Origin of the sequence: Streptomyces endophyticus, from assembly GCF_035798155.1 — a bacterium.
Lineage (GTDB): Bacteria > Actinomycetota > Actinomycetes > Streptomycetales > Streptomycetaceae > Streptomyces > Streptomyces endophyticus.
In genome coordinates, this window is sequence record NZ_JAOZYC010000046.1 from 57,150 (window position 1) to 149,803 (window position 92,654).

Consider the following 92,654-nt stretch of genomic DNA (forward strand, 5'->3'; position numbering starts at 1 on the left):
ACCCATCTGGGCTGAGCGTTGGGCGGGCGCGGGCGTCGCCGTTCCCACTCGGCGTTGCTCTGAACCGTGCCAGTCCTAGCCGCCCAGCGCGTCCAGTTCGGCTCGGACCACTGCCTTGGCGTCCTCGCCGTAAACAGCAGACCGTTTCAGTAGGTTGAATGCCCTCTCGTAGCGCTCAACCTGATCCTTCTCCGTGTGTGTCGGTGACTGTCCGAACAGTTCGACTTCGACGCGCTTCCTGTCGAAGATGCCGAAACTGTTGCCGGGAAACACATGGAGTTCGGCACGGCTCGGGATGATTCCGAGAGTGACTCCGGGGATCGTGAACGAATCCAGGATATGGTGCAGTTGGCCCCTCATCACGTCGGCCCCGCCGATGTTCGACCTGAGGGCTTGTTCGCCGAGCAGTGTGTGGTACGTGCGCCCGTCCTTGCCGAACAGTTCGGCTCGTGCCGTGCGAGCTCGTACACCGGCTTCGATGTCGCGAGGGATCTCCATGTATTCCACGACGAGCGTGAGCATAGCTCTCACATAGTCGGGAGTCTGGAGATTTCCCCACACCACGTCAGGGCAATAGTGCTTTGCTTCCCGAGTCTGCCGAACCAGGTCGAGAAACGCCTCCTGTGTGGGGCCCATTCCCTCTTGGTGTAGCTCGTCCCAGGTCTTCGTGGCTTTGGGCATGGCAATTCATCTCCTCAGGCGGCCTTGGCCGCAGCCACATCTCGCGCCCGGAGCGCTAGTTGTTGCACGGGGGTGGAAGTCGTGTGCCGGCGCAGTGCCGTGCTCATCGTGCGGAAGTGGTCGTCGCCGCGGTTGGACGAGACGTGTTCGTACTCGTCCAGGAATCGGGACCAGCTTTCGCAGGCGGCATCCAAGTGGCCGATGCGCAGCTGCCGTTGCGCCAGGAGCGCGTAGGAATGCACGCGGCCTTGGCGTTCTTGTTTCGGCTGGAGGCGGATCGACTGTTTGAGGGCTTTGACCGAGCCCGCGAAATCCGCCTCCTCGTACAGGACATGAGAGACGTGGAAGAGGTAGGCGGTCTTGTCGTAGCCGCCGATCGAGTCCCTGCGGTTGTCCGCCCTCGACAGTGCGTCCTCGGCCTCCTTCAGGCGGGCGTGAGCCTGTTGCTTGAGGCCCACCATCGAGGCGGAGTGCGCCTGTTGACCCCGAAGGAATGCCACGAGGCGAGGGCCGGCCGAGGGAGCGGCTTCCGCTGCGGAGTCCGCGAGTTCCAGGGCCTTGGGGCCGTAGCCCAGGTTGGAGGCCTGGAGGGACATGCCGCGTAGGGTCCTGCAGTAGGTGACGTGGTCCTCCGCCTCGCGAGCCAGGCCGAGGGCCTGGACGTAGTAGCGCTGACCGAGGCCGTGGGCCTTCTCGTACATGGCCATCCAGCCGGTCAGGTACGTGAGGTCGGATGCGGCGGCCAGCATGTCCCGGTGGACGGACTCCGTGGCCTGCGCCTGGAGCCAGGGGCCGACGGTATTGACGAGGAACGCGGACGCCATGGGCATGGCGTGCCCGGCACCGAGTTCGTCAAGGATGTCCGCGATCCGATCGGTCATGGTGCGGATCGACTGCACCTGCGATGAGCCGATACGAACGGTCTTCTTGCCCGGAGTCACCGATTCATCGTCGGCGCGCGCAGGGAGGGTGAAGGCGGGAACGGACAATGCGGCGGAGAAGACCGTGGCAGCGAGCACGCAGCGGCGGGACGGATCCATTGTTGCCCTTCCGAGGTCGATCAACTCCTCGACAGTGTCGGTGCTTTGGTCACCCGTGAACGACGGCGTGGGCTTCAGGCCGGCTTCCGCGTGCGTGACGGGTCGTCCGAGCCGAGCTGAGAGTGCCTCGACGATCAGAGGCCTGACCTGGGGCTTCGGTTGGACTCCCGCAATCCAGTGGGCTACTGCCGTGCGGTCGTACGTGAGGTCGAGTCCTGCCTGAGGGCCGAGACGGTTCACCTGCTGGGCCAGCTGGGTCCTGGTCCATCGTGCCTGGTCAAGCAGATTGCCCAGGGCGCGGTTGGGGGTGCGCTTCCGTGCCATGTCTTCAACTCCCGACGGCTTGCCCGGCGTTCAACGGGACGGCGTTCACGGCGTTCACGGTGCCACTGCCTTCCAACGGTACCTGCGGAGAGTGTCGGAGCGGTTACCTCTTGCACAGGCGCCGAGTGACCTCGGCCGAAACGAAGGACCCCCGCGACCGCTTGCGACGGCCCGGGGGCATGGCCCTCAACTGCTTGGAGTTGAAGACGTGTTGCACCATATCGCCCGCCTCATCGAGCCCCTGCTCCGGCTGCTCTGGCCCGCCTCCGGGTGCCACCGGTACTCCGCCGGGGGAGGGGGGCCGTTCCCGCTCCTGCCTGCTGACCTCGGAGTGCCCGCGCGCCGTTCCTCCAGTCATGAAACCCCCCTCCGAGGCGAGGACTCCCCGCTCGTTCGCCCCTACCTCCTGGCCCACGAGGAACGTGAGCGGGTCATGCGTAACGAGCAGGTCAAGCTGCAACGCGCCCGTCGTCGCGCCCTGTGGCTCGCCACGCACGGTGTCGACGTAGGCCCGCGTCGTATTCACGGGGTCGAGGTGGCTGCGTGATGATCCAGAGCGGCGATGCCGCGACTGCCAGCCCGCCCCGTCTCCTCCCCTGGTCCAACCTCGACGGCAACCCGTGCTACCTCGTCACCGACGGCACCGGCGCCAGTCACCTATCCCGTATCGCCGACGGCATCGAGTCCGTGCAGCTCGACATGGCTGATGATCTCCTCGACCATGCCGCAGACCTCCTCGGTGACGGCAAGATCACCACACCCCAACTCCGATTTCTGGTAGCGAGGTTGACCGAGTCGTTGTACGACGTACAGCGCATCGCGCGCAGTCGGGGCGCCCGCCTCCCTGTACCTGACGACTGTGATGACGGCGAAAGCGACAGCGAGGACGAGTCCCCGGAGGTTCACCCCGGTCACTGACCTGGCCTCACCCCGCGTGTGGGCGTATCGGTGTCAATCCGGTACGCCCACACGCTCCGGCCCGCCGCCTACCAGATCGAGCCCACCCACTCCGGGTGGTCGATGAACGGGTTCCGGTTGTGCTGGTAGGTGTCGTAGATGACCTCGTTGCGGTGCTGCTCGAAGGCGTCCGGCGGGTCCTCGTCGCTCCACTTCTTCAGGACCGAGAGCTTGCCGATGTTCGGTGCGCTGCCGTTGTCCACGGAGTCGTTGGGCTCCAGGTCGGCGAAGGAGTCGTCGCCTTCGTAGCGGACCGCCATGTAGAGGATCATGCGCGCCACGTCGCCCTTGACGGCGTCGCGCGGCTCGAAGGAGTCGGAGTCGGTGAGGCTGCCGCCGCCGTTGGCGACGGCGCTGCCGCCCGCGTCGAAGTCCTTGTTGCCGCGCACCGAGTTGACCGTGACGTCCTCGGGGCGCAGATGGTGCAGGTCCGTGCCGGGGCCCGTCGCGGTGCCGAAGTCGCCGTGCGACTTGGCCCAGACGTGCTCGCGGTTCCAGTCGCCGCTGTCGCCGCCGTTGGCGGACTTCGCGCGTGAGGTGCCGCTGTACAGCAGGATCACGTTCGAGCTGTTGGCCGGGTCCTGGTCGGTGGCCTTCAGGGCGTCCCAGACCGCGTCGTAGGAGAGCTTCGTCTGGTCGCTGATGATCGTGTGCAGCGCGCTCTTGAGCTCGGTGCCGGTCTTGCCCTCCGCGTCCTGGTAGTACGTGTCGTCGTACGCGGCGGTCGGGCTCGCTGTCGCTGTCGCCGCGGGGAGGGCGAAGGCGGCCAGTACGGCGGCGGTCGTGAGGGCGACGGTGCGTATGTGGATTCCGGGCATGTGGGGTGTCCGTCCGTTCTACGCGGGTTGATTTGGTGGAACGGAGCGTGGCATGGACACGTATGGATTGGGTGAATGCCGGGCGTCGATCCTGTGACGACAAAGGCCCCTGACTGGCTGTCAGGGGCCTTTGATGTGGACGGAGTTACGGGGTCAGTTCACGTCGGACGGGTCCAGTCGGTACAGCGACGCGGAGTCGGTCGAGCCGCTGGACTTCTTGCTGTACTCGCTCGACTTCACCGCCGTGCCGTGCTTCTTCACCCACGTGGTGACCGCGGAGCTGACGTCGTTGCCGCCGCCCATGCCACCACCCATGCCGCTCTCGCCGACCTGGATGTAGTGCAACTGGCCGCTCTTGACCAGCTTCTTGAGCTTGGCGACGGTCATGCCCTTGTCGGAGCCGGTGAAGCCGTACATCGAGATGACGGGCTTCTTGGTGCTGAGGACGAGCTGCGCGGCGGACTGCGAATTGGACACCGCGAGCAGCCACTTGGCGCCGTCCTGGTGCTTCTCCAGGTACGAGATCAGCGCGCTGTCGACGCTGCCGCCCATGCCACCGGGGCCGCCGCGCATGGCATCGCCGCGTTGGCCGGACTCCTGCTTAGCGGAGCCGGAGCCCTGGTTGCCGTCGCCCTGACCGCCGGGCATCTCGCCGCCGCCGGGCATCCCGCCCCCGCCAGGCATCTCGCCGCCACCCTGCTGGGAGCCCCCGCCCTGCCGCGAACCGCCCCCCGGCATCTCGCCGCCACCCGGGAACCCGCCACGGCCACCGCCGCCACCGCCCCCACCGGGACCGCCCATGCCGCCGCCCGTCGAGGGCCCGGCCGTCGGGTTCGAGCCGCCCATGCCGCCGCCCGCTCCGGAGGAGAAGGGTGCCGCGAAGGAGTACGCCGCCGGGCCCGCCACCGACGCGACGACCGCCGCCGCGACTGCCACGGCGAGCAGCCGCAGCCGGCGCCCCGTCGACGTACGGAAGACGAGCAGGCCCGCGATCGCGGCCGCCATGACGAGCGCGATCACCGGCAACAGCCAGCCGTTCCAGCCGGAGGCGCGGCGCAGCAGCACGACCGCCCAGATCCCGGTGACGCCGAGAGCCACGGGCAGCACCCACGCCCACCGCTTGTCCGTACGGAAGGCGCGCAGCAGCATCACGCCGCCACCGCCGCACAGCGCCGCGATGCCGGGGGCGACGGCCGTCGTGTAGTACGGGTGCATGGTGCCCTCGGCCGTGGCGAAGGTGACGTAGTGCAGCACCAGCCAGCCGCCCCACAGCACGAGCGCGGCGCGCGTGAGGTCGGCGCGCGGGGCGCGACCGCGCAGCACCAGGCCGCCGATCAGAGCGATCACGGCGAACGGGATCAGCCAGGAGATCTGGCCGCCGAGCGTGTCGTTGAAGAGCCGGCCGAGGCCCGCGGTCCCGGAGAAGCCGCCGCCTCCACCGCCACCGCCCCCGCCGTTGCCCTCGCCGCCGAGGACCCGGCCCAGGCCGTTGTAGCCCATGATCAGGTCCCAGGCGGAGCCGTCCGTCGAGCCGCCGATGTACGGGCGGTCATCGGCGGGCACGAGGGAGACGGCCGTGGCCCACCAGAAGCTGGAGACCACGAGCACCACGGCGGCGAGCGCCAGGTTGCGGGCCTTCTTCGCCCAGCCCAGATGCGACGCGTACAGGTACACGGCGAAGACCACGGGCAGCGCGATGTACCCCTGGAGCATCTTGGTGTTGAAGGCGAGCCCGAAGCAGGCCGCCGAGGCGAGCAGCGGCAGCAGCCTTCCGTTGCGGGTGGCGCGCAGCGCGAGGGCCGCGCCGCCCACCATCAGCAGCACCAGGAGGGTGTCCGGGTTGTTGTCCCGGTTGATCGCGACGGTGATCGGGGTCAGCGCCAGGACCAGCGCGGCGATCGCCGCGGCCGCGTGGCCCCACACCCGCTTCACGGAGGAGTGCAGGATCCAGATCGAGCCGAGCCCGGCCGCGACCTGCGGCAGCATCATCTGCCAGGTGCCGAAGCCGAGAATCCGGCAGGACAGGCCCATCGTCATCAGCGCGAGGGGCGGCTTGTCCACGGTCAGGAAGTTGCCCGCGTCGATGGAGCCGAAGAACCAGGCCTTCCAGCTCTGGGTGCCGCTGTAGACCGCGGCGCTGTAGAAGCTGTTGAGGCTGTTGGACGACAGGTTCCAGGAGTACAGCACCCCGGCGAGCACGAGGATCGCGAGCAGCGCGGGCAACGACCAGCGTGGCGCGCGGGGTGCGGTCGGAGGAGCCACAGGCGGTTCAGGTGCGGTGGCGTGGGGATGGGGTTCGATGGCGGAGGTCACCAGAGCACCGTGCAACGCCCCCGTGGGCGCGGGCTGTGCCGACCCTTGGTGCCACCTGTGGAAGTGGCCCGCGGCCCGCATCGTTCAAGAAAAGTCCGCCCGTGCGTCGCCGGCCGCGCCCTACGGTGACTCCATGTCGCGCAGATCAGTACGTTCAGTACGCTCCGTGCTCGCCCTCGCCGCCGTGTCGGCCGCCTGCCTGACCGTCTCGGGACCGGCCTCCGCCGCCCCGCCGGCCGCCGGGAACTGCTCTCCCTCGGTGTCGGTCACCGGCTACTCCGACGCCCTCGACAAGACGACGTACGACGGCACCTTCGTCGGGAACATCTCCGCGCTCGCCACCGACCGGGGCGGGCGCCTCGCCGCGCTCTCCGACCGCTCGTCCCTGTTCACCCTGGACGGGCGCACGCTCGCGCCCCGCTCCGTGGCGCCGCTCGCCGACGAGAAGGGGGCCCCGCTCGACTCGGAGGGCCTGGTCGTCGACCGCGACGGCACGTACCTCGTCACGTCCGAGACCGAGCCCTCGATCCGCCGCTACGACCGCTCCGGCGCCCGTGTCCTCGACCGCCTCCCGGTCCCCGCCCGGCTCCAGGACCGCGCCCGCGCCAACGCCTCCTTCGAGGGACTGACCCTGCTGCCCGGCGGCCGCACCCTCCTCGCGTCCATGGAGGCCCCGCTCACCGGCGACGAGGTCAACCGGCTCCAGACCTGGCGGCGCACGCCCACAGGCTCCTTCGCGCCCGCCGCCCAGTACGGCTACCGCGCCGACACGAACCTCGGCATCTCCGAGGTCACCGCGGCCCCCGACGGCCGCCTCCTCGTCCTGGAACGCGGCTTCACCAGCGGCGTCGGCAACACGGTCCGGCTGTACGCCGCCGAGCTCCGCGGCGCCGAGGACACCTCGGGGATGGAGACCATCGGCTCCGGCGTCCGCCTCGCCCACAAGAGGCTCCTCGCCGACCTCGCGGACTGCCCGTCCCTCGGCGCCCCCTCCCACCAGCCCCAGCCCAACCCGCTGCTCGACAACATCGAGGCGATGACGGTCACGGGCCGCGGACCGCACGGCGCCCTCCGCCTGCTCCTCGCGAGCGACGACAACCAGAGCGCGAACCAGATCACCCGCTTCTACTCGCTGCGGATTGTTACAGCGGGATGAAATCCGACCCCGCTCGCGTTGGCCCTTCGGCAGCTCATGGCGAGAGGTCAAGCGAGCGGGAGGCGGCACAAGCGTGGCGGAACAACGGGGCTGGGCGAAACGGCTCGCGGGATACGCGTGGCGGCATCCCAAGGACGTCGTCCTCGCGCTCGGGGCCTCGCTCGGCGGTATGGGCGTCATGGCGCTCGTCCCGCTGATCACGAAGGTGATCATCGACGACGTGATCGGTGACCACTCCCGGTCCATGGCGGTGTGGGCGGGCGCGCTCATAGGCGCGGCCGTCATCGTCTACGTCCTCGCGTTCGTCCGCCGCTACTACGGCGGCCGGCTCGCCCTCGACGTCCAGCACGATCTGCGCACCGAGATGTACGGGTCGATCACCCGGCTCGACGGCAGGCGCCAGGACGAGCTGTCGACCGGCCAGGTCGTGGGGCGCGCCACCAGTGACCTCCAGCTGATCCAGGGCCTGCTCTTCATGCTCCCGATGACCATCGGGAACGTCCTGCTCTTCGTCATCTCCCTGGTGATCATGGCGTGGCTCTCGCCGCCGCTGACCCTGGTCGCGCTCGCCGTCGCCCCCGCCATCTGGTTCATCGCCAAGCGCAGCCGCTCCCGCCTGCACCCCGCCACCTGGTACGCGCAGGCGCAGGCCGCCGCCGTGGCCGGGGTCGTCGACGGGTCCGTCAGCGGCGTCCGCGTCGTGAAGGGGTTCGGGCAGGAGGAGCAGGAGACCGGGAAGCTCAAGACGGTCGGCCGCAGGCTCTTCGCCGGGCGGCTTCGCACCGTCCGGCTGAACTCGAAGTTCACCCCCGCGCTCCAGGCCGTGCCCGCCCTCGGGCAGGTCGCCATGCTGGCCCTCGGCGGCTGGCTCGCGGTGCGCGGGCAGGTCACGCTCGGCACGTTCGTCGCGTTCTCCTCGTACCTCGCCCAGCTCGTCGGGCCCGTCCGGATGCTCGCCGTCGTCCTCACCGTCGGGCAGCAGGCCCGCGCCGGTGTGGAGCGCGTCCTCGAACTGATCGACACCGAGCCGAGCCTCGTCGACGGCGCGTTGGAACTGCCCGCGGACGCCCCCGCGACCGTCGAGTTCGACGACGTGTCCTTCACGTACGCGGACGCCGAACACCCCGTACTCGACGGGCTCTCCCTTGAGATCAGGGCCGGTGAGACGCTCGCCGTCGTCGGCTCCTCCGGCTCCGGCAAGTCCACCGTCTCGCTGCTGCTGCCGCGCTTCTACGACGTCACGCACGGCGCCGTCCTCGTCGGCGGGCACGACGTGCGCGAGCTGACGACGGCGTCCCTGCGCTCGGCGATCGGGCTCGTCCCGGAGGACTCGTTCCTGTTCTCCGACTCCGTGGGCACCAACATCGCGTACGGCTTCCCGGGAGCGACGCAGGAGCAGATCGAGACGGCCGCGCGCGCCGCGCAGGCCCACGGGTTCATCAGCGCCCTGCCCGAGGGCTACGACACCAAGGTCGGCGAGCACGGCCTCACCCTCTCCGGCGGCCAGCGCCAGCGCGTCGCGCTCGCCCGCGCCATCCTCACCGACCCCCGCCTCCTCGTCCTCGACGACGCGACGTCCGCCGTGGACGCCCGCGTCGAGCACGAGATCCACGAGGCGCTCGGCCACGTGATGGCGGGCCGTACGACGCTGCTCATCGCGCACCGCCGCTCCACCCTCGGCCTCGCCGACCGGATCGCCGTCCTCGACGGCGGGCGGCTCGCCGCGATCGGCACGCACGAGGAGCTGGAGGCGGGGTCGCCGCTGTACCGGCGCCTGCTCACCGACCCCGACGAGCTGGGCGGGGTGTCGCCGGGCCACGTCCCGGCCACGGTTCATGAGACAGAGGACACCTCCGTACGGGACGAACTCGACGCGGAGTTCGACGCCGAACGCGGCGTCACCCCCAGGCTGTGGACGGGCGACCGCGAGCCGCGGGACGCCGCGCTGGCCGGGACCCCCGCGACACCGGAACTCCTCGCGCAGGTCGACGCGCTGCCGCCGGCCACCGACACCCCCGACATCGACGAGACGCGGGCCGTCACCGCCGAGGAGTCGTACGGACTGCGCCGCCTGCTGCGCGGATTCCGGGCGCCACTGCTGATCAGCCTCGGGCTCGTCGCCGTCGACGCGGGCATGGGCCTGCTGCTGCCGATCCTCATCCGGCACGGCATCGACGAGGGCGTCTCGCAGCTCGCGATCGGCGCGGTGTGGGCGGCAGCCGCGCTCGGGCTCGTCGCCGTGCTCGTGCAGTGGGCCGCACAGTTCGGCGAGACACGGATGACGGGACGGACCGGCGAGCGGGTCCTGTACTCGCTCCGCCTGAAGATCTTCTCCCAGCTCCAGCGGCTCGGGCTCGACTTCTACGAGCGGGAGTTGACGGGCCGCATCATGACCCGGATGACCACCGACGTGGACGCGCTCTCGACCTTCCTGCAAACCGGTCTGGTCACCGCGTTCGTCTCCCTCGTCACGTTCTTCGGCATCATGGTCGCGCTCCTTGTGATCGACGTACAGCTCGCACTCGTCGTCTTCGCGACGCTGCCGCCGCTGATCATCGGGACGTTCTTCTTCCGGCGCTCCAGCGTCAAGGCGTACGAGCTGGCGCGCGAGCGGATCTCCGTCGTGAACGCCGACCTCCAGGAGACGGTGGCCGGGCTGCGGATCGTGCAGGCCTTCCGGCGCGAGGAGGACGGCGCCGCGAAGTTCGCCGCGGGCAGCACCAGTTACCGCAAGGCGCGCATCCGCGGCCAGTGGCTGATCTCCATCTACTTCCCGTTCGTGCAGCTCCTGTCGGCGATCGCGACCGCGGCCGTCCTCGCGGTGGGCGCGCACCGGGTCGACGCGGGCACCCTGACGACCGGCGCGCTGGTCGCCTACCTGCTCTACATCGACCTGTTCTTCGCACCCGTGCAGCAGCTCTCCCAGGTCTTCGACGGCTACCAGCAGGCCACCGTCTCGCTCGGCCGCATCCAGGAACTGCTGCGCGAGCCGACGTCGACGAAGAACGCGGAGCGCCCCCGCGAGGTGCCGTCGCTGCGCGGCGAGATCGCCTTCGAGGACGTGGACTTCGCGTACGGCGACGACGAGACGGCGCTGAGCGGAGTGGACCTTCGCATCCCCGCGGGCCAGACCGTCGCGTTCGTCGGTGAGACCGGCGCGGGCAAGTCGACCCTCGTCAAGCTCGTCGCCCGGTTCTACGACCCGACGGGAGGCCGGGTCACCGCGGACGGCATCGACCTGCGCGAGCTCGACCTCACCGCCTACCGGCACCGGCTCGGCGTCGTCCCGCAGGAGGCCTACCTCTTCCCCGGCACGGTCCGCGACGCCATCGCCTACGGCCGCCCCGGCGCGAGCGACGCCGAGGTGGAGGCGGCGGCGCGGGCCGTCGGCGCGCACGAGATGATCGCGACGCTCGACGGCGGCTACCTCCACGAGGTCGCCGAGCGCGGCCGCAACCTCTCCGCCGGGCAGCGGCAGTTGATCGCCTTGGCCCGCGCCGAACTCGTCGACCCGGACATCCTTCTGCTCGACGAGGCGACCGCCGCCCTCGACCTCGCCACCGAGGCCCAGGTCAACCAGGCCACGGACCGCATCTCCGGCAAGCGCACCACGCTGGTCGTCGCCCACCGTCTGACGACGGCGGCCCGCGCGGACCGGGTGATCCTGATGGACCACGGACGCGTGGCGGAGGACGGGACGCACGACGAGCTGCTGCAACTGGGCGGGAAGTACGCCACGTTGTGGAAGACGTTCCTGGGAGAGCCGGTGGAGGTCAGCTCCTCGACGTGAGGCACGGACGCACGCAACCGTCCGGCCGCCGTGTCGCGTCAGATCAACAGTACGCTGGTGCCGATGTGACGGGAGGGGCTGCGGTGGGCGGACAAGGGCTCGGGGAGGGCGACATACGCACGCCGCGCGCGCCGCGCCGCGTGCTCGCGCCGGCGCTGTCCGTCCTGGTCGTCGCGGGCCTGCTGGTCCTCGGCGGGCCCACGGTCACCGGCGTGCAGGCCGCCTCGGTGTGCGGCGGACACCAGGCCCGCACCCTGCGCTTCGAGACGGGCCGCACGGTCCTCTACAAGAACAACGGCTATGTCTGCGCCGTCACCTACGCCAAGCGCTCGGGTGCGCGGCGCGCCATGTCCGTGAGCGTCCAGGCCCGCGGCAACCGGGCCGTCGTCGACAAGGGCCGCTACACCCGGCACGCGGGCCCGGTCACCGTGCACGCCGGGCACCGCTGTGTCCGGGTGAAGGGCTCCGTGGGCGCGAAGTCGGTGCGCACCGGCTGGATCCTGTGCTGAGCGGGTGGCCCGGCCCGCGCGGCCCTCAGACCGTGACCGCGCACCCCACCGGCCTGCTGCCGCCCAGCGTCACGTAGAGCGAGGTGGACGGCGGGCACGCCGAGCGCGACAGCACCGCCGTGACCACCCGGTACTGCGGGGCGCGCCTGCCCGAGCCGTCGCAGGCCGTCTCCCGCACCTGGCCCTGGCCCGCGGCCGTGACGCAGTCGCCGACGATCGTGCGGGGGCCGCCACCGCCGCCCGGGTCGCCGGGGTGCGGGCGATCCAGATTGCGCATGCAGGCGTAGCCGCGGTCCACGGACCCGTCGCCGTTCTCGTCGGCCGCGGGCCGGTTCTCGCTGATGTGCAGCACGAAGTCGGTGCGGGCCGGGCACGCGGGCCCGTCCGACGTCTCCCCGTCGTGCCGGGCGAGGACCCGGGCCACGGCCCGCTCGCTGCGGCACGGCACCTCGTTGAACGACGTGCGCCCGCGCGAACTGCACTCGTCGGCCGCGAGGAACACCGCCCCGTACCCGGAGGACGCGCGCGAGGACGGCCGCTCGCCGGAGGAGCCCGAGGAACCCTGGCACCCGGCGAGCGCGAGGGTGAGCGCGGAGGTGAGCGCCAGTACCGGCACCGCGCACACCCCACCGACCGACCGCCCAAACATGGCAAAACCCCCCGACGTCCCGGTCAAGCGTGGCCCGTGGCGGCGGGCGCACGCCAGGTGTGCGGGGGGCTTTGCGCCAGTTGGGGGTGGCGTGCGCCGATCGCGGCGTACGCCCCCTACGGACGGGTCAGTACGACAGCCCGTAGCCGATCGGGTAGAGGACCTGCGCGGGATCGTCGGCCTTCTGCACGGGCACCGGCAGCTTCCCGCGCGGCTCCGCCTTTCCGGCCAACACCCGCACCGCCGCCCGCAGTTCGACATCGATCCACGAGTACGCCGCCACGTGCGCGTCGGCGGCGGACAGTTGGGCGACGTCGTACGGGTTGCGCATGGACAGCGCGACGACGGGCACCCCGGTCTCGGCCACCGCGTTCACCAGGGACTGCTGCGCGCTGCCCGCGGCGACGTTGTACGTGCCGATGACCACGGCGTCCTTGCCCTTCGCCGCAGCCACGGCCTGCGCGATCGTCGCCTGGGTGGGCGCCGTGCCGGTCGCGAGCACCGTGGGCGTGAAGCCGAGTTCGGTGAGCGCCGCGCCGATCACGGTGGTCGGCGGGCCGTCGCTGAGCGAGGGGGAGGCCGGGTTGGCGCCGAGCACGAGGACGTTCTTGTGCGTGCGCCGGGAGAGCGGCAGCAGCCCCTTCTTGTTGACCAGGAGCGTCGTCGTGCGCTCGGCGATCCGGTCGGCCGCGGCGAGGTGCGCGGGGGTGCCGACGGCGCGGTCGACGCCCGACGGCGAGACGTAGGGCTCCTTGAGGAGACCCAGCTTCGCCTTCAGGCGCAGCACCCGCAGGATCGACTGGTCGAGCCGCGCCTCGGTCAGCTCGCCGCCGCGTACAGCCGCGAGCACCGCGTTCCACGAGACCGACAGGTCCGGCGGGTTGAGCAACTGGTCGACGCCCGCCTTCAGTGCGAGCACCGGGACCCGGTCGTCGCCGTACTTCGTCCGTACGCCCTCCATGCCGAGCGAGTCGGTCACCACGACGCCGTCGTAGCCGAGCTGCTCGCGCAGGATGCCGGTGAGGATGGGGCGGGAGAGCGTCGCCGGGTCCTCGGCCGGATCGAGGGCCGGGACGACGATGTGGGCCGTCATGATCGAGTCGATGCCGGCCGCGATGGCCGCCTTGAACGGCGGCGCGTCCAGCCGCTCCCACTGCTCGCGGGTGTGGCTGATGTACGGGATCCCGGTGTGGCTGTCCGTCGCCGTGTCGCCGTGTCCGGGGAAGTGCTTGGCCGTCGAGGCGATGTGCGCGGACTGGTAGCCCTTGACCTGTGCGGCCACGAGCCCGGCGACGGCCTGCGGGTCCGCACCGAAGGACCGTACGCCGATGACGGGGTTGGCCGGGTTGACGTTGACGTCGGCGTCCGGCGCGTAGTCCTGCCGGATGCCGATGGCGCGCAGCTCGGCGCCGGCGATCTGCCCCGCCTTGCGGGCGTCGGACCGCGAACCGCCCGCGCCGAACGCCATCGCGCCGGGGAACAGGGTGGCGGGCCGGCCGACGCGGGCGACGATGCCGTGCTCCTGGTCGGTGGATATCAACAGCGGTATCCGGGAGGGCTGTTCGAGGCCCACCTTCTGGATACCGTTGCTCAGATCGGCGATCTGGTGCGGGTCGCGCACGTTGTGCGCCCACGCGAAGTAGATGATGCCGCCGAGCTTGTACTTCTCGATGAGCTCGGCGGCGGTGCGGACGCCGAGCTCCTTGAGGTTGGCGTCGATGTCCGCCTGGTCGGGGGCGGTGGCCGAGTGGCCGTACACCCGCATGACGAAGAGCTGGCCGACCTTCTCCTCCAGGGACATCCTGGAGATGATCTTCTTGAGGGCCTGGTCGGACGCGGGGGCGCCCGCGGCCCGTGCGGCGGGGGCGCTGAGGCCGACCGCCGCGGCGCCGACGGTGGCGGCGGCGAGCACGGTACGTCTGGACAGTGGCACGATCGCTCCTTCCGGAGGAGGCGCGGACCCTGAAAATAACTTCCGCGCGCAACGAGTATCCGGAAAATTTCTGCCAGTCAAGAGGCCGCGCACGCACGGGAGTTGACCGGTGATCGCCTTCGCGAAGGGGCCGCCACCGGCACTTTGGAGGGGGCGTACCGGTGACGGCGACGCTGCCGGCCGCAGGCGGCGGAGAGGGTTTGTCAGCGTTCGCAGCCAGCAGCGATGCCGACACCGCACTGCGGTGACTCTCCGGCAGCGTGTCCTTCTGACGGAAGCATGCTGCCCCGGGTTCCCGGAATTTGGCGATTTCGTGAAATCGGTGCGCAGGTGGTGAACGGGGCGGCCGTGGTCAGGGCTGATGCGTCGCCCGCACCAGGCAGGCGTCTCCCTGGGTGCGCAGCGCCCCGACGACCGCTCGGACCGCCGGGCGGCGCGAAGTCCCGTCGCGCCACAGCGCGTACAACCGTCGCCGCGGCACCGGATCGAGCCGCACCGCCACCACACCGTCGGGCAGCGGGCCACGGCCGAGCCGGGGGAGCACCGCGATGCCGAGGCCCGCCGCCACGAGGGCGGCCAACGTCGGGTTCTCCTCGGCCTGATGGGCGATGAGCGGCTCGAAGCCCGCGGAGCGCATCGTCCGCAGCAGCCAGTCGTGACACACCCGGCCCGGCGGCTGCGACACCCACCGCTCACCCCCGAGCTCCTCGCGCCGCACCGACGCCCGCCCCGCCAGCGGATGCCCCGCCGGTACGACGAGATCGCACAAGTCGTCCCCGATGACGGCCTGTTCGACGCCGGCGGGAGCAGGTAGCGGCGCGATGTCCCAGTCGTGCGCGACCACAAGGTCGACGGCGCCCTTCGCCACGAGGTCCACCGACAGGTGCGGGTCGACCTCGGAGAGCCGGGTGTCGAGCGCCGGATGCCGGGCGGCCAGATCGGCGAGCGCACCGGGCAGCAGTCCCCGCGCGGCCGAGGCGAACGCGGCGATCGTCAGCCGCCCCGCCGGCACCCCGCGCCGCTCCTCCAGGCCGGTCTCGGCGCGCTCCATGATGGCCATCAACTCACGTGCGGTCTCGGCCAGTTGCAGTGCCTCATCGGTGAGCCGGACGCCCCGGCCCTCCCGTTCGAGCAGCGGCGTGCGGGTCTCCCGCTCCAGCTTCGCGATCTGCTGCGAGACGGCGGACGGCGTGTAGCCGAGCGCGGTCGCGGCCGCGCCGACGGTGCCGTGCACGGAGACGGCGTGCAGGGCACGCAGCCGCTGAAGATCCAACATCGTCGACCCTCTCCTCAGCCGCTCATTAGCGTTGCTTCATCCAACCATGCAGCAACATTCGCTGGTGCTAAAGGGTCGTGGGCGGTGATCCTCGACGCATGAAACCCGCGCACACCGGCCTCGCCGTACTCGTCGCCGCCCTGTGGGGCGTGAACTTCGTCGTCATCGACATCGGCCTCGCCCACTTCCCTCCGCTGCTCTTCTGCGCCCTGCGCTTCCTGCTCGCGGCGCTGCCCGCGATCTTCTTCGTGGGGCGGCCGCGGGTGGCGTGGCGCTGGGTCGTGGGGGTGGGACTCGCGCTCGGCGTGGGCAAGTTCGGGCTGCTCTTCGTCGGCATGAACGCGGGGATGCCGGCGGGCCTGTCCTCCCTGGTCCTCCAGGTCCAGGCCGTCTTCACCGCGGTCATCGCCTTCGCGTTCCTGCGCGAACGGCCGCGCCGCGTACGGGTCCTGGGCATGGCGGTGGCGCTCGCGGGCATCGCGGTGGCGGCGGTCGACGAGGGCGGCTCGGGTCCGCTCGGCGCGTTCGCGCTGGTGCTGGTCGCGGCGGCGTTCTGGGGCGTGTCGAACGTACTGACCCGCAAGGCGACGCCCGAGGCGCCGTTCGCGTTCATGGTCTGGTCGAGCGCGGTCCCGGTACTCCCGCTGTTCGCGCTGTCGTTGCTGTTCGAGGGCCCGGACCGCGACGTCGCGGCGCTGGCCTCCCTCGACCTCCCGGGAGCGGGGGCGATCCTCTATGTGGCCCTGGTGACAACCCTCTTTGGGTTCACCGCCTGGAGCCGGCTGCTGCGCCGCTACGACGCGTCCACGGTGGCCCCGTACTCCCTCCTGGTCCCGGTCTTCGGCATGTCGTCGGCGGCGGTGTTCCTGGGCGAGTCGGTGAGCCCGCTGAGGTGGTGCGCGGCGGCGCTCCTGGTCGGCGGCGTTGCGTTGACGTCACGGGGCTCCGCCCCGGACCCCGCTGCTCAATCGCCGCAGGGGCTCAAAAGAACCCACCCGGGGCTCGATCGGGCACGGGTGGCCAATTCAAGCCCCGCCGGCGATTGAGGCGCGGGGTCCGGGGCGGAGCCCCGTGGCGTGACTCCCGGACTACGCCGACTCGTTCAGCAACCGCCCCAAGTGCTCCCGCCCCGCCCGGAGGAGGCCCGGCAGAGGAGCCGCCGCCGGATACCACCGCGCCTCGTACTCCCAGCACAACCACCCGTCCCACCCCTCCCGGCTGAGCACCTCCACACACTCCGCCAGCGGCAGCACCCCCGCCCCCAGCGGCAGCGGCACCGTGTCGTCGGGCCCCGCGATGTCCTTGACCTGTACGTATCCGAGGTAGGGGGAGAGCGCCGCGTACGAGGCCACGGGCTGTTCGCCGCCGAGCCACGTGTGCATCACGTCCCACAACGCACCTACGTTGCGGTGCCCGACGGTCCCGAGGATGCGGGACGCGGCCGCTCCGGTCCGATGCGAGTCGTGCGTCTCCAGCAACACCCGGACCCCGCGGTCGGCCGCGTACTCGGCGGCGACGCCCAGGCGCCGCGCCGCGGTGGCATCCGCCTCCTCGGGCCCCTGCTCGTCGCCTCCGCCCGGGAAGACGCGCACGTACCTGGCGCCGAGGTCGCGGGCGAGATCCACCAGGGCCCGCACGTCGTCGAGGACCGGACCGTCCTCGCCCGGCGCCGCCACGCGCGCGTACCCGGCCACGCCGAGGACCTCCACCCCGGCGCCCTTGAACCGGGCGGCAGCATCGGCCCGTTGTTCACGATCGATCCCCGGATGCACCGGCTCCTCGGGGTGAGCGCGCAGTTCGACGCCGTGATACCCGTGCGCGGTGGCGAGCGCGAGCACGTCGTCGAGAGGGAGACCGGGGACACCGAGTGTGGAGAACGCCAGCTTCATGGGGCGGACCCTACCCGTCAGTCCGCCGTCCTATGGAGGGCCAGTTTCCAGTCCTGGCCGATCAGGTCCGCGCCGAAGGAGCGGTGCGGCTTCTCGCCGACGAGGACGAAGCCGTGGCGCTGGTAGATCGAGCGGGCGGACTTGAGGACGTCGTTCGTCCACAGGACCATCTCGCGGTAGCCGACGCCCCGCGCGAAGTCGATGCACGCGCGCACCAGCCGGTCGCCGATCCCGAGCCCCCGTGCCTCCGGCTCGACGAGCAGCAGCCGCAGCCGCGCCGTGCCCGGCGCCTCGTCGCGTACGCACATCACGCAGCCCACGGGCCGGCCGTCCAGCTCGGCGATCCACACCCGCTCCAGGTGCGGGTCGTGGTCCTCGGCGAAGTCGGCGACGATGCGCGCGACCAGGCCCTCGTAGTCCGTGTTCCAGCCGAACTCGGCGGTGTACAGCGCCGCGTTGCGCGCGACGATCCAGCCCAGGTCGCCGGGGCCCGGCTCGCGCAGCAGGACGTTCTCGGGGTGCGGGGCGGCGCGGCCGTCGCCGAGGATCTCGCGGACGGTGCGCAGCGCCTCGGACAGCCGGTCGCGCTCGGTGGGCGGGACGGTGGTGAGGAGGGTGCCCACCGTTTCCCGGGTGCGTTCGTCGAGCAGTTCCGCGGTGCCGCGGCCGCGTGCGGTGAGGGTGATGCGGCGGCGTCGCGAGTCCTTCTCGGACGAACCCCGCTCGACCAGGCCGTCCCGCTCGAACTTGCCGAGGATGCGGCTCAAATAGCCCGCGTCCAGGTTGAGCTGCGTCCGCAGGTCGGCCGCGTCGACCTTCTCCGTGTGCGCCAGCTCGTACAGCACGCGGGACTCGGTGAGGGTGTACGGGGCGTACAGATGGCGGCTGTAGTCGAGCGCGCCGATCACGTTCGTGTAGAAGCGGTTGAAGGACCGGATGTCCTGCACGGTCATGGGTCACCTCGCGGCTCGGATCGTTGACTCAGTCAGAGGTTTCCGGGTGGCCCAGCGTACGCCGGGGGTGGGGGCGCGTCCACGGAATCGGGGGGCGGGGACCCGGAGGGTGCCGCTCCGGGTTAGGGCCCTTCTGACGGATCAGGCTGGATGCGGGTGGCTGGTCATGGGCGGTGCAGGCGAGCGGGGTCTGGTGCGTGCAGCTGCAAGGCGGAGGAGGGCGTCAACGCGGAGCGTTGGCAACCGACGACAACGCCGCAGATGGGCGTGCCAGGGCCCGCGACTCCGGCGGGATCCGTCAGGAGGGCCCTAAGTCCGTGCATACGGCAGGTATAGCGGTTCAAGGGCGGCCCATGGGTTGGCCAAGCCCTTCCCGCACGTTGTCCCCGAGTTCATCGCGGGCCTCCTCCGCGCCACATCGGCCGCGCCGCACAGTGATCCAACGGCCCGTCACACGCGGGCCGTTGGCATGCCTGAACCGCCCGGCATCTCACACCAGGGGACACTCATGGCCGAACTCACCCGACGTAGACTCCTCGGCTCCGCGGCCGGCGCCGTCGGCGGCGCCGCTGCCCTCTCCCTCCTCCCGCCGAGCGTCCAGAAGGCGGTCGCGGCGGGCCCGCCCCGCAAGGGTTCGCTGCGCGACATCGAGCACGTCGTGCTGCTGATGCAGGAGAACCGCTCCTTCGACCACTACTTCGGCACGCTCAAGGGCGTCCGCGGCTTCAACGACCCGAAGGCGCAGAAGCTGAGCACGGGCCGCTCGGTCTTCTACCAGCCCGACGCCGAGAACCCGAAGGGCCATCTGCTCCCGTTCCACCTGGACACGCACACCTCCAGCGCCCAGGCCATCCCCTCCACGAGCCATGCCTGGTCGGTCCAGCACGAGGCCTGGAACAACGGCAGGATGGACCAGTGGCTGCCCGCCCACCGCAAGGCCGACGGCGCCAACGGCCCCTACGTGATGGGCTATTACACCCGCAAGGACATCCCGTTCCAGTTCGCGCTCGCGGAGACGTTCACCATCTGCGACCACTACTTCTGTTCCGTCTTCGGCCCGACGTGGCCCAACCGCCTCTACTGGATGACCGGTTCGATCGACCCGGGCGGGAAGCAGGGCGGGCCGGTCCTCAACAACACCGCACCCCAGCCCTACCGCTGGACGACGTACGCGGAACGCCTCCAGGCCGCCGGAGTCAGCTGGAAGGTGTACCAGCAGGACGACGACTACGGCTGCAACATGCTGGAGCAGTTCGCGAGCTTCAAGGACGCGAAGCCGGGCTCCGACCTCTACGAGCGCGGCATGCGCCCGCAGCCCGAGGGCACGTTCGAGGACGATGCCCGGGGCGACCGGCTCCCGGCGGTCAGCTGGATCATGCCGACGTCCTACGAGTCCGAGCACCCGGACTATCTGCCCGCGGCCGGAGCCGACTTCGTGGCCCGCAAGATAGAGGCGATAGCCAGCAATCCGAAGGTCTGGGCGAAGACCGCCTTCATCCTCAACTACGACGAGAACGACGGCCTGTTCGACCACGTGGCCCCGCCCACGCCTCCGGCGGGCACGGCGGGCGAGTACGTCCAGGGGCTGCCCATCGGCGGCGGCTTCCGGGTCCCCGCGATCATCGTCTCGCCGTGGACGGTGGGCGGCTGGGTGGCGTCGGAGTCCTTCGACCACACGTCGGCGCTGCAGTTCCTTGAGCGGTTCACGGGCGTGCGGGAGCCGAACATCACCGACTGGCGCCGCCACACCTTCGGCGACCTCACCTCCGCCTTCCGCTTCTCCGACGCCCGCCCCACGCCGCCCGCTCTCCCCGACGACACGGCGGAGCAGTGGGAGCAGGCGAAGGACGACGTCGCCACCCTCCCGAAGCCGACGCTGCCGGGCGCGGACCAGTCCTTCCCGGAGCAGGAGAGGGGACGACGACCGCACGTGTAGCCGGCGGCGTGTCTGTGATCGCCATGCCCGGACGGCGAATCCAGGCGGCCCCCGCCGCGCCATGGCCGGCTGGGAAAAGTGTCGCAGTCGTACGTATAACTGCGACACTTTCCCGGCACACTGGGCGCTGCGGGGCGGGAAAGCCGACCGGGCCGACGGGCGTTCGCCGTACGTGGACGTCGCCGCACGGCGGATGTCAGTCCCGGCCCCCCGGCCACGCCGCGAGCGCGAACTCGGCCACCCGCGCGAGCTCCTGCGCGTCGGCGCCGTCCCGCGCGCGCTGCGAAAGCCCCTGCACGACGGCCGCGAAGTACGAGGCGAGCGCGGCCGTGTCCGTGTCCTTGGGCAGCTCCCCGGCGGCCCGCCCCTGGCGCAGTCGCTCCTCGAAGGAGGCGACCCCGGCGTTGCGCACGTCGCGCAGGAACGCGGCGATCTCCGCGTCCTGCTCCGTCACGTTGGTCGCGGCGCTGTTGGCCAGGCAGCCCGCGGGGTGCGAGGGGTCCGCGTAGACGCGGGCGGCCTCGCGCAGGATGCGGGCGAACGCTCCGTACGCCGTCGCCTCCTCGGCGAGCGCCACGCCGACGAAAGCGCCGACGGGGGACCGCCCGTAGACCTCGACGGCCTCCCTGAACAGCGACTTCTTGTCCCCGAACGCGGCGTACAGGCTGGCCGGGCGGATGCCCATGGCGGCGGTCAACTCGCCCACCGACGTCGCCTCGTAGCCCCGCTCCCAGAACAGCCGGACGGCCACGGCCAGCGCCGCGTCCCGGTCGAACGTGCGCGGCCGTCCGCGCGGCCGGGTCTTTCCCTCAGTCGTACCGCCAGTCATGCCGCCACTGTACCGACTCTTCTTGAGCGAGCGCTCAAGAAGAGTGCTACGGTCCTCTCGCATTGTTCTTGAGTCATCGCTCAACAAATGGTGATCGCGGACTGGAGGCATGACACATGGTGGCGACGGACGAAGGACACACCCTCGCAGGCTGGACCGGCTGCGCCCTCGCCGCGGCCGGGTCCGCGACCGCGGGCCTCGGGATCATCGGCTGGCGCCCGGGCATCTGGCTCGGCCTCGCGGTACTGGCCCTGGCCGGGCTGCTCGCCTGGGCTCTGCACCTCGCGGGCTGGGGGAAGCCGCCGGGGCCCCGACCGGCCGGGCAACACCCCGTCGGCGTACGGGACATGACCGCCCGCGAAGGCCATGCGAACTGCGTCGGATGCCGGCTGGCGGGGCGCCGCCGCGCCGCTGTCCCCCGGTAGTGGCTATACGCGCGGCTTCCCCGTCGACCCCCGCACCACCAGCTCCCCGCGCACCTCCACGATCCGCCCCTTCGGCGCCGCCTCCCGGCCCATCGCGATCCGGCCCGCCCGCGCCGCGGCCTCGGCCAGCGGAAGGTGGAACGTCGTCAGCGGAGGGGCCGCGTCGATGCTGAAGGGGAGATCGTCGAAGCCGACCACCGAGACATCCTCCGGAATGCGCAGGCCCGCCTCCCGCAGAGCCGCGCACGCGCCGAGCGCCACGCTGTCGTTCGCCGCCACCACGGCCGTCAAATCGGGTTCCCGGCACAGCAGTTCGGCTGTCGCGCCGTAGCCCGACGTGCGGTCGTACGAGCCGTGCGCCACGAGCCCGTCCGACTCGCCCACCCCGGCGGCGGCCAGCGCCTCGCGGTGGCCCTCAAGGCGGTGGCGGGTCGTCGTGCGCTCCTCGGGTCCCGCGACGTAGCCGATCCTGCGGTGCCCGAGCGCCAGCAGATGCTCCGTCAACTCCCGGGCCCCGCCCCGGTTGTCGAAGGTCAGCGCCACCGCGTCCGTGCCCGGCACCGGCGGTCGCCCGCACAGCACCACCCGCGTCCCGGCCTCCGCGAGCCGCCGCAACTTGGCCGCCACGGCCGCGACATGGGCCTCGTTCTCGATCGCCCCGCCCGTGAGTACGACCGCCGCCGCGCGCTGGCGCTGCAACAGGGTCAGATAGGTCAGCTCGCGCTCGGGCTCGCCGCCCGTGTTGCAGACCACCGCGAGCCGCTCGCCGCCCGCCCGGCCGCCGGGCCCGACGATCTCCGACTGCACCGCCGAGGCCATGATCCCGAAGAACGGGTCGGCGATGTCGTTGACCAGGACTCCGACCAGGTCGGAGGTGGCGGCGGCGAGGGCGCTGGCCGGGCCGTTGAGCACGTAGTCCAGATCGTCCACGGCCTTGAGCACCCGCTCGCGCGTGCTAGCGGCGACGGGGTAGTTCCCGTTCAGAACGCGCGAGACGGTGGCGGGGGACACCTGCGCGCGGGCGGCCACATCCGACAGGGTCACGGTCATCGAGGTCAGCCTCCGTGAAGGGTCCCGGGTCCGCGGCAGAACTCCCGAGGACCCCGGTCTCGTATCCGCTCTTGTCCGAGCGGCAGTCCAGAGGCTAGCTTCTTCTTACGTAGAAAGCGCTTGCTACGAAAGATTCTGCAGGCGCCGCCTCGCGTATGCCGCAAGACGCGGGGCACGAGTGGCCGGTCGGCCGGAGGAAGGGACTCACGTGACACGCAAGACGGTGCGCATCGCCATGAACGGTGTGACGGGGCGCATGGGCTACCGCCAGCACCTCGTCCGCTCCATCCTCGCGCTGCGCGAGCAGGGCGGACTCGACCTCGGCGACGGCACGGTGCTGTGGCCCGAGCCGGTCCTCGTCGGGCGCCGCGAGCACGCCCTGAAGGCGCTCGCCGAGAAGCACGACCTCGACCCGGCGAACATCTCCACCGACATCGACGCCGTCCTCGCCGACGACAGCATCGACATCTTCTTCGACGCCGCGATGACCTCGGGCCGCGAGGAGATCCTCAAGAAGGCGATCGCCGCCGGGAAGCACATCTACACAGAGAAGCCGACCGCCACGGGCCTTGAGGGCGCCATCGAGCTGGCCCGCCTGGCGCGCGCGGCGGGCGTCAAGTCCGGCGTCGTCCAGGACAAGCTGTTCCTGCCGGGCCTGCTCAAGCTGAAGCGGCTCATCGACGGCGGCTTCTTCGGGCGGATCCTGTCCGTGCGCGGCGAGTTCGGCTACTGGGTCTTCGAGGGCGACTGGCAGGAGGCGCAGCGCCCGTCCTGGAACTACCGCTCGGAGGACGGCGGCGGCATCGTCGTCGACATGTTCCCGCACTGGGAGTACGTCCTCCACGGGCTGTTCGGTCGCGTGACCTCCGTCAACGCGCTCGCCGCCACCCACGTCCCGACCCGCTGGGACGAGAACGGCAAGCCCTACGAGGCCACCGCCGACGACTCCGCGTACGGCATCTTCCAGATCGAGGGCGGCATCGTCGCGCAGATCAACTCCTCGTGGGACGTGCGCGTCAACCGCGACGAGCTGGTCGAGTTCCAGGTCGACGGCACGGAGGGCTCCGCCGTCGCGGGCCTGCGCAACTGCCGCGTCCAGCACCGCAGTTCCACGCCGAAGCCCGTCTGGAACCCGGACCTCCCGGCGACGTACTCCTTCCGCGACCAGTGGCAGGAAGTCCCGGACAACACCGAGTTCGACAACGGCTTCAAGGTCCAGTGGGAGCTGTTCCTCCAGCACGTCTACGCGGGCGCCGACTACCACTGGGACCTGCTGGCCGGCGCGCGCGGCGTGCAGATGGCCGAGCTGGGCCTGAAGTCGTCCGCCGAGGGCCGCCGCTTCGACGTTCCGGAGATCTCCCTGTGACCATCCATCTCCCGAATTCCGCAGGCGAGTTGAAGGCCTACGAGCCACGCGCCGAGCCCCTCACCTTCGACACCGGTGCCCCGCTCGCGTCCCGCGTCGTGTTCTCCGCGGCGCACGTCGTCGCCGACCCGCTCGCCGACACCACCCCGGACTCCCCGGCCGCCGTCGACTGGGACGCCACCCTCGCCTTCCGCCGCCACCTGTGGTCGCATGGCCTCGGCGTCGCGGAGGCCATGGACACCGCGCAGCGCGGCATGGGCCTGGACTGGGCGGGCGCCGCCGAGCTGATCCGCCGCTCCTCGGCCGAGGCCAAGTCGGTCGGCGGCCGGATCGCGGTCGGCGTCGGCACCGACCAGATCGCACCCGGCGCCTCCCTCGACCAGGTGCGGGGCGCCTACGAGGAGCAGCTCGCGGTCGCCGAGGAGGCCGGCGCCCAGGTCATCCTCATGGCCTCGCGGGCGCTCGCCGCCGCCGCGTCAGGACCCGAGGAGTACGCAGAGGTCTACGGCCATCTGCTCCGGCAGGCCACCGAGCCCGTCGTCCTGCACTGGCTCGGCCCGATGTTCGATCCGGCCCTGGAGGGCTACTGGGGCTCGTCCGACCTCGACGCCGCCACCGACACCTTCGTCGAGATCATCAAGGCGCACTCCGACAAGGTCGACGGCATCAAGGTCTCGCTGCTCGAAGCCCAGCGCGAGATCGACATCCGCCGCCGCCTCCCGAACGGCGTGCGCTGCTACACCGGCGACGACTTCAACTACCCGGAGCTGATCGCCGGCGACGACCGCGGCTTCAGCCACGCGCTGCTCGGCATCTTCGACCCGCTGGGCCCGCTCGCCGCGAAGGCGGTGCGCACCCTCGACACGGGCGACGTCCAGGGCTTCCGCGAACTCCTCGACCCGACCGTGGAGTTGTCCCGCCACCTGTTCCAGGCGCCGACCCGCTTCTACAAGACCGGCGTCGTCTTCCTCGCCTGGCTCTCCGGCCACCAGGACCACTTCGCGATGGTCGGCGGGCTCCAGTCCGCGCGTTCCCTGCCGCACTTCGCGCGCGCCTACGAACTCGCCGACCAGCTCGGCCTGTTCCCGAAGCCGGAGCTCGCCGAGGCCCGGATGAAGAACCTGCTCGCCCTGTACGGAGTGACCTCATGAGCGGCACGACCTTTACCGCGGATCCCCGCTTCTCCATCAACCAGATGACGGTGAAGCAGCTGAGCCTGCCCGAACTCGTCGACGGCTGCCGCGAGTTGGGAATCCAGCACCTCGGCACCTGGCGCGCGCCCGTCCAGGAGTACGGCGTCGAGGCCGCGGCGAAGCTGCTGCGCGACGCCGGGCTGAACGTCACCACGCACTGCCGCGGCGGCTTCCTCACCGCGACCGACGAGACCGAACGCAAGGCCGCGATCGAGGACAACAAGCGGGCCGTCGACGAGTGCGTGACGCTCGGCACGAACGTCCTGGTGCTCGTCTCGGGCGGCCTCCCGTCGGGCTCGTACGACCTGGGCGCCGCCCGCGAGCGCATCGGTGACGCGCTCGTCGAACTCGCCCCGTACGCCGCCGAGCGCGGCGTGCGGCTCGCCATCGAGCCGCTGCACCCGATGTACGCGTCCGACCGCTGCGTCGTCTCGACGCTCGCGCAGGCCCTGGACATCGCCGAGAACTTCCCCGCGGAGCAGGTCGGCGTCTGCGTGGACACGTACCACATCTGGTGGGACGACCAGGCGCCCGCGCAGATCGCGCGGGCCGGGGCGCAGGGGCGTATCGCGACGTTCCAACTCGCCGACTGGACCACGCCGCTCCCGGAGGGCGTGCTCAACGGGCGCGGGCAGATCGGCGACGGCGCGATCGACATGCGGTACTGGCGTGGCCTCGTGGAGGCGCAGGGGTACACAGGGCCCATCGAGGTCGAGCTGTTCAACGACGGTCTGTGGGCCCGCGACGGGCGCGAGGTGCTGGCGGAGACGGTGGAGCGGTTCACGGCTCACGCCGTTTAGAAGTTTTCTTTGCAACCACGTACAACCCTGCGTGCCGCCCGCGTGTCGTACTGGATGTCGGAACACCCAGGGGGGAGATCTGGGGGGATCGGGGTTTCCGGCGCAGGAGGGGAAAGCCCGAGGGGCCCGGTCCGCGGACCGGGCCCCTCGTAGCGCATCACGGCCAAGCGCATCACGGCCAAGTGGCCTCGTGGTCAGAAGAAGACCCCGCAGCGCAGCAGCACGTTCGCGTACGGACGTGCCTCTCCCGTGCGTACGACGAGACGGGTGTGCGCCGACAGCGCCTTCAGCTCCTCGTGCGTGACGAAGCCGAGCGTCGGCAGGCGGTCCTGGAGGAGTCCGGCGGTGTCCGGGTTCGCGTCCCGGACCTCGCGGGCCGCCGTGGCCGCCTCCACCACCAGCTCGTCGAGCAGCCCGTCGAGGACCTCGGCGAAGGACGGGACCCCGGCCCGGAAGGCGAGGTCGACGACGCGGGGGCCCGCCGGGATCGGCATGCCCGCGTCGCAGATCAGCACCCCGTCGCCGTGCCCCAGCTCCGCGAGGGCGCCCGCCAGATGACGGTTGAGTATTCCGGCCTTCTTCACAGCGCGGAGACCTCCTCCGCGGTCGGGTACGAGGCCTGCGCGCCCTCCTTGGTGACTGCCGCGGCGCCGACCTTGGCCGCGTAGGCGGCGGCCTCGGCGAGCGACTCGCCGGTGCCGAGCCGCCACGCGAGCGCCGCCGTGAACGCGTCACCGGCGCCCGTCGTGTCGACGGCCTTCACCTTCACCGCCGCCACCCGCTGGGAGCCCGCCGCGTCCGCGACCAGCGCGCCCTCGGAGCCGAGGGTGACGACGACCGAGCGCGGGCCGAGCGCGAGCAGTTGCCGCGCCCAGTCCTCGGGGTCGTCGCCGAGGTCCGTACCGGCGATGACCTTCGCCTCGTGCTCGTTGACGATCAGCGGGTCGCAGGCGGAGAGGACCTCGTCGGGGAGCGGGGCGGGCGGCGAGGGGTTGAGGACGAGGCGGGCGCCGTCCGCCAGATTGCGGACCACCTCCGCGACCGTCTCCAGCGGGATCTCCAGCATCATCGAGACGACGCGCGCCCCCGCGAACAGCTCGCCCGCCGCCCGTACGTCCTCGGGCATGAGCCGCCCGTTCGCGCCCGGCGAGACCACGATCGAGTTGTCGCCGGACGGGTCGACGGTGATCAGCGCGACCCCGGTGGGCGCCCCGCCGACCAGCACGCCGGACGTGTCCACGCCCGCCGCCTCCATCGAGTCCCGCAGCAGCCTGCCGTGCCCGTCGTCGCCGACCCGCGCGAGCAGCGCCGTACGCGCGCCCAACTTGGCGGCGGCGACCGCCTGGTTGGCGCCCTTGCCGCCGGGGTGGGTCGTCAGGTCGGAGCCGAGAACGGTCTCGCCCGCGGCCGGCCGCCGGTCGACGCCCACCACCAGGTCGGCGTTGGCCGACCCGACGACGAGGAGGTCGTACGTGTTCATGCTGTGCCTTTCTTCGTACGTCACACCAAAGGGTACGAGGGGTACGAGTACGTCACTTGAAGTCGGCGACGTTCTTCGCCGTGACGACCTTCACCGGCACCTTCACGGCCGAGGAGATCTTCTTGTCCTTCGCCGCGTTGATCGCGTTCTGCACGGCCATCTTCCCGAGCTCGCGCGGCTGCTGGGCCACGGAGGCGTACAGCGTGCCCGCCTTGACGGCCTTGAAGCCGTCGGGGGTGCCGTCGAAGCCGATGACGGGGACGGACTTGCCGGCCTTCGAACCGAGCGCCTTGATCGCGCCGAGCGCCATCTCGTCGTTCTCGGCGAAGACGCCGTCGACGTCGGGGTGCGACTGGAGCATGTTCGTCATGACGTCCAGGCCCTTGGTGCGGTCGAAGTCCGCGGGCTGCTTGGCGACGACCTTGATGCCCGGGTAGTTCTTGATCCCTGCGGCGAAGCCGGCGCCGCGCTCACGGCTGGCCGACGTACCGGCCTGGCCCTGCAGGACCGCGATCTTCCCCTTGCCGCCCAGCTTGTCGGCCATGACCTTCGCGGCCTGCTTGCCGCCCGCGACGTTGTCGGAGGCGACGAGGGTGGCGGCCTTGGCCTTGTTGACGCCGCGGTCGGCGGCGACGACGGGGATGTCGGCGTCGTTGGCGGTGCGTACCGACGGGCCGACGGCGTCGGAGTCGACCGGGTTCACGATGACGGCGCTCATGCCCTCGCTCGTGAAGTTCTGGAGCTGGTTGGCCTGCTGCGAGGCGTCGTTCTGCGCGTCAGTGACGGTCAGCTCGACGCCCTGCTTCTTCGCCTCGGCCTGCGCGCCCGCCCGCATCTCCGTGAAGAACGGGTTGTTGAGCGTGGACACGGCCATGCCGAGCTTCAGGTCCTTCTTGCCGCCGGAGGAGCCGGTGTTGTTCCAGACCGCGAGGCCGCCGACGATCGCGATGGCGACCACGGCCGCGATCACGTACTGCATCCGCTGCTTCGGGCCGCCGGTCCCGGCGCCCGCGGCGGCGGGCTGCGCACCGGCCTTGCGGCGCGCCGTGTCGAGGAGCACCGCGAGGGCGATCACGACACCGATGACGACCTGCTGCCAGAAGGCGGACACCGAAAGGAGATTGAGGCCGTTGCGAAGCACGGCGAGGATCAGCGCGCCGATGAACGTGCCCGACGCCTTGCCCGTACCACCGGCCAGCGAGGCGCCGCCGATGACGACGGCGGCGATGGCGTCCAGCTCGTAGCCGTTCGCGGCCTGCGGCTGCGCGGAGGCGAGCCGGGAGGCGAGCACGATGCCGGCGACGGCCGCGAACAGGCCCGACAGGCCGTAGATGACGAGCTTCTGCCGCTTCACGCGCAGACCGGAGAGGCGGGCCGCCTCCTCGTTGCCGCCGATCGCGTACATGGACCGGCCGATGAACGTACGGCCGAGGACGACCGCCGTGATGAGCCCCATCACGATCATCACGATGACCGGCACGGGCAGCCAGCCGCCGAGCGTGTCACCGAGCTTGGAGATCGAGTTGGGGAACGGGATCGGGGAGCCCTGCGAGATCACGAGCGAGAGCCCGCGCCCGACCGACAACATCGCCAACGTCGCGATGAACGGCGGGAGTTTGCCGTACGAGATGAGCAGGCCGTTGACGAAACCGCAGGCGATACCCGTGACGACGGCGAGCAGCACCGCTATCGCGACCGGCACGCCCTCGCTCGTCGCCGCCCAGGCGAGGACGGTCGCGGAGAGCGCCGCCACGGAGCCGACCGACAGGTCGATGCCCGCGGAGACGATGACGAAGGTGACACCGAACGCGAGGATCGCGGTGACGGCCGCCTGCACGCCGACGTTCAGCAGGTTCTGGGTGGTCAGGAAGTCGCCGGACATCAGCGACATGGCGATGACCAGGACGACGAGCGCGGTCAGCGCGCCGTTGTCGAGGAGCAGCCGCAGCAGGCTCCCGCTGTTCTTGGCCTGTGGCTTCTTGAGCGTCTCAGTGGTCACGGGAGCCCTCCTCCTCGTACGAGTCGTGGTTCTGGTTGCTGACGGCGAGCGCCATCACGGAGTCCTGGGTGGCGTCCTCGGCGGCGAGTTCACCGGCGATGCGGCCCTGCGCCATCACCAGGACCCGGTCGCTCATGCCGAGGACCTCGGGGAGATCGCTGGAGATCATGAGCACGGCGTGCCCGGCGGCGGTCAGTTCGTTGATGAGCTGGTAGATCTCGACCTTCGCGCCGACGTCGATGCCGCGCGTCGGCTCGTCGAGGATCAGCACCTTGATGTCCGCGAGCAGCCACTTGCCGATGACGACCTTCTGCTGGTTGCCGCCGGACAGGGTGCGCACGTGCTGGCCGAGCCCGGCCATGCGGACGCCCAGTTGCTTCGCGATCCGCTCGGCGGCGTCGTGTTGGCCCTGCCGGTCGACGAACCCGGCGCGGGTCGCCGTCCGCATGGTGACGAGCCCCAGGTTCTCCTCCACCGACTGGTCGAGGACGAGACCCTGCCCCTTGCGGTCCTCGGGGACGAGCCCGACCCCGGCGGCCATCGCGGCGATGACGTCGTGCCGGGGGAGGGCCGTGCCCGAGACCTCGACGGAGCCCGAGTCGTACGGGTCGGCGCCGAAGACGGCCCGCACGACCTCCGTACGTCCCGCGCCCACGAGCCCCGCGATGCCGACGACCTCGCCGGCCCGCACCTCGAAGCCGACGTCGTGGAAGACGCCGTCCCGGGTCAGGCCCTCGACCTTGAGCAACGCGCGGGCGGTGTCCTGTCCGTCCGGGCGTTCGCGCGGGTACTGCTGGTCGATGGAGCGGCCCACCATGAGGCGGACGAGCTCGTCCTCCGGGGTGGCGGCGGGCACCTGGCCCACACTCCTGCCGTCCCGGATCACGGTCACCCGGTCACCGAGCGCGGCGATCTCCTCCAGGTGATGGGTGATGAAGACAACCCCGACGCCGTCCTCGCGCAGCTGCCGCACGATGGCGAACAGCTTCTCGACCTCCTCGGAGGTCAGCACGGCGGTCGGCTCGTCCATGATGAGCACGCGCGCGTTCAGGCTGAGCGCCTTCGCGATCTCCACCATCTGGAGCCGGGCGATGCCCAGTTCGCGCACCCGCGCGCGTGGCGACACATTCACGCCCACGCGCGCGAGAAGCTCCTCGGCGTCGCGCTCCATCGTCTTCCGGTCGATGAGACCGAACCTCCGCGGCTGGCGCCCCAGAAAGATGTTCTCGGCAACGGTCAGATCAGGAACGAGATTGAACTCCTGATAGATGGTCGCGATCCCGAGCCGTTCGGCGTCCTGCGCACCATGGATGCGGACCTGCTCGCCACCGACGGTGATACGGCCCTCGTCGGGCGTGTAGGCACCGGAGAGCATCTTGATCAGCGTGCTCTTTCCAGCCCCGTTCTCACCGAGCAGGACGTGCACCTCCCCGCGTTGCAGGTCGAAGTCGACGCTGTCGAGCGCGACGACGCCGGGGAAGGTCTTCCGTATCCCTTCGATACGCAGCAACTCTTCGGAGCTGCTCATCCGTTGCTCCTCTCCATTGAGGTGGGCGTTTGTGGGGGTTCGCCGCAGGAGCGCCGTACGACGAGGTGGGCGGGGAGGGTGACCGACTCGGGCACCCGCCCCTCGATGCGGTCGACCAGGGCGCGCACGGCGGCCCGGCCGAGGTCCTTGGTCGGCTGGGCGATCGCCGTGATGGGCGGATCGGTGTGCACGAACCACGGGATGTCGTCGAACGCGGCGACCGCGATGTCGTCCGGGACGCGCAGCCCGCGCGCGCGGATGGCGTCGAGCGCCCCGAGCGCCATGAGGTTGTCGGCCGCGAAGACGGCCTGCGGCGGCTCGGGCAGATCGAGGAAGGCCTCGGTCACCCGGCGCCCGCTGTCCGCCTGGAAGTCGCCCTGCCCGATGTAGGCGTCCGGCAGCTCGATCTCATACGAGGCGAGGGCCCCCCGAAACGCGTCCACGCGCTCGCTGCCGGTCGTGGTGGCGGCGGGTCCGGCGATGATCGCGAGCCGCCGGTGCCCGAGCCCGTGCAGATGGGCGACGAGGTCGCGCACGGCGCCGCGCCCGTCGGAGCGCACCACGGGCACGTCGACGCCCGGGATCCACCGGTCGACGAAGACCATGGGAGTACCGGCCCGAGCGGCGTCCAGCATCAGCGGCGAGGCGCCGTCGGTGGGGGAGACGAGCAGCCCGTCGATGCGCCGGTCGAGCAGTGTGCGTACGTGGTGGTCCTGGAGCTCGGGCCGTTCGTCGGCGTTGCCGATGATCACGCTGTAGCCGAGCCCGCGGGCCTCGTCCTCGACGGAGCGGGCGAGCTCGCCGAAGTACGGGTTCAGCACGTCGCTGATGACCAGGCCGAGCGTGCGGGTCTGCGCGGTGCGCAGCGAACGGGCCACCGCGTTGGGCCGGTAGCCGAGCGACTCCACGGCGGCCAGCACCCGGGTGCGGGCGTCCGGGCTCACGGACGGATGGCTGTTCAGAACACGGGAGACCGTGGCGACGGAGACGCCGGCCGCGGCCGCGACATCCTTGATACTCGCCATCGCGCCACCTCCTTGTGGCTACGTGGAATCGATTACACGAAGGATTGGAATCGATTACACGGGCCGGGGGCAAGGGGTGACGGATGGTCGTGACGTGATCGTGATGGGGCCTATCGAGCCCGGGCTCGGCTCATCAAGCCCCGCCGGCGATTGAGGCGCGGGGTCCGGGGCGGAGCCCCGAGGCCGCAACCCCGTCGCGAGCCGAACAGGATTGTCGGTGCCGCATGCGATGGTGGACAACCGAAACGACGACGGATGACGGAGACGGAGCCCAGGACGTGAACCACGCGCAGCTCACCGCACTAGGCCGCGCCCTCCGCGTGCTCGGCGAGCACGGCGAGAAGCTCACCGGCGACACCCCGGACGACGTGCTGCACGAGGTCCGCGGCGACCTGACCCGCGCCCTCGTCCAGCTCGACGACGCGGTGTCCGGCGAGAAGCCCACGACCCGCTGCAAGGAGCACCCCTACGGCCCGGTCGAGGAATCCGCACCGGACCTGTGCCTGTTCTGCGAGACCCGCCGCCGCAAGGCCCGCCGCTCCCAGATCTCGGGCGACCCCGGCCCGGCGAACCGCCCCACCGACGGGCGCCCGGTGCTCTCCCGCTACGGCACCCGCGAGGACCGCCCCCAGCCCCAGCAGCGCTGGATCCCGGAGATGTGGAACGGGCAGGTGTGGCAGCTCTGCGGCACCCCGCGCCACGACCGCCGCGAGGCGGACCTCTACCTGGCGGCCCAGCGCCGCCGCTCGGACGCGGCGATGGCGTACCGCCTGGTCCACGAGTTCACGGACTACGAGGTGGTCCGGGTGTGGGGCACGCCGGTGCGGGTGGATCCGGAGCCGATGGGCGGGGTCTGAGACCGGCCGTTCCGGGTCGGGCCCTGGCGGCCCCTCCCGCATTGTCGGACCCTCCCGCTACCGTCGGATCATGGCGAAGCAGGAGGCGGCTGCCGGAGCGCGGCAGATGGCGCGGCTCGAGGGGGTTCTCGAGCGGATCACGTACGCCAACGAGGAGACGGGGTACACGGTCGGCCGGGTCGACACCGGCAGAGGCGCAGGCGATCTGCTGACCGTCGTCGGCTCGCTGCTCGGGGCGCAGGTGGGGGAGTCGCTGCGGATGGAGGGCCGTTGGGGCTCCCACCCGCAGTACGGCAAGCAGTTCACCGTCGAGAACTACACGACCATCCTCCCGGCCACGATCCAGGGCATCCGCCGCTACCTCGGGTCCGGCCTGGTCAAGGGCATCGGACCGGTCTTCGCCGACCGCATCACGCAGCACTTCGGGCTCGACACCCTCGACATCATCGAGCAGGAGCCGAAGCGGCTGATCGAGGTGCCGGGGCTCGGCCCCAAGCGGACGAAGAAGATCGCCGACGCGTGGGAGGAACAGAAGGCCATCAAGGAGGTCATGGTCTTCCTCCAATCGGTCGACGTCTCGACCTCCATCGCCGTCCGCATCTTCAAGAAGTTCGGCGACGCGTCGATCTCCGTCGTGAAGAACCAGCCGTACCGCCTCGCCTCCGACGTCTGGGGCATCGGCTTCCTCACCGCCGACCGCATCGCCCAGTCCGTGGGCATCCCGCACGACAGCCCGGAGCGGGTCAAGGCCGGTCTCCAGTACGCCCTTTCGCAATCCACCGACCAGGGGCACTGCTTCCTGCCCGAGGAGCGGCTCATCGCCGACGCCGTGAAGCTGCTCCAGGTCGACACCGGGCTCGTCATCGAGTGCCTCGCCGAACTGGCCCTGCCCGACGAGGATTCCGGCGAGCCCGGCGTGGTACGCGAGACGGTGCCGGGCGAGGACGGGCAGCCGGTCACCGCGATCTACCTGGTCCCCTTCCACCGGGCCGAACTCGCCCTCTCCGCCCAGCTGCTCAGACTGCTGCGCACGAAGGACGACCGGATGCCCGCCTTCCAGGACGTCGCGTGGGACAAGGCGCTCGCCTGGCTCGCCGACCGCACGGGGGCGCAGCTCGCGCCCGAGCAGGAGGAGGCGGTCAAGCTCGCGCTCAGCAAGAAGGTGGCCGTGCTCACCGGCGGCCCCGGCTGCGGAAAGTCGTTCACCGTGCGGTCCGTCGTGGAGCTGGCCCGTGCCAAGCGCGCGAAGGTCGTGCTCGCCGCGCCCACGGGCCGCGCCGCCAAGCGGCTCGCCGAGCTGACCGGAGCCGAGGCCTCCACCGTGCACCGCCTCCTGGAGCTGAAGCCGGGCGGGGACGCCGCGTACGACAAGGAGCGGCCGCTCGACGCCGACCTCGTGGTGGTCGACGAGGCCTCCATGCTGGACCTGCTGCTCGCCAACAAGCTGGCGAAGGCGGTGCCGCCCGGGGCGCATCTGCTGTTCGTCGGTGACGTGGACCAGCTGCCGAGCGTCGGGGCGGGGGAGGTGCTGCGCGACATGCTGGCCGAGGAGAGCCCCGTGCCCGCGGTCCGGCTGACGAGGATCTTCCGGCAGGCCCAGGAGTCCGGCGTCGTCACGAACGCCCACCGCATCAACTCCGGGACGCAGCCCATCACTTCGGGCCTCAAGGACTTCTTCCTGTTCGTGGAGGACGACACCGAAGAGGCCGGCCGGCTCACCGTCGACGTGGCGGCGCGCCGGATCCCCGCCACGTTCGGCCTCGACCCGCGGCGCGACGTCCAGGTGCTGGCGCCGATGCACCGCGGTCCCGCCGGAGCGGGCAATCTCAACGGGCTGCTCCAGCAGGCCATCACCCCCGGCCGCCCGGAGCTGCCCGAGAAGCGCTTCGGCGGCCGTGTCTTCCGGGTGGGCGACAAGGTCACCCAGATCAGGAACAACTACGAGAAGGGGGTGAACGGCGTCTTCAACGGCACGGTCGGCGTCGTCACGTCCCTGGACGCCGAGGAGCAGCGACTCACCGTCCGCACCGATGAGGACGAGGAGGTCCCCTATGACTTCGACGAGCTGGACGAGTTGGCGCATGCCTACGCTGTGACCATCCACCGCTCCCAGGGCAGCGAGTACCCGTGTGTGGTGATCCCCGTCACGACGGGGGCCTGGATGATGCTCCAGCGCAACCTTCTCTACACGGCGGTCACGCGCGCCAAGAAGCTCGTCGTCCTGGTCGGTTCGCGCAGAGCGATCGGCCAGGCGGTGCGTACGATTTCGGCCGGTAGGCGGTGTACCGCCCTGAATTTCCGGCTGTCGGGCGCTCCTGCTCAAAAGATTTGATCGATCAGACGAGTCACGAAGGTCACAAGCACTTCCGGAACCAGGGCGAAGGGGGCAGGATGAGCAAGTTGACGGCACTGAGTGCCGTCAGTGAGCCCAATGGGCGACCCCGAGTGCACTCTGCTGGGCCAAGTGGGGGAAGGTAGAGACAGTCAGGGCACCTCGAAGAAGAGGCACTACGTCGGTGAGGGATGACGTGAGCGAGCAGAACGAGAAGGCTGTAGTACTCCAGTACGGCGACGACGAGTACACCTACCCGGTGATCGACAGCACCGTGGGCGACCAGGGCTTCGACATCGGGAAGCTGCGGGCCCAGACGGGCCTGGTGACCCTGGACAGCGGATACGGCAATACAGCCGCCTATAAATCCGCGATCACCTATCTCGACGGTGAGCAGGGCATCCTGCGTTACCGCGGCTATCCGATCGAGCAGCTGGCCGAGAATTCCACCTTCACCGAGGTCGCCTACCTGCTGATCAACGGTGAGCTCCCGACGGTCGACGAGCTCTCCACTTTCAAGAACGAGATCACCGGGCACACGCTCCTGCACGAGGACGTGAAGCGGTTCTTCGACGGCTTCCCGCGGGACGCCCACCCGATGGCCATGCTGTCCTCCGTGGTCTCCGCGCTGTCCACCTTCTACCAGGACAGCCACAACCCGTTCGACGAGCAGCAGCGTCACCTTTCGACGATCCGGCTCCTTGCGAAGCTGCCGACGATCGCGGCGTACGCCTACAAGAAGTCGATCGGCCACCCGTTCGTCTACCCGCGCAACGACCTCGGCTACGTCGAGAACTTCCTGCGCATGACGTTCTCCGTGCCCGCGCAGGAGTACGTGCCGGACCCGGTCGTCGTCTCGGCCCTTGAGAAGCTGCTCATCCTGCACGCGGACCACGAGCAGAACTGCTCGACGTCCACGGTGCGCCTGGTGGGCTCGTCGCAGGCCAACATGTTCGCGTCGATCTCCGCCGGTATCTCCGCGCTGTGGGGTCCGCTGCACGGTGGCGCCAACGCGTCCGTCCTGGAGATGCTCGAGGGCATCCAGGCCGCCGGCGGTGACGTCGACGAGTTCATCCGCAAGGTGAAGAACAAGGAAGACGGCGTGAAGCTCATGGGCTTCGGGCACCGCGTCTACAAGAACTTCGACCCGCGGGCAAAGATCATCAAGGCGGCGGCGCACGATGTCCTCTCGGCGCTCGGCAAGTCCGACGAGCTGCTCGACATCGCCCTGAAGCTGGAAGAGCACGCGCTGGCCGACGAGTACTTCGTCGAGCGCAAGCTCTACCCGAACGTCGACTTCTACACCGGCCTGATCTACCGGGCCATGGGCTTCCCGACCGAGATGTTCACGGTCCTCTTCGCCCTCGGCCGCCTGCCGGGCTGGATCGCCCAGTGGCACGAGATGATCAAGGAGCCGGGTTCGCGCATCGGCCGCCCGCGCCAGATCTACACGGGCGTCGTCGAGCGCGACTTCATCCCGGTCGAGCAGCGCTGAGTCTTCTTGGCCCGCTGTGGCGGTCCGGGCATATGGAGCCCCTGCGGCGATTGAGCAGCGGGGTCCGGGGCAGAGCCCCGAGTCCGTAACCCCGGCCGACCGCAACAGGTCAGGTCAACTGCGGCAAGCAGAAAGCGCCCCGCTGTCGGTCCCCCCACGGGCCGACAGTCGGGGCGCTTTCCTTTACCCGGGTCGGATTCCCCCCACGGGATCCGGCCTGGGGGTCTGTGGTGCGTCGGCCGCCGGAACACGTACCGTCGGGCGGGCCGCTCAAGCTTCCCGGCGCACGTGCCCCGGCCAACGCTGTCGGGACCGTCCCCCAAGACGGGTCCCTCCGACACCGAAACGTCCCCCAAGACGTTCCTGCATCGCCTCCTTAGACTCACGAGAGCCGCAAAGGGTTACGTCCAGATCACTGTGATCTGCGTCTCTTGCATATGTCCCGTGCGTGCGCAAGAGGTCCGATATGTGGATATCGGCCTCTGTGGGGGAGTACTGCAATTGTGCCGTGTGGATTGTGTGCAGGTCCAGAGCTTCTTGGGTCTCTCTGGGTCTCTCTAGGGCTCTCTAGGTGAATTTGCTCAGCCGTGGGCTGTTTGTCATCGCCCGGCGTGGGGCTCAGACCAGTTCGTAGCCCGCCTCGTCCACCGCGGCGCGGACCGCTTCCTCGTCGAGCGGGGTGGTGGAGACGACCGTGACCTGGCCGGTGGCGGCCGTCGCCTGGACCGAGGTGACGCCGTCGAGCTCCGAGATCTCACTGGACACCGCGCCCTCGCAGTGGCCGCACGTCATGCCCTTGACCTCGTACACGGCGGTGAAGGCGCCCTCGGGCGCGGCGGCGTCCGTCTGGCAGGCGCTGCCGCCGCAGCAGGAACCGGTGGACTCGGCGTCGGCCTGGGGGAGCTCGGTGTGGGCGCTCATGGCGTACTCCTTGGTGATGAGAGGCGTCTCTTGATGTGGCCGACTCTATACCCCTAGGGGGTATTCTTCCAAGAAGGATCGCGGCGGGCGAGTGAGCGCACCCAGGTGAGTGCCAGGAGCGTGATGACGGCCAGTCCGCCCACCGAGAAGAGCGTGAAGAGGTGCTGCTGGGCGTCGGTCGGCTTCGGGATGTAGCCCTGGGCGAAGAGGGTGCGGTCCAGGTTCGTGGTGGTGAGGCGGGCCACCAGCCAGAGCGCGATGCCGTGCATCGAGTCCCAGAGCGCGTGCAGGAGCGAGACGCCGAGGTACGTGCCGATCGCGGGGGCCGCGAAGCGGTAGTGGCCGTTCGGGCGGCGGAAGGAGAGGAGTACCGCTCCCGAGATCGCCGTCCACAGGCCGTGGCCGAAGGGGGCGAGCAGCCCGCGCAGGACCTCCGTCTCCAGGAGGGCCCGCAGGTCGATGCCCTTCATGGTGATCGCCGCGTTGAACGCGTAGCCCGCGCTCTCGAAGGCCGCGAAGCCGAAGCCGACCGTGGCGCCCAGGACCAGGCCCGCGCGCAGCCCGCTGATGCGCGGGTGGCGGTGCAGTACGTAGGCGAGGGCGAGCAGCTTGGCCGCCTCCTCGATCAGGCCGACGGCCACGAACATCCAGGCCGAGGGGTGTACGAGGTAGTACTCCATGACCGATGCGCCGAGGACGCCCAGGATGCCGCCCACCAGGAAGCAGCCCAGGATCAGGCTCACGCCCAGGTCGCGGCCGTGCCGCTCGTACGCCCACAGCACGAAGACCGCCGGCGTGAGGAAGCTGCCCAGCAGGATGAGCGTGGGCAGCAGTGTGGTGTTCTGCGTGGCGTATGTGACGATCGCGGTCAGGGCCCACAGGGCCAGGCCGCCCCACAGGCAGCGCTTCCACAGTCCGGGGCGGATCTGCGGCCCCGGCGGGAGCGGCTGCTGGGGAATCCGGGCCTGGGGTGCCCCGAAGGGCGGCTGGGGCTGCGTCACTGCGATCCTTCCGGCCTGCCGGTAACTTACGGTCACCTTGGGTGATTTGTCCGAAGTTTATGGCGGGGTCGGATGCGTCGCAGCGTGGGCGCCGGGCCGCGCGTCCGTACGGCCCGGCGCCCACGGTTCAGTCCTTGCGGCCCCGGTTGCTCGGGCGGGAGGCCACCCAGGCGCGGACCGTGTCCGCGTACCAGTAGGGCTTGCCCCCCTCGACGTGGTCGGGCGGGGGCAGCAGACCGTGCTTGCGGTACGAGCGGACGGTGTCGGGCTGCACGCGGATGTGCGCGGCGATGTCCTTGTACGACCAGAGCCTGCGGTCGTTCATAGGTGGCTCCTCCCTGGCGGTGCTCACGGCGGCTCGGGGGTGCCGCCCGTGATCAACTCAGCCTGTGCCCGGAGAACGAGGTGAACCGGGGTGAAGGGAGGGCCTGTGGGGCCTCTGTGACGCAGAACCCGCGTAGGCCTGACATGTGTGACGCGATGCGGGCGTTTGTGACGTGAATGATGCAAAGGGGGCGCGCTGCGGGCGCATGCTCCGGCGCGTAAGTGGATAGGCGGGGCGTCAAACCCCGCAGGAGCGCAGGTAGCGGCGCGTGCGGTCGGCGATCGGGAGCGGGCGGTCCGGCTCGCACGGGTACATGTCCTGCTCGACGATCGCGAACAGGTCGATGTCGAGCCTGCCCGCCGCGGCGAGGACCGGCTCCAACTCCGGTACGCCGCGCGGCGGCTCCACCATGACGCCCTGCGCCACGGCCGGGCCGAAAGGCGTGCCCTGTTCGTGGACCTCGGCGAGGACCGCCGGGTCCACCTGCTTCAGGTGCAGATAGCCGATCCGCTCCCCGTACGTCTCGATGAGCTTGACGCTGTCGCCGCCGCAGTACGCGTAGTGGCCGGTGTCCAGGCACAGCGACACGAGGTCGGGGTCGGTGGCGTCGAGGAGCCGCGTGACGTTCTCCTCCGTGTCGACGTGGGTGTCGGCGTGCGGATGGAAGACCAGCTTCAGGCCGTAACGGTCCCGCACCTCGCGCCCGAGACGCTCGGTCTGCGTGGCGAGATGGCCCCACTGCTCGACGGTGAGGCTCGACTCCTCCAGCACCTCGCCGGTCTTGTCGTCGCGCCAGAAGGACGGGATGACGACCAGGTGCTCCGCGCCCATCGCCCGGGTGAGTTCGGCGATCGACGAGACGTGCTCCCAGGTCTTCTCCCATACCGCCGGGCCGTGGTGCAGGCCCGTGAACACCGTGCCCGCCGATACCTTCAGGCCGCGGCGGCCCGTCTCCTCGGTGAGTACGTGCGGGTCCGACGGCAGATAGCCGTACGGGCCCAGCTCGATCCACTCGTACCCCGCCTCAGCCACCTCGTCGAGAAAGCGCTGGTACGGGACCTGCTGCGGGTCGTCGGGGAACCAGACGCCCCAGGAGTCGGGGGCCGAGCCGATGTGGATGCGCGCGGGCTGTGATGTCGGCGTCGTCATGAAAGCAGCCTCAGGCCGCTCGAAGAGGGGTGTCAAGGCGTCGTCCGAATGTCAGGACAAAGTATTGACAGGGGGCTCGGGCGGGTCTAGATCTGACGGGGCGACGGAGATTGCAGGTGTCGTACCGAAGCGGATGGAGCCGGGCTTGAGTGAGGCAGAGGGCGTTGACCTCCGGTGGCTTGCCCGCGTCCGGGCCGAGCAGCCGGAGGCTGTCGCCGAGGCCGCGGGCCGGCGGGAGCGGCGGGCACTGCTCGGCGCCGGGCGGCGACTGATGATCGTGGCCGCCGACCATCCGGCCCGTGGCGCGCTCGGCGTCGGCGAGCGGGCGTTCGCCATGGCCGACCGGGCCGATCTGCTGCGGCGCCTGTGCGTCGCGCTGGCCAGGCCGGGTGTGGACGGGGTGCTGGCCTCCGCCGATGTCGTCGAAGACCTCCTGCTGCTCGGCGTGCTGGACGGCAAGGTCGTCATCGGGTCCATGAACCGCGGCGGGCTCGCCGGGGCCTCCTTCGAGCTGGACGACCGGTTCACCGGGTACCGGGCCGAGGACCTGGAACGCTTCGGCCTCGACGCGGGGAAGCTGTTGCTGCGCCTCGACTACGACGATCCGGGCTCCGGGTCCGTCCGCACGCTGGAGGCCGCCGCCCGCGCCGTCGACGCCATGGCGGCACGCCGGCTGCCCCTGTTCGTCGAGCCGTTCCTGAGCCACCGCGACCCCGAAACCGGCCTGGTGCGCGCCGACTTGAGCCCTCGGAGCGTCATCACGTCGATCGCCGTCGCCTCGGGCCTCGGCGGCACCTCCGCGTACACCTGGCTGAAGCTCCCGGTCACCGACGACCCCGACGAGATGGCCCGGGTCATGGAGACCTCCGCCCTGCCCGCCGTGCTGCTCGGCGGCGACATCAAGGACGGCGACCAGGACGCCACGTACGAGAAGTGGCGTGCCGCGCTGCAACTACCCACTGTTCAGGGGCTCGTGGTGGGCCGCTCGCTGCTCTACCCGGCCGACGGGAATGTCGCGGCCGCCGTCGACACGGCCGTGGGCCTGCTGCGCACCACGCGCGGGGACACCTAGGAGGAGAGTAGAGGAATGACGCATCTTCCACGCGGCAGCGCCGGCGACGGGCCCTACGCCCTGTCCGTCGATCCGGGCAAGGCCGGCTGGGCCCGGGCCGGGCTGCGGATCCTCGAACTCGGGGCCGGGCGGACGCACGGCTTCGACACCGGGGAGAGCGAGTGGATCGTGCTGCCGCTCTCCGGCGGATGTTCCGTCCGCGCGGAAGGGATGAACCTCGAACTGGCGGGCAGGGGCAGCGTATTCAGTTCAGTGAGTGACTTCGCCTATGTACCGCGCGACATCAGCGTGGAGATCTCCTCCGGTGCGGGAGGCCGGTTCGCCCTGGCAGGAGCGAAATGCGGTCGACGACTCCCCGTCCGCTACGGCCCCGCGCCGGAGGTTTCCGTCGAGGACAGGGGCGGCGGCATCAGCGCCCGCCAGGTGCGCAACTTCGCCGCCGCCGACGCCTTCGGCTGTGATCAGCTCATCGCCGTCGAGGTGATCACCCCCGGCGGGAACTGGTCCTCGTACCCGCCGCACAAGCACGACGAGCACCGGCCGGGCGAGGAGGCGCTGCTCGAGGAGATCTACTACTTCGAGATCGAGGGTCCTGGCGGGTACGGGTACCAGCGCGTGTCCCCGTCCAGGCCCGGCGGCACCGACCTCCTCGCCGAGGTCCGCTCCGGCGACACCGTGCTCGTGCCCGACGGCTGGCACGGTCCTTCGATCGCCCAGCCGGGCCACGCCATGTACTACCTGAACGTCATGGCGGGACCGGGGGACGAGCGGGAGTGGAGGATCCGCTTCCACCCCGATCACGCCACGGAGGGATACCGATGACCCGAACGGTACGGCTCACCGTCGCCCAGGCCCTCGTCCGCTTCCTCGCGAGTCAGTACACGGAGCGCGACGACGTCCGGCGGCGGCTGATCGGCGCGACCTGGGGCATCTTCGGCCACGGCAACGTGGCCGGGCTCGGGCAGGCGCTCCTGCAGTACGGCGACGACATGCCCTTTCACCAGGGCCGCAACGAGCAGGCGATGGTGCACGCCGCCGTTGGGTACGCGCGCCAGTGCGACCGCCTGTCCACGCACGCCGTCACCACCTCCATCGGCCCCGGCGCCACCAACCTGGTCACCGGCGCCGCCCTCGCCACCATCAACCACCTGCCCGTACTGCTCCTCCCCGGCGACGTGTTCGCGACCCGGCCCGCCGACCCGGTGCTCCAGCAGCTCGAAGTCCCGTACGCGGGCGACGTGTCGGTCAACGACTGCCTGCGGCCGGTCTCCAAGTACTTCGACCGGATCGAGCGGCCCGAGCGGCTCGTCCCGGCCGCGCTCCAGGCCATGCGTGTGCTCACCGACCCCGTCGACACCGGCGCCGTCACGCTCGCGCTGCCGCAGGACGTACAGGCGGAGGCCTTCGACTGGCCGGAGGAGTTCTTCCGCGAGCGGGTCTGGAACGTGCGCCGCCCCGCACCGGACACGCATGAACTGGCCGATGCTGTACGGGAGTTGAGGCACGCCCGCCGTCCGCTCCTCGTCGCCGGAGGCGGGGTGCACCACAGCGGCGCCGAGGGTGCCCTCAAGGAGTTCGCCGACGCCACCCGGATCCCCGTCGCCTCCACCCAGGCCGGGAAGGGCTCGCTGCTGCACGACCATCCCGCCGACGTCGGCGGCATCGGGCACACCGGGACCGCCACCGCCAACGAACTCGCCCGCACCGCCGACCTGGTGATCGGCGTCGGCACCCGGTACTCGGACTTCACGACGGCCTCCGCGACCCTCTTCGCGAACCCCGACGTCCGCTTCCTGAACCTGAACGTCGCCGCCTTCGACGCCCACAAACTGTCCGCGAAACCTCTCGTCGCCGACGCCCGCGCCGGGCTCGACGCGCTGCGCGAGGCGCTCGGCGGGACGTACCGGGCCGAGCCCGCGTACGTCGCCGAGTACACCGAGGACAAGGAGCGCTGGGAGCACCGCGTCGACGCCTGCTTCGCCGCCGAGGACGAACTCGTACGCCCCACACAGGCCCAAGTCCTCGGCGCGCTGGACGAGTTGGCGACCGGCGACGACGTCCTCATCAACGCCGCCGGCTCGCTCCCCGGCGACCTGCACAAGCTGTGGCGGGCCCGCTCCCGCGACCAGTACCACGTCGAGTACGGGTACTCCTGCATGGGCTACGAGATCCCGGCCGCGCTCGGTGTCGCGCTCGCCGCGCCCGGCCGGCCCGTGTGGGCGCTCGTCGGCGACGGCACGTATCTGATGCTGCCCACCGAGATCGTCACCGCGGTCCAGGAGAACATCCCGATCAAGGTCGTCATCCTGCAGAACCACGGGTACGCGTCGATCGGCGGCCTCTCCGCGTCCGTCGGGGCCGAGGGCTTCGCCACGCAGTACCGGTTCGCGGGGGAGCAGGGGGCGTACGCGGGCGCGCCGCTGCCCGTCGACCTCGCGGCGAACGCGGCCAGCCTCGGGATGACGGTGCACCGCGCCAAGACCGTGCGTGACCTGCGCGAAGCGCTCGCAGTCGCGCGTGACGCCACCCGCCCCACATGTGTCTACGTGGAGACCGAAACGTCAGACACAGTGTCGGGCCCGCCTCCCGCGCAGGCGTGGTGGGATGTTCCTGTGGCCGAGACGGCGGAGCGCAGCGCCGCGGTCAAGGCCCGCGAGGAGTACGACCGGCACGCCGCCGGTCGACGCCGCCACCTCTGAGAAGTACGCCGCCGTCACAGGAGTTGCCCGTATGTCTGACACGAAGTTGGTCCACCACTGGATCGGCGGCAAGACCGTCGAGGGCGCGTCGGGCAATCACGGCCCGGTGACCGACCCGGCGACCGGCGCCGTCACCACGCACGTCGACTTCGCGAGCGTCGAGGAGGTGGACACGGCCGTCGCCACCGCCAAGGAGGCGTACAAGTCCTGGGGCCACTCCTCGCTCGCCAAGCGCACCGAGATCCTCTTCCGGTTCCGTGCGCTGCTCGACGCCAACCGCGACGCGATCGCCGAGCTGATCACCGCCGAGCACGGCAAGGTGCACTCCGACGCGCTCGGCGAGGTCGCCCGCGGCCTGGAGATCGTCGACCTGGCCTGCGGCATCAACGTGCAGCTGAAGGGCGAGCTGTCGACGGGCGTCGCCAGCCGTGTCGACGTGGCGTCGATCCGGCAGCCGCTGGGTGTCGTCGCGGGCATCACGCCGTTCAACTTCCCGGCCATGGTGCCGATGTGGATGTTCCCGATCGCCATCGCGACCGGCAACACCTTCGTCCTGAAGCCCTCAGAGAAGGACCCCTCGGCCGCCGTCAAGATCGCCGAGCTGCTCTCGGAGGCCGGTCTGCCCGACGGCGTCTTCAACGTCCTGCACGGGGACAAGGTCGCCGTCGACCGCCTCCTGGAGCACCCGGACGTCGCCGCCGTCTCCTTCGTGGGCTCGACGCCGATCGCCCGTCACATCCACGCCACGGCCTCCGCCAACGGCAAGCGCGTGCAGGCCCTCGGCGGCGCCAAGAACCACATGCTGGTGCTGCCCGACGCCGACCTGGACGCGGCCGCCGACGCCGCCGTGTCCGCCGCGTACGGCTCGGCCGGTGAGCGCTGCATGGCGATCTCCGCCGTCGTCGCCGTCGGCTCGATCGGCGACGAGCTCGTCGCGAAGATCAAGGAGCGCGCCGAGAAGATCAAGATCGGTCCCGGCAACGACCCGACGTCCGAGATGGGCCCGCTCATCACGGCCGCCCACCGCGACAAGGTCGCCTCGTACGTGAAGGGCGCGGCGGCCGAGGGCTGCGAGGTCGTCCTCGACGGCAGCGACCACACGGTGCCCGGTTTCGAGAACGGCCACTGGGTGGGCCTCTCCCTCCTCGACAACGTCCCCACGACCGCCAAGGCGTACCAGGACGAGATCTTCGGCCCGGTCCTGTGCGTGCTGCGCACGGAGACGTACGACGAGGGCGTCGCCCTCATGAACGCCTCCCCGTTCGGCAACGGCACCGCGATCTTCACCCGGGACGGCGGCGCCGCCCGCCGCTTCCAGCTGGAGATCGAGGCCGGCATGGTCGGCGTGAACGTCCCGATCCCGGTGCCGGTGGGCTACCACTCCTTCGGTGGCTGGAAGGACAGCCTTTTCGGCGACCACCACATCTACGGCAACGACGGCACGCACTTCTACACCCGCGGCAAGGTCGTCACGACCCGCTGGCCGGACCCGGCCGACGCCCCCTCGGGCGTGGACCTGGGCTTCCCCAGCAACCACTGAAGCAACCGCTGAGGGCCCTGCCCGGACCCCGCGCCGTCCGGAGTACGGACAGTTCGCCGTGAACTTCCGCGCTCCGGCTGCGGTTCCCGTACGTAGGGGATGAACCGGGCGACGTAAGTCGACTCCCGTGAAAACCTTGGATACCAAGGTCATTCACGGGAGTCACTGCGTCTATCCTGGGCAACTTTGCGAACACCTGAAGAATCGCGTGCAGTTGGCGGAAGCGGTGGTGCGGATTCCGCAGGCGAACAGGCGTTGACGTTCGGATATCGGCGAGGTTGCATGACGCAGCCCTGTCGCACTCGTCGATCGGAACCGCTTCATGACCGACACGCTTCGCTCAGCCGCCGCCCCATCGGCCGAGGCCCTGCCGGATCCGGCATCCGAAGATTCTCCCCAGAAGCTCAAGCGTTCCATCGGCGTCGTCGGAGGCACCCTGCTCACGCTGTCCTGCGTGACGCCCGCCTCCTCGCTCTTCGTCGTCGTCCCCGACCTGTTCGGCAGCCTCGGCACCGCCACCGCGCTCACCATCGGCGTCGGCTCACTGATCTGTATCGGCGTGGCCTTCCTCTACTCGGAGCTGGGCACCCTCATCCCCAGCGCGGGCGGCGAGTACGCCATGGTCTCGACGCTGGCCGGGCGCCTCGCGGGTTGGCTGGTCTTCGTCCTGTCCCTGCTGGTCGTGTTCATCGTGCCGCCGGTGATCGCGATGGGCACGGCCGACTACCTGGAACCGGTGATCCACCTCGACCCGGCGATCGCGGGCGCGGGCGTGATGCTGCTGTCCACCCTCGCGGGCCTGCTCGACCTGCGCGCCAACGCGTGGATCACGGGCATCTTCCTCGTCCTGGAGGTCATCGCGGCGGCCCTCGTCGCGGTCCTCGGCTTCGCGCACGCCGAGCGCGGCATCGGCTCGCTCGGCTCGATGCAGGTCGCGGGCGGGAACGGCCACACGGACGCGGTGACGGGCATGCTCGTCGTCTCGGGCCTGGCCATCGCCCTCTTCGTCACGCAGGGCTTCTCGACCGCCGTCTACCTCTCCGAGGAGCTGGAGAACCCGCGCAAGTCCGTGGCCCGCACCGTCCTCGCCACGCTCGCCATCTCCACCGTCGTCATCCTCGTCCCGGTCGTCGCGATCACGATGGGCGCGAAGGACCTGACGGCGCTCACCTCGGGCGACATCAGCACCATGGTCGTGGCCTGGTCGAACTCGGCGGTCGGCACGTTCGTCTCGCTCTGCGTCGCGCTCGCCATCATCAACGCGGGCATCGTCATGGTCATCCAGAACTCCCGCGTCCTGTTCGCCTCGGCCCGCGACAAGGCCTGGCCCGGCCCGGTCAACAACGCCCTCTCCCGCCTCGGCCGCTTCGGCTCGCCGTGGGTCGCGACCCTGGCCGTCGGCGTCCCCGGCGCGGCACTCTGCTTCGTCAACCTCGACACCTTGTACGGCGTGACGGGCGTCTCCGTCACCGGCATGTACCTGCTGGTCGCGGTGGCCGCCCTGTTCGCCCGCCGCGGCGCCCACAAGGACAGGACGGCCTGGCGGATGCCGCTGTGGCCGGGCATCCCGGTGGTCCTGATCGCGCTGATGATCTACATCCTGATCGAACAGGAGGTCACGTACCTGCTGTGGACGGGCGGCATCATGGCGGTGGCGACGCTGTACTGGGCCTTCTACCTGAGGCCGCGCCAGGAGACGCGGTGGTTGGTGTCGGTGCCGGCTGAGTAAGCCCCGGTCGGCAAATCAAGCCCCTGCAGCGATTGAGCAGCGGAGCCCCGCAGCCGTCACCACGCAATCAAGCCCCGCCGGCGATTGAGGCGCGGGGTCCGGGGCGGAGCCCCGAGTCGTTCACCACAGGTGACCGGTCTCCACCGGGAGGCCGGAAACCAACGACTCGTTCCCCGCGACGCCCACCGCGAGGGCAAGCGCACCATCCCGCGCAGTGGCCCCCTTGCCCGCCGCAGGCACCGCACCCTCGTCGCTCCCGTCACCGAGGGGACCGAAAAGCTCCTTCAACATCCGCAGATCCCCACCCCCGTGCGACCCGGCCGACCACTCGTACGGAATCTCCCGCGGCGCCTCCCACAACGGCCGCAGCAGAATCGACGTACGGCCGGGCCGGTCCATGACCACCCCGCCGTGCGAAGCCCCGTCGCCGCCCATGGTGACCTTCGGCGGCTGCCACGTGTTCTCCTCGACCTCCAGCTCCAGGCGCCCACCCGTGCCGTTGAACATCACCCGGTAGCCCTCCCATGGGGAGTACGCCGTGAGGTGGTACGTCATCGTGGCCCCGGAGTCGTAGCGGACCAGGACCGACAGGTCGTCCTCGGCGTCGATGGCGTCGCCGAAGACGTTCCGGTCGCGGACGTAGTCGGAGTCGCCTGCCGACTCCGCGTCCGTGTAAAGGGACTTGAGGTTCGGGTCGTCGGCGAGGTGGATCGCGTACGGGTCGTCGGCGGCCTCCGCGGAGCCGTGGGCGCGCACGTAGTCGCGGCGGAGGCCGGTGCGCTCGCCGTTGTCGCGGCCGTAGAAGACGAGCCCGCCCTCCGCGTACACGCGGGAAGGGGCCGCGCCCAGCCACCAGTTGACGAGGTCGAAGTGGTGTCCCGACTTGTGCACGAGCAGGCCGCCGCTGTGCTGCTTCTCGCGGTGCCAGCGCCGGAAGTAGTCGGCGCCGTGCCGGACGTCGAGCAGCCACTCGAAGTGCACGGAGCGGATCTCGCCGATCGCGCCGTCGTGGAGCAGCTGCCAGACCTTCTCGTGGGCCGGGTTGTAGCGGTAGTTGAACCCGACGGACAGCTCGCCGCCGGTGCGGTCCACCGTCTCCAGGATGGCGCGGCACTTCGCCGCGTCCGTCGTCATCGGCTTCTCCGTCACCACCCGGCAGCCCGCTTCGAGCGCCGTGTTGATGTACGTGTGGTGGGTCGCGTCGACGGTGGTGACGACGACCTCGTCGATCCGGTGGTCCCGGAGGGCGGCCCCGAAGTCGGCCGGGTCGCAGGCGGCCGCCTCCGCGCGGCCGAGCGAGCCGAGCAGCCGGTTGTGGTGGGCGATCCGGGTCGGGCTGGGGTCCGCGAGGAGGGGGATGTCGTAGTGGGGGCGGGCGGCCAGGGCCTTGGTGTACATCTGGGCGCGGTGGCCGGTACCGATGATCGCGGCACGCTTCATGGCGGTCAGGATTCCTTTCGGGGGGCTGGGCCTGTGGAGCGGCGGACTATCAACTCGCTGTCCAGGAGGAGCTCTTCGGGTACGCGGCTCGGGTCGTCGAGGCGGCGCAGCATCAGGTCGACGGCGCGTTCGCCGAGCGCGTCGAGCGGGATGCGGACCGAGGTGAGGGCGGGGGTGGCCGTGGTGGCGAGGAGGGTGTCGTCGGCGCCGACCACGCTCACGTCGTCCGGCACGCGGACCCCTCGCTCGGCGAGGCGGGACAGCACGCCGAGCGCCATCAGGTCGTTGTGGGCGACGATCGCGGTGGCGCCCGCCGCGAGGGCCAGGTCGGCGACCTGTGCGCCGGTGTGGAACTTGGGCTCGTGCGGGCCGAACTCGGTGACTTTCAGCTCAAGTTGCTCGGCGGCGTACCGGACCGCGTGGCCGCGCTGCTCGCTCGACCAGGAGTTGCGGGCCCCCAGGATCAGGGCGAGGTGGCGGTGGCCGAGCGCGTGCAGATGTGCCACCGCCTGGCGCAGTCCGTCCTCGCTGGGCGCGACGACGGACGGCACGCCGGACACGCTCCGATTCACGGCGACGCTCGGCACCTGCCGGACGACCTCGCCGAGCCGGGCGCCGTCCATCCTCGGGGCGACGAGCAGCAGCCCGTCCACCTGGCGGGCGAGCGTGAGCGCCAACTCGTACTCGTCGTCCGGGTGTTCGTCGGTGTCCGCGAGGAACACGGCGTAGTCCTTGCGGCGGGCGCGGGCCTGCACGGCCTTCACGATCACCGCGAAGAACGGATTGGCGATGTCGGGCACGATGAGCCCGAGCGTCCGGGTCCGCCCCTCGGCGAGCGACCGTGCGATCCGGCTGGGCCGGTACCCGAGCCGTTCCGCTGCCGCGAGGACCCGGGCCCTCGTCTCGGGCCGCACCTGATGCGGGGAGGCGAAGCACCGGCTGACGGTGGAGGGCGAGACACCGGCAGCCTCGGCGACGTCCTCAGCACCGGGGGCTGCGCCGCTCGACCGGTCGTTACTACGCATGACGTGTCCCCTCACGTGGTCGTTTTCGCGGGTGCGGCGTGGGTGGGCGGGTTTGCGTCGGCGGGTGTCGTCGCGTTGTGGTTTGCGCAGTTCCCCGCGCCCCTGAAGGCGGTACGGCGGTCGACCGCCACCGCCGCCAACGCCAGCACACCCATCACCAGCGGCGCCAGGATCGTCAACTGCCAGACGCACACGGCCGATACGAACACCGCACCCGCCAACATCGCCGTCCCCGACGCGTCACGGGTGGGCCGCACCCAGCGGGACGTCGCGGCCCAGCCGGACGCCATCCGCACCTGGTACACGACCACCGCCCCCGCCGCCCCGGCGATCACCACCGCCAGCACCCCGAAGAGCGGAACGTCACCCGCGGCGGCGGCCAGGCGCAGGTCCGCGCCCAGGAAACCGAGGACCGCGAGGCCCCCCGCCCCCACCGCCGCCCCGCCGGGAAGCGCCGCCCGCCAGTCCGCGAGGAACCTGCGCGCCGTACCCGGTGAAGGGCCGTCCGGCACACACCGACGTACCGCCGCGCATCCCGCCGCCATCGCCGCCGGCCACGTGACCAGCAGCAAGGACCCCGCCGCGACCAGCACCCCGATCCACAGCACCTCCGCGAAGAGCGTGAAGCGTTCGCCGTAGGGGGTGTCGCGCCGCGCCACCGTACGCGTGTCGCTCATGCCGCTCATCCCTTCACCCCGGAGGTCGCGGCCCCCTCGATCAGCAGCCGCTGGAAGGCGATGAAGAACGCGATCACTGGGAGCAGCGAGAGGACCGACATGCCGAGCATCGCCCCGTAGTCCTGACTGCTCGTCGAGTCGACGAACAGCCGCAACGCCACCGGCAGCGGGTACTTCTCCGGCGACTGGAGGTACACGAGCGGGGCGAAGAAGTCGTTCCAGGACCAGATGAAGGTGAAGATCGCCGTGGTGATGAGGGCGGGCCGCAGCAGCGGAAGCACGATGTGGCCGAAGATCCGGAAGTGCCCACAGCCGTCGATCAGCGCCGCCTCGTCCAGGCTGCGCGGCAGGTTACGTACGAACTGCACCATCAGGAACACGAAGAACGCGTCCGTGGCGAGGAACTTGCCGAGCAGCAGCGGCACATAGGTGTCGACGAGTCCGACCTGCTGGAACATCGTGTACTGCGGGATGAGCAGCAGGTGCGTCGGCAGCAGGATCGTGCCGATCATCACCGCGAACATCGGGCCGCGCCCCCGAAAGCGCAGGCGCGCGAAGGCGTAGGCGGCGATCGAGCACGACAGCACGTTCCCGATCACCGAACCGATCGCCAGGATCAGGGAGTTGGAGAAGAAGCGCCAGGCCGGTACCTCGGCGATGCCGTCCAGGGCCGTACTGAACCCGCCCCACGTGACCGATGTGGGCAGCAGGTTGACGGTGGAGAGGATCTCGTCGGCGGGCTTCACGGACGCCGTGAACACCCAGATCACCGGGTAGAGGAGGACCAGGAGCAGGGCGATCGCGCCCACGTGCCACAGGGTCGATCGCGTGCTGGTCGTGCTGGTCGTGGTGGTAGTCGAGGCCATCGTCACTTCTCCTCGCCCGCGTAGTGGACCCAGCGGCCCGAAGTCTTGAAGAGCAGCGCGGTGATCACGCCGACGACCAGCAGCAGCACCCAGGTGAGGGCGGCCGCGTAGCCCATCCGGAAGTCGTTGAAGCCGAGTTCGAACAGGTACATCGAGTAGACGTGGGTGGAGCCCGCGGGTCCGCCGGTGCCGTTGGAGAGCACGAACGCCGAGTTGAACATCTGGAAGGCGTGCACCATCTCCAGGACCAGGTTGAAGAAGATCACTGGGGACAGCATGGGGACCGTCACGGAGACGAAGCGGCGCCAGGGGCCCGCCCCGTCGATCTCCGCCGCCTCGTACAGGTCGCGGGGGATCTGTTGGAGCGCCGCCAGGAAGATCACCATCGGGGCGCCGAACTGCCAGACCGACAGCGCGACCAGGGACATCAGCGACCAGTCGGGGTTGGAGATCCAGCCGCCCGTGTGGATCCCGAAGACGCCGAGGAACTGGTCGACGACGCTGCCGGTGGAGAACAGCAGCCGCCACACGATGGCCGCGCCGACGCTCGCGCCGATCAGGGACGGCATGTAGAAGGCGGCCCGGTAGAAGTTGCGGCCCTTGCGGCGGGTGTGGAGCAGGAGGGCCACACCGAGCGCCGCGATCAGTTTCAGGGGCGTCGCCACGACTACGTAGAGGAGCGTCACGCCGACCGTGTCGCGTACTTCGGGGTCGTCGAAGAGGATCCGCTGGTAGTTGTCGAGGCCGATCCAGCGGGGCGCGTCGAGCAGGTTGTAGTCCGTGAACGACATGTAGAGCGAGAAGAGCATCGGCCCGAGCGTCAGCACGGCCGCGCCGATCATCCACGGGGTGAGGAAGACGTACGCGGAGCGGTCGTTGCGGTCGTTGGCGCCCCGGTTGCGCTTCCCCCGAGGGGGCGAGGGGGAGTCGCCGCTGCGTGCGCGGGGTATCGCGGCGTCGGTCGTCGTAGAGGCCATGAGGACTCCGTACATGGGTGAGAGGAAGGGGTGCCGGAGCCGTCAGGCGAGGACGACCTTCGCCTGGTCGAAGTAGAGCTCGACTGCCTGGTCGACCGAGATCCGGCCGTAGAAGAGCTTCTCTGCGGTGCGCTGCAGATAGACGTTGAGCGAGGCGCCGCCGTCGGCGGGCGGCGGCGGGGTCGGCGCGATCGTCGCCGCGACCTCCTTCTCGTAGCGCTGCACCTGGCGCACCGCAGGATCACTCGCCACGGAAGTGCTCTGCTGGCTGGTGGTCGGCGGCATACCCAGGTTGGTGCCGACGATCTTCGACACCCGCGGGTCGTTGATCATGAAGTTGATGAACTGTGCGGCCTCGCTGAGGTACGGCGTCTTCGCGGCGGCGCTGATCAGCATGCTCGGCTTGGCGTAGATGCCCGGGCGGCCGGTGTCGGTGGGGACGGTGCCCAGGGTGAGCTTGCTGCCGCGCAGCGTGCCGCGGCCGCCGACCTGGTTGTCCCACTGCAGTTCGGCGGCGGCGCGGTAGGTGCTGATGGGGTAGCCGGGCAGCGACTCCAGGACGGCGTCCGGGCCCGCGAGTGCGCCCTCTTTGCGCCAGGTGTCGGCCTTGGTGAGAAAGTGGCGCAAGTCGTCGTGACCGAAGCCGAGTTCGCCCTTCTCCGTCCACATCCGCAGGCCCTGTTGGCGCAGCCAGACCTCCAGGCCCAGATAGTTCTGGCCGAGGTTGTCCATCCCGAACTGCCGGTGCTTGTAGTGCCGGGTCACGGCCTGGCACTGCTCCATGTACGTGTCCCAGCCCATCCGCGAACTCGGCGGCCTGGCCCCGGCCTTGGCGTACGCGGCGGCGTCGTACTGCACAGAGACGGCGTTCTGTGCCAGCGGCAGGGCGACCCTCTGGTCCTCCAGCAGACCCGCCGTGCGCATCGAGGGGATGAGGGTGGAGGCGTCGATCTCCTTGCCGGACCCGGACCCGGACCCGGAGTGATCGCCGAGGTCGGCGAGGACACCGTGTTCACCGAGTGTGCGGATCCAGGCGTAGTCGACGTGCATGACGTCGGGCGGGTTGCCGGCCGCCGACGTGCTCAGCTTCTGCCAGAACGCGTCGAAGGCGGCGAAGCTCGACTTCACTATGATCTTCGGATGGTCGCGCTCGAAGACGGCTATGCATTTGTTGATCAGCTCGGCCCGGATGGCATCGCCCCAGAAGAAGTAGCGCAGCGTCACGGTGCCGCCGGCGCCGACGGAGCGCGCGGGCCCGCCGCAGGCGGTCAGCGCGGCACCGAGGCCGGAGGCGAGCAGGGCGGACAGGGTGGTGCGACGGGAGGGGGCGGCACTGCCCATAGGGGGCCTCCACGAGCGGCTCGGTGGTGGGCGCTGTCGAGGAGGGACGTTTGCATGCGCTCGCAGACCGGTCAATGGGTTGCGCAGGGATTTCCGGAGGCGACTATTCCCGCCAACTCCTGTGGCTGCGCACCCTCTTGACGGTTACTGCGAGCGCTTGCAGGATGTTGCCGCACCGGGGGCGCCTTGCCCAGGCGGCGGGTGAGCAAATCAAGCCCCTGCGGCGATTGAGCAGCGGGGTCCGGGGCGGAGCCCCGTGGCGTGGGGGCGGACCAGTGCGACGGGCGGCGTACCACGCCCGCGGTACGGCCGGAGGCGACCGTACGCCGCTGGGAGGTCGGAGGGCTCCGACCACCGGATGCAGTGGTTGTCAGCGGTGGCGCCTACCGTTGACGCATGGTTCTTCGACGGCGCGCGTGGCGCGAGCGGGTACGCGGGTGGCCGCGGCGGTGGATCGCCGTCGCGGCGGCCCTTGTGGTGCTCGCGGGGGCGGGTACGTGGACAGGGCTTTCGGCGGCCGCGGCATCGGACTCCGGCGGGGCGTCCGCCGTGCACCGGCAGGACCGGATGATGCCGATGGGCAGCGGGGTGCGCATCGACACCTCGTACTTCACCGCGGGTGATCCGTCCCACAAGCGGCCCGCGGTGCTGCTCACGCACGGCTTCGGCGGCAGCAAGGCCGATGTCCGCGCCGAGGCGGAGAAGCTCGCCGCCCACGGATACGCGGTCATGACCTGGTCGTCCCGCGGCTTCGGCAGGTCCGGCGGCAAGATCGGCCTGAACGATCCGAAGCACGAAGTGGCCGATGTCTCACGCATGATCGACTGGCTCGCCGAGCGCCCCGAGGTGCAGCTCGACAAACCGGGCGACCCGCGCGTCGGCGTCACTGGAGCCTCGTACGGCGGCGCGGTCTCCCTGCTCGCGGCGGGCCACGACAAGCGGGTCGACGCGATCGCCCCGCAGATCACGTACTGGAACCTCGCGGACGCGCTGTTCCCCGACGGCGTCTTCAAGAAGCTGTGGGCGGGCGCCTTCTTCACCTCCGGCTCCGCGCAGCTCGGCACGCGCACCAGCGAGGCCGGGCTCGCCTGCGGCCGCTTCGAGAAGAAGCTGTGCGACATGTACCAGCGCGTCGCCGTCTCCGGGAAGCCGGACGACGCGGCACGGGGGCTCCTGGAGGAGCGCAGCCCCTCCGCCGTCGGCGACCGCATCAAGGTCCCCACGTTCATCGCCCAGGGCCAGACCGACTCGCTCTTCCCCCTCGGGCAGGCCGACGAGATAGCGCGCCACGTCAAGGCGAACGGCGCGCCGGTCGAGGTCGACTGGCTGAACGGCGGGCACGACGGCGGCGACATGGAGCTCGACCGGCTGCAAGGCCGCGTGACGTCCTGGTTCGACCGCTATCTGAAGGACGAGAACGTCGACACGGGCCCCGCGTTCCGCGTCACCCGCACCGGCGGCGTCGACTCCACGGACGGCGCGGCCACGCTGCGCGGCGCGAGCGGCGACCTGTATCCCGGCCTGCGCGGCGAGCGGCGCACGGCGGTGCCGCTGAAGTCGGCCACCGAGACCTTCCAGAACCCGCCGGGCGGCGGGCCGCCGTCGATCTCCTCGGTGCCGGGCCTCGGCAAGGTGTCGAACCTGTCGACGTCGCTCGGCGTCGGCTTCTCCCTCGAATACCCCGGCCAGTTCGCGCGCTTCGACTCGGCGCCGCTGAAGAAGTCGGTGCGCATCACCGGCTCCCCGACGGTCACCGCGCACGTGAAGTCCTCCACCGGCACGGCCGTACTGTTCGCGAAGGTGTACGACTCCGGGCCCGACGGGACGCGCCAGGTGCTGCCCTCGCAGCTGGTGACGCCCATCAAGGTGACCGGCGCGGACGGCGCGGGCAAGGACGTGCGGATCACGCTCCCGGCCATCGACCACGAGGCGCAGAAGGGCCACAAGCTGCGGCTCGTGCTCTCCGCGACCGACCTCGGCTTCGCGTCGCCGAACGAGCCCGCGACGTACCAGGTCTCCGTGCACGACAGCCTGAGCGTGCCCACCGCCCCCGACGTGCGGACGCAGTCCGACCCGCTGCCCGCATGGGTGTGGTGGCTGCCGGCCGGGGCGCTCGTACTGGCGGCGGGACTGCTGCTGACGGCCCGACGCCGCACATCGGCGCCCGCGCCCGACCCGGCGCTCGCCGGGGTCCCGCTCCGGATCACGGACCTCAGTAAGAAGTACGCGGGCTCCACGGACCGGTACGCGGTGCGCGACCTGTCCTTCAGCGTCGAACAGGGCCAGGTCCTCGGCCTGCTCGGGCCGAACGGCGCGGGCAAGACCACGACCCTGCGCATGCTCATGGGCCTCATCCGGCCCGACGAGGGCGAGATCCGGGTCTTCGGCCACGCCATCAGGCCCGGCTCCCCGGTGCTCTCCCGCGTCGGCGCCTTCGTCGAAGGGGCGGGCTTCCTGCCGCACCTGTCTGGCCGCGAGAACCTGGAGCTCTACTGGAAGGCGACCGGCCGCCCGGCCGGGGACGCGCACCTCGACGAGGCCCTGGAGATCGCCGGCCTCGGCGACGCCCTCGCCCGCGCGGTGCGCACGTACTCGCAGGGCATGCGCCAGCGCCTCGCGATCGCCCAGGCCATGCTCGGCCTCCCGGACCTGCTCATCCTCGACGAGCCGACGAACGGTCTTGACCCGCCGCAGATCCGCGAGATGCGCGAGGTGATGATCCGCTACGCGCGCGAAGGACGCACGGTCATCGTGTCCAGCCACCTCCTCGCCGAGGTCGAGCAGACCTGCACGCACCTCGTGGTGATGGACCGCGGCCGGCTCGTCCAGGCGGGCCCCGTCGCGGACATCGTCGGCTCCGGCGACACCCTGCTCGTCGGCATCGCGGGCGAGGTCTCCGACGCGCTCGTGGAGAAGGCGGCCGGCCTCGCGGGCGTGGAATCGGTGGTGCGGGTCGACGACGGCCTGCTCGTCCGCCTCATACCGGAACCCGGCCTCGACCCGGACCCGGCCACCGGGTCCGACCCGGCCGCCCGGCTGGTCGCGGAGCTGGTGCGGCTCGACGTACCGGTGCGCTCCCTCGGCCCGCACCGGCGCCTTGAGGACGCGTTCCTGACGCTGATCGGAGGGGCATCGGCATGACGACGACCCGAGTGAAGACCGGGGCACGGAACGTGCCCGAACTCGCCCACGGCTACCGCCCCGCCCGCACCCTTCCCCTGCGCGTGGAGCTCGTACGCCAGATCAAGCGGCGACGCACGCTGGTGATGGGCGCGGTCCTGGCACTCCTCCCGCTCGTGCTCGTCGCCGCGTTCGCCATCGGCGGGGAGCCGGGCGGCGGAGGTGACGGCGGCCAGCGCGTGAACCTGATGGACACCGCCACCGCGTCGGCGGCGAACTTCGCGGCGACGAGCCTGTTCGTGTCCGCCGGGTTCCTGCTGGTCATCCCGGTGGCCCTGTTCTTCGGCGACACCATCGCCTCCGAGGCGAACTGGTCGAGCCTGCGCTATCTGCTGGCGGCGCCGGTGCCGCGGGCCCGCCTGCTGTGGTCCAAGCTGGCCGTCGCGTTCGGGCTCAGCCTCGCCGCGATGCTGCTGCTCCCGCTGGTCGCGCTCGGCGTGGGCACGGTCGCGTACGGCTGGGGTCCGCTGGACATCCCGACCGGCGGGGCGCTGCCGGCGGGCACGGCGGTGCAGCGGCTGCTGGCCGTGGTCGCGTTCATCTTCGTGTCCCAACTGGTCACGGCGGGGCTCGCGTTCTGGCTTTCCACGAAGACGGACAACCCGCTGGGCGCGGTCGGCGGCGCGGTCTTCCTGACCATCGTCGGCAATGTCCTCGACGCGGTCACCGCGCTCGGCGACTGGCGCGACTTCCTGCCCGCGCACTGGCAGTTCGCCTGGGCGGACGCGATCCAGACGCAGCCCGAATGGGGCGGGATGATCCAGGGGGCTTCGGTGTCGGTGGCGTACGCGGTGGTGCTGTTCGCGCTGGCGTTCCGGGGGTTCGCGCGCAAGGACGTGGTGTCGTAAGGCTGGTGGGGTGGGGACTGTGACGCGGGGCTACGACATCGTCGAAGTCCTGCGTCACAGTCAGTTCACGGCTCAGCCGCCCCCGGCTCAGCCCCCGGTTCAGCGGATCTGGCGCCCCGAGATCGCTCGCGCGATCACGAGCCGCTGGATCTCGCTCGTGCCCTCGAAGATCGTGTAGATCTTCGCGTCCCGGTACATCCGTTCCACCGGGTGCTCCCGGCTGTAGCCGGCTCCGCCGAGGACCTGGATGGCCTTCTCGCTGGCCGCGACGGCCAGTTCACCCGCGCGGAGCTTGGACATGGAGCCCTGGCCCGCGTCGAAGACCTTGTCGTTGCGGGCCATCCAGGACGCCTGCCAGATGAGGAGGCGGCACGCCTCGATCTCCGTGCGCAGGTCGGCGAGGGCGAACGCGATCGCCTGGTTCTCGATGATGGGGCGGCCGAAGGCCTCCCGCTCGCCCGCGTAGTCGAGCGCGTACTCGTACGCGGCGCGCGCGATCCCGAGCGCCTGCGCGCCCACCGTCGGCCGGCTGACCTCGAACGTGGACATCGCGGCCTGGCCGCGGCCACCGGACGAGCGGGTGCCTTCGCGGGCCCGCGCGAGGCGCGCGTCCAGCTTCTCCCTGCCGCCGAGCAGGCAGTGGCCGGGGACGCGGACGTCGTCGAGGAATACGTCGGCCGTGTGGGATGCCCGTAGCCCCAATTTCCGTATCTTCTTCGCGCCTTCGAGGCCCGGTGTTCCCGGTGGCACGATGAACGCCGCCTGGCCGCGCGAGCCGAGGTCCGGGTCGACGGAGGCGACGACGACGTGCACGTTCGCGATGCCGCCGTTGGTGATCCAGGCCTTCTGGCCGGACAGCACCCACTCGTCCTTCGCCTCGTCGTAGCGGGCGCGCGTGCGCATCGCCGCGACGTCCGAACCCGCCTGCGGCTCCGAGACGCAGAACGCCGCGACCTTGGGGTCGTCCTCGTCGCCGTAGCACTGCGGAACCCACTCGGCGAGCTGGTCGGGCGTGCCGGAGGAGAAGATCCCGGCCACCGCGAGCGAGGTGCCGAAGAGGGCCATGCCGATGCCGGCGTCGCCCCAGAAGAGTTCCTCGTTGGCGATCTGGAGGGAAATGCCGCTGGGGTCGCCGAACATCTCGGCGAGGGACTCGAAGCCGTAGAGGCCGATCTTGGCGGCCTCCTGGATCACCGGCCAGGGGGTCTCCTCGCGTTCGTCCCACTCGGCGGCCGCGGGGCGGACGACGTCGGCGGCGAAGCCGTGCACCCAGTCCCGCAGGTCGCGCTGTTCCTCGCCCAGTTCAAGAGAGAAGGCCATGGTGATCCGGGTTCCCCTTCCTCACGCCTTGGGAATGTCGAAGTAGCGGGTCAGGCCCGAGGCGAGCGCGACATCGCCCGCGATCTTGACCTTGCGCATCATGAACATCGTGACGGGCGAGGAGTTGCCCGAGACCAGCTTGAGGAAGTCGGCGTCGCCCATGATCAGCGTGGTGCGCGGCTCCGCGTCCGAGCGGCCCTCGGTGACCGTGCAGGTGCCGTTCGCGATCTTCGTTTCGTAGACCGCTTCGGGGATCTCGTCCTGGCCGGTGACCTTCCAGCGGATGAGCGCTTCGAGGGACCCGGCGACGTCCGGCTTGAACTGCCGCTCCATGCGCCCGAAGACCTCCTTGAGGACGCGGGTGCGCAGTGCCTCGTCCCGCGCGATCTGGTTGATCTCCTTCGCGGAAAGACCCTTCACGATCCGCGCGAACTCCTCGGGCGTGACGCTCGCGAAGTCGAGCGCCGCGATCTCCTCGGCACCGCTCATGGGCTCACTCTCCTTGTTGACGATTGATGCTCGACGACTGACGGCCGGGTACCTTACTGCTTAGTAAGTTTACTGATTGGTAAGGTTACGGCGACGTAGATAGGCTGACAAGGGTGACGGGCACATCGGGAGCGGCTCAAGGGCGTACGGCGGCGCGCAGGAAGCGCATGCCGCGCCAGATGCGCGAGCAGCAGATCATCGACGTGGGCGTGCGGGTCTTCGCCAAGCGTGGCTACCACGCCGCATCCGTGGACGAGATCGCCGAACTCGCCGGGATCTCCAAGCCGATGGTGTATCTGTACCTGGAATCCAAGGAGGGGCTGTTCCTGGCCTGTCTGAGGAGGGAGGCCGGGCGGCTCGTCGGGGCCTTCCAGGAGGCCGCGCGGGGTGCCGGGGCCGCGCCCGAACTGCGGCTGCACGCAGGGCTCTCGGCGTTCTTCGCGTTTGTCGCCGAGCACCGCGACAGCTGGATCGTGCTGCACCGGCAGGCCTCCGAACTGAGCGAGGCGATCGCCGCGGCCGTGGCCGACGCGCGGCGTGCGGTCATGGCCGAGGTGGCCGGGCTCATCAGGGACGGCATCTCGGACAGCGGCCGCGGCTCTCAACTGGGCGCCGAGGACGCCGACTTCGTCGCGCACGCCCTCGTGGGCGCCGCCGATTCGCTCACCGACTGGATGGAGCGCAACCCCGGCCAGTCCCCGGAGGGCATCACGCTGCGCCTGATGAACATGGTGTGGGTGGGGATGCGGGACGTGCTCGACGGTGAGGTCTGGGTGCCGTAGGGGCCGGCCGGCGGTCGAGGGTGGTGCCGGGAGGCGGTCGCCGTCGTCGATTCGTGCGTGGTCATTCGTGCGTGGTTATTCGTGCGTGCCCATTGAATTTTCCTTACGCGTAGGTAAGTTGACTCCCGAGTAAGTACGAGTCGGGCAGCCGCGCACACGGGAGCCGTCATGGGCGTACGCAAGGATCTGAAGCGGGCCGGGAAGCGCGGCGACCTGGCCGATCGCGCCAAGGTCGAACTGGTCAGGGGCGAGCACGGAGCCGTGCGCGAGGTGCGCGTCGCGGCGCTCGCCGAGCCGCCGAAGGACGGGTCCACGCCCGCCGACATCCCGTTCGTGAACGCCGAGGACGAGCCGAACGCCGTCGTCGTACGGCGCAAGGAGGCGGGGGAGTGGCGGCCGGTCACCGCCGCCGTCTTCGCGCGTGAAGTGACCGCCGCGGCCAAGGGATTGATCGCGGCAGGGCTTGAACCGGGCGGGCGCGTCGCCCTGATGTCGCGCACCCGCTACGAGTGGCAGGTGCTCGACTTCGCGATCTGGGCCGCCGGCGGGCAGACCGTGCCCATCTACGCGACGTCCTCGCCCGAGCAGATCGAGTGGATCGTGCGGGACTCCGGCGCGACGATGCTGATCGTCGAGACGCCGGAGAATGCCGCCGTCGCCGAGGAGGCCGTCGCGGGTCTGCCTGCAGTCGGGCGTCCTGATATTCGGCAGATCGACGGCGGCGCCGTGCTCGAACTCGCCGCCCTGGGTGCCGGGGTGGCCGACGAGGAGGTCGCCAAGCGGCGGGCCGCGCTCACCCCCGACACCATCGCGACCGTCTGCTACACCTCCGGCACCACCGGCAGGCCCAAGGGCTGCGTCCTCACGCACGGCAATCTGTACGCCGAGGCCGCGAACACCGTCGAGCTGCTCCATCCGATCTTCAAGGCGATCACCGGGCAGACCGCGTCGACGCTGCTGTTCCTGCCCCTCGCGCACATCCTGGGGCGGACGATCCAGGTCGCGTGCATGCTCGCCCGGATCGAACTCGGGCACTGTCCGAGCATCAAGCCCGATGAGCTGCGGCCCGAACTGCGGTCGTTCCGGCCGACGTTCGTGGTCGGCGTGCCGTATCTCTTCGAGAAGATCCACGACACCGGGCGCGCGACGGCCGAGAAGCTCGGGCGCGGCTCGTCCTTCGACCGCGCCGACCGGATCGCGGTGCGGTTCGCCGAGGCGCATCTGGAGCGGTTCCTGGACGGGGGCAAGGGCCCGGGGCTCGGTCTGACCCTCGCCGCCGGGCTCTACGATCTGCTCGTCTACCGGCGCGTGCGCAAGGAGCTCGGCGGGCGGCTCCGGTACGCGATCAGCGGCGGCTCACCGCTGGACCGCAATCTGAACCTGTTCTTCTACGCCGCCGGGATCGTCATCTACGAGGGCTACGGCCTCACCGAGACCTCGGCCGCCGCCACGATCACCCCGCCGCTGCGGCCGCGCCCCGGCACCGTGGGCCTGCCCGTGCCCGGCAGCGCCGTCCGGATCGCGGACGACGGCGAGGTGCTCATCAAGGGCGGCATCGTCTTCGGCGCGTACTGGAACGACCCGGCCGCGACCGATCAGGTCCTGGACGGGGAAGGCTGGTTCGCCACCGGTGACTTGGGGGAGCTGGACGGCGACGGCTATCTGAGGATCACCGGGCGCAAGAAGGACATCCTCGTCACCAGCGGCGGCAAGAACGTCTCGCCCGCCGTCCTGGAGGACCGGCTGCGCAGCCGCTCGCCCATCGGCCAGTGCATCGTCGTCGGCGACAACCGCTCGTACATCGGCGCCGTGATCACCCTCGATCCGGAGTCCGTCGCGCACTGGCTGGGCGTCCGCAAGATGCCCGCCGATACCCCGATGTCCGAGGTGATCCGCGACTCCCGGATCGTCGCGGACGTCCAGAAGGCCGTCGACTACGCCAACGAGGCCGTCTCGCGCTCCGAGTCGATCCGCAAATTCACGCTGGTCGAGGGCGAGTTCAGCGAGGAGAACGGGCTCCTCACACCGTCCCTGAAGATCAAGCGGCGGGCCGTCATGGCCGAGTACGAGCGGGAGGTCGCGGAGCTCTACGGGGAGCTGCGGCCGGAGTGACCCCACGCCCTCCTTAATTCCGGCATTTTCCGCCTATCGCCGCATAACGTGAATGGGGCGAGGTCGGGTTCACGGGATTCGGGAGGGCCGATGGGTCAGCGGGACGAGGTCGTCGAGCGGGTGGGGTGGTCGCTGCCCGGCTGGCTGGGCGCGGCGGCCGGGATGCTGGCGCTCGCGGGCGCGCTGTACGGGTGCCGGCTGCTCGGCTGGATCCCGGACACGGTCACCGACTTCCTCGGCCCTGGCGCCCAGGTCCGGAGCGACGACGCCGCCCGGGCGGGCCAGGGCGCGTACGTCGCGGGCTGCGCGGTGCTCGCCGTCCTGGCCTTCGGCGGACTGACCCGGTGCCGGTCGGGGTGCGCGCTGGGTCTTAGCCTCTTTGGCCGCTACCGGGGCACCGTGCGGCGCACCGGCCTTCGCTGGGTCAACCCGCTCGTGCTGCGCCGCCGGATCGACGTACGGCTGCGGCACTGGCGCAGTGAGCCGCTGTCGGCGGTCGACGCGGACGGGATGGCGCTGCGCGTCGAGGCGCTGGTGGTGTGGCGGGTGCGGGACACCGCGCGGGCGCTGTTCGCGGTGCAGGACCACGACGCGTATCTGCGCGGACAGATCGAGGTGGCGCTCGCCCGGGTCTTCTCGCGGCTGCCGCCCGAGGCCTTCCACGAGTCCGCCCCGACCCTGCGCGACCCCGAGGCCGTCGGCACCGAACTGGCCCAGGTGCTGTCCGAGGAGTGCGCGGCGATCGGCGTCGAGGTGCTAGCGGTGCGCCCGACGCGCATCGAGTACGCGCCGGAGGTCGCCGACGCGATGCACCGCCGCCGGATCGCGGCGCTCGACGCGCGGCAGCGGGCGGGCGTGCTCACCAGCGTCGTCGACTCGGTGGAGGACACGCTGGAACGGCTGACGGGGCGCGGCCTCGTGGAGCTCGACGAGTACGAACGCAACGCGCTGGTCCGGGACTTGACGGTGGCGTTCGCGCGCGGCGACGCGCACACGTGAGTAGGGGCTCCGCGAAAGGCGGAGCCCCCACTGTGAACCGTGCGATCAGCGCTCGGTGTTGACGTTGTACAGCTTGCGCGACCAGACGTAGCCGACGACGGTGATCGCGGCGCACCAGGCGAGCGAGATCCACCCGTCGTTCCCGATCGCGGAGCCGGTGAGCAGCCCGCGCAGCGTCTCGGTCATCGGCGTGAACGGCTGGTGCTCGGCGAACCAGCGCAGACCCGGCGCCATCGACTCGGCCGGCACGAACGCGGAGCCGAGGAACGGCAGGAACTGGATGAGCAGCGGCTTGTTGCTCGCCGACTCGACCGTCTTGGACTTGAGCCCGAGCGCCGCCGCCAGCCAGGTGATCGCGAACGTGATCGCGACGAGCAGCCCCGCCGCGGCCAGCCACTCGACCGGGTTCGCGTCGGGCCTGAAGCCGAGCGCGATGGCCACGGCCACGACCAGCACCAGGCTCACCATCGTCGTGAGGAGGCTGCCGATGACATGGCCGGTCATGAACGACGAGCGCGTGATGTTCATGGTGCGGAAGCGGTTGATGATGCCCTCGGTCATGTCCTGGCAGACCGCGATCGAGGTCGACATGGCCCCGGCGGCGACCCCCATGATCACGATCCCGGGCGTCAGATACTCCAGATACGCGTCCCGCCCCGCGCCCCCCGACATCGAGTCCCCGAAGGCGAACACGAAGAGCACCAGCATCAGGATCGGCATCATGGACGCGCCGAGGGACACGGCCGGGTAGCGCAGCGCGTGCTTGATGTTGCGCCGCGTCATCGTCATCGAGTCGTGCACGGCATACGTGAGGGTGCTCATCGCAGGGTCTCCTTGACGTGAAGCGGGTTGGCGGCGGTGCCGTCGCCGGTCAGGGCGAGGAACACGTCGTCGAGGTCGGGGGTGTGCACGGAGAAGTCGGCGGCCTGCACGCCGGTGGCGTCCAGCCGGTCGAACAGGGCGCGCAGCGCGGCGAGATCGCCGTCGCCCGCGATCCGCAGCGCGAGCTCCTGGTCGTCACGGGCCGAACCGGGGAAGGCCTCGGCCGCCCGCTCGTACTCGGCCCAGTCGTTGAACCGCAGCCGCACGTGGCTGCCGGGGATCTGCGCCTTGAGCTCGTCGGCGGTGCCCTCGGCGACGATCCGGCCACCGTCGAGCACGGCGATCCGGTCGGCCAACTGGTCGGCCTCTTCGAGGTATTGCGTGGTCAGGAAGACGGTGACACCGCCGGCTACCAGGGTCCGCACGGTCTCCCACATGGTGCGGCGGCTGCGCGGGTCGAGCCCGGTCGTCGGCTCGTCGAGGAAGATCACCTCCGGGTCGCCGACGAGCGTCATGGCGAGGTCGAGCCTGCGCCGCATGCCGCCGGAGAAGGTGGCCGCCCGGTTGCCCGCGACATCCGCGATGCCGAACCGTTCGAGGAGTTCCTTCGCCCGCGCCTTGCCCTCGCGCTTGCCGAGCCGCAGCAGGTCGGCCATGAGGAGCAGGTTCTCCTCGGCGGTGAGCATGTTGTCGAGCGCGGCGAACTGCCCGGTGACACCGATCGCGGCGCGCACGCCGTCCGGCGATCCGGCGACGTCGTGCCCGGCGACCTGAGCCCGGCCGCCGTCGGCGTCGACGAGCGTGGACAGGATCCGTACGGTCGTCGTCTTCCCGGCCCCGTTCGGCCCGAGCAGGGCGAAGACGGAACCGGCGGGGATGCTCAGGTCGATGCCGTCGAGCACGGTCTTGTCGCCGTAGGACTTGCGCAGGCCGACGGTGGAGACGGCGAGCGGGACCTGTCCGGTCTCGCGCTGAGTGGATGTGGACATGACAGATGAAGGCATGGGGCCCTCCGGTGTGAGGGTGCGGGGTGCTGGGCGTCGGCGAATGCGCCGGTGAAGGTGCTGGTGAAGTACCGCGTCGCGTACGGGAGTTGGGTCCGTGCGCTCAGTGCTTGGCGCGGCGGATGTCGATGTTGCCCCACTTGGTGCGGGCGCGGACCTTGACGGAGTCCTCGGACTCGGCGGGCGCATCGGAGGCGGTCAGGGTGTTGCGGACCTGGCCGTTGTCGGCGTTGGCGTCGAGCCAGGCGGCGGTGCCCTCGCGGATGCCGACCTCGATGGCGCCGTAGTTGGTCTCCAACTGGACGGTGCCGCGGGCGACATCGGCCACCCGCAGGGCGCCGTAGGCGGTGGTGGCGGCGACCGAGCTCTCGGCGCGGCCGATCTCGATGTCACCGTGGGCGCCGTTCACCCGCAGCTCGCCGGTCACGGCGTCGAGGAAGGTGGTGCCGTGCGAGTTCTTCAGTACGGCGTGACCGTCGATGAGGCCGACCCGTACGTTGCTGGAGCTGGCGGTGATCTCGGCCATGCCCTCGACCCGGTCCACGCGGATGGATCCGTGCGCCGACCTGAGACGCAGCGGCCCCGTGGTGTCGAGGCGGAAGTCGCCGCCCGAGGTCTTCACGTCGACCTTGCCGAGCCGGCCCTCGCCGGTCACATGGGTCCAGGAGCCGGTGAGGTCGACGGCCGAGCCGGTGGGCAGCTCGACGGTGACGTTCACGATGCCGCTGGGGCCGATCATGCGGCGCTCCGTCGTCCTGACGGTGAGGACGCCGTGTGCGTAGGAGACCTCCGTCTGCTCGGCGGCCTTGACGTCCTTGCCCCGCTTCGGGTTGCCGGGCTTCACCTCGACGACGGTGTCGGGGCGCTCGCTGGCGGTGAACTGGATGGAACCGGCGCCCACATGGGCGTTGACCGAAATGGCCTCGGGGGTCTCGTACGTAGGCATGGCTGTCCCGTCCTCCTGGCTCGTTGGGGCGTCCCCGCTGGTGGGACGTGGTGTGCCGTTCTGTTGGCTGTGGTGCGGACAGGGCTCGGTGCGGCTAGCGCACCCACCCCGTGAAGCTCTGTCCGACGGTGCGGGTCTTCTCCGGCGTACGGGGTGCCGGGCCGCCGTCGACCGCGGCGGACACGGCGCGCACCAGCCACGCGTTGACCGAGAGGCCTTCGCGGCTCGCGGTCTCCTCGGCGCGGGCCTTGAGGTGGGCGGGCAGGCGCAGGTTGACGCGGGCGGTGCCGCCCTCGTCGGTCTCGGGGGCCGGCGGTGCGGCCGGGGTCTGAAGGGGCTCGGCGGGTCCTGCCGGGGTGTCGCGCGGCTGCGGTGTCACCACGAACTCGGGGTCGAGCCCCCGCAGCCGTACGTCGACCGAACCGGGCGCCAGGTCGCGGGTGATCTCGTCCATGGCGGCGGAGAGCACGTTGAGCATCGTGAGCCGGGTCGCCGACTCCAGTGGAGCGGTGAGCCGCTCGGCCAGCTCGCGTGCTTCGTCCCCACCGGCTTCGGCGGCCACCGCGAGCTCGCGGTGAAGAGTGTCGACGTAGGGCGTGAGGTCCATGACGTCATAGTGGCACCACTATGGCGCCATTCGCAAGCCCTTTGGCGCCACGTGGCGCCACACGGTGCCACGCGGTGCCACATGACGCCGCGGTGGCGTCACGTGAAGGTTGCGTGCACACTGAACCGTTTTTGGCTGCGGTACGTGATCATCGAAGACACATTTATGTCGTACCTCTGAGGAAATTCATGACGCGCAGATGGGCGCTTATCGCCACAATCGCCGTATTGACCGTCGCCCTGGGCTTCGTCGCCTTCCAGTTGGTGCGCGGTCAGGGTTCCGAGAAGGCGACGGCCGACGAGAAACCCGCGGCGTCGCCGAGCCCGAGCGCCAGCGCCGAATCGCTCGACGGCCTCGGATGGTGGCCGCTGCACCGGTCCGGCACCGCGAAGGTCGGCGAGCACGACGCCGTGTTCGGCGACGGCGTGAAGTGGACCGAAGGCCCCGAGGGCGGCGCCCTGCAGCTGAACGGCACCAGCGGATACGCCAACACCAACACCCGCCTCGACACCGCGGGCGAGGACTACTCGGTCGCCGCGCGCGTGCGCCTCACCGACCAGGACCTGAAGGGCATGCACACCGCGCTGTCCCAGGACGGCGACCGCAACAGCGCGTTCTTCCTCCAGTACTCCGGCCAGGACCAGAACTTCGCCTTCAGTTTCCCCGGCGCCCGTACCGTCGCGGAGTCGTCCGAGCAGCCGCAGCCCGACCGCTGGTACCACCTGACCGGCACGTACAGTCAGAAGGACCACCGGATGCGGATCTATGTGGACGGCAAGCCCGCTGGAACCAGGGTTGCTTCCAGCGGCGTCAAGCCCACGGGCAGCGTGATGATCGGACGCGGCAAGTTCGGCGGAAAGGCCACCGACTACTGGAGCGGTGACATCGCCGACGTGCATGTCTACGACCGCGAGTTGACGTCCCGTGAGGTGAGCACGCTCTCCTCTCACGAACCGGGCTGACCGGCGCCGACGCGCCGAACGTCACCGCCGCCGCGTGTCGCCGGGCACCACACGGGTGCCCGGCCGCACGCGGCGGTGCCTGTCGGTTTTCCCCGCACCCGGCGGAACCGTCTTCCCCCACAGACGATCCGGAGAGGAAAGGCCTTGTCGGCCAGTGCTTCGCCCGAAGACCGGATACCCGGCCCCCACGCCGCGGACCTCCAACCCGACGAATTCCTCAGAGCGCTCTACGAATTCCACGGCACCGCGCTGCTGCAGTTCGCCGCGCGGCGCCTGGAGGGCGACTGGCACCGCGCCGAGGACATCCTGCAAGAAGTCGCCATCCGCGCCTGGCGGCATGCCGCGGAACTCGACCCGACCGCGGACTCGGCGCGGCCCTGGCTGTTCACCGCGCTGCGCAACCTCGTCATCGACGGCCACCGGGCCCGCCAGGCCCGGCCCCCGGAGACCGGCGACCCCGAACTCGCCCACCTGCCGGTCTCCGACAACGTGGACCACATCCTCACCACCCAGGTCCTCGTCGAGGCGCTGGGAGACCTGCGGCCTTCCCAGCGCGAGGTCCTGCTGCACGTCCACTACCTCGGACGCACCGTCAACCAGACGGCCAAGGTGCTCGGCGTGCCACCGGGCACCGTCAAGTCCCGCACGTACTACGCCGCGCGCGCCATGCGCGAGGCGCTGAACCGACGCGGGCTGTACGCGCACGGCGCGGTGGACAACGAGGCCGCGTGACACTCAGCCGGCCAGCCGTCCCGCATGGCGGGTGATGCTCAGGCCGAGCGGTCCGGTGTCGAGCGAGCCGTCCGCGTCGGCGCGCCAGCGCCACCCCGTGGGCGCCTCGCCGAGCACGAGCAGGGCGTCCCCGCGGCGCAGGCCGGCGAGCACCCCTTCCCGGCGCGGGAGTTGGGTGGCGTCCACGACGAACAGGTGGGGCACCTCGCCCTGCACCGCGAGCCGGCTGCTGCCCTCGATCAGCCGGAACACCTGCGTGACATCGGCCGAACCGGGCTGCGGCACACCCGCGTTCGCCGACGCCGCACTGGCGAAGGCCTCCTCGAGGCCGGCCGCGCTGTGCAGCCGCGAGCTGCGCGTCTCGTCGCCGCTGAGGAGCCGGCCGTCGGCCACCGAGCCCACCAGCGTGACCTGGGCGAGCGCCCCCACGGGACCGGCGAGCGCCTCAAGGACGAGGGCCCGCGCCAAGCGGCGCACCTCGTCGTCCGGGCCCGTCACCGAGACGGGGCCCGCCGCGCGGGAGAGGTCGACGAGCACCCGGTCGGGGCCGTCCAGGCCCACCGTCACCGTCAGCGCGAACGGCAGGGCCGGCTCACCCTCGGGGCCCGGCCGGTGCAGATCGTCGGGCGAGATCGTCCAGCGCTCGCCGTCCTGCTCGGCCGTCCAGGGCGCGGGCGCGTTCTCCTGGGCGCCGGCGAGCAGCAGCCCGAGCCGCCGCTCCGAGTAGACGACGGCGTACAGATCGGGCAATGTCCGGCCGGAGCGCAGGCATTCGCCCGTCAGCCGACGCAGGCCCGCGTCGACCACGTCGAGCGCCGCCCGGCCCGTGACGGCGGCCGAGGCCTTGACGGGCTTCGGCGGGCGGCCCCGCAGCTCCGTGACGATCAGCACCACCACCGCCGCGATCAGCGCAAGACCCAGCACCGCGGCCAGGACGTACCAGATCATCCACTGACTCCTTGTCACAAAACGGGGGCGGCGCCGTCGCTGCGCTGTGTACCCGATGGCCACTACGGCGCGGGTCGGCGGATGGTTCACCTGCGCTGTCCGTGAACCATCCGCCGACCGGCCCCGTAGTCACGACAGTGGTACGGGAGCCGCCGAACGCGGCTGCCCAGGCCCCCCATTCACCCTGGCTGGAGGACGTTTTCGTGTCGTTGATGTTGACCGTGGTCGAGGTGGGCGGTGACGCGTTCGACGTCCATCTCGACGCCGACCCCGACACGCCCATGAGCGCTGTCGCGGAGGCGCTGGCCGGGGCGGGAGGCGTCCACCGGCCCCCGGAGGGCCTCGGCCTGTACGCCGACGACCGGCTGCTGCCCGGGGACCTGCGGCTGCGCGACGCGCCGTTGCAGCACGCCTCCATCGTGGGCCTCGGCCGCCCGGCCGGCACCGCGGCCGCCGAACCGGACGGCCTGGTGGAGGTCCGTGCGGTCGGCGGTCCCGGAGCGGGCGCCGTGCACCGGATCGACATGGGGGAGTACCGGATCGGCCTCGGCCACGACGGCTCCGCCCAGGTGCTGCGCGCCGTCCCCGACCGCCCGTCCGCCGTGCTCACGGTCGGCCCCGGGGGACGCTGCCGGATCGCGCCCGACGCATCGGCGACCGGCGGCGGCTCCATGCAGCTGGACCGCGAGGACGTCACCGAGGCCACCGCCTGGCCGGTCGGCGCCCAACTCCTCGTCGGTGACTGCCTGCTGGAACTCGCGCTGCCGCAGAAGCCGGACGCGGCCGTGCAGCCCTCCGAGGACGGCACCGGCTGGGACTACAACCGGCCGCCGCGGCTTCGCCCCGCTGAGCGGGTCACCCGCTTCGCGCTGCCCTCGCCGCCCGCTCCGCTCGCCGCCCGTCCGCTCCCGTGGATCACCGCGGCGGCCCCGCTGGTGATGGCCGTCGTGGGCGCGATGGTCTTCGACCGCATGTCGATGCTGCTGTTCGGGCTGCTCTCCCCGGTCGTGGTCGTCGGCAACTACGTGATGAGCCGGCGCACCGGCCGTCAGTCCCACTCCGACAACGTCGCCGAGTACGAGGAGAAGAAGGCGCGCATCGAGGGCGACGCGACGGAGGCCCTCGTCGCCGAACGCACCGCCCGGCGCCGCGGCTTCCCCGACCCGGCCGAGGTCGTCCTGACCGCCGTCGGTCCCCGGCGCCGCCTGTGGGAGCGCCGTATGAACGACGCCGACTTCCTCGAACTGCGCGTCGGAACTGCCGACATGGACTCCGATGTCGTGCTCCAGGACCCGACGAAGGACGAGCACCGCCGCCAGGACCCGTGGACCGCGTACGACGTCCCCGTGACGGTCCCGCTGCGCGAGCACAACGTCCTCGGCATCGCGGGACAGGGCCCTGCCGCGCGCGCCGTGGCCCGCTGGACGGTCGCCCAGGCCGCCGTCCTGCACAGCCCCCGCGACCTCCAGATCCACCTCCTGACCACCGGCGAGCAGGGCCGCGACGGCTGGTCCTGGCTGCGCTGGCTGCCGCACGTCCGCAAGAAGTCCGGCGACACCCCGGCCAGCATCGGCTACGGCACGGAGACCTGCGCCCGCCGCGTCGCCGAACTCACCGCGCTGATCACCGAGCGTGCCACGGCGACGGCGGCCGAACGGCGCGGCAAGAGCGCAGGACCCGACGTGCTCGTCATCCTCGACGGTGCCCGCAGGCTGCGTTCGCTGCCCGGCGTCGCGCAGATCCTGCGCGACGGACCCGCCGTCGGCATCCGCGCCCTCTGCCTGGACGCCGAGGAGCGGCTGCTGCCCGAGGAGTGCCTCGCCGTCGTCGCCGAGGAACCCGGCGGCACCGTACGGGTGGGCCGCTCCGGAAGGGGCACCGTCCGGGGCATCAGGCCCGACATCGTCTCCGCGGACTACTGCCGTTCGCTGGCCCGCGCGATGGGCCCGCTGCGGGACTCGGGCAGCGGCGACGAGGAGGCCGCGGTGCTCCCCGGCTCCGCGCGCCTGCTCGACGTCCTCTCCCTGGACCCGCCGCGGGTCGAGGGCATCCGGGCGCGCTGGCTCGCCGGGGGCCGCTCGACCAGGGCCGCCGTCGGCGTCTCCCTCGACGGCCCCTTCCACCTGGACCTGAAGCGCGACGGCCCGCACGGCCTCGTCGCCGGCACCACGGGTTCCGGCAAGTCCGAACTCCTCCAGACCCTCGTCGCCTCGCTCGCCGTGGCGAACCGCCCCGACGCGATGACCTTCGTACTGGTCGACTACAAGGGCGGCTCCGCGTTCAAGGACTGCGTCGACCTGCCGCACACCGTCGGCATGGTCACCGACCTCGACGCCCACCTCGTCGAGCGGGCCCTGGTGTCCCTCACCGCGGAGCTCACCCGGCGCGAGCACATCCTCGCCGCGGTCGGCGCCAAGGACATCGAGGACTACATCGACCTCCTGGAGCGCGAGCCGGGCGCGGGCCGCGATCCGATGCCCCGACTCCTCATCGTCATCGACGAGTTCGCCTCGATGGTGCGCGACCTGCCGGACTTCGTGAAGGGCCTCGTCAACATCGCCCAGCGGGGCCGCAGCCTCGGCATCCACCTGATCCTCGCGACGCAGCGCCCCAGCGGCGTCGTCTCATCGGAGATCCGCGCCAACACCAACCTGCGCATCGCGCTCCGGGTCACCGACTCCGGCGAGAGCCAGGACGTCATCAACTCCGGTGAGGCCGCCGGGATCTCGCAGAGCAACCCCGGCCGCGCCTACGTCCGTCTCGGCCAGAACTCCCTCGTGCCGTTCCAGTCCGGACGCGTCGGCGGCCGCAGGCCCGGCGCCACGGTGGCCTCGCTGCCCGCGCCCTGGGCGGTGGCGGTCGGCTGGGAACGGCTCGGCGAACCGCTCCCGACGCGGCCCCGCGCCGCGGCAGCGCCCGCCGACGTCGAGACCGACCTCACCGGCCTCGTCACGGCGATCCGCGAGGCGGACCAGCAGATGGGCATCCCCGCCCAGCACAGCCCCTGGCTCCCGCCGCTGCCCGAGGTCCTCGTCACCGGCGAACTCCCCCCGCCCACCCCCTCGGACTACGACCTGGCACCCGTCGCGTACGGCGTCGTGGACCTGCCCGCACAACAGGCCCGGCAGGCCCTGGTGATCGACCCGGCGACGCTCGGGCACCTGCACATCATCGGCTCGCCCCGCCAGGGCAGGTCGCAGACGCTGCGCACCATCGCCGGCGCCATGGCACTCGCCCACTCCGCCGACAAGCTGCACATGTACGGCATCGACTGCGGCAACGGCGCCCTGCTGCCCATCGAGGGCCTGCCGCACTGCGGAGCCATCACCCAGCGCACCCAGCCCGACCGGGTGGCCCGGCTGCTCGCCCGCCTCAACGAGGAACTGGGCCGCCGCCAGGAGATGCTCGCCGCCCGCGGCAGCGCCGACCTGGCGGAACTCCGCCGCGGCCTGCCGGAGGCCGAACGGCCCCCGCACATCGTGCTGTTCATCGACCGCTGGGAGGTCTTCGACAAGCAGCTCGGCGAGTACGACTCGGGGAACCTGTTGAACTCCGTGCTCACCCTGCTCCGGGACGGCGCGAGCGTCGGCATCCACCTGCTGATGACCGGTGACCGGGCGCTGTTCTCCAGCCGCGTCAACGGCTCCACCGAGGACAAGCTCGTCCTCAAGCTGAACGAGAAGTCCGAGTACGGGCAGATCGGCATCACCCAGCGCAACGTGCCGGACGAGATCCCGCCGGGCCGCGCCTTCCGCGCCGCCGACAAGGCGGAGGTGCAGATCGCGCTCCTCACGCAGAACCCGGAGGGCCAGGCGCAGGCCGGGGCGCTCCAGCAGATCGCCGCGCACTGCCGCGAGCAGGCGGCCCAACTCCCGGCCACCACACGGCCGTTCCGCGTCGACACCCTGCCGGACCGGCTCACCTGGGAACAGGCGGTCCAGTACGTGCCACGGCGACTGCCGTCGCCGCGCTGGGCGCTGGCCGGCATCGGCGGCGACGAACTCACGGCGGTCGGACCCGACTTCTCCGTCACGCCGACGTTCATCGTCTCCGGTCCCGCCCGCTCGGGCCGCAGCACCGTCCTGTCGACGCTGGCCATGTCGCTGCTCTCGGTCAGGACACCCATCGTCATCGGCGCGCCCGTCAGGTCTCCGCTGCGCCGGCTCGCCGGACGGCCCGGGGTCCTCGCGGTGTTCGACGAGTCCGACATCGACCCCGCGGCCCTTGAGCAGGCGCTGGCCTCCGCGCCGAACGGCGCCGTGGTGATCCTTGACGACGCCGACCTGCTGCTGAAGTCGAAGGCGGAGTCCGTACTCACCCCGATCGCCAAGTCCGGGGCCGAGACCGGCCGGGGCCTGGTGCTCGCGGGCCAGACCGACCGGCTCTCCTCCGGCTTCTCCGGCTGGCACACGGAGGCCCGCCGCAACCGGACGGGGCTCCTGCTCAAGCCGCAGAACATGAGCGACGGGGACCTGATCGGCGTGAAGATCCCGCGCAGCCGCTTGGGCGGCACCCGCGCGGGGCGGGCGATCCTGCACCTGGGCGACGGGGTGCTGCGGACGGTTCAGGTCCCGGAGACGGTGCTGCCGAAGCCCGGCGGCTGACCCGACGGGGACGTCATGCGCGAGGGCCCCGCACCGGCTTCGGCCGGTGCGGGGCCCTCGCGTTGTGTGCGGGCCGGTGCGCGGGTGCGGGGCCCTCTCGCCGTGTGCGGGCGCCCGTGCATGCGCACCGGTCAGGGGGTGCCGGGCAGATAGCTGTCGTCGTGCACCGGTGGGGTGGTGTGACCGGTGTAGGCCAGCGGCCCGTAGCCCAGGCCGACCACGCCCAGGGCGAAGCCGGCCACGTCCGTGCGGGTCCAGGCGTGGGTGAGGCCCCGCAGGCCGTCCATGGTCGGCAGCCTCAGGGACGACGCGGGGACCCGGAAGCCGTTCGCCAGGATGTTGGTCAGCACCGAGCTCACCGCACCGGTCGGGTTCCGCGCCGCCTTGGCGAGGAACGCGAGATCGTCGATCTTGGACCCGATCCCCTTCATCGCGCCGGCGATGTCGGTGGGGAGCTTCTTGAAGTCCTTGCCGGCGATCCAGATGTTCCTGCGGACCTTCCCCATGGCCTCGGGAATCTGCTTGAACTCGCCCCGGAACTGGTTGAGCCCGCTGCTGATCTTGCTGATGCCGCCGCTCGCCCCGCCCACCTTGACCGCGGACGTGACCGACTTGGCGATCGAACCGACACCCTTGAGAACGGCGCCGCCGCCGAGGAACAGGCCGATGCTGCTCAGCACGATGCCGAGGACGTTGAACTCGCCCTTCTCGGCGCTCATGGACATGTTGATCCCGAACGCCGTCGCGCCGGTCACGAAGCTGGCGATGGACAGGGCGAGTCCGATGCCCTGCAATCCGGGCACCAGCATGGCCAGCACGCCCAGCACACCACTGATGATGCCCAGGACGAAGCTGAACACCTTCCGGATCTTCTCCCAGAGGCTGTAGCCCTCGACGGACTCCTCCCTGGCGTCGTCCAGCTTCTGCGCCGCGACCGAGGCGTCCTCCTCGCGCACCTGCCGCGCGTCCTCCGCGAGCGCCCGGGCGGCGTCCAGATCCCCCTGCGCGTCGTCGGACCGCCGCTGCGCCGAGGACTGCTCGGCGCGCGCCTCGTCCAGCGCGCGGCGGGTGCTCGCGCGGACCTCGTGGTCGTCCGGCGGGTGCTGCGCGGCGTCCAGCCGGCCGATGTCCGCGCCGGCCGCCTTCACCGCCTCGGCGGCCGACTCCAGCCGCTCCTTGGCCTCCCGGCCGTTCTCCAGCGCCATGTCGGCCTTGTGCTGCACGTCGAGCAGCGAGTGCGCGTACGTGTCGAGCGCGCCGGCCGCCTGGTCGTAGGAGCTGTGCAGCTTGCGGACCTGCTCGGTCAGATCACCGAGCTTGTCCCGAAGCTTGTCCATGGCCCGGCCCTCGCCGACCTGATTGTCCTCAAGACCGGAGAGCAGCGGCAGGGCATCCCCCGCGTCGTCGGCCACCGAGCGGTAGCCGCGCGCGAGTCTGCCGAGCATCTCCGCGTCACCCGGGGTCGGATCGTCCGAGAACCCGAACACGTCCTCCCAGTCGGACACCGGCGGACGCACCATGGACGCCACCTCACTTCTCGTCAGTCACGGTGCCCGAGATCCGCGCCGACCGCCGGGTCTGCCCCACGACGGGTCCGGACCCGGGCTCTTACACGATTTCGATCATGCCCCGGACGCATCCGGCCACACGTGCCCGGGTAACCGGCCCTCAGTCAGGAATCGTCCACGTCCGCGTTCACGAATTCCCAGACGTACTCCTGGACCTCGACTGCGGAATCCAGCCGTCGGCGGAGGGCTGAGGTCCTGCGGCAGGCACGACAAGATGGCTCCCGCCGATGAAGTTCGCCGGGATCCCTCTCGCATGTGGTGATTCCCTGCTGGCGCGGACTACTCCTCGAAGTATCCGCCGGGAGCGAGGATCGCGTAATGGAAATACAGCGGAAGGTCGTCTTCCGGATCCATCGGCACCTCTCGGCTCGTATCCCGTGACAGCAGCAGGGCGATTTCGGGGAATACAGTCTCTTCCGCGTCGGGTTCTTCGTCCTCGTCGAGTGATCCGACGGAGTTTCCTTCCTCCGTCAGGATGTGAACGAGTTGACGGGCGGGTGTCCGGAAGATGTCTCTCCCTGAGAAGGTCACCTGCACATCGGCATCGTCGTCCTCGAACCTCCATGCCTCGACGGCGGTCAGCGTGGCACCGTCGTCGCAGATGAGCACCACCTCGAACTGCGGGTGCTGGACGACTGCCTTGAAGTCTCCGAACTCCGGATCCGGGGCGGTCGGCGAGACTTCTCCCCACGCGGAGGCAATGCGCATCGCCTCCTCGATCGGGGTTCCGAAAAGCAGTGGGCCCATCCCTCGCCCCGGAGTCATTTCCAGCTGCACTACGCTTCTCTCACTTCAGATGCTTGTAGTCGACCGACCAGTTGTTCTTCTTCAGCACATCCTGGAGCCCCTTGTTGGTGGGCATGCTGGTCACCGCGTCCGCGATGTGCGTGTCGTACTTGTTTCCGAACTTCGACCGGACGTCCTTGATCTCAATGGCCATCGCCTGGTCGAACTTACCCTGATTCACGAGGCTCCGTTGAAGGGCTTGCGTCCTCTTCGCCGCCTTGCTGGAACCGGTACTTGTCAATGCACGGTGATCGGCCTTATCCATCCGGATCGCAGGGCCACTGTGTGCCGTCAGGTTTGGATTTGTGCGCCCCACGTAGGCCGTCTTCGCAGGCATGTGGTGGATCTCGTTCCCGGAGCGAGCAGGGGTCAACGCGCCGTACCAGCCACCCTTGTCAGTACATGCTGATGGTGCGAGTCCAAGGACGTCCGTGCTCTGGCGTGGATTGTTTACATACCCGACCGGGTTCGGTGCCGGTTCAAGACCCAACGGGTCCGGGGACGCATACCGTCCCGTCTCCGGATCGTAGTGGCGGAAATAGTTGTAGTGGAGGCCGGTTTCGGGGTCTTCGTACTGGCCGGGGAAGCGGAGTGGGGTGGTGGCGGTGGCTTCGCGGTTGCGGGTGGTGACACCCCACAGGGTGGTGCGGGAGTGCCAGGCGATGTGGCCGGTTTCGTCGACGAGTTCGGTGGGGGTGCCCACCAGGTCGGTGACGATCGCGAAGAAGCGGGAGTCCCACTCTTCCTTGGTGAGGTCGTCGGTGGGGCGGGGCTTGCGTTCGAGCTGGGTGAGCGGGCGGTCGTCGTCGTGTTCCCAGGTGAGGGTGACGCCGGTCGTGCTGTCGGTCTGCTCGGCGAGGGTGCTGCCGTCCCACGTGAAGTGCACGGCACCGGCGACCGAACCGTCCTCCGCCATGCGGTACTTGGCGGTGCGGCGGCCGATCGGGTCGTAGGTGTAGCGCCACAGAACGCCGTCGGGGGTCGTGCACGAGACGAGGCGGTCCTCGGTGTCCCATGCGTAGCGCCAGGTGTCGGGTTTCTTCGACAGCCTGCGCTTCTGGCGCAGCACCATGCGGCCCGCGGCGTCGTGCTCGTAGCGCACGCCCCCCGCCGTCTCGACACGGGTGCCGGTGTAGGTGCGTTCGCCGCGGGCCTCGGCCCGGCCGCCCTTCTCCGGCCAGGTCGCCTCCGTCTGGTTGCCGGCCTGGTCGTAGGCGTAGGACTCGGTCCAGCGGTCGGCCGTCACCGTCAACGGGCGTCCGACGGGGTCGAGTTCCAAGCGCTGGCCGGTGCCGGTGACCGCATCGGTGACGGCTGTGAGGTGGTCGTCCGCGCGGTAGGTGTAGCTGCGGCTGCGCAGGGAGCGGCCCTGTGCGACAAGACCGTGGGCGACCGTACGGCCGACCGAGTCCCATGCGGTCGACGCTTCCACGGGCGAGGCGTCCGTGCCCCAGACACGGGCCAGTTCGCGGCCGAGGACGTCATGGGTGAAGTCCAGCCGGTGCCCCCCGGTGGTGAGGGCGTCGCGATTGCCGGCTGTGTCGTAGCCGAGTTCGGTGACGGCGCCCGTGGGCGTGACACGGGAAGTGCGGCGGCCGAGGACGTCGTAGGTGAAGCGGGTGGTACGGCCGTCGACGGTCTCGGCCAGGGCCCGTCCCATGACGTCCCGTTCGAACTCCAGCGTCGTATGGGGGGAAGCCGCTCGGACGAGTTCCCTGTTCGCGTCGTACGTGTACGACGTGGACGTTCCCCCGACATTCTTGGCCAGCAGATCACCGATGGCGTTGTACTCGAGGGTGATCTCCTCGCCCAGGGGTGTGGTGCGGGAGACCACGCGGCCCACGGCGTCGTGCGTGTAGGCGATTTCCCGACCGTCGAAGTCGGACTCCTTGGCCAGCCGACCCGCACGGTCGTGGGTGTAGTCCCAGGTCAGGCCCTGTGGGTTGGTGACCCGGGTGAGGCGGAGCTCGGGGTCGTAGGCGAAGGTGTAGCGGACGCCGTCGGGTCCGGTACGGGCCGCGAGCTGGTCGAAGTGGGTGTACTCGAAACTGGTGGTGGCACCCGTGGGATCCGTGTGGGTGAGGCGGTTGCCCTCGCCGTCCCAGGTCAGCCGCTCGCTCCGACCGTCGGGCGTTGTCCGCTCCGACAGGTGGCCCTCGACGGTCCACACCGCGCGGGTGATCGCGCCCAGCGGGTCGGTGATGGTGGTGAGGCGGCCGAACGCATCGCGTTCCATGGTCGCCCTGTTGCCGGCCGAGTCGCCGATCGCCAGGGGGAGGCCCGCGTCGTCGACCTCGTACATGAACACCGTGCCGGACGCGTCCGTGGCCGAGGCGATGGCGCCGCTGCCGTGATGGGTGAAACGGTCCGTGGCTCCGTCCGGGGCGATGACGGTCGTCAGGTTGCCTCGCTCGTCGAACTCCTGCTGCCAGGTCACCCCGTGGCTCGTCGACGTGGTGAGGAGGTTCAGTGCGTTGTACGTCGCCGTGGACCGGGTCTCGTCGGGGAGCTCGATGGCGGTGGGGTTGTGGGACCGGTCGTACTCGAAGCGGGTGGTGTTGCCGAGGGCGTCGGTACTGGCCAACAGGTTGTCGTAGCGGTCCCACTCGGAGGTGGTGGTGTGGCCCAGGGGGTCCGTCTCGGCGACGACCTGGTAGAGGTCGTTGAGCTGGTAGGTGGTCGTGGCACCACACGCGTCGGTGAAGTGCGTCCGGAGCTCGATGGGGTCGTAGGACCAGCGGGAGGAGAGGTAGCCGTCGGGGCCGACGGTCTCGGTGATGCGGTGGGCGTCGTCGTAGACGTAGCGGTAGGTGGAGCTGTTGCGGTCGGTCCAGGAGGTGATGCGCGAGTCGTCGTCGTAGCCGAACACCATGGGCCGGCCGGAGGAGTTGACGACGTGGGTGAGGTTGCCATCCGCGTCGTGTTCGTAGGACGTGACCTCGACGGGGCCGTCCGGCGTGGTGACGGCGAGGCCGGTGATCAGGCCGGCGATGCAGCGGACGTCGACGCGGTAGCCGCCGGAGTGGACCAGCGTGGTCGGGGTGCCGTCCTCCAGACGCGAGATGGTGACGCTGTTGTCGTTGCGGTCGTGCCAACGGGTCAGCCAGTACAGGCCGTTCTCGTCGTCTGGGTGGTCCGCGAAGGTCTGGACGAGGCCCGAGTGGGGGTCGGTGACGCGGTAGGTGACCCGGCCCGTGGTCTCGTCCGTTCCCGCGCAGGTCAGGGGGATGCGGGCGCCTTCGTCGGGCCACACAGGGGCGGCGGACTCGGAGGCGGGGAGGCCCGGGTAGGTGAGGATGGACCCGTCTTCGCGGGTCCACCACACGCGCTCCTGGTCGTCGATCTCCAGGCGTTCGTCGAGGGTGGAGGCCCAGGAGGGGCCGAAGAACTGGCCACAGCGGTAGGTCGAGAGATACGTCCGGGAGATCGTCAGCGACAGCACGCCCGGCAGCGACAGATCGGTCTGGGGCAGAACCATCTCGCCGCTGGCCACGTCGACGGGGTCGGTCGCGCACTTGCGATTGCCCAGACCCCGGCTCACGCTCTGAACGTTGCCCGTCCTGGCCGAGGCGGGCTTGACGCCCTTGAGGGCGGAGCCGATTCCCTTGATTCCCTTGAGGAGTGCGCCGCCGCCGGCGACGAGGCCGACGAAGCCGAGGACGATCTCGGCGATGTCCCAGTCGCCGGTCTCGGCCATGATCGACATATTGATGCCCAGTGACGCGGCACCGGCCACGACGGCACCGATGGTGAGCGCGATGCCGAGCCCCTGCAGGCCGGGTATCAGCAGCGCGAGCACGCCCAGGACGGCGCTGATGATGGCGAGTGCCTTGCTGAACGCCTTCTTGATCTTGTCCCAGAGGCTGTAGCCCGCAACCGACTCGTCTCTCGCGTCGTCCAGCTTCTGGGCGGCTACGGAGGCGTCCTCCTCGCGCACCTGCCGGGCGTCCTCGGCGAGCATCCGGGCCGCATCCAGGTCCGCCTGGGCATCGTCGGCGTGCGCCTGGGCGCCGGCTTGTTTGCTGTGGGCCTCGTCGAGGGCACGCCGGGTGCTGGCGCGGGCTTCCTTGTCGTCCGGCGGATGCTTCTGGCCGTCGAGGTGACTGATGTCGGCACCGGCCGCACGCACGACCTCGGTGGCCGACTCGAGCCGGTCCTTGGCCTCGCGGCCCTTCTCCAGGGCGTTGTCGGCGTTGCGCTGCTGGTCGCGCAGCGAGTGCACGTACGTGTCGAGTGCGCCGGCGGCCTGGTCGTAGGAACTGTGCAGTTTGCGGACCTGGTTGGCCAGGTCGCCCAGCTTGTCCCGGAGCTTGTCCATTGTCTTGCCCTCGCCGACCTGGTCGTTCTCCAGGCCGGAGACGAGGGGCAGGGCATCGCCCGCGTTGTCCGCCACGGAGCGGTACTGGCGGGCGAGATCGCCGAGCATGTCCGCATCACCGGGGGTCGGGTCGTCCGAGAACCCGAAGACATCTTCCCAATCGGACACCGCAGGACGCGCCATGGCCATCCCCCATCTTTCTTTTGGCCGGATCCGGGCAGACCGGCAACGGCTGCTGCATTAGATAACGAACGGTCAGGTTTTGTGCTCGCCACAGGAACTGCATTTCCTCCTGCGGCAGTTGCTCCTCGGCTGCAAGAGAACTGGCGGGCCCTCTTCACGCATCGGCGCCGATTCGAGACCGCAGCGTCTGCGGGAGTTCGTACACCGTCTCCCTGGGCAGCAGGCTTCTCGCCTCTTCCGTCTCCCCGTCACGCACCCGTGCATGAATGCGGTGCGCCAGCGTGGTGGCGTCGGTGATGCCCACCACCCATGCGTCGACGTACCGTTCCACCGCTTCGCCGGACAGGCCCACCTGTACCGCCTTGCGGTCGGTGCGATCGAGGTGCAGATCCCGGTCAGGGTCCCACTGCACCCGGACCGGGCTGAGACGTTTCTGCCGCCGCCACTCCTCCATATCGGAATGAACCGAGCGGGAATGACTGCTGAGGCTCGCATGGGCCAAGGCCCACTCGAATCCCTCGCGTCGGATCTCCACCGCCAGAATGCGTTCCTGGGAGGGCTTGGAGGCCCAACCCGACCGGTACATCATCCACAGGAAGGAAGGCTTGATCCAGGTCATGCGGTCGCGCTTGAACGGCGCGACGAAGGTCCCCGCTTCCAGCGCCGCATCGGCGACGGCGGGCGAGTACGCCTGGTACACCGTGATCGTCTCATCGGTGTACAGAGCGCGTACCGCCCGCTCCTGATGCCGCTCCCCTGTGCTCACGTCTTCCCCGGAATCCCGCCGCCGGACGAGGCGGCCCACACCTCGGTGCGCGACAGCTCGGGGCCCTTCACGCTCGTGGCTCCCGCGGTGAAGGCGAGCCAACGCAGTTCGTCGCAGCCGAAGAAGGATTCGCCCCAGGCGTCCACCCAGATGCGGACCTGCGACGGGCCTTCGCAGGTGGCGTCCCACCAGGCCCACCCCCGCGAGTCCTCTTCGGGATCGAACCGGTACAGCCACTCCTGGACGTCCCACTCGGCGGCGCCCTTGAGTTCGAGGTAACAGCGCATTCCGGTCAGGGAGAACTCCGGCGCCTCCTCCGAGCCGCCGGAACCAATCGCGCGGAACCAGGCGGGAAGGTTCTCCTCCGGGAGGTCCGAATCGTCGAACTCGGCCGTTCCGGCCAGTTCCAGAGCCACCTGGAGAACGGAGCGCAGCCGTTCCACGTAGACCGCCGGTGAACCGTCCACCTGTACGTCGAAACGCGACAGCACGGGCGGGGCATCCTCGGCCGACGGAACGCTCCGGACCCGGCGCAGTTCTTCCGTGACACTCTCGAGATCGTGAATCATTCCGAACGCCGCCTCAGCCTTCCTGCACAACCCTGCCGGACCCGGGGACGATGTTCGCCCGCAGGTCGTTGAACATGCTCTTCGGAATACCGTAGAGGTCGTTACCCATGGTCGGATCGGAGATCTCCGGACGCGTCTGCAGCTGCTTCCGCCATTCGGCCTTGGAGATGTTCCTGGGGTCGGGATTCCGCTGCGGGATGGCCTCGGCACGGACGCGTTCGCGGAATTCGTCCCGCACGCCGAACTTCACAATCTGGCCGCCGTCGCCGCGGAATGCCGTGGTGTGCCTGAGGTCGCCACTCATGTTGACGTACAACTTCCCGTTGCCATTGAGGCTCACCTCGCCGTTGGGGCCGATCTTGATGCGCTGGCTCATCGGGTGATCCGTCTGCTTCCGGAACACCGGAACGTCGGTGCAGGATTCGGGCGCCAGCCCCATCGCGTCGCTGTCCGTGTGCGGATTGTGCACATACGTCGACGGGTTCGGCGCCGGCACAAGACCCAGCGGATCCGGTGACGCGTATCGCGCCGTGTCCGGGTCGTAGTGCCGGAAGAAGTTGTAGTGCAGGCCCGTCTCGGGGTCGGCGTACTGGCCCGGGAAGCGCAGCGGGGTGTAGGCGGTGGCATCGCGGTTCCAGGAGGTCCGGCCCCACAGCGTGGCGTGGGACTGCCACGCCACGCCGCCGTCCTCGTCGACGAGTTCGGTCGGCGTGCCCACCAGGTCCGTGACGATCGCGAAGAAGCGCGAGTCGACCTCGGACTTGCTCAGGTCCGCGAGACCCTGCCCGTCCGACCGCGGCCTGCGCTCCAGCTGGGTCAACGGCCGGTCGCCTTCGTGCGCCCAGGTCAGGGTCACGCCGTTGGCCGTGTCGGACTGCTCGGCGAGCCGGGTGCCGTCCCAGGAGAAGTGCACGGCGGACACCGCCGAACCCTCCTCCGTCAGACGGTACTTGGCGGTGCGCCGGCCCAGCGGGTCGTAGGAGTACGTCCAGCGCCCACCGTCCGGAGTGACGCACGCCGTGAGCCGGTCCTCCGCGTCCCACTCGTACCGCCACGTGTCCGGCTTGCGCGACAGACGCCGCCGCTGCCGGAGGACCATGCGGCCGCCGGTGTCGTGTTCGTACCGGACCGCGCCCGCCGACTGGACGCGCGTTCCTTCGTAGGACCGCTCGCCGCGGGCCGTCGTGTGGCCCGCGGAGTCCGGCCAGGAGCCCTCGGTCTGGTTGCCCGCCCGGTCGTAGGCATAGGTCTCGGTCCAGCCCTCGGCCTTGACCGACAGCGGGCGGCCCACCGGGTCGAGCTCGAACATCCACGTGGCGCCGCCCAGCGCGTCGTGCACCGAGGTGACGTGACTGTCGCCGCGGTACCCGTAGGTCCGCGACCGCACCGCTCGTCCCGGTACGGCCAGGTCCTGCGCCACCTTGCGTCCCGCCAGGTCCCAGGCGGACGTCAGGGTGACGGGAGATGCCTCCGGGCCGAAGGAGCGTGTCAGCTCGCGGCCCATGGCGTCGTGGGTGAAGGCGACGGTGTGTCCGTCGGAGGTGATCGACGCGGGGTTGCCGAACGGGTCGTACGCGTACTCCGTGACCGCGCCCGTCGGCGTCGTCCGGGAGGTGCGGCGGCCGAGGCCATCGTACGTGTACCGCGTCGTGCGGCCGTCCACCGTCTCGGACAGCAGCCGCCCCACGAGGTCGTGCTCCATCGTCAGGGTCGACGTGGGGGACTCCGCCCCGGTCAGCTGACCGCCCGCGCCGTAGGTGTAGCGGGTGACCTGTCCGTCCACGTCCTTCGACAGCGTGTGGCCCAGGAGGTCGCGGTGGTACACGAACCGGGTGCCGAGTGCCGTCGTACGGGAGGTCAGACGGCCCAACGGGTCATGGCCATAGGCCTGTTCGCGGTTGTCGAAGTCGGACTCGGCGACCAGGCGGCCTGCCGCGTCGTAGGTGTAGTCCCAGGTCAGCCCGTACGGACTGGTGACCTGGGTGAGCCGCAGCTCGGGGTCGTAGGCGAAGGCGTAGCGTGCACCGTCCGGTGTGGTCCGGGCGGCCGGCTGGTCGAAGTGGGTGTACTCCATGGCCGTGGTGCCGCCGGCCGCGTCGGTGTGGGAGATGCAGTTGCCCTCGCCGTCCCACGACCAGGACTCCACCTCGCCGTGCGCGTCGGTGCGGGTGGCGATCCGTCCCTCGACCGTCCAAGTCAGCCGGGTGATTCCGCCCATGGGGTCGGTGTAGGCGACGCTGCGGCCGAAGGCGTCGCGTTCCAGCGTCGCGCTGTGGCCCTGTGCGTCGGTCACGGACAGCGGAAGTCCCGCGCCGTCGTTCACGTACCGCGTCCGCATGCCGGTCGGGTCGGTGACGGACGCCGTGGCACCGGTGCGGTCGTGTTCGTAGCGCAGGGTCACACCGTCGGGTCCGGTGGTGGCCGTCGGGTTGCCCCGCTCGTCGTACTCGTGCCGCCACACCGTCCCGTCCGGACCGGTCGTCTCGACCGGCAGGTTCAGCGCGTTGTACACCGCGGACGAGCCGTTCCCGTCCGCGAGGTGCACGGCGGTGAGGTTGCGGGAGACGTCGTACTCGAAGCGGGTGGTGTTGCCGAGGGCGTCGGTGCGGGCGAGGAGGTTGTCGTAGCGGTCCCACTCGGAGTGGACGGTGTGGCCCAGCGGGTCCGTCTCGGCGACGACCTGGTGCAGGTCGTTGAGCTGGAAGACGGTCGTGGCGCCGCAGGCGTCGGTGTAGTGGGTGCGCTGCTCGGCCGGGTCGTAGCTCCAGTGCGAGGAGAGACGGCCGTCGGGGCCGATGGTCTCGGTGACCCGGTTCGCCTCGTCGTAGACGTAGCGGTAGGTGGAGTAGTTGCGGTCCGTCCAGGCGGTGATGCGCGAGTGCTCGTCATAGTCGAACACCATGGCCCGGCCCGACGAGTTGAGGACGTGGGTCAGATTCCCGTCCGCGTCGTGCTGGTAGGACAGCACCTCCACTGACCCCTCGGGCGTGGCGACCGCCACGTCCAGCAGCAGGCCGGCGACGCAGTTCAGTTCGACGCGGTAGCCGCCGGAGTGGACCAGGGCTGTCGGAGAGCCGTCCGCCTCCCGCTCGACGTGCACCTCGTTGCCGTTGCGGTCATGCCACCGAGTCAGCCAGAACGTACCCGTCTCATGACCACCGACGTCGACGGAGCGGTCCGCGAAGACGCAGACGAGGCCCGTGTGCGGATCGACGACGCGGTAGGTGAGGACGCCCTCGGCGGACGTCTCGGCCGTCAGCGGGAGGCGGGGCCCCTCCTGCGGCCACACCGCGTCCTCGCTCCCGGTGGCGGGAAGTCGCGGGTAGGTCAGGATCGACCCGTCCTCCCGCGCCCACCACACCACGCCCGTGTCGCCGACCTCGAGGCGTTCGTCCAGCGGCGAGGCCCAGGAGGGGCCGAAGAACTGGCCGTAGCGGTAGGCCGACAGATGCGTGCGCGTCAGCCGCAGCGGCAGTACACCCGGCAGGTCCACATCGGTCTGCGGCAGCAGCATCTCGCCGTTGGCCACGTCGACCGGGTCCGTCTTGCAGGTCTTGCCGCCCGCGGGACGGCTGTTGGAGCGGATGCCGGACCCGATGTTCTTCATCGAGTTGGGCTTGACGCCCTTGAGGGCGGAGCCGATTCCCTTGATTCCCTTGAGGAGTGCGCCGCCGCCCGCGACGAGGCCGACGAAGCCGAGGACGATCTCGGCGATGTCCCAGTCGCCGGTCTCGGCCATGATCGACATATTGATGCCCAGTGACGCGGCACCGGCCACGACGGCACCGATGGTGAGCGCGATGCCGAGCCCCTGCAGGCCGGGTATCAGCAGCGCGAGCACGCCCAGGACGGCGCTGATGATGGCGAGTGCCTTGCTGAACGCCTTCTTGATCTTGTCCCAGAGGCTGTAGCCCGCAACCGACTCGTCTCTCGCGTCGTCCAGCTTCTGGGCGGCTACGGAGGCGTCCTCCTCGCGCACCTGCCGGGCGTCCTCGGCGAGCATCCGGGCCGCATCCAGGTCCGCCTGGGCATCGTCGGCGTGCGCCTGGGCGCCGGCTTGTTTGCTGTGGGCCTCGTCGAGGGCACGCCGGGTGCTCGCCCGCGCCTCTTTGTCGTCCGGCGGATGCTTCTGACCGTCGAGGTGACTGATGTCGGCACCGGCCGCACGCACCACCTCGGTGGCCGACTCCAGCCGGTCCTTGGCCTCCCGCCCCTTCTCCAGGGCGTTGTCGGCATTGCGCTGCTGATCACGCAGCGAGTGCACATACGTGTCGAGTGCGCCGGCCGCCTGGTCGTACGAACTGTGCAGTTTGCGGACCTGGTTGGCCAGGTCGCCCAGCTTGTCCCGGAGCTTGTCCATCGTCTTGCCCTCGCCGACCTGGTCGTTCTCCAGGCCGGAGACGAGGGGCAGGGCATCGCCCGCGTTGTCCGCCACGGAGCGGTACTGGCGGGCGAGATCGCCGAGCATGTCCGCATCACCGGGGGTCGGGTCGTCCGAGAACCCGAAGACGTCTTCCCAATCGGACACCGCTGGACGCGCCATGGCCGCTACCTCACTTTTCCTGTTCTGCGTCGGTCGTATCGGCTGCGGCGGTCGTGCCGGTCGTGCCGGTCGTGCCGGTCGTGCCGGTCGTGTCGGCCTGGCCGTCGAAACGGAGCGACTCCGCGATCGCGTCGAAGACCTCGTAGAACTGCTCCGCCAGATCCACGTTGGGAGTGGAGCTGGCGATCACCAGGTAGTCGTGGGTGTTGGGCACCGGGACGAGGGTGTGCCGCACCGCGGTGGGCACCCGCGTCCCGTGGTAGTCGATGTCCTCGATACGGGAGATCCGCCCGGCTGCCCCGGCATGCGGAAGCTCCACCAACTCCACCTCACCGGGCGGCAGTCCGCTGCCCTCCGCGTCGGTGCCGAGCTGCACGCCTGCGGCCATGACGAGGTCCGCCAGATCCTCCGACTCCCCCTCGGGAACGGTGATCCGGAGCACCACGGTCGTCGCGCTGAGCACCAGCGGACCGCTGCCCGCGCGCAGGATCCTGATCATCCCCGACGCCCGCAGCGCGCCCTTCGCGTGCGCCTCGCGGGCGGTGCGCCGGGTGGTGCGGATCAGCCCGTCCAACTGCTCGCGGGTCAGCTGCGGGGCCTTCTCCACCTGTGCCTCGATACGGCGGCGGATCGACGCGTCCCGCGTGCTCGGGTCGAGGTCGAGATGCCACCACGAATCGGGGAACCTCAGGCTGTACTCCGCGGGCGCGGCCGCCTCCGGCTGCTCCGTGGTCGGTTCCGTCATGGCGCTTTTCCCTTCGGCGCGACGTTCCTCCGTCACGCGTCCTTCTTGTCTTCGTCCAGCGATTTGACGGTCTCGTCGTCCGTCTGCGTGAAGTTCTCGGCGATCGTGTCCGTGTTGTCGGCGAACGTCTTCACGTTGTCGTGAACCCGCTCGTGACCCGCCACCCACGCCTTGTCGAACGCGTCGAGGGCGTCCGCGAGCGTGCTGTCGCCGGCCAGGCTCTTGAAGTCCCCCGCGCCGCCGGTGGCGTTGTAGAGCGTCGCGGAATTCCCGATCAGATCCCCGATGTTCTGGAGCTCCTTGACGGTGTCCTTCAGGTCCTGCACAGGCACGCTGATGTTGCCCATCGGTGTCTCCTCTCCTGTCCCAGCCGCCCAGCCCCGCCCTCACAGGGAGAGCGGGGCCGGACGATGCGGGGGAGCTTCAGCCGATGGAGCCGGCGGTCTGGTCGTCGGTGTCGACGAACGCGTCGGCGACCTGCTGGATGAACTCGCTGACACCCTGCAGACCCTCGATGGCCTTCTCGGTGCCGTTCTTGTACTCCTCCCAGTACGGGCGGAACTTGCTCTCCGAGCCGGGCGTCGCGTAGGCCGCCTCGACCATCTCGTCCATCTTGGTGTTGGCCTCGTGCAGGCTCTGCTGCATGAGTTCCTTCTGGTTCTGCAACCAGGTGGACGCCTCACGCATCTCGTCGGGGCTGATCTTGATGTTGCCGCCGGCCATCTCGGTTCCTTCTCTCGTCTCGATTCGCCCGCGGTCCTAGATCCGCGCACACCGGGGTCTACGGGGCACCTGGCGAGGCGGTTCACGTGTGGTTCGCGGCTGTTGCGGAACGGTGACGAAAGGGGAGGGGGTCCGGACCAGGGGGAAGACACTTCGGCACATCCGTTTGCGCCGTGCAGGATGAAGCGGCCGTGCAGGATGAAGCGATGGAGAACGTGACCGCGAACGAAGAGCCATTACGCGGTGGTCGCATCACCTCTGGCGTCGTCAGGGTCGGGAACACCGTTCGTCGACCGGCGACCGCGTCGTCGCCGTTCGTCGTGGAACTGCTGACGCATCTCCACCACCAGGGCTTCACCGGCGCCCCACGCCACCTGGGGTTCGACTCGGACGGCCGCGAGACCTTGAGCCACCTACCCGGCTGGGTGCCCGCACGCTTCCAAACGTGGCGTGCCCACCAGATCGCCGCCGCAGGCACCCTGCTCCGCGCCTTCCACGACGCCACCCGCGACAGCCACCTCACCGGCCCCCGTTCAGTGGTCTGCCACCACGACCCGGGACCGAACAACACGGTGTTCTCGTGCGGCGTCCCGACGGCCTTCATCGACTTCGACACGGCGGCCCCTGGCGAACCACTCGAAGACCTCGGCTACATGGCGTGGACCTGGTGCATCAGCTCCAAACCCACAGCCCCACCCCCAACGTCCCAAGCCGCCCAGCTCCGCACCCTCACCGACGCATACGGCCTCGACGCCGCCTCCCGCCCACACATGCTGGACGCCGTCCTGACCCGCCAACTCCGCAACGCCGCCTGCTGGCGTACCCACCTCACGCCCCCACCCCCACCCGTGGCATCCGCCACCCAAATCCACGAACGCATCCACTGGTCCGAACGGGAGCACGCCTACACATCAACCCACCGCTCGACCTTCGCAGCAGCCCTGACCTGACTTGGCCTGACCGGTCGGCCGGCCCGGGGACACCCTCCCCACCTTGTGACTGTGACGCCGGGCCACGACATATTCGTGGCCCGACGCCACAGTCCTCCTGGCTGCCGTACCACCCGGCCCACGCACGACACGCGACGCCCACATGCCCGACGGAGTGCCGGCCTGCCGCCACCCCTCCTCCAACCAGCAAAAAGGCCCTACCGGAGTAGGGCCTTTCAAAGGCGCCCCCGGCAGGACTCGAACCTGCGGCCAAGCGCTTAGAAGGCGCCTGCTCTATCCACTGAGCTACGGGGGCCGGTGTGTGGCCGGTGGCTTGGTCGGGGGATGTGGGGTGATCCGTGACCTTGCCGGGGACAAGGATAGGGCTCCCGGGTCCCTGCCCTTGCTGCTTCGCCTCCGCGGCACGATGTGGAGGTTCAGTGAAGCGGTCCCGATAATCGCAGGTAGGTACGAATCCTGCAGCGCTTTTGGCGTCATGCGCCTCGGGTGTTGTGCACTCGTTATGCCTGCGCCCCCAGTCGCCCCTTCCGTCCCGCTGTGTGCTTCCTGTGCCTTATCGCGTAACTTATCGGCGCGCAGACGCGGTCATATGCTTCATAAAGCAGCCAAAGTTGGGCATTCTTCACGTGTGGTGACCTTGGACGTTCGGCCTCAGCTGCTCGACGCAATTACCGCGGTGCGCGACCGTGTCGCCGCCGCGCGCTTTCCGCTCCCGCTCGCGGGGGCGCCACGCGCGCGTGCCAATCGCGGCGAGCTGCTCGCACAACTCGACGACTATTTGGTGCCCCGCCTGCGGGCTCCCGAAGCGCCCCTGCTCGCCGTGGTCGGCGGCTCCACGGGCGCCGGCAAGTCGACCCTGGTGAACTCCCTCGTGGGGCGTGTCGTGAGCGAGGCCGGAGTGCTGCGGCCGACCACGCGTACGCCCGTCCTCGTCTGCCACCCGGATGACCACCACTGGTTCTCCGGGATGCGGGTGCTGCCCGACCTCACGCGCGTATGGGTGCCCAAGCAAGCCGATGGCGGTCATGGCAGTCATGGCGGCCATAGCAGTCATGGCGGTCATGGTGGTCATGGCGGCCTGGAAGGGGAGGGGGAGGAGGAGGGTGACCTCGAACCCGTTCCCGACGCGGAGGAGCGGGTGCTGCGCGTGGAGACCTCTGGGGTCCTGCCGCGCGGGCTCGCGCTGCTCGACGCCCCCGACATCGACTCCCTCGTCGCCGAGAACCGGGTGCTCGCCGCACGGCTGATCAGCGCCGCCGACGTGTGGGTCATGGTCACCACCGCCTCCCGGTACGCCGACGCCGTGCCGTGGCGGCTGCTGCGTACCGCCAAGGAGTACGACGCATCCCTCGTGACCGTGCTCGATCGGGTGCCCCACCAGGTCGTCGCCGAGGTCTCCCGGCAGTACGGTGCGCTGCTCGCCAAGGCCGGGCTCGGCGAGGTGCCGCGGTTCACCGTGCCGGAACTGCCGGAGTCGACCGGCAACGGGGGGCTGTTGCCCGCCACCGCCGTCGCCCCGCTCCGCGCCTGGCTGACCCATCGCGCCCAGGACGCCGATGCACGCGCCCGCGCCATGGCCCGCACTGCCCGCGGCACGCTCGACTCGCTGCGCGCCCGGATGCCCGAACTGGCCGCGGCCGTCGCCGCCCAGCACTCCGCCATGGTCCGGCTCACCTCCGCCGTCGAGGACGCGTACGAGAACGAGCACGCGCGCGTACTGGAGCGTTTGCAGGAAGGGGGTGTGCTCTCCGGGAACGCCCTGAAGCACTGGCGCAGCTACCCGGCGGACTGCGGGGCCGGTGAGCTGCTCGACGCTCTGGTGGAGAGCCTCGGCTCCCTGCTGGCGTGTGCGGTGACCGCGGCCGACGAGCGGGTCGACGAGGCCTGGCGCCGCGAACCCGGCGCGCGCGCCACCGAACTACGTAGGCAGGATCCCGAGCCCGAGACCGCCGAACAGCGGATCGGACTTGCCGTACGGCGCTGGCGGCGGGTGCTCGAGGAGTACGCCGAGGACGAGGTGCGGACCGCAGCCCAGGCCATGGACGGATCGCCGCCCGACGCCGAGGCCGTCGCGGCCCTCGTCGCCACCGGCCTGCTCGGCGGGCGGCGGGGGAAGGCCGCGGGCGAGAACCTGGCCGAGCGGATCGGCGCCCAGGGCGCCCTGCGGCTGCGCGACCGCGGCGGGAAGCTCCTGAGCGAGTACCTGGACACCGTGCTCGGCGCGGAACGCGAGCGTCGGCTCGCGCCGCTCGACGCGCTCGACATCACACCCGAATCCCAGGCCGAGTTGATCGCGGCCCTTTCGCTGCTGCAGAAGGAGAGGTGAGGGCGCTGACCGCCGTCACGGATCAGACCGATCCCGATCCCAGGGATCCCGCCGATCCCGCCAACCCCGTCGATCACACCGGTTCCGTGGATGACTCCGATCTGACGGATCTCGCGGACAACCTTGCGGACAACCTTGGGGGCAACCTTGGGGGTGCGGGAGGGTCGGGGAGCGTAGCGCTTCGAGAAGTCGCGTCATCCGAAGGCGAAGACGACGAAGGCGAAGCCGCGCCTGTCGGTGCTTCTCGGGGCGTGGAGATTCCCGTAGGGCGTACGGAGTCCACCCCCTGGGACGACGGGCTCATCGCGCGGCGCGTCGCCAAGCAGGGCGGCGAGGTGGCGGTGCCGGCCGGATCGGGGACGTACGACGGGCAGTTGAAGCAGCGGCTCGACGCGCTGCGGGAGCTCGTCGGGCTCTCGCGCACCCGGCTCGACGGGGCAACCCTCGCCGAGGCCGGGCAGGTGCTCGACGAGGCCGCGGCCCGGCGGAGGCTGTCGTCACGGCACACCGTCGTTGCCATCGCGGGGGCCACCGGGAGCGGCAAGTCGACGCTGTTCAACACCCTCGCGGGCGTGCCCCTCTCGGAGACCGGTCTACGTAGGCCCACCACTTCGGCGCCGATCGCGTGCAGTTGGACGGACGGGGCCGCCGGGCTGCTCGACCGGCTCGGGATCCCCGGGCGTGCGCGGCGGCGCCCCGCGCAGGGGCAGCAGGGCCAGCAAAGAGAGGCGGCGTTGGACGGGCTGGTCCTCATCGATTTGCCCGATCACGACTCCGCCGCGCTCGAACACCGCGAGCAGGTCGACCGGGTGCTCGGCCTCGTGGACGCCGTGGTCTGGGTCGTCGACCCCGAGAAGTACGCCGACGCGATGCTCCATGAGCGGTATCTGCGGCCCATGGCGGGGCACGCGGAAGTGATGTTCGTCGTGCTCAACCAGGTCGACCGGCTGCCCGGCGACGCCGTCGAGCAGGTCCTGGACGATCTGCGGCGGCTGCTCGACGAGGACGGCATCGCGCTCGGCGAGCACGGGGAGCCCGGTGCCACGGTGCTGCCGCTCTCCGCCCTCACCGGGGAGGGCGTGGACGACCTGCGCGACTGCCTCGACCAGGTCACCACCGAACGCCGGGCCGCCGCGCGCCGGATCGGCGCCGACGTCGACGCCGCCGCCGACCATCTGAAGCACGTGTACGCGACCGGGCGGCAGAGCGGGCTGAGCGAGGAGGCCCGCGAGGAGTTCGCGGACCGGCTCGCCGAGGCCGTCGGCGCGGCCGCTGCGGGCCAGGCGGCCGGGCGGGAGTGGAGCCGGGGCGCCAACCGGGCCTGCGGCACGCCGTGGCTCAGGCTCTGGCGCTGGTACGAGGACCGGCGCGCGGTCGGCTCGACCGTCACGGCCCCCGTGGTCCCTGCCGACGAGGAGGTCACGGCCCGGCAGCGCGTCGAGCACGCGGTGCGGGTG

At 70.5% G+C, this 92,654-nt stretch carries 72 protein-coding genes and 1 tRNA gene (1 of these 73 only partly in view); 30 read left to right on the forward strand and 43 right to left on the reverse strand.

Going from position 1 to position 92,654, the window contains the following annotated elements:
* Positions 1–15 carry the 3' end of a thiamine pyrophosphate-binding protein gene (locus OKJ99_RS07425; RefSeq protein ID WP_326014994.1) on the forward strand. The gene continues 1,659 nt to the left of window position 1, outside the view, so only the last 15 of its 1,674 coding nucleotides appear in the window; its start codon lies off the left edge, out of view; it ends in the stop codon at positions 13–15.
* Between the two features lie 60 nt (positions 16–75).
* Here the strand turns inward: OKJ99_RS07425 and OKJ99_RS07430 are convergent, their stop codons facing one another.
* A complete protein-coding gene (locus tag OKJ99_RS07430) occupies positions 76–681 on the reverse strand; it encodes a DUF5753 domain-containing protein (RefSeq protein WP_326014995.1) in 606 nt (201 codons plus the stop codon).
* Positions 682–695: 14 nt separating this feature from the next.
* The gene (locus tag OKJ99_RS07435; RefSeq protein ID WP_326014996.1) at positions 696–2,045 is read right to left on the reverse strand and encodes a hypothetical protein; all 1,350 of its coding nucleotides are present in this window, start codon (positions 2,043–2,045) and stop codon (positions 696–698) included.
* 546 nt (positions 2,046–2,591) lie between these two features.
* Here OKJ99_RS07435 and OKJ99_RS07440 point away from each other — a divergent pair.
* Entirely contained in the window at positions 2,592–2,963 is a 372-nt protein-coding gene (locus tag OKJ99_RS07440) for a hypothetical protein (protein WP_326015081.1), read from the forward strand.
* Between the two features lie 68 nt (positions 2,964–3,031).
* Here the strand turns inward: OKJ99_RS07440 and OKJ99_RS07445 are convergent, their stop codons facing one another.
* Together OKJ99_RS07445 and OKJ99_RS07450 are read right to left on the reverse strand one after the other, a co-directional pair.
* Positions 3,032–3,820: an endonuclease I family protein gene (locus tag OKJ99_RS07445; RefSeq protein WP_326014997.1), complete on the reverse strand. Its 789-nt coding sequence runs from the start codon at positions 3,818–3,820 to the stop codon at positions 3,032–3,034.
* 153 nt (positions 3,821–3,973) lie between these two features.
* Positions 3,974–6,133, reverse strand: coding sequence for an ArnT family glycosyltransferase (locus OKJ99_RS07450; RefSeq protein ID WP_326014998.1), 2,160 nt, complete (start codon positions 6,131–6,133; stop codon positions 3,974–3,976).
* A gap of 133 nt (positions 6,134–6,266) precedes the next feature.
* On the opposite strand from OKJ99_RS07450, the gene OKJ99_RS07455 reads away from it, so the two are divergent.
* The 3 genes from OKJ99_RS07455 (at position 6,267) to OKJ99_RS07465 (ending at position 11,588) form a co-directional block, all read left to right on the forward strand.
* The gene (locus OKJ99_RS07455) at positions 6,267–7,289 is read left to right on the forward strand and encodes an esterase-like activity of phytase family protein (protein WP_326014999.1); all 1,023 of its coding nucleotides are present in this window, start codon (positions 6,267–6,269) and stop codon (positions 7,287–7,289) included.
* Between the two features lie 73 nt (positions 7,290–7,362).
* Complete coding sequence (locus tag OKJ99_RS07460; RefSeq protein WP_326015000.1) at positions 7,363–11,079, forward strand: ABC transporter ATP-binding protein; 3,717 nt, start codon at positions 7,363–7,365, stop codon at positions 11,077–11,079.
* Between the two features lie 113 nt (positions 11,080–11,192).
* The gene (locus OKJ99_RS07465; RefSeq protein WP_326015082.1) at positions 11,193–11,588 is read left to right on the forward strand and encodes a hypothetical protein; all 396 of its coding nucleotides are present in this window, start codon (positions 11,193–11,195) and stop codon (positions 11,586–11,588) included.
* A 25-nt stretch (positions 11,589–11,613) separates the two neighbouring features.
* Here the strand turns inward: OKJ99_RS07465 and OKJ99_RS07470 are convergent, their stop codons facing one another.
* The 3 genes from OKJ99_RS07470 to OKJ99_RS07480 form a co-directional block, all read right to left on the reverse strand.
* Positions 11,614–12,237, reverse strand: coding sequence for a hypothetical protein (locus OKJ99_RS07470; protein ID WP_326015001.1), 624 nt, complete (start codon positions 12,235–12,237; stop codon positions 11,614–11,616).
* Positions 12,238–12,364: 127 nt separating this feature from the next.
* A complete protein-coding gene (locus OKJ99_RS07475; RefSeq protein WP_326015083.1) occupies positions 12,365–14,173 on the reverse strand; it encodes a glycoside hydrolase family 3 protein in 1,809 nt (602 codons plus the stop codon).
* A 349-nt stretch (positions 14,174–14,522) separates the two neighbouring features.
* Positions 14,523–15,446, reverse strand: a complete 924-nt coding sequence (locus OKJ99_RS07480) for a LysR family transcriptional regulator (protein WP_326015002.1) — start codon at positions 15,444–15,446, stop codon at positions 14,523–14,525.
* Positions 15,447–15,544: 98 nt separating this feature from the next.
* Between OKJ99_RS07480 and OKJ99_RS07485 the strand changes: the two genes are divergently transcribed.
* A complete protein-coding gene (locus OKJ99_RS07485; protein ID WP_326015004.1) occupies positions 15,545–16,492 on the forward strand; it encodes an EamA family transporter in 948 nt (315 codons plus the stop codon).
* Between the two features lie 42 nt (positions 16,493–16,534).
* Here the strand turns inward: OKJ99_RS07485 and OKJ99_RS07490 are convergent, their stop codons facing one another.
* Both OKJ99_RS07490 and OKJ99_RS07495 read right to left on the reverse strand, forming a co-directional pair.
* Entirely contained in the window at positions 16,535–17,335 is an 801-nt protein-coding gene (locus OKJ99_RS07490) for a sugar phosphate isomerase/epimerase family protein (protein WP_326015005.1), read from the reverse strand.
* A gap of 17 nt (positions 17,336–17,352) precedes the next feature.
* Complete coding sequence (locus tag OKJ99_RS07495) at positions 17,353–18,288, reverse strand: bifunctional helix-turn-helix transcriptional regulator/GNAT family N-acetyltransferase (RefSeq protein WP_326015006.1); 936 nt, start codon at positions 18,286–18,288, stop codon at positions 17,353–17,355.
* A gap of 508 nt (positions 18,289–18,796) precedes the next feature.
* Between OKJ99_RS07495 and OKJ99_RS07500 the strand changes: the two genes are divergently transcribed.
* Positions 18,797–20,224 carry an alkaline phosphatase family protein gene (locus OKJ99_RS07500; RefSeq protein WP_326015007.1) on the forward strand — a complete coding sequence of 476 codons (1,428 nt, stop codon included), beginning with the start codon at positions 18,797–18,799 and terminating at the stop codon, positions 20,222–20,224.
* Between the two features lie 196 nt (positions 20,225–20,420).
* On the opposite strand, the gene OKJ99_RS07505 is transcribed toward OKJ99_RS07500, so the two are convergent.
* Positions 20,421–21,053: a TetR/AcrR family transcriptional regulator gene (locus OKJ99_RS07505; protein WP_326015009.1), complete on the reverse strand. Its 633-nt coding sequence runs from the start codon at positions 21,051–21,053 to the stop codon at positions 20,421–20,423.
* A 116-nt stretch (positions 21,054–21,169) separates the two neighbouring features.
* Between OKJ99_RS07505 and OKJ99_RS07510 the strand changes: the two genes are divergently transcribed.
* Positions 21,170–21,478 carry an HGxxPAAW family protein gene (locus tag OKJ99_RS07510; RefSeq protein ID WP_326015011.1) on the forward strand — a complete coding sequence of 103 codons (309 nt, stop codon included), beginning with the start codon at positions 21,170–21,172 and terminating at the stop codon, positions 21,476–21,478.
* A 3-nt stretch (positions 21,479–21,481) separates the two neighbouring features.
* Here OKJ99_RS07510 and OKJ99_RS07515 read toward each other — a convergent pair whose 3' ends face one another.
* The gene (locus OKJ99_RS07515) at positions 21,482–22,528 is read right to left on the reverse strand and encodes a LacI family DNA-binding transcriptional regulator (RefSeq protein ID WP_326015013.1); all 1,047 of its coding nucleotides are present in this window, start codon (positions 22,526–22,528) and stop codon (positions 21,482–21,484) included.
* 208 nt (positions 22,529–22,736) lie between these two features.
* On the opposite strand from OKJ99_RS07515, the gene OKJ99_RS07520 reads away from it, so the two are divergent.
* From OKJ99_RS07520 to OKJ99_RS07530, 3 genes are read left to right on the forward strand one after another with little or no spacing between them, the layout of a single operon-like run.
* Positions 22,737–23,894, forward strand: coding sequence for a Gfo/Idh/MocA family protein (locus OKJ99_RS07520; protein WP_326015014.1), 1,158 nt, complete (start codon positions 22,737–22,739; stop codon positions 23,892–23,894).
* On the forward strand, positions 23,891–25,045 hold the full coding sequence (locus OKJ99_RS07525) for a dihydrodipicolinate synthase family protein (protein ID WP_326015015.1): 1,155 nt from the start codon (positions 23,891–23,893) through the stop codon (positions 25,043–25,045). Before OKJ99_RS07520 ends, OKJ99_RS07525 begins: the two co-directional genes overlap by 4 nt.
* On the forward strand, positions 25,042–25,887 hold the full coding sequence (locus OKJ99_RS07530; protein WP_326015016.1) for a sugar phosphate isomerase/epimerase family protein: 846 nt from the start codon (positions 25,042–25,044) through the stop codon (positions 25,885–25,887). Before OKJ99_RS07525 ends, OKJ99_RS07530 begins: the two co-directional genes overlap by 4 nt.
* Before the next feature lie 194 nt (positions 25,888–26,081).
* Here OKJ99_RS07530 and rbsD read toward each other — a convergent pair whose 3' ends face one another.
* The 5 genes from rbsD to OKJ99_RS07555 are packed head-to-tail and all read right to left on the reverse strand — an operon-like array spanning position 26,082 to position 31,919.
* Positions 26,082–26,471, reverse strand: coding sequence for a D-ribose pyranase (gene rbsD / locus OKJ99_RS07535; protein ID WP_326015017.1), 390 nt, complete (start codon positions 26,469–26,471; stop codon positions 26,082–26,084).
* A complete protein-coding gene (locus tag OKJ99_RS07540; protein WP_326015018.1) occupies positions 26,468–27,367 on the reverse strand; it encodes a ribokinase in 900 nt (299 codons plus the stop codon). Before OKJ99_RS07540 ends, rbsD begins: the two co-directional genes overlap by 4 nt.
* 52 nt (positions 27,368–27,419) lie before the next feature.
* Positions 27,420–29,366: an ABC transporter permease/substrate-binding protein gene (locus OKJ99_RS07545; RefSeq protein ID WP_326015019.1), complete on the reverse strand. Its 1,947-nt coding sequence runs from the start codon at positions 29,364–29,366 to the stop codon at positions 27,420–27,422.
* Complete coding sequence (locus OKJ99_RS07550; RefSeq protein ID WP_326015020.1) at positions 29,356–30,894, reverse strand: sugar ABC transporter ATP-binding protein; 1,539 nt, start codon at positions 30,892–30,894, stop codon at positions 29,356–29,358. Before OKJ99_RS07550 ends, OKJ99_RS07545 begins: the two co-directional genes overlap by 11 nt.
* On the reverse strand, positions 30,891–31,919 hold the full coding sequence (locus OKJ99_RS07555; RefSeq protein ID WP_326015021.1) for a LacI family DNA-binding transcriptional regulator: 1,029 nt from the start codon (positions 31,917–31,919) through the stop codon (positions 30,891–30,893). The genes OKJ99_RS07550 and OKJ99_RS07555 overlap by 4 nt, the downstream gene beginning before the upstream one ends.
* Before the next feature lie 278 nt (positions 31,920–32,197).
* Here OKJ99_RS07555 and OKJ99_RS07560 point away from each other — a divergent pair, with 278 nt between their 5' ends.
* From OKJ99_RS07560 to OKJ99_RS07570, 3 genes are all read left to right on the forward strand, one after another.
* A complete protein-coding gene (locus tag OKJ99_RS07560) occupies positions 32,198–32,776 on the forward strand; it encodes a hypothetical protein (protein WP_326015022.1) in 579 nt (192 codons plus the stop codon).
* A 70-nt stretch (positions 32,777–32,846) separates the two neighbouring features.
* Positions 32,847–35,108, forward strand: coding sequence for an SF1B family DNA helicase RecD2 (gene recD2, locus OKJ99_RS07565; protein WP_326015024.1), 2,262 nt, complete (start codon positions 32,847–32,849; stop codon positions 35,106–35,108).
* A gap of 184 nt (positions 35,109–35,292) precedes the next feature.
* The gene (locus OKJ99_RS07570) at positions 35,293–36,603 is read left to right on the forward strand and encodes a citrate synthase (protein WP_326015025.1); all 1,311 of its coding nucleotides are present in this window, start codon (positions 35,293–35,295) and stop codon (positions 36,601–36,603) included.
* A gap of 618 nt (positions 36,604–37,221) precedes the next feature.
* Here the strand turns inward: OKJ99_RS07570 and OKJ99_RS07575 are convergent.
* From OKJ99_RS07575 to OKJ99_RS07590, 4 genes are all read right to left on the reverse strand, one after another.
* Positions 37,222–37,524, reverse strand: a complete 303-nt coding sequence (locus OKJ99_RS07575; protein WP_326015026.1) for a heavy-metal-associated domain-containing protein — start codon at positions 37,522–37,524, stop codon at positions 37,222–37,224.
* A 53-nt stretch (positions 37,525–37,577) separates the two neighbouring features.
* Positions 37,578–38,525, reverse strand: a complete 948-nt coding sequence (locus OKJ99_RS07580) for a PrsW family intramembrane metalloprotease (protein WP_326015028.1) — start codon at positions 38,523–38,525, stop codon at positions 37,578–37,580.
* 127 nt (positions 38,526–38,652) lie between these two features.
* Positions 38,653–38,850, reverse strand: coding sequence for a helix-turn-helix transcriptional regulator (locus OKJ99_RS07585; RefSeq protein WP_326015029.1), 198 nt, complete (start codon positions 38,848–38,850; stop codon positions 38,653–38,655).
* Positions 38,851–39,087: 237 nt separating this feature from the next.
* Complete coding sequence (locus OKJ99_RS07590; protein ID WP_326015030.1) at positions 39,088–39,999, reverse strand: sugar phosphate isomerase/epimerase family protein; 912 nt, start codon at positions 39,997–39,999, stop codon at positions 39,088–39,090.
* A 145-nt stretch (positions 40,000–40,144) separates the two neighbouring features.
* Here OKJ99_RS07590 and OKJ99_RS07595 point away from each other — a divergent pair, with 145 nt between their 5' ends.
* The 5 genes from OKJ99_RS07595 (at position 40,145) to OKJ99_RS07615 (ending at position 47,039) form a co-directional block, all read left to right on the forward strand.
* Positions 40,145–41,071, forward strand: coding sequence for a Cgl0159 family (beta/alpha)8-fold protein (locus OKJ99_RS07595; protein ID WP_456115181.1), 927 nt, complete (start codon positions 40,145–40,147; stop codon positions 41,069–41,071).
* 15 nt (positions 41,072–41,086) lie between these two features.
* Positions 41,087–41,893, forward strand: coding sequence for a 5-deoxy-glucuronate isomerase (iolB, locus tag OKJ99_RS07600; protein ID WP_326015032.1), 807 nt, complete (start codon positions 41,087–41,089; stop codon positions 41,891–41,893).
* On the forward strand, positions 41,890–43,770 hold the full coding sequence (gene iolD / locus OKJ99_RS07605) for a 3D-(3,5/4)-trihydroxycyclohexane-1,2-dione acylhydrolase (decyclizing) (protein ID WP_326015033.1): 1,881 nt from the start codon (positions 41,890–41,892) through the stop codon (positions 43,768–43,770). Before iolB ends, iolD begins: the two co-directional genes overlap by 4 nt.
* 31 nt (positions 43,771–43,801) lie before the next feature.
* Positions 43,802–45,310 (forward strand): CoA-acylating methylmalonate-semialdehyde dehydrogenase, encoded by a 1,509-nt coding sequence (locus OKJ99_RS07610; protein ID WP_326015034.1) that lies wholly within the window; start codon positions 43,802–43,804, stop codon positions 45,308–45,310.
* Positions 45,311–45,632: 322 nt separating this feature from the next.
* Positions 45,633–47,039, forward strand: a complete 1,407-nt coding sequence (locus OKJ99_RS07615; protein WP_326015036.1) for an APC family permease — start codon at positions 45,633–45,635, stop codon at positions 47,037–47,039.
* A 120-nt stretch (positions 47,040–47,159) separates the two neighbouring features.
* Here the strand turns inward: OKJ99_RS07615 and OKJ99_RS07620 are convergent, their stop codons facing one another.
* From OKJ99_RS07620 to OKJ99_RS07645, 6 genes are read right to left on the reverse strand one after another with little or no spacing between them, the layout of a single operon-like run.
* A complete protein-coding gene (locus OKJ99_RS07620) occupies positions 47,160–48,479 on the reverse strand; it encodes a Gfo/Idh/MocA family oxidoreductase (protein WP_326015038.1) in 1,320 nt (439 codons plus the stop codon).
* 5 nt (positions 48,480–48,484) lie between these two features.
* Positions 48,485–49,504 carry a LacI family DNA-binding transcriptional regulator gene (locus OKJ99_RS07625; RefSeq protein ID WP_326015040.1) on the reverse strand — a complete coding sequence of 340 codons (1,020 nt, stop codon included), beginning with the start codon at positions 49,502–49,504 and terminating at the stop codon, positions 48,485–48,487.
* A gap of 11 nt (positions 49,505–49,515) precedes the next feature.
* Positions 49,516–50,181 carry a hypothetical protein gene (locus OKJ99_RS07630; RefSeq protein ID WP_326015041.1) on the reverse strand — a complete coding sequence of 222 codons (666 nt, stop codon included), beginning with the start codon at positions 50,179–50,181 and terminating at the stop codon, positions 49,516–49,518.
* 5 nt (positions 50,182–50,186) lie between these two features.
* A complete protein-coding gene (locus OKJ99_RS07635; RefSeq protein WP_326015042.1) occupies positions 50,187–51,047 on the reverse strand; it encodes a carbohydrate ABC transporter permease in 861 nt (286 codons plus the stop codon).
* Positions 51,048–51,049: 2 nt separating this feature from the next.
* Positions 51,050–52,024, reverse strand: coding sequence for a carbohydrate ABC transporter permease (locus OKJ99_RS07640; RefSeq protein ID WP_326015043.1), 975 nt, complete (start codon positions 52,022–52,024; stop codon positions 51,050–51,052).
* A 42-nt stretch (positions 52,025–52,066) separates the two neighbouring features.
* The gene (locus OKJ99_RS07645) at positions 52,067–53,365 is read right to left on the reverse strand and encodes an ABC transporter substrate-binding protein (RefSeq protein ID WP_326015044.1); all 1,299 of its coding nucleotides are present in this window, start codon (positions 53,363–53,365) and stop codon (positions 52,067–52,069) included.
* A 396-nt stretch (positions 53,366–53,761) separates the two neighbouring features.
* On the opposite strand from OKJ99_RS07645, the gene OKJ99_RS07650 reads away from it, so the two are divergent.
* On the forward strand, positions 53,762–56,506 hold the full coding sequence (locus OKJ99_RS07650) for an alpha/beta fold hydrolase (protein WP_326015046.1): 2,745 nt from the start codon (positions 53,762–53,764) through the stop codon (positions 56,504–56,506).
* Positions 56,503–57,393, forward strand: a complete 891-nt coding sequence (locus tag OKJ99_RS07655) for an ABC transporter permease (protein ID WP_326015047.1) — start codon at positions 56,503–56,505, stop codon at positions 57,391–57,393. Before OKJ99_RS07650 ends, OKJ99_RS07655 begins: the two co-directional genes overlap by 4 nt.
* 99 nt (positions 57,394–57,492) lie before the next feature.
* On the opposite strand, the gene OKJ99_RS07660 is transcribed toward OKJ99_RS07655, so the two are convergent.
* Both OKJ99_RS07660 and OKJ99_RS07665 read right to left on the reverse strand, forming a co-directional pair.
* Complete coding sequence (locus OKJ99_RS07660) at positions 57,493–58,713, reverse strand: acyl-CoA dehydrogenase family protein (protein ID WP_326015048.1); 1,221 nt, start codon at positions 58,711–58,713, stop codon at positions 57,493–57,495.
* A gap of 21 nt (positions 58,714–58,734) precedes the next feature.
* Complete coding sequence (locus OKJ99_RS07665) at positions 58,735–59,202, reverse strand: SCP2 sterol-binding domain-containing protein (RefSeq protein ID WP_326015050.1); 468 nt, start codon at positions 59,200–59,202, stop codon at positions 58,735–58,737.
* A 167-nt stretch (positions 59,203–59,369) separates the two neighbouring features.
* Between OKJ99_RS07665 and OKJ99_RS07670 the strand changes: the two genes are divergently transcribed.
* The 3 genes from OKJ99_RS07670 to OKJ99_RS07680 all read left to right on the forward strand — a co-directional run bounded on the left by OKJ99_RS07670 (position 59,370) and on the right by OKJ99_RS07680 (position 63,095).
* The gene (locus OKJ99_RS07670; protein WP_326015084.1) at positions 59,370–59,984 is read left to right on the forward strand and encodes a TetR/AcrR family transcriptional regulator; all 615 of its coding nucleotides are present in this window, start codon (positions 59,370–59,372) and stop codon (positions 59,982–59,984) included.
* 168 nt (positions 59,985–60,152) lie between these two features.
* Positions 60,153–62,096: an AMP-dependent synthetase/ligase gene (locus OKJ99_RS07675; RefSeq protein WP_326015052.1), complete on the forward strand. Its 1,944-nt coding sequence runs from the start codon at positions 60,153–60,155 to the stop codon at positions 62,094–62,096.
* A 90-nt stretch (positions 62,097–62,186) separates the two neighbouring features.
* Positions 62,187–63,095 (forward strand): SPFH domain-containing protein, encoded by a 909-nt coding sequence (locus tag OKJ99_RS07680; protein WP_326015054.1) that lies wholly within the window; start codon positions 62,187–62,189, stop codon positions 63,093–63,095.
* A 45-nt stretch (positions 63,096–63,140) separates the two neighbouring features.
* Here the strand turns inward: OKJ99_RS07680 and OKJ99_RS07685 are convergent, their stop codons facing one another.
* From OKJ99_RS07685 to OKJ99_RS07700, 4 genes are all read right to left on the reverse strand, one after another.
* Complete coding sequence (locus tag OKJ99_RS07685) at positions 63,141–63,917, reverse strand: ABC transporter permease (protein WP_326015055.1); 777 nt, start codon at positions 63,915–63,917, stop codon at positions 63,141–63,143.
* Positions 63,914–64,921, reverse strand: a complete 1,008-nt coding sequence (locus OKJ99_RS07690) for an ATP-binding cassette domain-containing protein (RefSeq protein WP_326015056.1) — start codon at positions 64,919–64,921, stop codon at positions 63,914–63,916. Before OKJ99_RS07690 ends, OKJ99_RS07685 begins: the two co-directional genes overlap by 4 nt.
* 103 nt (positions 64,922–65,024) lie before the next feature.
* Positions 65,025–65,867: a DUF4097 family beta strand repeat-containing protein gene (locus tag OKJ99_RS07695; RefSeq protein WP_326015057.1), complete on the reverse strand. Its 843-nt coding sequence runs from the start codon at positions 65,865–65,867 to the stop codon at positions 65,025–65,027.
* A gap of 94 nt (positions 65,868–65,961) precedes the next feature.
* Positions 65,962–66,474, reverse strand: a complete 513-nt coding sequence (locus OKJ99_RS07700; RefSeq protein ID WP_326015058.1) for a hypothetical protein — start codon at positions 66,472–66,474, stop codon at positions 65,962–65,964.
* Between the two features lie 227 nt (positions 66,475–66,701).
* On the opposite strand from OKJ99_RS07700, the gene OKJ99_RS07705 reads away from it, so the two are divergent.
* Positions 66,702–67,436 carry a LamG domain-containing protein gene (locus OKJ99_RS07705; protein WP_326015059.1) on the forward strand — a complete coding sequence of 245 codons (735 nt, stop codon included), beginning with the start codon at positions 66,702–66,704 and terminating at the stop codon, positions 67,434–67,436.
* 144 nt (positions 67,437–67,580) lie between these two features.
* A complete protein-coding gene (locus OKJ99_RS07710; RefSeq protein WP_326015060.1) occupies positions 67,581–68,168 on the forward strand; it encodes a sigma-70 family RNA polymerase sigma factor in 588 nt (195 codons plus the stop codon).
* Positions 68,169–68,171: 3 nt separating this feature from the next.
* On the opposite strand, the gene OKJ99_RS07715 is transcribed toward OKJ99_RS07710, so the two are convergent.
* On the reverse strand, positions 68,172–69,116 hold the full coding sequence (locus OKJ99_RS07715; RefSeq protein WP_326015061.1) for a hypothetical protein: 945 nt from the start codon (positions 69,114–69,116) through the stop codon (positions 68,172–68,174).
* Between the two features lie 212 nt (positions 69,117–69,328).
* Between OKJ99_RS07715 and OKJ99_RS07720 the strand changes: the two genes are divergently transcribed.
* The gene (locus tag OKJ99_RS07720) at positions 69,329–73,720 is read left to right on the forward strand and encodes an FtsK/SpoIIIE domain-containing protein (protein ID WP_326015085.1); all 4,392 of its coding nucleotides are present in this window, start codon (positions 69,329–69,331) and stop codon (positions 73,718–73,720) included.
* Between the two features lie 131 nt (positions 73,721–73,851).
* Here OKJ99_RS07720 and OKJ99_RS07725 read toward each other — a convergent pair whose 3' ends face one another.
* The 9 genes from OKJ99_RS07725 to OKJ99_RS07765 all read right to left on the reverse strand — a co-directional run bounded on the left by OKJ99_RS07725 (position 73,852) and on the right by OKJ99_RS07765 (position 87,921).
* Complete coding sequence (locus tag OKJ99_RS07725; protein WP_326015062.1) at positions 73,852–75,240, reverse strand: DUF308 domain-containing protein; 1,389 nt, start codon at positions 75,238–75,240, stop codon at positions 73,852–73,854.
* Positions 75,241–75,567: 327 nt separating this feature from the next.
* Positions 75,568–75,996, reverse strand: a complete 429-nt coding sequence (locus OKJ99_RS07730; protein WP_326015063.1) for a hypothetical protein — start codon at positions 75,994–75,996, stop codon at positions 75,568–75,570.
* A gap of 79 nt (positions 75,997–76,075) precedes the next feature.
* Positions 76,076–80,560: a DUF6531 domain-containing protein gene (locus tag OKJ99_RS07735; protein WP_326015064.1), complete on the reverse strand. Its 4,485-nt coding sequence runs from the start codon at positions 80,558–80,560 to the stop codon at positions 76,076–76,078.
* Positions 80,561–80,729: 169 nt separating this feature from the next.
* The gene (locus OKJ99_RS07740; RefSeq protein ID WP_326015065.1) at positions 80,730–81,341 is read right to left on the reverse strand and encodes a DUF4291 domain-containing protein; all 612 of its coding nucleotides are present in this window, start codon (positions 81,339–81,341) and stop codon (positions 80,730–80,732) included.
* Positions 81,338–81,832: a hypothetical protein gene (locus tag OKJ99_RS07745; RefSeq protein WP_326015066.1), complete on the reverse strand. Its 495-nt coding sequence runs from the start codon at positions 81,830–81,832 to the stop codon at positions 81,338–81,340. The genes OKJ99_RS07740 and OKJ99_RS07745 overlap by 4 nt, the downstream gene beginning before the upstream one ends.
* A 91-nt stretch (positions 81,833–81,923) precedes the next feature.
* Entirely contained in the window at positions 81,924–86,438 is a 4,515-nt protein-coding gene (locus OKJ99_RS07750) for a DUF6531 domain-containing protein (RefSeq protein ID WP_326015067.1), read from the reverse strand.
* Between the two features lie 25 nt (positions 86,439–86,463).
* The gene (locus OKJ99_RS07755) at positions 86,464–87,198 is read right to left on the reverse strand and encodes a hypothetical protein (protein ID WP_326015068.1); all 735 of its coding nucleotides are present in this window, start codon (positions 87,196–87,198) and stop codon (positions 86,464–86,466) included.
* A 32-nt stretch (positions 87,199–87,230) separates the two neighbouring features.
* Positions 87,231–87,545 (reverse strand): hypothetical protein, encoded by a 315-nt coding sequence (locus OKJ99_RS07760; protein ID WP_326015069.1) that lies wholly within the window; start codon positions 87,543–87,545, stop codon positions 87,231–87,233.
* 76 nt (positions 87,546–87,621) lie between these two features.
* Entirely contained in the window at positions 87,622–87,921 is a 300-nt protein-coding gene (locus OKJ99_RS07765) for a WXG100 family type VII secretion target (RefSeq protein WP_326015071.1), read from the reverse strand.
* Positions 87,922–88,094: 173 nt separating this feature from the next.
* Between OKJ99_RS07765 and OKJ99_RS07770 the strand changes: the two genes are divergently transcribed.
* Complete coding sequence (locus OKJ99_RS07770; protein WP_326015073.1) at positions 88,095–88,871, forward strand: phosphotransferase family protein; 777 nt, start codon at positions 88,095–88,097, stop codon at positions 88,869–88,871.
* 222 nt (positions 88,872–89,093) lie between these two features.
* Here OKJ99_RS07770 and OKJ99_RS07775 read toward each other — a convergent pair.
* Positions 89,094–89,166, reverse strand: a tRNA-Arg gene (locus tag OKJ99_RS07775).
* 294 nt (positions 89,167–89,460) lie between these two features.
* Between OKJ99_RS07775 and OKJ99_RS07780 the strand changes: the two genes are divergently transcribed.
* Together OKJ99_RS07780 and OKJ99_RS07785 are read left to right on the forward strand one after the other, a co-directional pair.
* Complete coding sequence (locus OKJ99_RS07780) at positions 89,461–91,197, forward strand: GTPase domain-containing protein (protein ID WP_326015074.1); 1,737 nt, start codon at positions 89,461–89,463, stop codon at positions 91,195–91,197.
* A 5-nt stretch (positions 91,198–91,202) separates the two neighbouring features.
* On the forward strand, positions 91,203–92,654 hold a 1,452-nt coding region (locus OKJ99_RS07785; RefSeq protein WP_407700659.1), incomplete at its 3' end, for a YfjP family GTPase.

Excerpts from the sequence above, each read along its gene's own strand:
- OKJ99_RS07430 (WP_326014995.1), bottom strand. The coding sequence starts at position 681 with ATGCCCAAAGCCACGAAGACCTGGGACGAGCTACACCAAGAGGGAATG.
- OKJ99_RS07435 (WP_326014996.1), bottom strand. The coding sequence starts at position 2,045 with ATGGCACGGAAGCGCACCCCCAACCGCGCCCTGGGCAATCTGCTTGAC.
- OKJ99_RS07440 (WP_326015081.1), top strand. The coding sequence starts at position 2,592 with ATGATCCAGAGCGGCGATGCCGCGACTGCCAGCCCGCCCCGTCTCCTC.
- OKJ99_RS07445 (WP_326014997.1), bottom strand. The coding sequence starts at position 3,820 with ATGCCCGGAATCCACATACGCACCGTCGCCCTCACGACCGCCGCCGTA.
- OKJ99_RS07455 (WP_326014999.1), top strand. The coding sequence starts at position 6,267 with ATGTCGCGCAGATCAGTACGTTCAGTACGCTCCGTGCTCGCCCTCGCC.
- OKJ99_RS07470 (WP_326015001.1), bottom strand. The coding sequence starts at position 12,237 with ATGTTTGGGCGGTCGGTCGGTGGGGTGTGCGCGGTGCCGGTACTGGCG.
- OKJ99_RS07480 (WP_326015002.1), bottom strand. The coding sequence starts at position 15,446 with ATGTTGGATCTTCAGCGGCTGCGTGCCCTGCACGCCGTCTCCGTGCAC.
- OKJ99_RS07485 (WP_326015004.1), top strand. The coding sequence starts at position 15,545 with ATGAAACCCGCGCACACCGGCCTCGCCGTACTCGTCGCCGCCCTGTGG.
- OKJ99_RS07490 (WP_326015005.1), bottom strand. The coding sequence starts at position 17,335 with ATGAAGCTGGCGTTCTCCACACTCGGTGTCCCCGGTCTCCCTCTCGAC.
- OKJ99_RS07495 (WP_326015006.1), bottom strand. The coding sequence starts at position 18,288 with ATGACCGTGCAGGACATCCGGTCCTTCAACCGCTTCTACACGAACGTG.
- OKJ99_RS07500 (WP_326015007.1), top strand. The coding sequence starts at position 18,797 with ATGGCCGAACTCACCCGACGTAGACTCCTCGGCTCCGCGGCCGGCGCC.
- OKJ99_RS07505 (WP_326015009.1), bottom strand. The coding sequence starts at position 21,053 with ATGACTGGCGGTACGACTGAGGGAAAGACCCGGCCGCGCGGACGGCCG.
- OKJ99_RS07510 (WP_326015011.1), top strand. The coding sequence starts at position 21,170 with ATGGTGGCGACGGACGAAGGACACACCCTCGCAGGCTGGACCGGCTGC.
- OKJ99_RS07515 (WP_326015013.1), bottom strand. The coding sequence starts at position 22,528 with ATGACCGTGACCCTGTCGGATGTGGCCGCCCGCGCGCAGGTGTCCCCC.
- OKJ99_RS07530 (WP_326015016.1), top strand. The coding sequence starts at position 25,042 with ATGAGCGGCACGACCTTTACCGCGGATCCCCGCTTCTCCATCAACCAG.
- OKJ99_RS07540 (WP_326015018.1), bottom strand. The coding sequence starts at position 27,367 with ATGAACACGTACGACCTCCTCGTCGTCGGGTCGGCCAACGCCGACCTG.
- OKJ99_RS07550 (WP_326015020.1), bottom strand. The coding sequence starts at position 30,894 with ATGAGCAGCTCCGAAGAGTTGCTGCGTATCGAAGGGATACGGAAGACC.
- OKJ99_RS07555 (WP_326015021.1), bottom strand. The coding sequence starts at position 31,919 with ATGGCGAGTATCAAGGATGTCGCGGCCGCGGCCGGCGTCTCCGTCGCC.
- recD2 (WP_326015024.1), top strand. The coding sequence starts at position 32,847 with ATGGCGAAGCAGGAGGCGGCTGCCGGAGCGCGGCAGATGGCGCGGCTC.
- OKJ99_RS07575 (WP_326015026.1), bottom strand. The coding sequence starts at position 37,524 with ATGAGCGCCCACACCGAGCTCCCCCAGGCCGACGCCGAGTCCACCGGT.
- OKJ99_RS07585 (WP_326015029.1), bottom strand. The coding sequence starts at position 38,850 with ATGAACGACCGCAGGCTCTGGTCGTACAAGGACATCGCCGCGCACATC.
- OKJ99_RS07590 (WP_326015030.1), bottom strand. The coding sequence starts at position 39,999 with ATGACGACGCCGACATCACAGCCCGCGCGCATCCACATCGGCTCGGCC.
- iolB (WP_326015032.1), top strand. The coding sequence starts at position 41,087 with ATGACGCATCTTCCACGCGGCAGCGCCGGCGACGGGCCCTACGCCCTG.
- iolD (WP_326015033.1), top strand. The coding sequence starts at position 41,890 with ATGACCCGAACGGTACGGCTCACCGTCGCCCAGGCCCTCGTCCGCTTC.
- OKJ99_RS07610 (WP_326015034.1), top strand. The coding sequence starts at position 43,802 with ATGTCTGACACGAAGTTGGTCCACCACTGGATCGGCGGCAAGACCGTC.
- OKJ99_RS07615 (WP_326015036.1), top strand. The coding sequence starts at position 45,633 with ATGACCGACACGCTTCGCTCAGCCGCCGCCCCATCGGCCGAGGCCCTG.
- OKJ99_RS07620 (WP_326015038.1), bottom strand. The coding sequence starts at position 48,479 with ATGAAGCGTGCCGCGATCATCGGTACCGGCCACCGCGCCCAGATGTAC.
- OKJ99_RS07625 (WP_326015040.1), bottom strand. The coding sequence starts at position 49,504 with ATGCGTAGTAACGACCGGTCGAGCGGCGCAGCCCCCGGTGCTGAGGAC.
- OKJ99_RS07630 (WP_326015041.1), bottom strand. The coding sequence starts at position 50,181 with ATGAGCGACACGCGTACGGTGGCGCGGCGCGACACCCCCTACGGCGAA.
- OKJ99_RS07635 (WP_326015042.1), bottom strand. The coding sequence starts at position 51,047 with ATGGCCTCGACTACCACCACGACCAGCACGACCAGCACGCGATCGACC.
- OKJ99_RS07640 (WP_326015043.1), bottom strand. The coding sequence starts at position 52,024 with ATGGCCTCTACGACGACCGACGCCGCGATACCCCGCGCACGCAGCGGC.
- OKJ99_RS07645 (WP_326015044.1), bottom strand. The coding sequence starts at position 53,365 with ATGGGCAGTGCCGCCCCCTCCCGTCGCACCACCCTGTCCGCCCTGCTC.
- OKJ99_RS07650 (WP_326015046.1), top strand. The coding sequence starts at position 53,762 with ATGGTTCTTCGACGGCGCGCGTGGCGCGAGCGGGTACGCGGGTGGCCG.
- OKJ99_RS07655 (WP_326015047.1), top strand. The coding sequence starts at position 56,503 with ATGACGACGACCCGAGTGAAGACCGGGGCACGGAACGTGCCCGAACTC.
- OKJ99_RS07660 (WP_326015048.1), bottom strand. The coding sequence starts at position 58,713 with ATGGCCTTCTCTCTTGAACTGGGCGAGGAACAGCGCGACCTGCGGGAC.
- OKJ99_RS07665 (WP_326015050.1), bottom strand. The coding sequence starts at position 59,202 with ATGAGCGGTGCCGAGGAGATCGCGGCGCTCGACTTCGCGAGCGTCACG.
- OKJ99_RS07670 (WP_326015084.1), top strand. The coding sequence starts at position 59,370 with ATGCCGCGCCAGATGCGCGAGCAGCAGATCATCGACGTGGGCGTGCGG.
- OKJ99_RS07675 (WP_326015052.1), top strand. The coding sequence starts at position 60,153 with ATGGGCGTACGCAAGGATCTGAAGCGGGCCGGGAAGCGCGGCGACCTG.
- OKJ99_RS07680 (WP_326015054.1), top strand. The coding sequence starts at position 62,187 with ATGGGTCAGCGGGACGAGGTCGTCGAGCGGGTGGGGTGGTCGCTGCCC.
- OKJ99_RS07685 (WP_326015055.1), bottom strand. The coding sequence starts at position 63,917 with ATGAGCACCCTCACGTATGCCGTGCACGACTCGATGACGATGACGCGG.
- OKJ99_RS07690 (WP_326015056.1), bottom strand. The coding sequence starts at position 64,921 with ATGCCTTCATCTGTCATGTCCACATCCACTCAGCGCGAGACCGGACAG.
- OKJ99_RS07695 (WP_326015057.1), bottom strand. The coding sequence starts at position 65,867 with ATGCCTACGTACGAGACCCCCGAGGCCATTTCGGTCAACGCCCATGTG.
- OKJ99_RS07700 (WP_326015058.1), bottom strand. The coding sequence starts at position 66,474 with ATGGACCTCACGCCCTACGTCGACACTCTTCACCGCGAGCTCGCGGTG.
- OKJ99_RS07715 (WP_326015061.1), bottom strand. The coding sequence starts at position 69,116 with ATGATCTGGTACGTCCTGGCCGCGGTGCTGGGTCTTGCGCTGATCGCG.
- OKJ99_RS07720 (WP_326015085.1), top strand. The coding sequence starts at position 69,329 with ATGTTGACCGTGGTCGAGGTGGGCGGTGACGCGTTCGACGTCCATCTC.
- OKJ99_RS07725 (WP_326015062.1), bottom strand. The coding sequence starts at position 75,240 with ATGGTGCGTCCGCCGGTGTCCGACTGGGAGGACGTGTTCGGGTTCTCG.
- OKJ99_RS07730 (WP_326015063.1), bottom strand. The coding sequence starts at position 75,996 with ATGCGCATTGCCTCCGCGTGGGGAGAAGTCTCGCCGACCGCCCCGGAT.
- OKJ99_RS07755 (WP_326015068.1), bottom strand. The coding sequence starts at position 87,198 with ATGACGGAACCGACCACGGAGCAGCCGGAGGCGGCCGCGCCCGCGGAG.
- OKJ99_RS07760 (WP_326015069.1), bottom strand. The coding sequence starts at position 87,545 with ATGGGCAACATCAGCGTGCCTGTGCAGGACCTGAAGGACACCGTCAAG.
- OKJ99_RS07765 (WP_326015071.1), bottom strand. The coding sequence starts at position 87,921 with ATGGCCGGCGGCAACATCAAGATCAGCCCCGACGAGATGCGTGAGGCG.
- OKJ99_RS07780 (WP_326015074.1), top strand. The coding sequence starts at position 89,461 with ATGCTTCATAAAGCAGCCAAAGTTGGGCATTCTTCACGTGTGGTGACC.